The 102481-nt window shown below is 40.4% G+C and carries 110 protein-coding genes and 3 pseudogenes (1 of these 113 cut by a window edge); 63 read left to right on the top strand and 50 right to left on the bottom strand.

Translation table 11 applies throughout. The annotated features are described in order from the left end of the window. Positions 1 to 393: 393 nt before the first annotated feature. The gene (locus AACU32_RS18195; RefSeq protein ID WP_096602000.1) at positions 394 to 1455 is read left to right on the top strand and encodes a Tll0287-like domain-containing protein; all 1062 of its coding nucleotides are present in this window, start codon (positions 394 to 396) and stop codon (positions 1453 to 1455) included. Between the two features lie 73 nt (positions 1456 to 1528). Then, the gene (locus AACU32_RS18190; RefSeq protein ID WP_096601998.1) at positions 1529 to 2350 is read left to right on the top strand and encodes a MinD/ParA family ATP-binding protein; all 822 of its coding nucleotides are present in this window, start codon (positions 1529 to 1531) and stop codon (positions 2348 to 2350) included. A gap of 141 nt (positions 2351 to 2491) precedes the next feature. Here AACU32_RS18190 and AACU32_RS18185 read toward each other — a convergent pair whose 3' ends face one another. Both AACU32_RS18185 and AACU32_RS18180 read right to left on the bottom strand, forming a co-directional pair. Next, positions 2492 to 4237: a peroxidase family protein gene (locus AACU32_RS18185; RefSeq protein WP_096601996.1), complete on the bottom strand. Its 1746-nt coding sequence runs from the start codon at positions 4235 to 4237 to the stop codon at positions 2492 to 2494. 156 nt (positions 4238 to 4393) lie between these two features. Beyond that, positions 4394 to 5206, bottom strand: a complete 813-nt coding sequence (locus AACU32_RS18180) for a hypothetical protein (RefSeq protein WP_339378043.1) — start codon at positions 5204 to 5206, stop codon at positions 4394 to 4396. Between the two features lie 46 nt (positions 5207 to 5252). Here AACU32_RS18180 and AACU32_RS18175 point away from each other — a divergent pair, with 46 nt between their 5' ends. The 3 genes from AACU32_RS18175 to AACU32_RS18165 all read left to right on the top strand — a co-directional run bounded on the left by AACU32_RS18175 (position 5253) and on the right by AACU32_RS18165 (position 7719). Beyond that, positions 5253 to 5426, top strand: a complete 174-nt coding sequence (locus tag AACU32_RS18175; RefSeq protein WP_339378042.1) for a hypothetical protein — start codon at positions 5253 to 5255, stop codon at positions 5424 to 5426. A 299-nt stretch (positions 5427 to 5725) separates the two neighbouring features. After that, a complete protein-coding gene (locus tag AACU32_RS18170) occupies positions 5726 to 6601 on the top strand; it encodes a GNAT family N-acetyltransferase (RefSeq protein WP_096601992.1) in 876 nt (291 codons plus the stop codon). A 242-nt stretch (positions 6602 to 6843) separates the two neighbouring features. Continuing rightward, a complete protein-coding gene (locus AACU32_RS18165; RefSeq protein WP_096601990.1) occupies positions 6844 to 7719 on the top strand; it encodes a GNAT family N-acetyltransferase in 876 nt (291 codons plus the stop codon). Between the two features lie 177 nt (positions 7720 to 7896). Here AACU32_RS18165 and AACU32_RS18160 read toward each other — a convergent pair whose 3' ends face one another. From AACU32_RS18160 to AACU32_RS18130, 7 genes and pseudogenes are all read right to left on the bottom strand, one after another. Continuing rightward, complete coding sequence (locus tag AACU32_RS18160) at positions 7897 to 8454, bottom strand: antibiotic biosynthesis monooxygenase (RefSeq protein ID WP_096608062.1); 558 nt, start codon at positions 8452 to 8454, stop codon at positions 7897 to 7899. A 42-nt stretch (positions 8455 to 8496) separates the two neighbouring features. Then, positions 8497 to 8724, bottom strand: a pseudogene (locus AACU32_RS18155) (gluconolactonase); the annotation flags it as partial. Between the two features lie 246 nt (positions 8725 to 8970). Then, entirely contained in the window at positions 8971 to 9321 is a 351-nt protein-coding gene (locus AACU32_RS18150) for a DUF1257 domain-containing protein (RefSeq protein ID WP_011321426.1), read from the bottom strand. 145 nt (positions 9322 to 9466) lie between these two features. Further along, positions 9467 to 10990 carry a stress-responsive protein Ycf46 gene (gene ycf46 / locus AACU32_RS18145; protein WP_096601988.1) on the bottom strand — a complete coding sequence of 508 codons (1524 nt, stop codon included), beginning with the start codon at positions 10988 to 10990 and terminating at the stop codon, positions 9467 to 9469. Between the two features lie 96 nt (positions 10991 to 11086). Continuing rightward, positions 11087 to 11440, bottom strand: a complete 354-nt coding sequence (locus AACU32_RS18140) for a hypothetical protein (protein WP_096601986.1) — start codon at positions 11438 to 11440, stop codon at positions 11087 to 11089. A 241-nt stretch (positions 11441 to 11681) separates the two neighbouring features. After that, on the bottom strand, positions 11682 to 14624 hold the full coding sequence (gene pgmB, locus AACU32_RS18135; RefSeq protein ID WP_096601984.1) for a beta-phosphoglucomutase: 2943 nt from the start codon (positions 14622 to 14624) through the stop codon (positions 11682 to 11684). Positions 14625 to 15379: 755 nt separating this feature from the next. Then, the gene (locus AACU32_RS18130; protein ID WP_096601982.1) at positions 15380 to 16612 is read right to left on the bottom strand and encodes a DUF4336 domain-containing protein; all 1233 of its coding nucleotides are present in this window, start codon (positions 16610 to 16612) and stop codon (positions 15380 to 15382) included. Positions 16613 to 17461: 849 nt separating this feature from the next. Between AACU32_RS18130 and AACU32_RS18125 the strand changes: the two genes are divergently transcribed. After that, positions 17462 to 17734 carry a GlsB/YeaQ/YmgE family stress response membrane protein gene (locus tag AACU32_RS18125; RefSeq protein ID WP_096601979.1) on the top strand — a complete coding sequence of 91 codons (273 nt, stop codon included), beginning with the start codon at positions 17462 to 17464 and terminating at the stop codon, positions 17732 to 17734. Between the two features lie 244 nt (positions 17735 to 17978). Here AACU32_RS18125 and AACU32_RS18120 read toward each other — a convergent pair whose 3' ends face one another. Together AACU32_RS18120 and AACU32_RS18115 are read right to left on the bottom strand one after the other, a co-directional pair. Beyond that, a complete protein-coding gene (locus tag AACU32_RS18120) occupies positions 17979 to 20081 on the bottom strand; it encodes a tetratricopeptide repeat protein (protein WP_096601976.1) in 2103 nt (700 codons plus the stop codon). Positions 20082 to 20247: 166 nt separating this feature from the next. Continuing rightward, a complete protein-coding gene (locus AACU32_RS18115; RefSeq protein ID WP_096601973.1) occupies positions 20248 to 21300 on the bottom strand; it encodes an aromatic ring-hydroxylating dioxygenase subunit alpha in 1053 nt (350 codons plus the stop codon). A gap of 142 nt (positions 21301 to 21442) precedes the next feature. Between AACU32_RS18115 and AACU32_RS18110 the strand changes: the two genes are divergently transcribed. From AACU32_RS18110 to AACU32_RS18100, 3 genes are all read left to right on the top strand, one after another. Further along, complete coding sequence (locus tag AACU32_RS18110) at positions 21443 to 21922, top strand: YbjN domain-containing protein (RefSeq protein WP_096601970.1); 480 nt, start codon at positions 21443 to 21445, stop codon at positions 21920 to 21922. 149 nt (positions 21923 to 22071) lie between these two features. Then, the gene (locus tag AACU32_RS18105; protein ID WP_339378040.1) at positions 22072 to 22287 is read left to right on the top strand and encodes a hypothetical protein; all 216 of its coding nucleotides are present in this window, start codon (positions 22072 to 22074) and stop codon (positions 22285 to 22287) included. A gap of 109 nt (positions 22288 to 22396) precedes the next feature. Beyond that, positions 22397 to 23083 carry a lipoate--protein ligase family protein gene (locus AACU32_RS18100; protein WP_096608061.1) on the top strand — a complete coding sequence of 229 codons (687 nt, stop codon included), beginning with the start codon at positions 22397 to 22399 and terminating at the stop codon, positions 23081 to 23083. Between the two features lie 462 nt (positions 23084 to 23545). Here the strand turns inward: AACU32_RS18100 and AACU32_RS18095 are convergent, their stop codons facing one another. From AACU32_RS18095 to AACU32_RS18085, 3 genes are all read right to left on the bottom strand, one after another. Continuing rightward, positions 23546 to 24001: a PIN domain-containing protein gene (locus AACU32_RS18095; RefSeq protein WP_096601964.1), complete on the bottom strand. Its 456-nt coding sequence runs from the start codon at positions 23999 to 24001 to the stop codon at positions 23546 to 23548. A 264-nt stretch (positions 24002 to 24265) separates the two neighbouring features. Beyond that, a complete protein-coding gene (mltA, locus tag AACU32_RS18090; protein ID WP_096601961.1) occupies positions 24266 to 25531 on the bottom strand; it encodes a murein transglycosylase A in 1266 nt (421 codons plus the stop codon). 277 nt (positions 25532 to 25808) lie between these two features. After that, a complete protein-coding gene (locus AACU32_RS18085) occupies positions 25809 to 27137 on the bottom strand; it encodes a proton extrusion protein PcxA (protein WP_339378039.1) in 1329 nt (442 codons plus the stop codon). 78 nt (positions 27138 to 27215) lie between these two features. On the opposite strand from AACU32_RS18085, the gene AACU32_RS18080 reads away from it, so the two are divergent. Next, entirely contained in the window at positions 27216 to 29411 is a 2196-nt protein-coding gene (locus AACU32_RS18080; RefSeq protein WP_096601955.1) for a hypothetical protein, read from the top strand. 256 nt (positions 29412 to 29667) lie between these two features. Here the strand turns inward: AACU32_RS18080 and AACU32_RS18075 are convergent, their stop codons facing one another. Continuing rightward, a complete protein-coding gene (locus AACU32_RS18075) occupies positions 29668 to 30117 on the bottom strand; it encodes a hypothetical protein (RefSeq protein WP_096601952.1) in 450 nt (149 codons plus the stop codon). A 278-nt stretch (positions 30118 to 30395) separates the two neighbouring features. On the opposite strand from AACU32_RS18075, the gene AACU32_RS18070 reads away from it, so the two are divergent. The 3 genes from AACU32_RS18070 (at position 30396) to AACU32_RS18060 (ending at position 32143) form a co-directional block, all read left to right on the top strand. Beyond that, positions 30396 to 31028, top strand: a complete 633-nt coding sequence (locus tag AACU32_RS18070; protein ID WP_096601949.1) for a calcium-binding protein — start codon at positions 30396 to 30398, stop codon at positions 31026 to 31028. 382 nt (positions 31029 to 31410) lie between these two features. Then, a complete protein-coding gene (locus tag AACU32_RS18065; protein WP_096601946.1) occupies positions 31411 to 31794 on the top strand; it encodes a DUF433 domain-containing protein in 384 nt (127 codons plus the stop codon). Next, positions 31787 to 32143, top strand: a complete 357-nt coding sequence (locus AACU32_RS18060) for a DUF5615 family PIN-like protein (protein ID WP_096601943.1) — start codon at positions 31787 to 31789, stop codon at positions 32141 to 32143. Before AACU32_RS18065 ends, AACU32_RS18060 begins: the two co-directional genes overlap by 8 nt. Before the next feature lie 122 nt (positions 32144 to 32265). Here AACU32_RS18060 and AACU32_RS18055 read toward each other — a convergent pair whose 3' ends face one another. Together AACU32_RS18055 and AACU32_RS18050 are read right to left on the bottom strand one after the other, a co-directional pair. Further along, positions 32266 to 34362 (bottom strand): GmrSD restriction endonuclease domain-containing protein, encoded by a 2097-nt coding sequence (locus tag AACU32_RS18055; protein WP_096608060.1) that lies wholly within the window; start codon positions 34360 to 34362, stop codon positions 32266 to 32268. A gap of 260 nt (positions 34363 to 34622) precedes the next feature. Next, positions 34623 to 34781: a hypothetical protein gene (locus tag AACU32_RS18050; protein ID WP_339378037.1), complete on the bottom strand. Its 159-nt coding sequence runs from the start codon at positions 34779 to 34781 to the stop codon at positions 34623 to 34625. Positions 34782 to 34873: 92 nt separating this feature from the next. On the opposite strand from AACU32_RS18050, the gene AACU32_RS18045 reads away from it, so the two are divergent. Continuing rightward, a complete protein-coding gene (locus tag AACU32_RS18045) occupies positions 34874 to 35296 on the top strand; it encodes a hypothetical protein (RefSeq protein WP_096601940.1) in 423 nt (140 codons plus the stop codon). Between the two features lie 78 nt (positions 35297 to 35374). Next, complete coding sequence (locus AACU32_RS18040; RefSeq protein WP_096601936.1) at positions 35375 to 35848, top strand: hydrogenase maturation protease; 474 nt, start codon at positions 35375 to 35377, stop codon at positions 35846 to 35848. Between the two features lie 31 nt (positions 35849 to 35879). Here AACU32_RS18040 and AACU32_RS18035 read toward each other — a convergent pair whose 3' ends face one another. The 4 genes from AACU32_RS18035 to AACU32_RS18020 form a co-directional block, all read right to left on the bottom strand. Continuing rightward, complete coding sequence (locus AACU32_RS18035) at positions 35880 to 36254, bottom strand: hypothetical protein (protein ID WP_096601933.1); 375 nt, start codon at positions 36252 to 36254, stop codon at positions 35880 to 35882. 18 nt (positions 36255 to 36272) lie between these two features. Continuing rightward, positions 36273 to 37559 carry a nitroreductase family protein gene (locus AACU32_RS18030; RefSeq protein ID WP_096601930.1) on the bottom strand — a complete coding sequence of 429 codons (1287 nt, stop codon included), beginning with the start codon at positions 37557 to 37559 and terminating at the stop codon, positions 36273 to 36275. Next, positions 37546 to 38010: an ankyrin repeat domain-containing protein gene (locus tag AACU32_RS18025; protein WP_096601927.1), complete on the bottom strand. Its 465-nt coding sequence runs from the start codon at positions 38008 to 38010 to the stop codon at positions 37546 to 37548. Before AACU32_RS18025 ends, AACU32_RS18030 begins: the two co-directional genes overlap by 14 nt. Before the next feature lie 383 nt (positions 38011 to 38393). After that, positions 38394 to 38990, bottom strand: a complete 597-nt coding sequence (locus tag AACU32_RS18020; RefSeq protein ID WP_339378035.1) for a CBS domain-containing protein — start codon at positions 38988 to 38990, stop codon at positions 38394 to 38396. 886 nt (positions 38991 to 39876) lie between these two features. Between AACU32_RS18020 and AACU32_RS18015 the strand changes: the two genes are divergently transcribed. Further along, a complete protein-coding gene (locus tag AACU32_RS18015) occupies positions 39877 to 40086 on the top strand; it encodes a TOBE domain-containing protein (protein WP_096601924.1) in 210 nt (69 codons plus the stop codon). A 142-nt stretch (positions 40087 to 40228) separates the two neighbouring features. On the opposite strand, the gene AACU32_RS18010 is transcribed toward AACU32_RS18015, so the two are convergent. The 14 genes and pseudogenes from AACU32_RS18010 to AACU32_RS17945 form a co-directional block, all read right to left on the bottom strand. After that, the gene (locus AACU32_RS18010) at positions 40229 to 41110 is read right to left on the bottom strand and encodes a UTP--glucose-1-phosphate uridylyltransferase (protein ID WP_096601919.1); all 882 of its coding nucleotides are present in this window, start codon (positions 41108 to 41110) and stop codon (positions 40229 to 40231) included. Positions 41111 to 41119: 9 nt separating this feature from the next. Continuing rightward, the gene (locus AACU32_RS18005; RefSeq protein WP_096601916.1) at positions 41120 to 41707 is read right to left on the bottom strand and encodes a DUF3455 domain-containing protein; all 588 of its coding nucleotides are present in this window, start codon (positions 41705 to 41707) and stop codon (positions 41120 to 41122) included. A gap of 322 nt (positions 41708 to 42029) precedes the next feature. Beyond that, positions 42030 to 42200, bottom strand: a complete 171-nt coding sequence (psb34, locus tag AACU32_RS18000; RefSeq protein ID WP_339378034.1) for a photosystem II assembly protein Psb34 — start codon at positions 42198 to 42200, stop codon at positions 42030 to 42032. 284 nt (positions 42201 to 42484) lie between these two features. Further along, positions 42485 to 42817 (bottom strand): hypothetical protein, encoded by a 333-nt coding sequence (locus AACU32_RS17995; protein ID WP_096601912.1) that lies wholly within the window; start codon positions 42815 to 42817, stop codon positions 42485 to 42487. 197 nt (positions 42818 to 43014) lie between these two features. After that, positions 43015 to 43269 carry a FeoA domain-containing protein gene (locus tag AACU32_RS17990; RefSeq protein ID WP_096601910.1) on the bottom strand — a complete coding sequence of 85 codons (255 nt, stop codon included), beginning with the start codon at positions 43267 to 43269 and terminating at the stop codon, positions 43015 to 43017. 106 nt (positions 43270 to 43375) lie between these two features. Then, a complete protein-coding gene (locus tag AACU32_RS17985) occupies positions 43376 to 43675 on the bottom strand; it encodes a 2Fe-2S iron-sulfur cluster-binding protein (RefSeq protein WP_086686966.1) in 300 nt (99 codons plus the stop codon). 168 nt (positions 43676 to 43843) lie between these two features. Further along, positions 43844 to 44215, bottom strand: coding sequence for a HesB/IscA family protein (locus AACU32_RS17980; protein WP_096601907.1), 372 nt, complete (start codon positions 44213 to 44215; stop codon positions 43844 to 43846). Between the two features lie 222 nt (positions 44216 to 44437). After that, a complete protein-coding gene (locus tag AACU32_RS17975; protein WP_096601904.1) occupies positions 44438 to 45238 on the bottom strand; it encodes a HesA/MoeB/ThiF family protein in 801 nt (266 codons plus the stop codon). 10 nt (positions 45239 to 45248) lie between these two features. Further along, positions 45249 to 45566, bottom strand: a complete 318-nt coding sequence (gene nifW, locus AACU32_RS17970) for a nitrogenase-stabilizing/protective protein NifW (RefSeq protein WP_096601901.1) — start codon at positions 45564 to 45566, stop codon at positions 45249 to 45251. Next, positions 45563 to 45763, bottom strand: coding sequence for a CCE_0567 family metalloprotein (locus AACU32_RS17965; RefSeq protein WP_096601898.1), 201 nt, complete (start codon positions 45761 to 45763; stop codon positions 45563 to 45565). Before AACU32_RS17965 ends, nifW begins: the two co-directional genes overlap by 4 nt. A 179-nt stretch (positions 45764 to 45942) precedes the next feature. Beyond that, positions 45943 to 46419 carry a NifX-associated nitrogen fixation protein gene (locus AACU32_RS17960; RefSeq protein ID WP_096601895.1) on the bottom strand — a complete coding sequence of 159 codons (477 nt, stop codon included), beginning with the start codon at positions 46417 to 46419 and terminating at the stop codon, positions 45943 to 45945. Continuing rightward, positions 46416 to 46829, bottom strand: coding sequence for a nitrogen fixation protein NifX (gene nifX, locus AACU32_RS17955; protein ID WP_339378032.1), 414 nt, complete (start codon positions 46827 to 46829; stop codon positions 46416 to 46418). Before nifX ends, AACU32_RS17960 begins: the two co-directional genes overlap by 4 nt. 103 nt (positions 46830 to 46932) lie before the next feature. Continuing rightward, complete coding sequence (gene nifN, locus AACU32_RS17950; protein ID WP_096601889.1) at positions 46933 to 48252, bottom strand: nitrogenase iron-molybdenum cofactor biosynthesis protein NifN; 1320 nt, start codon at positions 48250 to 48252, stop codon at positions 46933 to 46935. After that, positions 48252 to 49118 (bottom strand): annotated as a pseudogene (locus AACU32_RS17945) (nitrogenase component 1); the annotation flags it as partial. The gene nifN and the pseudogene AACU32_RS17945, both read right to left, overlap by 1 nt. A gap of 64 nt (positions 49119 to 49182) precedes the next feature. Between AACU32_RS17945 and xisF the strand changes: the two are divergent. Next, positions 49183 to 50589, top strand: coding sequence for a fdxN element excision recombinase XisF (gene xisF, locus AACU32_RS17940; protein WP_096601886.1), 1407 nt, complete (start codon positions 49183 to 49185; stop codon positions 50587 to 50589). A 195-nt stretch (positions 50590 to 50784) separates the two neighbouring features. Here the strand turns inward: xisF and AACU32_RS17935 are convergent, their stop codons facing one another. Then, positions 50785 to 51192 carry a hypothetical protein gene (locus AACU32_RS17935; protein WP_096601883.1) on the bottom strand — a complete coding sequence of 136 codons (408 nt, stop codon included), beginning with the start codon at positions 51190 to 51192 and terminating at the stop codon, positions 50785 to 50787. Between the two features lie 89 nt (positions 51193 to 51281). On the opposite strand from AACU32_RS17935, the gene AACU32_RS17930 reads away from it, so the two are divergent. Beyond that, positions 51282 to 52001 (top strand): hypothetical protein, encoded by a 720-nt coding sequence (locus AACU32_RS17930; RefSeq protein WP_096601880.1) that lies wholly within the window; start codon positions 51282 to 51284, stop codon positions 51999 to 52001. A 40-nt stretch (positions 52002 to 52041) separates the two neighbouring features. Here AACU32_RS17930 and AACU32_RS17925 read toward each other — a convergent pair whose 3' ends face one another. The 3 genes from AACU32_RS17925 to AACU32_RS17915 form a co-directional block, all read right to left on the bottom strand. After that, the gene (locus AACU32_RS17925; protein ID WP_096601877.1) at positions 52042 to 52407 is read right to left on the bottom strand and encodes a hypothetical protein; all 366 of its coding nucleotides are present in this window, start codon (positions 52405 to 52407) and stop codon (positions 52042 to 52044) included. A 727-nt stretch (positions 52408 to 53134) separates the two neighbouring features. Next, positions 53135 to 53692, bottom strand: a complete 558-nt coding sequence (locus AACU32_RS17920) for a heat-shock protein (RefSeq protein WP_096601874.1) — start codon at positions 53690 to 53692, stop codon at positions 53135 to 53137. Between the two features lie 586 nt (positions 53693 to 54278). Next, a complete protein-coding gene (locus tag AACU32_RS17915; protein ID WP_339378031.1) occupies positions 54279 to 54446 on the bottom strand; it encodes a hypothetical protein in 168 nt (55 codons plus the stop codon). Positions 54447 to 54653: 207 nt separating this feature from the next. Here AACU32_RS17915 and AACU32_RS17910 point away from each other — a divergent pair, with 207 nt between their 5' ends. Then, entirely contained in the window at positions 54654 to 55223 is a 570-nt protein-coding gene (locus tag AACU32_RS17910) for a hypothetical protein (RefSeq protein ID WP_096601871.1), read from the top strand. A 97-nt stretch (positions 55224 to 55320) separates the two neighbouring features. Here the strand turns inward: AACU32_RS17910 and AACU32_RS17905 are convergent, their stop codons facing one another. The 4 genes from AACU32_RS17905 to AACU32_RS17890 all read right to left on the bottom strand — a co-directional run bounded on the left by AACU32_RS17905 (position 55321) and on the right by AACU32_RS17890 (position 60285). Further along, on the bottom strand, positions 55321 to 55686 hold the full coding sequence (locus tag AACU32_RS17905) for a hypothetical protein (protein ID WP_096601868.1): 366 nt from the start codon (positions 55684 to 55686) through the stop codon (positions 55321 to 55323). Continuing rightward, complete coding sequence (locus AACU32_RS17900) at positions 55683 to 57146, bottom strand: hypothetical protein (protein ID WP_339378030.1); 1464 nt, start codon at positions 57144 to 57146, stop codon at positions 55683 to 55685. The genes AACU32_RS17905 and AACU32_RS17900 overlap by 4 nt, the downstream gene beginning before the upstream one ends. A gap of 73 nt (positions 57147 to 57219) precedes the next feature. After that, positions 57220 to 57378 carry a hypothetical protein gene (locus AACU32_RS17895; RefSeq protein ID WP_339378029.1) on the bottom strand — a complete coding sequence of 53 codons (159 nt, stop codon included), beginning with the start codon at positions 57376 to 57378 and terminating at the stop codon, positions 57220 to 57222. A gap of 1200 nt (positions 57379 to 58578) precedes the next feature. After that, a complete protein-coding gene (locus AACU32_RS17890; RefSeq protein ID WP_096601859.1) occupies positions 58579 to 60285 on the bottom strand; it encodes a hypothetical protein in 1707 nt (568 codons plus the stop codon). 109 nt (positions 60286 to 60394) lie between these two features. Between AACU32_RS17890 and AACU32_RS17885 the strand changes: the two genes are divergently transcribed. Then, positions 60395 to 60619 (top strand): helix-turn-helix domain-containing protein, encoded by a 225-nt coding sequence (locus AACU32_RS17885; RefSeq protein ID WP_096601856.1) that lies wholly within the window; start codon positions 60395 to 60397, stop codon positions 60617 to 60619. Positions 60620 to 60662: 43 nt separating this feature from the next. Continuing rightward, positions 60663 to 60920 carry a hypothetical protein gene (locus AACU32_RS17880; protein WP_096601853.1) on the top strand — a complete coding sequence of 86 codons (258 nt, stop codon included), beginning with the start codon at positions 60663 to 60665 and terminating at the stop codon, positions 60918 to 60920. A gap of 315 nt (positions 60921 to 61235) precedes the next feature. Here AACU32_RS17880 and AACU32_RS17875 read toward each other — a convergent pair whose 3' ends face one another. Continuing rightward, positions 61236 to 61976, bottom strand: a complete 741-nt coding sequence (locus AACU32_RS17875; RefSeq protein WP_096601851.1) for a hypothetical protein — start codon at positions 61974 to 61976, stop codon at positions 61236 to 61238. A 148-nt stretch (positions 61977 to 62124) separates the two neighbouring features. On the opposite strand from AACU32_RS17875, the gene AACU32_RS17870 reads away from it, so the two are divergent. After that, the gene (locus AACU32_RS17870) at positions 62125 to 63216 is read left to right on the top strand and encodes a hypothetical protein (protein WP_096601849.1); all 1092 of its coding nucleotides are present in this window, start codon (positions 62125 to 62127) and stop codon (positions 63214 to 63216) included. Positions 63217 to 63311: 95 nt separating this feature from the next. Here AACU32_RS17870 and AACU32_RS17865 read toward each other — a convergent pair whose 3' ends face one another. Further along, positions 63312 to 63533: a hypothetical protein gene (locus AACU32_RS17865; protein ID WP_339378028.1), complete on the bottom strand. Its 222-nt coding sequence runs from the start codon at positions 63531 to 63533 to the stop codon at positions 63312 to 63314. A 73-nt stretch (positions 63534 to 63606) separates the two neighbouring features. On the opposite strand from AACU32_RS17865, the gene AACU32_RS17860 reads away from it, so the two are divergent. The 32 genes from AACU32_RS17860 to AACU32_RS17705 all read left to right on the top strand — a co-directional run bounded on the left by AACU32_RS17860 (position 63607) and on the right by AACU32_RS17705 (position 91150). Further along, positions 63607 to 64053, top strand: a complete 447-nt coding sequence (locus AACU32_RS17860; protein WP_096601844.1) for a hypothetical protein — start codon at positions 63607 to 63609, stop codon at positions 64051 to 64053. Positions 64054 to 64120: 67 nt separating this feature from the next. Further along, entirely contained in the window at positions 64121 to 64519 is a 399-nt protein-coding gene (locus AACU32_RS17855) for a hypothetical protein (protein WP_096601841.1), read from the top strand. Then, complete coding sequence (locus tag AACU32_RS17850) at positions 64506 to 64934, top strand: hypothetical protein (protein WP_096601838.1); 429 nt, start codon at positions 64506 to 64508, stop codon at positions 64932 to 64934. Before AACU32_RS17855 ends, AACU32_RS17850 begins: the two co-directional genes overlap by 14 nt. Positions 64935 to 64996: 62 nt before the next feature. After that, complete coding sequence (locus AACU32_RS17845; RefSeq protein WP_096601835.1) at positions 64997 to 65497, top strand: hypothetical protein; 501 nt, start codon at positions 64997 to 64999, stop codon at positions 65495 to 65497. A gap of 157 nt (positions 65498 to 65654) precedes the next feature. Further along, positions 65655 to 66710: a hypothetical protein gene (locus AACU32_RS17840; RefSeq protein WP_339378026.1), complete on the top strand. Its 1056-nt coding sequence runs from the start codon at positions 65655 to 65657 to the stop codon at positions 66708 to 66710. After that, complete coding sequence (locus AACU32_RS17835; RefSeq protein ID WP_096601829.1) at positions 66707 to 68212, top strand: hypothetical protein; 1506 nt, start codon at positions 66707 to 66709, stop codon at positions 68210 to 68212. Before AACU32_RS17840 ends, AACU32_RS17835 begins: the two co-directional genes overlap by 4 nt. An 88-nt stretch (positions 68213 to 68300) precedes the next feature. Further along, complete coding sequence (locus AACU32_RS17830; protein ID WP_096601827.1) at positions 68301 to 68894, top strand: phage scaffolding protein; 594 nt, start codon at positions 68301 to 68303, stop codon at positions 68892 to 68894. A 15-nt stretch (positions 68895 to 68909) separates the two neighbouring features. Next, on the top strand, positions 68910 to 69866 hold the full coding sequence (locus tag AACU32_RS17825) for a phage major capsid protein (protein ID WP_096601824.1): 957 nt from the start codon (positions 68910 to 68912) through the stop codon (positions 69864 to 69866). A 6-nt stretch (positions 69867 to 69872) separates the two neighbouring features. After that, positions 69873 to 70220, top strand: a complete 348-nt coding sequence (locus AACU32_RS17820) for a hypothetical protein (protein ID WP_096601822.1) — start codon at positions 69873 to 69875, stop codon at positions 70218 to 70220. 6 nt (positions 70221 to 70226) lie between these two features. Then, a complete protein-coding gene (locus AACU32_RS17815) occupies positions 70227 to 70544 on the top strand; it encodes an HK97 gp10 family phage protein (RefSeq protein ID WP_096601819.1) in 318 nt (105 codons plus the stop codon). Continuing rightward, positions 70541 to 71023: a hypothetical protein gene (locus tag AACU32_RS17810; RefSeq protein WP_096601816.1), complete on the top strand. Its 483-nt coding sequence runs from the start codon at positions 70541 to 70543 to the stop codon at positions 71021 to 71023. The genes AACU32_RS17815 and AACU32_RS17810 overlap by 4 nt, the downstream gene beginning before the upstream one ends. After that, positions 71020 to 71640 carry a hypothetical protein gene (locus AACU32_RS17805; RefSeq protein WP_096601813.1) on the top strand — a complete coding sequence of 207 codons (621 nt, stop codon included), beginning with the start codon at positions 71020 to 71022 and terminating at the stop codon, positions 71638 to 71640. The genes AACU32_RS17810 and AACU32_RS17805 overlap by 4 nt, the downstream gene beginning before the upstream one ends. 3 nt (positions 71641 to 71643) lie before the next feature. Beyond that, positions 71644 to 73122 (top strand): phage tail sheath subtilisin-like domain-containing protein, encoded by a 1479-nt coding sequence (locus AACU32_RS17800; RefSeq protein ID WP_096601810.1) that lies wholly within the window; start codon positions 71644 to 71646, stop codon positions 73120 to 73122. A 22-nt stretch (positions 73123 to 73144) separates the two neighbouring features. Next, complete coding sequence (locus tag AACU32_RS17795) at positions 73145 to 73606, top strand: hypothetical protein (RefSeq protein ID WP_096601807.1); 462 nt, start codon at positions 73145 to 73147, stop codon at positions 73604 to 73606. Positions 73607 to 73618: 12 nt separating this feature from the next. Next, positions 73619 to 74041 (top strand): hypothetical protein, encoded by a 423-nt coding sequence (locus tag AACU32_RS17790; protein WP_096601804.1) that lies wholly within the window; start codon positions 73619 to 73621, stop codon positions 74039 to 74041. Between the two features lie 49 nt (positions 74042 to 74090). Beyond that, positions 74091 to 74267, top strand: a complete 177-nt coding sequence (locus AACU32_RS17785) for a hypothetical protein (protein WP_339378025.1) — start codon at positions 74091 to 74093, stop codon at positions 74265 to 74267. Continuing rightward, positions 74257 to 76419: a hypothetical protein gene (locus AACU32_RS17780; RefSeq protein WP_096601798.1), complete on the top strand. Its 2163-nt coding sequence runs from the start codon at positions 74257 to 74259 to the stop codon at positions 76417 to 76419. Before AACU32_RS17785 ends, AACU32_RS17780 begins: the two co-directional genes overlap by 11 nt. Positions 76420 to 76470: 51 nt before the next feature. After that, positions 76471 to 77250 (top strand): hypothetical protein, encoded by a 780-nt coding sequence (locus AACU32_RS17775; RefSeq protein ID WP_096601795.1) that lies wholly within the window; start codon positions 76471 to 76473, stop codon positions 77248 to 77250. Further along, on the top strand, positions 77247 to 77555 hold the full coding sequence (locus AACU32_RS17770) for a LysM peptidoglycan-binding domain-containing protein (protein WP_096601792.1): 309 nt from the start codon (positions 77247 to 77249) through the stop codon (positions 77553 to 77555). Before AACU32_RS17775 ends, AACU32_RS17770 begins: the two co-directional genes overlap by 4 nt. Continuing rightward, entirely contained in the window at positions 77543 to 80242 is a 2700-nt protein-coding gene (locus tag AACU32_RS17765; RefSeq protein ID WP_096601789.1) for a peptidoglycan DD-metalloendopeptidase family protein, read from the top strand. Before AACU32_RS17770 ends, AACU32_RS17765 begins: the two co-directional genes overlap by 13 nt. 4 nt (positions 80243 to 80246) lie before the next feature. Next, entirely contained in the window at positions 80247 to 80951 is a 705-nt protein-coding gene (locus AACU32_RS17760) for a phage baseplate assembly protein V (protein WP_096601786.1), read from the top strand. A gap of 32 nt (positions 80952 to 80983) precedes the next feature. Beyond that, positions 80984 to 81328 (top strand): hypothetical protein, encoded by a 345-nt coding sequence (locus AACU32_RS17755; protein ID WP_096601784.1) that lies wholly within the window; start codon positions 80984 to 80986, stop codon positions 81326 to 81328. Then, positions 81325 to 82518: a baseplate J/gp47 family protein gene (locus AACU32_RS17750; RefSeq protein ID WP_096601781.1), complete on the top strand. Its 1194-nt coding sequence runs from the start codon at positions 81325 to 81327 to the stop codon at positions 82516 to 82518. Before AACU32_RS17755 ends, AACU32_RS17750 begins: the two co-directional genes overlap by 4 nt. Next, positions 82518 to 83126 (top strand): phage tail protein, encoded by a 609-nt coding sequence (locus tag AACU32_RS17745; protein WP_096601778.1) that lies wholly within the window; start codon positions 82518 to 82520, stop codon positions 83124 to 83126. Before AACU32_RS17750 ends, AACU32_RS17745 begins: the two co-directional genes overlap by 1 nt. A gap of 23 nt (positions 83127 to 83149) precedes the next feature. Further along, positions 83150 to 84847, top strand: coding sequence for a hypothetical protein (locus tag AACU32_RS17740; protein ID WP_339378023.1), 1698 nt, complete (start codon positions 83150 to 83152; stop codon positions 84845 to 84847). A 21-nt stretch (positions 84848 to 84868) separates the two neighbouring features. Further along, complete coding sequence (locus AACU32_RS17735) at positions 84869 to 85957, top strand: tail fiber protein (protein ID WP_096601772.1); 1089 nt, start codon at positions 84869 to 84871, stop codon at positions 85955 to 85957. Between the two features lie 3 nt (positions 85958 to 85960). Next, the gene (locus AACU32_RS17730; protein WP_096601769.1) at positions 85961 to 86806 is read left to right on the top strand and encodes a hypothetical protein; all 846 of its coding nucleotides are present in this window, start codon (positions 85961 to 85963) and stop codon (positions 86804 to 86806) included. Next, the gene (locus AACU32_RS17725; RefSeq protein WP_096601764.1) at positions 86806 to 87363 is read left to right on the top strand and encodes a hypothetical protein; all 558 of its coding nucleotides are present in this window, start codon (positions 86806 to 86808) and stop codon (positions 87361 to 87363) included. The genes AACU32_RS17730 and AACU32_RS17725 overlap by 1 nt, the downstream gene beginning before the upstream one ends. A gap of 2 nt (positions 87364 to 87365) precedes the next feature. Beyond that, complete coding sequence (locus AACU32_RS17720; protein ID WP_096601761.1) at positions 87366 to 87773, top strand: hypothetical protein; 408 nt, start codon at positions 87366 to 87368, stop codon at positions 87771 to 87773. 130 nt (positions 87774 to 87903) lie between these two features. Next, positions 87904 to 88434, top strand: a complete 531-nt coding sequence (locus tag AACU32_RS17715; RefSeq protein ID WP_339378021.1) for a hypothetical protein — start codon at positions 87904 to 87906, stop codon at positions 88432 to 88434. A gap of 6 nt (positions 88435 to 88440) precedes the next feature. Beyond that, positions 88441 to 89991: a cellulase family glycosylhydrolase gene (locus AACU32_RS17710; RefSeq protein ID WP_096601755.1), complete on the top strand. Its 1551-nt coding sequence runs from the start codon at positions 88441 to 88443 to the stop codon at positions 89989 to 89991. Positions 89992 to 90013: 22 nt separating this feature from the next. Further along, positions 90014 to 91150 (top strand): hypothetical protein, encoded by a 1137-nt coding sequence (locus tag AACU32_RS17705; RefSeq protein ID WP_096601752.1) that lies wholly within the window; start codon positions 90014 to 90016, stop codon positions 91148 to 91150. A gap of 78 nt (positions 91151 to 91228) precedes the next feature. Here the strand turns inward: AACU32_RS17705 and AACU32_RS17700 are convergent. The 4 genes and pseudogenes from AACU32_RS17700 to AACU32_RS17685 form a co-directional block, all read right to left on the bottom strand. Further along, positions 91229 to 91789: pseudogene (locus tag AACU32_RS17700) on the bottom strand (nitrogenase component 1); the annotation flags it as partial. Between the two features lie 169 nt (positions 91790 to 91958). Continuing rightward, positions 91959 to 92291: a Mo-dependent nitrogenase C-terminal domain-containing protein gene (locus tag AACU32_RS17695; RefSeq protein ID WP_096601749.1), complete on the bottom strand. Its 333-nt coding sequence runs from the start codon at positions 92289 to 92291 to the stop codon at positions 91959 to 91961. A gap of 93 nt (positions 92292 to 92384) precedes the next feature. Then, positions 92385 to 93920: a nitrogenase molybdenum-iron protein subunit beta gene (nifK, locus tag AACU32_RS17690; protein WP_096601746.1), complete on the bottom strand. Its 1536-nt coding sequence runs from the start codon at positions 93918 to 93920 to the stop codon at positions 92385 to 92387. A gap of 226 nt (positions 93921 to 94146) precedes the next feature. After that, entirely contained in the window at positions 94147 to 94305 is a 159-nt protein-coding gene (locus AACU32_RS17685; RefSeq protein ID WP_339378020.1) for a nitrogenase molybdenum-iron protein subunit alpha, read from the bottom strand. Between the two features lie 104 nt (positions 94306 to 94409). On the opposite strand from AACU32_RS17685, the gene AACU32_RS17680 reads away from it, so the two are divergent. The 6 genes from AACU32_RS17680 to AACU32_RS17655 all read left to right on the top strand — a co-directional run bounded on the left by AACU32_RS17680 (position 94410) and on the right by AACU32_RS17655 (position 99696). Further along, complete coding sequence (locus AACU32_RS17680) at positions 94410 to 95828, top strand: site-specific integrase (RefSeq protein ID WP_339378019.1); 1419 nt, start codon at positions 94410 to 94412, stop codon at positions 95826 to 95828. A 424-nt stretch (positions 95829 to 96252) separates the two neighbouring features. After that, positions 96253 to 97005 (top strand): hypothetical protein, encoded by a 753-nt coding sequence (locus tag AACU32_RS17675; protein ID WP_096601743.1) that lies wholly within the window; start codon positions 96253 to 96255, stop codon positions 97003 to 97005. Positions 97006 to 97010: 5 nt separating this feature from the next. Next, entirely contained in the window at positions 97011 to 97232 is a 222-nt protein-coding gene (locus AACU32_RS17670; protein ID WP_096601740.1) for a hypothetical protein, read from the top strand. Between the two features lie 131 nt (positions 97233 to 97363). Continuing rightward, positions 97364 to 97615 (top strand): hypothetical protein, encoded by a 252-nt coding sequence (locus AACU32_RS17665; protein WP_339378018.1) that lies wholly within the window; start codon positions 97364 to 97366, stop codon positions 97613 to 97615. A 598-nt stretch (positions 97616 to 98213) separates the two neighbouring features. Next, positions 98214 to 98933, top strand: coding sequence for a dienelactone hydrolase family protein (locus tag AACU32_RS17660; protein ID WP_096601737.1), 720 nt, complete (start codon positions 98214 to 98216; stop codon positions 98931 to 98933). 241 nt (positions 98934 to 99174) lie between these two features. Continuing rightward, positions 99175 to 99696, top strand: coding sequence for a hypothetical protein (locus AACU32_RS17655; RefSeq protein WP_096601734.1), 522 nt, complete (start codon positions 99175 to 99177; stop codon positions 99694 to 99696). 94 nt (positions 99697 to 99790) lie between these two features. Here AACU32_RS17655 and AACU32_RS17650 read toward each other — a convergent pair whose 3' ends face one another. Then, positions 99791 to 100330, bottom strand: coding sequence for a DUF2267 domain-containing protein (locus tag AACU32_RS17650; RefSeq protein ID WP_096601731.1), 540 nt, complete (start codon positions 100328 to 100330; stop codon positions 99791 to 99793). 440 nt (positions 100331 to 100770) lie between these two features. Between AACU32_RS17650 and AACU32_RS17645 the strand changes: the two genes are divergently transcribed. The 3 genes from AACU32_RS17645 to AACU32_RS17635 all read left to right on the top strand — a co-directional run. Next, positions 100771 to 101238: a nuclear transport factor 2 family protein gene (locus AACU32_RS17645; RefSeq protein ID WP_096601728.1), complete on the top strand. Its 468-nt coding sequence runs from the start codon at positions 100771 to 100773 to the stop codon at positions 101236 to 101238. A 124-nt stretch (positions 101239 to 101362) separates the two neighbouring features. Beyond that, positions 101363 to 101941, top strand: coding sequence for a hypothetical protein (locus AACU32_RS17640; RefSeq protein ID WP_096601725.1), 579 nt, complete (start codon positions 101363 to 101365; stop codon positions 101939 to 101941). Between the two features lie 246 nt (positions 101942 to 102187). Beyond that, positions 102188 to 102481, top strand: the start of a protein-coding gene (locus tag AACU32_RS17635; RefSeq protein ID WP_339378016.1) for a hypothetical protein. Its footprint extends 309 nt past the window's final position; only the first 294 of its 603 coding nucleotides appear in the window; its start codon is at positions 102188 to 102190; its stop codon lies beyond the right edge, outside the window.

Genomic DNA, 102481 nt, shown 5'->3' with positions numbered 1-102481 from the left:
ACCTCGTGAATTTATAAGATTTAGCAGCTTGTATTAACCGGGTGATAATTTTTAGTTTGGTTATTTCGGCTGCGTTTTTCGTTTCGCTTGATGTGTTCATAATAGGAAATTCAACAAGGGATACACATCGGAATAAAGTTCGGATTGAAACCAAATTTATCTCCTCCAAACTGTCTCCAACTAAAGTTGGAAATGAATTAGGGATGGGGCGATGAGGGGGACAGCCTTCGACTCCGCTCAGGCTTCTCTGCGAGACGCTCCGCGAACGACTCCGCTCAGGCTTCGGGGGACAAAGAGGACAATTGACTATTGACTATTGCCCAATACCAATCTGATCGAGTTAACAGGCGCCAGATATATAGATAAAAAACACCGTTGAGGGAATGTGCGAAAATGCTTGCTCGTCTTAAACTGGCTTCTCAATTTACGCTGCTGCTGTCACTCATCTTTATTACTGGAATCGGAATGGGGGGATTTGCATTGTCAAAAGCGCTGGAACATCAAGCGCTGATGGAGATGAATGCACGGGGACAGATGGCAATGCATATGATCAACTCGGTAAGTAGTTATACCAGTAATGATATTGCCCCATTAATTACCCAACTCGCAGATCCACAAACTACCTTTATTCCCGAAACTATACGTAGCATTGCAGCCAGAAGGGTATTTGAAAATTTCACAGCGAATTGGCAATACAAAGATTTGATGTACAAACAGGCGATACTCAACCCGACGAATCTCGATGACCAAGCTGACCGATTTGAGGCAAAATTAATTGAGCGGTTTGAGAGCGATCGCACTTTAACAACTCAGTCTGATTTTCGCTCCCAAGCTGGAGAGCAATTATTTTATACCGCTCAACCGTTAGCCGTGACTAGTCCCAGTTGTCTGTTGTGTCATGGTAACCCGAATCAGGCTCCCAAAAGTCACGTCAAAAGCTACGGTACACAAAACGGTTACGGCTGGAAGCTCAATCAAGTTATCGGCACTCAGATTATTTATATACCTGCCAGCGAAGTGTTTGCCAACGCCCGCAAAGCACTTTTTTTATTCATCAGCATATTCATGGGCATTTTTGCATTAGTTATCCTCTCCATTAACTACTTACTGAAATGGAGAGTGATTCAACCTTTAAAACCAATGGCTCAACTTGCTCAAACAATTAGTAGAGATACGGTTAGCGCTACCGAAGCGCGAGATTTAGAACGTCAAGGATTAAGCAAAATTGCCCACCGCACCGATGAATTAGGACAACTCGGAAGAGTATTTCAGAAAATGGTACGGGAAGTATGCGATCGCGAACAACAATTATCTGCCCAGTTACAACAGTTGCGCGTGGAAATCGATCAACAAAAGATTATACATGAAGTTGCGGAAATTGCTGAAAGCGATTATTTCCAGAAATTGCAACAAACAGCCAAGGAAATTAGGCAGGGGAAGGCGGAAGGGGGATGACGGATGACTGTTGACTGTTGACTGTTAACAAATGACAAATGACAAATCACAAATGACAAATGACTATTGACAAATGACTAAAATTATCTCAATTCATTCTTTTCGCGGTGGTACTGGTAAATCTAATGTCACTGCAAATCTGGCTACTTTAATTGCACGTACTGGTTTACGGGTGGGAATTGTGGACACTGATATTCAATCACCAGGAATTCATGTCCCTTTTGGTTTGGATGAAACTAAAATTAAGTACACGTTGAATGATTACTTATGGGGACGCTGTGCAATTGAAGCTGCTACTTATGATGTTAGTTCTGTATTTGCAACAAAAAAAGGCTGGTTTACAAATAATCGCGGCAAAATTTATCTGATTCCATCGAGTATCAAAACCGGGGAAATTTCGCGAATTCTCCGAGAAGGATATGATGCGCGTTTACTTAACGATGGTTTTCGCCATTTGATGCAGCGTTTACAGTTAGATTATCTATTCATTGATACTCATCCAGGAATTAATGAAGAAACCCTACTTTCTGTGATTATTTCTGATGTTTTGTTAGTAATTATGCGTCCTGATAAACAAGACTATCAAGGAACAGCCGTCACAATTGATGTTGCCCGAAAATTAGAAGTTCCAAAGATGTTATTAGTTGTAAATAAGGTATTGCCAAGTTTAAATAATCATGCCTTAAAACAACAAATTCAAGAAAGTTATAAAGTTCCTGTAGCTGGGATTTTACCTGTTTGCGAAGAAATGTTTCATTTAGCCAGCAGCGATATTTTTTGTCTGCGCTATCCAGAACATTCTTGGACAAAAACTATCACAGCGATCGCACAATCTTTAACTGAGAATCCTCAACCTGTCAATCAGGCATTTAATTTTGGGAGAATGAGAAGATGAGGGGAAGCGGGGAAATGAAAAATTATATTATGTCCGCTTGATTACTTACCCCCAAGAACCCCACCTCGCCAAAGCGACGCTTTGTCTCCCCTCCCCGCAAGCGAGGAGGGGATTAAGGAGTTGTGTAAGTCCTAATTATCATCACTTGCGCCAGGGTTGAAAACCATTTTCCACATTAGCCAAAATGGGATTGAGTTCTCTGTGGTGACGGCGCAGTACTGTTACGAAGCTGTTGTTATCAATCCAATCTAGACCAAACTGAGTATAAATTTCCGAACGATAGTCTTTGGTAAAGAAGCGATCGCTTTTAAGTCGGCGTGATGCCATCAGGATAAATACGCGAAAAGCAGTATCACTAAAACCAAAGCCTTCGGGAATATCCTCAGCAAATAAACCAACCATTAAGTCTACCTTATCGATGTCGTTATGATAAACTTCACGTAGTTCTTTTGCCCATTGCGGTTTGCTGGTAATATCTTCAAAAGATTTGACGCGATCGCGACCAATAAGTTCGCGGAAACGATTGTAACGCGGCACACCTCTCTCGCGATCGCGCAAAATATCAATCGCAGCTAAATCAAAAGTTTCGCCATCATCTTTAGTGAGATTCCGTAGAAATGCGGGGTAATTGTGTAACTGTAAAGCTCCAGGATGGGTGACACCAAATGAGTAGAGTAAATCTGACATCCCTACAAGTTCTATTAAGCCTCGCGCTTGTTTACCAAAACCAACATGGAAAGGCTTTTTACTCAATAACTTTCCATCTTGATGAGAGTAAAACTCAAATTCATCGGGAATGAGAGGATGCATCCGGTAGACAGAGACAAACTCTTCGGTTAGATAGTAAGGTGCGGCATGATGCTCGGTTGATGAACCGATGATACCACTGAGTAATTCACTATCACCTAATCGTCCAATCGTCTTTTTAAAATCTTTCCCCAAAAATCCCCACCAATTTGTATTCATGGCAATTTTGGTCGCGGGATGAGGTAAGATTGCTGGCGTCCATTCCACAGTATGAATCTTCGCCATCAAAGCAGCGTTAATCAGTCTGGCATGGTCAAAAAGTTTATTGTCATCCCAGTCAGGATTTAATTTTTTCAAATGGTCGCAAATGACATTATGCTCTTTGACAAAGAGAGTGTGCAGCAGACTTAAGCCTACCCACCATGTACCAGGAAAACCAACTTGGTCAATTCCTGTTGCAGGTTCAAGTGGTAGCAAACCGTCTGCACCAATGAGCATTTTGCCATCAACATGCGATCGCAGTTGATCGATCTTCTCTTGATCGCTGCCATAAAGCTGGGAACCATCCCACCAATGAGTCACTTTATTAATAAAAGTGGCTGGGTGATTGTTACCATCATGACGAGAGGAGTCATTTGCGGTTTTCCCAATCTCTAAGGTTCCGTGTTCTTGTTTCCAAGGGTCATCATCGGCGACGGGAATGTTAAATTTATTATCCCGTTGGTTATCGCCATGTGTAAACCAGTCGTGGGTTTGAAACTGAATCCAGGCCGCTGCATGTAGATTTAAGATAGTTGCTGGGTGGAATGTATCTCGTTTTAGTAAAGTGTTACTCACAACCCGCGAATTCGGGTACATCAGGTTGTTTTCATCAACCGTCGCATCACTTAACGGGACATTGCGTCCAAAGCGAGTCCCCGCCATCCCCATTTCTGGATGGGTGAGGTCATTGTAGCTGCCATCTGATGTCCGAGTAGTATAATGCTTGCCATCCGGACTGGGAATAGGTTTGGGTAGCTCTGCGGAATTGGGAATTTGCGAAGTATCATGAAGATTATTTTTCCGCAATGCATTGCGAAATTTAAGTAATTCTAATAAGGCAAGTGGTGTTGGTAGCTTATGCCAAGGTATGCCAAACATAGTGATTTTCCTGACGCTCAAGACTGCGATTACACGACAACATCCTACAAACTAGGGATGAAAATCCTTCTTCCCCTATTAAGAGTTCCTCATTTTCAAGCTAGGTAATTACGGAAATATCCCACAACCCCTGCGTCTCCCTTGTCTCCCCAGTCCCTAGCCCCTTCCTACAGTCTGTCCTTCAGATGCACCGTGCTTCAATTCCTGCTGTAAATCACTCATAAATTGCAAGAAAAAATCTTTAAAAACACATTCTCTTTCGGAACTGCCAGTACCAAAAGTAAAAGCTATATCATGGGTTGTAGCCGCTGCTTTGCCAATCATGAATAACAGCACGGTTTTTCTAGGAGTTGTCGGCGATCGCAACATGCCATCAAAAGTTGATGATTTAATGGCTATTCTGGGCACTTGTGGTGTGGGAGCATGTGTGGTAAATGTTTGTTCGATTGGCTCGTCAAGGTTATCTTTTAATCTTCTCAAAGCCCCAGCTGTTGCTTGTACAACCTCACCGATATTATGCCCCACATCGAGAATATGCACGTCCTGGGGTAAGCTATGTTCGCAGTAAGCCATAATTTTTTGCTGGGCTTTCTGACCACGGATATATTTCCAAGGCAATAGGGCTTCAGTAAATTTCTGAACTGTATCTTTTGCCGCATGAGTAATTTCTGAGGGAATCTCTGTGTCAAAAAATCTTCGGTTTACGACTTGCACCATTTCGTGTGCTAATACTTCATCGCTGGCATTTCTTCTTAATAATTCGGCAATTTTTTGGACATCTTCTCGACTATAACTGAGCGCAACTTTCTCTTCTAGATATGCTCGTCTAGGATAATAACTAGGATCGGCAGTTGATTCAAAAGGACAAAACCACAAGTCGCGCTGGCGATCGTGAAACTTGGTTGCTGAGAAATAAAACTTCACCCACCAGGGTAAAGATGCCGTATCGTAGCTATGCAATCGATCCACATCCCCTGATGTCTCAATGAGCCTAATTTGTACTGGATCGGAGACAATGATGACATCCAGTAAAAATGGGATTCTGATCCGCAACGGTTTGAACAAAGACTTAATGAACATCTCTGTAGCCCCAGTAGCTTGGTTAATGAGTGAATATCGCCTGAAAATTTATGGTGACAAGTGCGAAATAATGCCGGAAACTTTGTCTACTCTCTATTCTCAATTATGATGAATCATTTTACAGTACCCTCAAGGGTACTATTACTCTTTGGAACATTGAAAGTACGTTTCTTAGATATTATCTAATGACTGATATAATCCCACGATCAACTTATTGTTTTGTTACAACTACCTAGAAAATAGACGCGGTGACGGGGAGACGCGGCGACGCGGGGAATGAGATTTTCATGTTTGGTTGTGCCAAAACCTGGCGTGAAGGGCTAACTTGAAAATAGCGTTGACTGTTGACTCTTAAGAGAGATTTTCATGGTAGGTTGTGGGTTTTTCACATGAGGGGCTAGCTAGAATATGCGTACTTTAAGAACATTAAAACCTGGTGATGAAATGTTGCTAGAGAATTTTCTGTTGCAACATCCTGATACTTCAATGTTCCTGCGTTCCAATTGGCGAGAGGGGGGATTAGTTGATCGGGGTGCAAGATTTCAAGGAACATATATAGCGGCGATCGCCAATGCAGATATAGTTGCCGTCGCCGCCCATTATTGGAATGAGATGGTAGTTGTGCAAGCGCCAGTCTATCTCCAAGAAGTCGTGCAAGCAGTAGTAGCAGAGTCTCATCGCCCTATTTCGGGAATTGCTGGCCCCGCTACCCAAGTCGCAGCCACAAAGACAGCTTTGGGACTTGCTAATCGACCAACTCATCTAGATGAAAGTGAAATATTATTTACCTTGAATTTGCGTGATTTACAGATACCACCAGCTTTAGCATCGGCAAACGTCAAGTGTCGATTGCCACAAAAAGAAGAATTTGATTTACTCAGTGAATGGTGTGTTGCTTATAATGTGGAGTCTTTGAGACAAGCAGAAACTCTAGAATTGAGGTTATCTTGCGATCGCGCAATCGAAGCGCGTCAAGCTACAGCTAAACATTGGGTATTGATAGCGGAAAATACTCCAGTAGCCTATACTACCTTTAACGCCTGCCTACCTGATATTGTACAAATTGGTGGAGTATGGACACCTCCAGCTTTGCGGGGTAACGGCTATGCTAAAAGCGTAGTAGCAGGCTCATTATTAGCAGCGCGATCGCAGGGAGTAGAACGCGCTATCTTATTTACCAGTCGAGAAAACCTAGCAGCACAAGCAGCTTATCGCGGTATCGGTTTTCAAGCTACTGGCGAGGAATTTGGCTTGGTATTATTTGCAAATTCCTCACAGTATTGAAATAGGACTTACGCAAAAAACCTCTCAAACTCTCATTTCCACCGTTCGCGCAGCGTCTCCCCTTGGGAGAAGTTCTGATCTAAGGAAGCCTTATCTCAGACTTATCTCTGTGTCCTTTGCGTCCTGGATCGGTTCGTTTTTCCGTATAAATACACAAAAACTTCAGTATCCTGTAATTACCTGCGGAATATATTTTGTAGTACTTGTAGTGTAAAAAGGAAATAGATAGTAAAATATGCATTATGAACCGCGATCGCTTTCAACAATCCTTTACTGTTAATCCTTCTATCAGCGGTAAGCTTTTTGACTTGTTAGAAATCACATTTCCCGGAATCAGCAGTTTAGCTGAATGTGGGAGAAAACTTGGTGCATCTTGGGAAGCTGCTTCGACTCCCTTTATCCGCTTTCATGAAGATATAGCGATTACCCATGTGGGAGTAGTAGAAATTCCCATGCAAATCATGGGACAAAGAGTAACTGTTGGCGGAATTCATGCAGTAGCTACCCGTCCGGGGTTTCGCAGAAGAGGTTATTACCGCGCAGTCATGAATCAAGTGCTGGAATATTGTGACCAAATTTATGAAACGCTGGTATTGTCAACATCGCACCCAGAATTTTACCTACCTTTTGGCTTTCGTGTAGTTGAAGAACACATCTTCAAAGTTAAGTGTAGTTCTACAGGTAGCACGAATGGCTGGAGAACAATGGATTTGACAGCTGTCGAGGATTTAACATCACTGCACAGACTTTTAGAAACACGCATACCAGTCTCTAATATAGTCGGGGTAGTCCAGGAAAAAGCCGTATTCTTTGTTAATAAAGGAAGTCGTCCTTTGTATTATGCAAAAGATTTAGATGCGATCGCCTGCATAGAAATAGAAGATACTCGACTGCATCTGTTTGATTTAGTAACAACACAGATATATCCTTTACAGGAAATCCTTGCTAGGATACCTCAATTAATTGAAGAGGTAGTGATTTACTTTAGCCCAGAACTTCTCAATATTGAGAATGTGCAAGCATTTCCCCATGTAATTGATGATACTGTATTAATGGTGCGCGGTAAATTTGCCGCAGAAAAGGAAAAATTTATGCTACCGCGTTCGGCTCGTTGTTGAAAAAAATGAAACCAAGCGCTTAGTTAATCAACTATCAGTATAGTTGACAATCATGAACCTCAATCGACCGATTAAGCCGCCAAAGCTTACCCAGAGCAATATTCCCATAATAAAGCAGAAAGTTTTGTCTGCATGGTGTTTCACTTCCAGCAAGCTAATTGCCAAGACTTTCAAACTCTAAACTCTTCCCTGTTTACCATATAACCACCTGCTAAACAAACGGCTAACTCTAGGCATAATCACATATGTCAATAGTACAACCATAATAATGGTAATGATCAGCGAAACAATCAAAGAAGGTAAACCACGCAGCAACGGCGTTAGAAACGTATTCAATAAATTAATCAATATATATACACATACCCAAGTGAGTAATGCTGTTTTATAACGTGGTGGAGTTTTCAAAGGTTGACCAGGAAGAGAAAACCAAGCTTCTAAGCCACTAATTTCTTGAATATGAGGTTCAGATTGCACCAAATGTTTACCTTGATTTAGCCAGTATTGGCGATCTCGTGATGTCATCCACGCTTTTAAGTTTTCATAGTTGTTAAACCGCAGGATAATTACATATTCTGCTCTTACACCTGGTTGTGGACGAATTATATTTGTCCCCAAGTGACCAAAATAAGTTTTGGCAACACCAATAATTTCTTTCATCCAAGCTTCATAATCTTTTTCGCATCCTGGTTTTACCAGTTGTGAAATGACTACAGTGACCAATTCTTCCTGTTCCATTGCCATAAGTTATACAACCACAGTATGGTTACTTAACTTTCAACCCATGACTTTGCCTTCTAGACTCGCATGGATCTGCTGATTTCCATCTGGTGTAATGCGAACAATTGTACCGATTTCGTGATTAGTTACAAATATTGTGCCATCTGGTGCGATCGCTAAATTTTCTAGAAAAGTATTGACGGGAAATAAGGTAATAACTTTGGCTGGTGCTAATTCTATCGGCGTATCCGCGTAAATGGGGGGGGGTAAACCTGCTGAATTTTCCATATTGACCTAAAGATAGGTGAAATACTCGTAGCCATAGCCATTTTACTTGACAATGGTCTGCTAACTTCAACCTGTCTTCGGCCAACCTCTGATTTGTGTTTTTCTTCCTTTGCACTGTGGAAGATTAAAAAATCAATCACAACAAAAATCGGGACTGAGAAATAAATCCCAGTCCCGATAAAAAAGCGGACTAACCGCTATATACTTGGTTAGCCCGTGCAGCTTTGGGAACGCGCAGAGAAATTACTATTGCAATACCAATTTGACATTGGCGTTTTGCAAACCGCGCTGTTTTACTTCAGCTAAGGTTTTGTTAACTGCATACTTTTGGTTGATGGAGTTGATCAACTCGGTTTGATTATGCTTTTTAGCTACGCCCCACAGGTCAGCAATGAGGTCGAAAGAACCATCACTGTTGCGAGACCAACCTAGGTCATATTCGCCGTCCAACACAGCAACGATGTCAGAACGTACACGCTGGCCGTTATAACCACGGACATCAGCTTCAGTCTTTACGCTGATACCTAGGTCGCGCAAGGATGCTTTGAGGATTTCTGCATCGGTGATCTTGGTGCGCAGAGTGCTAAAGTGAGACATTTGGGTTTCCTCCAAAAGAGAAGATTGAGAAAAAACGACAACGGTTTGTTTTTGGGGAAGCCGCACTTAAATTAAAAGCGGCTTTTTTATCTAACTGCTAGCATTTACTGCTAGCCTTTCCCCCTGGGTTAGCAGGAGAAAGCTTTTAAAACTCCATTCGCTGATATTCAGCAACGGAGGATGCTGCGGGTCTAGCGCGCTGTCTGGCCCAGTCTCTCAAAGCTGTGACCTGTTCTTGCATCGTACGAGACAGCGGCAGTGTTGACTTCAGTGCAGCTATAATATCTAATTGGGTGAACTCGCGCTCTTGGGCAAAGGCTTCATACATCGCCGCCACGATCGCTTGTTCAATTTCTGCCCCAGAAAATCCATCGGACATCTTCGCTAGTTGTCCTAAATCAAATCGTGATATATCTTCACGACGCTTCGTCAGGTGAATATTAAATATATCCTGACGTTCTTCGGGAGTGGGCAGATCCACAAAGAAAATCTCATCAAAGCGACCTTTCCTTAAGAATTCTCCCGGCAAACGCTCTACTCTGTTAGCAGTTGCCATTACGAATACAGGAGATTTCTTTTCTTGCATCCATGTTAGGAAAGAGCCGAATATCCGACTGGAAGTACCGCCATCTGAATCACCAGAACCAGCACTACCAGCAAAAGATTTATCCAATTCGTCGATAAACAGAATCGTTGGGGAAATTGATTCTGCTGTTTTTAGGGCATTACGCAGGTTAGCTTCACTTCGACCCACCATTGAGCCGTCGTAAACTCTACCCATATCTAAGCGTAAAATTGGTAACCCCCACAATCGAGAAGTAGTTTTAGCAATTAGCGACTTACCGCAACCTGGAACTCCCAGAATCAACATCCCTTTTGGTTGGGGTAGACCGTACTCTCTGGCTTTTTCTGTAAAAGCATTAGAGCGTTGCTTGAGCCACTTTTTCAACTCTTCTAAGCCACCTACAGCATCAATGGTTTCATCTTCTTCGATGTATTCCAATATACCATTGCGTCTGATTAGCTGCTTTTTCTCAGATAAAACTATATCTACTTCATCTTCCGTCAAACGCCCTGTAGTTACCTGTGCCTTCCGATAGACTTTTTCAGCCTCATCTTTCGTTAAACCCAAGGCAGCTCTGAGGAGCTTTTCTCTCGCCTCTGTTGTCAGTCGTCTCCCACGATTTTGATCTAAATGGTGAGTTAACACTTTATTTAACTCAGCCATGTCTGGTAGTTGAAAGTCGAGAACTACAACTTCCTTTTCCAGTTCGATGGGGACTTGTTGAACCGGCGACATTAAAATAATGTTTTTTGGTGAACTAGGCGACGATACTTTAAAACTAGCGATCGCATCACGTAACGATCTGGCCGTCGCAGGTGCATCTATAAATGGATGTAAATCTTTAAGAATAAATATACCAGGTTCTTTATGGCGAATGATCCACTCAATTGCTGCCTCTGGAGAAACAGTATTATGTTGGGTGACATTCCGAGGTTGACCATACTCCACGATGCCGTGAGTTACTGTCCAAACATATACTCGGCGTTGGGGCTTTAATGTTTGTGCTATGTTGGATATCGCCTGCTCAGCCCGCTCTTCCTCGGAGGTCACAAGGTAGATTAAAGGGTATTGAGCTTGAATTAGAATATTGAGCTCTTCTTTCATACATCGACCTACTTGAGACCTTAGTACAGTACAGACATCGTTTTGGTGGTAACGACAACCGAATTATGAATTTAGCTATTCATAACTCATTCATATCTAGCAGGGAACTAACTCTTCCTCACCCAGAGGATGGGTTTTTTCTTTATCCATTTCATCAATGGAAATATCTTCGTGACCAATTACCCCTGGTTGATTATTTAAGGTAATTAGTTCGCCATCACGTAAAACCAGTGAACTTTCACATTCGGGGCAAGAATATACTCTGTGAGTTCTTCCATAAGCAGAAGCTTCTACTTCTTCAACCAATTCTGAATTAGATAGGTAGAAAAAGAGGGCACGCTCTGCAAGATCTGACATTGGTTCAGAATCAACTGCTGAACGAATCTTCAGCCTTCTGTGAAGTTCTGGTGATAAATACAAAGTAACCTTTTGCTTAGTTTGCGTTTGCATATTTCTTTAACGGCCTTACCCGGGTATGTATATTACGTTATCGGCTCTTCTCTAGCTTGTCAAGACGGTAAAACGTTTTGATGGCAATATTGTTACATTTGTTAATAATTGGTCAATAGTCAATGGTCATTTGTCATTGGTTCTTTGTTAGCGTCTCGTTCCGCCTCAAGAATAGAGAAATCCCACCCTGATATACAGAGTGGGATGATTTGGAAAATTGGAGAAAAGCAAATCTTCAAAATCAAGCTTCTACTAAGACGGCTGGCTTTTCGCTATTGGCTATGCGCTGGTGCAAGTCTGGCCAAGTTACTCTTTCCAAACTGGGTAATACTACATTAGCTTTAGCCAATCGCTCGACTGGCCCTAGTCCCACAGACCACATCCCAGCGGCGTTAGCTGCTTCTACCCCGGCTATGGCATCTTCGACAACAAGACACTGTGATGGGGAAATGCCAATTTGTTGAGCAGCAAATAAAAATAAATCTGGTGCGGGTTTGGGTTGGGAGACGCTGTAACCATCGGCGATCGCATCCAATTTATCTTTAATGCCTAAGCGTTGAATTACTGTCTGAGCATTTTTACTAGATGAACCCAAAGCTACTTTAATTCCCGCATCTCGCAGTTCTTGCAAGAGATTGGCTACTCCAGGTAGTAAATCTTCTGTGGTAATTTTCTCGATTAATTCTAGGAAGTAGCCGTTTTTGCGCTCCATCATTTCCTGAATTTTTTCTTCAGTGGTGGGGCGATCGCCTAAAATTTGGAGTAGTGTTTCTCGTCGGGGTAATCCTCTGATAGCGTCGTTGGTTTCTCGGTCAAAGGGAATGCCTTCTTCATCGGCTACTCGCTTCCACCCTAAATAGTGCAATTCAGAGGTATCGGTCAAAACCCCATCCAAATCAAAGATGACACCTTTAATTTGTGGGTGTGCGGTTTGCAGATTCACATCTGCTTGTGGATTGTCAATTTCCATGTCTGTTTTTTGTCGCAAGTCGAAGTCATACCACTCATTGCGCCATTGCAGCCGGAATTTCAAGCGTTTCCAAGTTGGAGGCAAATTAGGACAGGCGACAGGGCCCAATTTAGTCATCCGAATACCGCCAAACCCGAATACCACTGCTTGCCATACTCCTCCAGCACTGGCGGCGTGAATTCCTTCGGCTGCATTACGCCTTACATCTTCTAAGTCTACCAAGGCTGAGCGGAGAAAGTGAGTGTAAGCGTGGGTGGGTTGGTTGAGGTCGCAGGCTAAGATAGCATGAATGGCTGGGCCGAGAGAGGAACCATAGCTATGGTCGGTGCGTTTGCTGTAATAATCCCAGTTGATGGCTAAAGTTTTATAGTCATAGCGCCCTCTAAGTAAATAGAGCAGCATTAACACATCTGGCTGTTTAAGAATCTGCTTTTGGTTTGTGGCTTCAATTCCCAATAAACCTTGTAAAGATTGGCTGCGGGGTTCGTAATCAGCGAGATTAACATCTTCTAATTGGTAGAAGCCTTCAAACTGCTCGATTAAGCCAGTTGATTTGTCTTGATTTACATATAAACGCTCTTGAATATCCGTCCATTGATGGAGACGCTCTGTGGTTAACTTCAATTGTTGCGCCAGTTGGGCGGATTTTTCCGGATAGGTGTGCTTCAGCCATTCCCAAATTGCTAAAGCTGATTGCAAGTGCCACTGCACCATTAAATTGGTGAAGGCGTTATTATTGACGCGATCGTGGTTTTCATCAGGGCCAATTACATCTAATATGTCGTATGTCTGACGTTCTGAATTCCAAATAACGCGACTTTGCCAAAAAACTGCTGTATCTAAAATAATTTCCGCGCCATAATCCCGCATCCAATCGTCATCATTGGTATTTTGCCAATAATGCCAAACAGCATAGGCGACATCAGCATTGATATGGACTTCAATATCACCGCACCAAATTCTGACTAATTCACCGTTACCGCTAGCATGGGGAACCCAGCGGGGTGTGACTTCATCACCAGTATCCGCACTTTCCCAAGCAAACATGGCTCCTTGATATCCGGCTTCTTGGGCTTTGCGTCTAGCTCCTGGTAAAGTGTGGTAGCGATAGGTAAGCAAATTACGAGCCAAGCCTGGTTGAGTTAAGGTTAGGAACGGAAGAATAAAAATTTCTGTATCCCAAAATATATGTCCTCGATAGGCAAAACCGGAGAGGGTTTTGGGTGGGATGCTGACACGGTCATCGTGACGCGGTGTTACAGCTAATAATTGAAATAAATTGTAACGGACACTTAACTGCGCTTGGCGATCGCCTTCTATAATAATGTCACTGTCTTGCCATACCTGTTCCCAGGCGGCTATGTGAGCTGCCAAAAGAGTTGAGTAACGCGGTTCATCTGCTAATCTCTGTAAAGCTGCGGCGATGGGAATTTCTGTTTCCCGTGAGGTAAACAGGGTAACAATTTTTTCTACACTAACGCTTTTTCCTGGTACTACCTGGAAGGTTGTGCTTAAGCTGGGGGAAGTATCAGCATTTTCGAGATTGATGAGTGGGGGATTTTCACCTTCTACTACTAATTTAGCTGCCATCCCCAGCTGAATTTCTGAGTGACGAGTTTGGTTGTATAGCCAAATAATCTGATCTACACCACCTTTATTCAGGGTTTTCCAATGTGGTACGCCTTGGGTTTGGGGTTCTGGCTCAAAGTTAATTTCAAAAGAAACTTCACCCTCAAAGTCTAAGGATGTGACTTGAGCGCGAATTGCTAAAACATGCTGATCTGCTAAACTAGCAAACCGCTCAAAGTGGAAATCTAATGTATGTCCTTGGGGAGAACGCCAGCGCACGTCACGGCTAAGTATACCTAAACGCAAGTCTAGCCGTCGTTCATAGTAAATAATTTCACCACTGTCCATACTAAAGCGATCGCCTGCCACTTTCACCACTAATGGCAGCCAGCTGGGACAATTCACAAGTTCAGTATGAGCGATCGCCACCTTGTCATACAAGCCGTTTATGAGTGTGGCTGCGGAATCTTGAGGATAACCTTCTTCAAAACTACCCCTGGTTCCTAAGTAACCATTACTCAGGGTAAAGACTGTTTCTTTATGGTGCAGCTGGGTGGGATCAAATTCTGTTTCAATAACGTTCCAGCCTGTAGCTTCAATCAGAGCCTGATTTTGTTGGGAATCGCGAACGGATAAGTTGACCATGAGTACACATACCTAATTTAGGGGGTTAGTTTGAGTTAGAATCAAATCCAATTTATAGAAGTGCGATCGGCAATGGATCTTCTCTATGTTGTCTCGACTTCGATGTAGTCTCAATTTTGGATCTTGACGTTGTTGCTAATATAAACGTTCCCGATTTCATCCGTCTATAGATAGATTTTATTAATAACTCATATTCTTAGCTATTAATATTAGAAATTTTACGAATATATATATATGGTTGAATTGCGTAACATAAGAAAACTTTTATGCAAATTTGCTTCTAAATAGGCTCACTGTCTGGAAATGAATAACTACTCCAGAAGCCGATTAGCACTAATAAATTGAAATAATTATTAAGTTTTCTAGATAACTGCGCAGTCGGTAATTTTATAATTTTTTTACTGTCTCAACCATAACTGTGAAAACCCTGATATTATAGGCATTTCACATCACCGTTGACTACTCAAAAAAATGTGTGATTTGTTTAATTTATATAAGATGAACTAAATGCAAGATATTTAAAAGTCTCTGTTTGACTGCTGTTATGAGCAATTCCTGAATATAACATCTAAGCTGTGTATTATAGGATGATATGTAGTTGGTGGTTAAGCAGCATTGTGACAGTTATATAAATTGACAGTACGAATTTTAGATTTGAGATTATTTCGCCAATTCCGTCAGATGATAGCAAAACAAATCCTGGTATCGAAAATTAAAAATCCTTGAGCAATGTACGGTAGTTACTAAGCCATGCTCTACAGCTTATCCTTTGCTGGCGGTACAATCCCAAACTTGTTGAGATTGATGTCAATTTCCTGAAGGACTTTAAAATCCTCTTGGGGTAAAGGATAACTATTACTGTTGAACAAGCCAGCACTGACGGCGGGTTGCTGTTCTAGGAAAGAAAATGCTTGACGAAACTGATATGGCTCAGCTTTGATTGGTGAGTCAAAGTGACAAGGAATAATCCATTTAAAATTCCAACTTGCTATTTTATTAGCCCAATCGATGGTTTCCTGGGGTGCGCGGTTGAGAATGAGAGTCTGTAATATAGGTGCTACAAATAAACGACCATCACCCCGTAGAGCATAAAATGAGCGTTGCCAATCTGACTGCCATTTAAACGGGTACAATCCAAAATAAGCTTTTTTAGAACGTTCTGATGCTGTAATAGCATCGCGCAATACTTGACCTAATCCAATTACGTCTAGCACCCTTGGTTGAAAGTATAAAGCAAATAGCGAAATCCGTTGCCATCCTTTACAGCGGTTGGCATGATTATCTGCAACAATATCGCCAGCATTCTCCTTAGCGTGGAATAGTAAAGGATAGGGGTCTAACTGCACGATCGCAGGCGGTTCCTCTGGTACAGAAATTACTGAATCTGTGACTAATAAAGTATGCGATCGCTTGTGGAAGAATGCAACTTCCGCAAATTTCCCTGGACCCAAGTTGATGGGGCCGAGAATTGCATAATCAAACTCGTCAGCAAAAGGTGCTTTTTGGCTATCTTCTGGGAGGATTTGAGTCCTTTTCGGGGGTAAACCAAGCCAGCCCAGTGGTAGATTTAAGGGAAAACTCCACTGTTGGGGAGTGACAAAAACCTGTGCTTTGGGAAAGTATCTAGCAAAGGGGCCGACGAAAACTTTATGTTCTAATCCAGAGATAGTTGGCAAAATAATATACTTGACTTCACCATGTTCTGCTACTAACTGATTCACTAAGCGGATACACTCAGAAGTTGGAGCAACAGGAGCATAAACTAAAAGACCTCCTGCTTCTAACTTGACAACAGTCATGCGAATGGGCACAACAACATAGAAAATGCCCTGCATTTGGTCAAAAGTCCAGACTGTATCCTTAATTACTTCTTTGCGGATTGTCCGCCGTCTACCGTAGGGGTAGAGTGGCAAAGTAAACCAGAAAAACCATGAAAAGTCCCTTGGATCAATTTGTTCTATGTTACTTACACGTTCTTCTTGAGCCACTTTGCGAACCCCCCCAATTCCCAGTGAGCTATTTGCCCTCTAGAAGTTGGAGTTTAGCAAATTGTTGCGCCATTAACCTAGCTTTAATAAAAATTCTCGTCTCTGATGACCCACGAACTAGGGAAATCATTGATGCTTCCAGTCCAAGCTTGAAAATAAACGCGCAGAGGGAGTGAGGGGGAGACGCGGAGAATGATATTTTCATGCTTGATGGTGGGCGATCGCATCCCTAAAAAGGTCATGAAAATTAATACCCAATTTCCTGGATTGTTTCTAATTTGTCATGGCTGCTGTCACTTCTTCTTCTAATTTAGGTTTAGTTTTTTGAAATTCCTCACATAAATTATTTAGTTTTCTCTTGCTTATACACTCCGATATACTTTGAAAAATTGCACTTTTTTTATACATGGTGTGGAATTGCCTTTGAAAGTTAACAATACTTTGGAAATACTAGAGCTTAATTCTTAAAGTAGAGGAGAGGCGTAACCATAAATACATATACTACTATTACCAAGCAATAATTTTATAAGCCCCTAGTTATAGACCAACTAGGAGCTTTTTCTTTAAATTTTTATGTATAAAATTTCTGGCATATATCAAAAGGTATATAGCCATATTATTTCAGTTGAAAAAAATCTACTTTGTGGCTGTTGACTGTTAACTGTTAACAGTTAACATTCCACAAGCCTTTATGAAATATTTCATAAATCCTAAACGGATTGCTATAGTAGCGTTTTTATTAGTCTTTGGATATATACATAAATAAGGCTAATGGTAGATTGGTTAATGATAAGGAAATTGATAATGTGTAGTTGTCAGTAAAAAACGTTATTCAATCACAACACGAAAATGAACATTATTGCTTGGATACTTTTAGGACTAATTGCTGGTGCGATCGCTAAAGCTATCTATCCCGGTCATCAAGGTGGTGGAATCCTCGGAACCATTATTCTCGGAATCATCGGTGCATTTATTGGCGGTAGTTTGGGTGTATTCTTTAGTACGGGAACTTTAGCATTAGCCGCGCCTACTCTCAGCGTTACTGGTATCATCGTCGCGGTTCTTGGCGCAATTATCGCCGTTTTCTTGTGGAATTTGTTAAACCGCAGTAGTGCTGTTTAGAAAACTAGATTGCGAGTTGATTATTAGTAAAAATCAGGGAGTCCGCGTAAATATTATTTATCCCTGAATTTATATAAAAAACATAGCGCCTACCTCTATTGAGGTGGGTGCTATTATTAATTATGCCTATAGCAATTGTCAATAATTTGTAAAAATTCGCCTTCTGCTGATATGCGACTTCTCAAAGAAGATGGAGATCTAATTTTTAATGCTGTATAGCAATTAACATACAGCATAATTTAATCTACTGAGGTGATAATTTATTGATTTGTTCGATAGCATCTTGATAATCTTTTGTTTTTCTCTGTTGCTGATACAAAATAGCAGCTTGATTGTAATCGTTAATAGCACTTTGTTTGTCGCCTAATATCTTACGAAGACTACCTCGATTGTAGTAAGCATCGCCATCTTGAGGGTTAAGCGCAATTGCTTGGTTGTAGTCTTGTAGAGCGCCTTGTTTGTCGCCTAAGTTTTTCCGAACTATACCTCGATTGATGTAGGCATTGACATATTTAGGGTCAAGCTCAATTGCTTGGTTAAAATCTTGTAGAGCGCCTTGTTTTTCGCCTAAGTCATCGCGAACATTACCCCTAGCATAGTAGGCATCAACATATTTAGGGTTAAGCGTAATTGTTTGGTTATAGTCTTGTATAGCGCCTTGTTTGTCGCCTAAGTCATTGCGAACTATACCCCTACCATAGTAGGCAAGAGCATATTTAGGGTTAAGCGCAATGGCTTGGTTGTAATCTTTGAGAGCAATTTGTTTGTCGCCTAAGCTCTTACGAAGATTACCTCGATTGTAATAAGCATCGGCATCTTTAGGATCAAGCGCAATTGCTTGGTTATAATCTTGTAGCGCACCTTGTTTGTCGCCTAAGTTTTTCCGAACTATACCCCGATTAATGTAAGCATTGACATATTTAGGGTCAAGCTCAATTGCTTGATTATAGTCTTTGAGAGCGCCTTGTTCGTCGCTTAAGTCATCGCGAACTATACCCCGATTGTAATAGGCGATCGCATATTGAGGGTCAAGCTCAATTGCTTGGTTGTAATCTTGTAGAGCGCCTTGTTTGTCGTTTAAGTCATCGCGAACTATACCCCGGCTTACATAGGCATTGGCATATTTAGGGTTAAGCTCAATTGCTTTATTATATTGTTCTAACGCTGCTTGATTATTTCCTTCTTGTCGGAATTTTCTACCCTGCTCATAGTATTTTGATGCTAAGGCTGATGAGTCGGACAGGGAGGGAGAAGGGGAATTTGATGGCTGAGTCCCTAATGAAGGAATGGTACTCGGTGGCGACTGGACTGAAGGTTGGAAAAATTTATATATCGTCAAACCCACCACAATAGTAATTACAATCCCGATAAAATTTCTCAGCTTGTAATTTAGTGTTGGTGATGGGGTAGGCGGTGTGATTTTTTGTGGTGTTGAGACTGGTAGGGTTGGATTTGGTTGTAAATCTATTAAAACTGCGTCTGCTGATTGATAGCGCTGGCGGATGTCTTGTTGCAGCATTTTATCCAAAATCTGCGCTAGTTGATTACTCACAGATTTTCCTTGAGAAGCTATCACCTCTCGCCATGTCCAGCGCTGTTCTTGAGGATTGTAAAGTAAGTGCGGAAAAGTGTTAGTTAGCAGATGAATACAAGTTGCACCTAAAGCATAAATGTCGCTTGCAGGATAGGATTCACCATAGGTCATTTGTTCTGGTGGAGCATATCCCACAGTTCCAACCGTTGTACCTATGGACATGACTGTACCACTAAGTTCTTTAGAAATGCCAAAATCAATTAATAATAATTCGCCATCTCGGCGACGCATGATATTTTCTGGTTTAATATCTCGGTGAATTACACTCCGCTCATGGATGAATTTCAGCGCGGGTAGCAATTCTGTCAATAGCTGCAAAATCTGCGATTCGTTGTAAGTTCCCTGTTGTTGCAATTCCTGGAGCAAATTCTTTCCATCGATAAATTCCTGCACAAAATACAGGCGTTTGTCTTGTTCGATGTTTGCCAGGAGTCGAGGAATTTTACTTGACTCATCCCCCAGTGTATCCAAGGTTGCCGCTTCTCGGTTAAAAAGTTCAACTGCTTTTTGGTATGCAGTTGGATTGTTGAGAATCTGAGGAGCTGGGAAAAACTGCTTAATCACACAACGCTTTTTCGATGGGGTACGTTCATCCATAGCTAAAAAGTTTCTCCCCATACCGCCAGCACCCAGTAACTCAGTCGCTCGATAGCGATTATCCAGTAGGAGATTAGTGCCGCAAATCAGGCAAAATTTTGTATCCACTGGGTTAAAAGTGGGGTTTTGACAACTGGGATTGAGGCAATAACTCATACTGATAATTTGGGGATACTAGTAACTATTTTGCCTCTAAATAAACAGTTCAAGACAATCTTCTCTATAAAGATGAGATAATGGGCGGGGATAATGGGCGGCGTTTCCCCGTCCCGACAAATTTTGTTGTATTTGTTTCCATCGCCCAGATTAATCTGTGGGATAATTATGAATTATGCTGAAACTGGTTGTTCATTAGCCGTTGTACGCTGACTAAGGCTCGGTTTAACTCGTAATTTCGCCTATCTGGATTTTGTAAATACGCTTGTTGTTCTTCTTCAATCATTTTCACATCTTGAACTACTAAACCATCAAGTAGTTTCTGCGCTGCACCAAATAAACTGTCTTTGACTAAGCGGCGAAACCAAATAGGTAATTTGTGCAATCGCCAAAATGCATTTAATGATGTGAAATGCACTAAATAAGCTTTCGTCTGGGTTTCATTGATAGGACACAGTAGACAGTAAATTTGAAAATCTTGTCCTAATTTTGAAGCCCAGTGCGGATAAATATAACTCACATCTAAAGGTTCAGGATGTAATCGCCGCAAAGCGGGAAAAAATAATTGAGATATCGACCAAATTTTATCGATTTTATAATAACTTTGGGCTGTATAATGGGCATCTACGCGATTGGCATTTTCTTCTATATCTTGTAAAGCTGCTTCTGCCCAAGCTTGCAAATCCTGATGTAAATGTCCGTGATACATATCCATCAGGTTTTCAATTAAATAAGAATAATGGGCATGACAATTAATAATGGAAACTGTGGCAATGTAATTGAGATGATCCCATTCGGGTAAACTGAGGGGTTCTACTTTTGGTGTTTCATCTCCAGGGAAAAGCCAGATAAAACCGTCTTGTTCTTTGACTGGATAGGAGCGAATTTTACAGCTGGGTAGTTTCTGATTTTCTGCGAGGTAGGGAACGGCTGCACATTCACCGGATGCATCGAAGCGCCATCCATGATATGCACATTCTAAATTACTACCAACGACTTGCCCATGACTGAGTTTAACTTGACGGTGGGGACAACGGTCTTCTAAAGCGTGGATTTTGCCTGTATTATCTCGATAAAGTGCGATCGCCTGCTGCCAAAGTACCACATTTATAGGCTTATTTGTGACTTCACTACTACGAGCAACTACATACCAGTGATTGGGGTTAATACCCAACTGACGGATATCACGATTTTGCACAGTTTGGGAAATAGAGGACATAGACTCGCGTGTTCTCGGTGTCTCAGGTCAATTTTATCTGGCTGAAAACCAGACTATCACTTTGGGAAGCTCAAACTAGCTGGTTTAGGCGTTATAAAGTAGGTGTAAATAAATCAGTAACCATATTCAGGAAAAAATCTGTATGACAAACTACCAAGAAACCCTAGCCAACAACGAAGTCGTCAACGATCCCATCGTCGCAACGGCGACTATTAACCATGTGGAAGTGATTGAAAATGTCATCGATAGCTTGGAACAAGATGACAGTGCAATGGTTAGCCACAGTCCAGAGGGTAATTATCTCTGGAAGTTTAAGTACGGCAGTGTAGAAGTATTTGTCCAACTCAGTGGTACAAGTGATGAAGATACTATCACAGTTTGGTCTGTGGTATTAAAGTTACCGGCTAAAGATGAATCCAAATTGATGCGGTACTTATTAGAGTTGAACTGTTCTAGCACCTTTGAAGCTCGTTTTGGAATTATTGAAAACCAAGTGGTTGTTATTTCCACCCGTACACTAGCAGAATTATCCCCCGGCGAAGTCTCGCGCTTAATTACGATTGTGGCAACGATCGCAGATAACAACGACGAAGCTTTACAATCTGAGTTTGGTGCAGCGTAAATCATCGCTATCCTGGAGTTATTTGACCAGTAGGGGCACTGTATCCCAAGACTTTCGGTAAAATAGACATTTAATTCTGTACCTTGCCCCCACAATTTTGGTATTTTCTTAATTGAAAGTCTCTCAGGAGCGATCAATTAAGAAAAAATTTGCAATTTCCGCGTTCGGAACTGGAAAGTTTGACTGATTATCTCCAACTTCCGCCTGCGAAACTCGAAAGTTCGACTTCCAATCTGCAAATTCCGCCTTCGGAACTCGAAAGTTCGACTTTTTATCTCCAACTTTCGCCTTCAGAACTCGAAAGTTCGACTGATTATCTCCAACTTTCGCCTTCAGAACTCGAAAGTTCAACTTTTTATCTCTAACTTCCACCTTCGGAACTCCAACATTCAACTTATAATCTCTAATTTCCGACTCTTGAACTCGAAAATTTGGCGACTAATTCCTTTACTTGAAGCTGCTGGTAATGTGCAAATGGCGATTGATGACTGGTTGCTAGCACAGCACCTGTCGGGAAAACATCCCCCGACTTTGCGATTTTACACTTGGTCGCCAGCTGCTATTTCTCTGGGCTATCATCAACGCCAATACCCCGAATTCTGGGAAAATCTAATTTGGCAAGGAGAAAAACTGGATGTAGTACGCCGTTCTACTGGTGGGAGAGCAGTTTTACACCAAGGTGATTTAACATATACTGTCGTCACATCAGGATTGAATGGCGTAGACGCAAAGCGGCTTGTCGCTAGACATCGCCTCCAAACATACCAGAAAATTTGTGAGTTTTTGATTCAAGGTTGGCGATCGCTGGGGGTGGAATTAAACTACGGTACGGCGGGACGAGGTTATATTCATAACCCTAATTGTTTTGGTACTGCTACTGGTGCAGATTTAGTTTTACCTGATGGGGCGAAACTCATTGGTAGCGCCCAATTGCGACGCGCTGGGGCAATTTTACAACATGGTTCTATCCGCTTACGCCAGGATGCTGAATTGTTTACCCAAATATTTGGATCCCAATCTTGGACACAGGTACAATTACCGGAATATTTAAGTTTAGAAATAATTATTACAGCTTTGATGGCTGCTGCTAGTTATTGTTTTGACATAGAGTTAGTTGTGCAACCGCTATCTTCATCTGAGTGGGAGGAGATTTTGGGTTAAAGCACTAGCTACAAAACCACTAAAGCATCAAGTAAAAATAAGTAGTGCGAGCGAGACGCTCGCAGATGTTCATTTATCGAGCAAGATGCTCACACTACTACGGAATATGGGTAATTTATTTTTTGTAATTCCCTTACTCAGGTTAACATCTGGGCGATTTTTACAGCAGATTGCAACTTTGTGAAGTACAGATGATCGTGAGGGCACAACAATGTTCATTAGTGTCAACTTAAGCCAAAAGCTTTATAGGGCGGGCGTTGTACAAATCCCCACACCCTCATCCCCTAACCCCTTCTCCCTAAGGGAGAAGGGGAATTGAATCTCTGGCTCCCCTCTCCCTTAGGGAGAGGGGCTGGGGGTGAGGGCAAAACGTTGTCACAAAGCGGGTTCCACGTTCAGTTGACACGTATGAACAATGTTGTGCCCCTACCCATGTACTTCATTTACCTGAAATCGGCTGTATTACTGAATTAACTTTTCAGTATGCCTATATTGAAGTTCTAAATTTGCTCTTACCCACAAATCTGCTGTTGACCAAATGTAAAATTTATTCGGAGCATCGGCAAAATGTTCTCTTTTATGAGTGACAATTGCATGTAGTTGACGATGACTGACACAGGCTAGTTCAACAGCAGATTCAAAGTCTTTGAGAGTGGATGACCTCGCTTGTTGTAAAATTCTATTGTCTATTGGGCAAATTTTGATTTTTTCTTGTAAAGAATTAACTACTAATTTAGCGATTTTCGGGTTTTGTAAGCAACTAATATAGTTATAAATTTTTTGCCAACCAACATCTGTAATATATACGTGAATTAAAGGATGTATTATATCTAATAATTTGCCTACATCTTCAACACAGTTATGGCGATTCATTAAAGCTTCTAATATTAAATCAGCATCAACCAAAATTTTCAGCACTTTTAACCTCGAAAATTAAATAATAAAAAATGAGTGCCATAGGCCAGCTAATACGCATTGAGTTAAATTCCTCTCATTTTGTTTGAGAAATTCTGCAAACGCGCTTAAATAGGTATGACGCAAAATCATTTATTGAGTTCCAAATTTGGGAGAATAAATAAATTTGCAATAAATACTTATAGATGATGATTATGTAATTATTGAAATAATACTTGGTATCCGCATTGTGTAAGGTATAGCCCTACCGATAATAGGGTTCAAAATTTATTTTTGAGGTTTAAGTAATAAATAAAATAATTGTCCATTACCCACTGTGACACCAGCGCGATCGCCTGCTAATTTACCGGTTCCTAAAAAATAATCCACCCTCCCAGCACCTTTAATTGCACCGCCTGTATCTTGATCGAGTACGTAACGACTGACAACTCGATGCTCTAATTTATCTTTACCAACAGGAAAGGGAAAATCCGCACGAATTAGCGCTAAAGCACCAGGGGGCATTAAAGATTTATCTGTAGCAATTGAACGTTCTGCTGTGATTGGTTGTCCGATTGAACCATGCGCTGGCGCGTTTTTAGTTTCTTGAAAAAACACAAAGCTGGGATCGCGAGGAATATATACATTTAATTCTTGGGGATACTTTTGAAAATAATCGAGAATAATCGGCATAGTCATTCCCTCTAAGGGTAATTTGCCATCATTCGCCAGTTCCCGCCCAATGCTTTTGTAGTTATAGGCGATATTACCTGCGTAACCAATACTGGTTTTAGTACCATCAGTCAATTGCAGTTTTGCCGAACCTTGAATTTGTACCATGTATGGTTCGAGGCGATCGCGAAACCAAAATAACTCTAACCCCCGGAGTTTACCTTTTGCCGCTTGTAAACCATCTGCACCTTCTAGTTCTAGGCGGGTGGGATGGGGTAAACTCCAGGATTCTAAATCGGGGGGTGCTTTATACACAGGATAGCGGTATTCGGCTGTGGGTACACGACTTGCAGTGTACATTGGTTCGTAATAGGCTGTGTATAACACAGCACCTTTGCTATCTCTCCCAATTGACTGGTAATAGACAAACTCCTTGGCGATCGCATTATGAAGTGCGGTTGCGGATTTAGTTGTCAGTAACAGTTGACGGAATCTGATCAAACTTTGATAAACGCGATCGCGTGTGATTCCTGGTACTGAATAATTTTCATAAGCCGCATCCGCCCTAGGAGTTTGTAGGTATCGCAAACTGCGATCGATGGAATTTAACAGCGCTTTTTTATCCCCGACTTTACCATTTTCACCTTGATATATTGCCTCATCCACACAAGAGCGATCGTCTTGACAACAAGTCACTGGTGATCTCTCTATTAATACTGGTGTTTTTTCTGGGGAATTTTTAGTCAATAATCCTGGTATATGCCATTTTTTTAGTTGACATTCTGGCGGACTTAATGGTCGATTGCCTAAAGATGGCATTCTTACCAGTAAAATCAACAGCACAACAGGTAAACTAATCAAGTAAGTGAATCTAAATTTCATGGTGAGAAATAACAACAGTCAATCAATTTTGGATTTTGGATTGACGATTTTGGATTGACTGCACCCATAAAGGGTAGGGGCGGGTTTAGTTGGATCTTTGTGAATCAACGAGGATATTTGTGAACCCGCCCCTACTAGGGATTTTAAATTGACGATTTTGGATTTGTTCCACCCACGGCTGTGCATAAACCGAAATAATCTAAAATCTAAAATCTAAAATTGGCGCGGTCAACCGTCAACCGTCAACTGTTAACAGTCAACAGTCAACCGTCAACTTTTATTCATTCATATTATGATACGTGGCAACTGCGGAAGGTGATATCCGGTTTAAATAGCGGAAAATCCAGTATTTGAAAATCGTATCCAAAATCACTGGGAATGTGGCAATAAATAAGAAGATAAAATCTCGATTTGCTGGTAATCCCCAATGGCGAGATATACCTTCTAAAATCACTTCCCAACCATGAGGCGAGTGAAACCCTACAAATACATCAGTGAACAAAATGATAATAAATGCCTTGGCGCTATCACTCAGACCATAGACTATATTATCGAAAAATTCTTTGATAATCGCGATCGACGGTTTACTAACTAGTAACAGCCAAATAAAAGCGACAACCGAAAATATATCGGAAAAAACATTTTTAATGGCATTCGCGCTTTCTTCCCGGAATTCTTCAGCTATCTCACCAGCTTTCTCCTGCATATGGTGTTCTATTTCCTCAGCAGATATCGGTGGTGCTTTGCTGATCAAATTCTCAAATTTTATTCTTTCTTCAAATCTTTCTAATTCTACCAATGCTTCTTCTTCCATTTCCGCATTCAGGAAAATTTGCACTGCTTCCGAACCTCTAAATTTTTCCACCAAAGGCCCCACTACCAATGCTTTTGCTAGTTGATGTGTCAGAAGTGGTACAATAATTAATAGTAAAATAAACCTGATAGATATGATTGTTCTTCTTTGAGTTTGGCGAAAATTTTGAACTACATCTTGTTCAGAATTGGGATCTAATTCAACTTGTAAGCGAGTAATAGTACTTAAAATTGACCTTGGTAATATCCCCGTTGAATTTGCTTTTCCCTGAGGTTTTTTGGGGACGTTATTAACTACTTTTGGTATTGGTGTTGGAGGTGTGGGATTAGTTATTAAGTCTGATTTGATTTTGGGAGGTTTATCTACTACAACTAGAGAGTTTACCTCGGGTTCAACAATGGTATATTTGGAAATAATTTGGTCAATAAATTTGAGCTTTTCTAAAACTAATGAAAGTTCAGGATATTCTACACCTGCTTCATTAGCAGCTTGTTGATTAGCTTCGTTTAAGAACCAACGACTACCTTTAAACTCTGTTAGTCGCATTCTGGCAATTTTTAATTGTTTCTTCAGATCTGACTGAAAATAATCCATGACATTACTACTGTACATGGTTGAGTCAGGGTCTATTTTATTACCATTGAAATGCTTATCTTCTAATTCTTTAATCTTGAATGCTGCATTATAAGCTTCATCCAGAGAACGCTCTGGTGTACGTAAGTACCATCGGTAAAGCCCTAGTAAAAACGAGTAAATTTTTTGACTAAAAACAGAGTTATTCATCGTCGGCAATCATCCAGCATGATTTGGTGATTCTTAACCTTAAATTAACGCACGAAGTATACTAACAAATCTACAAGGAGAGGGTTTGTGGTTTTATATTCTGTTTGGATTGTTGGTGGTAGTCGTAGTGGTAAGACTGCTCGTTTAGTCAAGCAGTTTTGTAGTTGGTTACAAAATCATCATCAAGCTATTGACTCATTTTATACTAACCACAAAAATAAAAAAAAAGGCAACCCTTTACCCAAAAGCTGGGAACTGCGCCAGACTGAACCAGGAGTTTTGCTATTAGCGGCGAATGATGATAACCGCAGAGAACTGGGAGATAGAATTGTTACCGCCACTTCAGGCAAATTTCCGGTACGCGCTAAGACACCTCTAGGTTTTTTTCAGGACGAAGTGATTTTATTTTGGCCGTTGCTGATTCAGTCATTAAAGCTGAACGCCCAATTTCCCGTGAGATTGCGCCCAGAAACCGAACAGGAATTGGCGACTAAACTCTGGCGAGAGGATTTAGACGCGGAAATTGTGCGCCTAGCGGGAATGAGTGAGTATCGCCTAGTGCGGCGGATACTGGATTTATTGCAATTAGCCGCATACAGCGGTCAAAAGTGCGATCGCATTTCCCAAATTTTAGCAAGCGGTTTGGGAGATAATCCGATTAATTTAGAGCCAGAATTTCTCGCATCCTTGCTGCTTGATTGGCGCAACTGGTGTTTAGAAAGGGGATTGCTAACCTATGGAATTATTACCGAACTGTACAATCACCATCTATTAACCAATGAATATTATCAACAGCATCTAGCCAAACGTTATCAAGCAGTATTGGCTGATGATGTCGATGATTATCCAGCCATAGCCCGTAACTTGTTTGAGTTCTTGTTAAATCAAGGTGCTGTGGGGGCGTTTAGCTACAATAGAGAAGGTGCAGTCCGCTTGGGATTGGGAGCAGATCCGGAATATTTAGAAGGATTAGCAGGGCGTTGTCAAGTGGAAACCTTGATCAGTCCACCGACAGAATCCTTAGCAATTGAGTTGGCTACGCAAATGGTGGAATTAGCCACAGAACCGACGGTGATGTTGAGCTTACCAGCAACAGTACAGTCAATTCAAACCACCTCCCGCGCCCAATTATTGCGACAAACTGCTGAGGTGATTGTGGAGGCGATCAAGTCGAAAGAAGTAGAACCAGAAGAAGTCGCTGTAATTGCACCTGGTTTAGATGCGATCGCTCGTTATACTTTAATCGAAATCCTCAACAAACAAAATATCCTAGTAGAACCCCTCAACGACCAACGCCCCTTGATTAGTTCACCAGCAATTCGGGCATTACTCACCATGCTGGCTTTAGTTTATCCTGGTTTAGGCCGCTTAGTCGATCGAGATGCCGTAGCCGAGATGTTGGTGGTATTGAGTCGCAGACAAAAAGCAGCAGATAATTCAACAGAACTTAGCACCGACATTGATCCTGTACGCGCTGGATTAATTGCAGATTACTGTTTTGAACCGCATCCAGAACGCCCAAATTTGCTGAAGGTAACAACATTTGATCGCTGGGATCGCATCGGCTATGCAGCCACCACAGCATATAATGAGATATTACAGTGGATAGAAAAACAGCGATCGCAACAAGAACAGCGGTTAATTCCTAGCCCGATTTCCTTACTCTACCTAGCAATTCAAGACTTTCTTTGTAAAGATAATAATCCCCCCTACGATCAACTAGCAGCCTTACGGGAATTGTTGGAAACCGCACAACACTACTGGGAAATTAACACCAGACTCCAACAAACCCAGAGCAAATTACCCGCACTCAGTCCTGTTGAATCCACCATTGCCGAATTTATTCAACTGCTACGACGCGGTACAATTACCGCCAACCCCTATCCTTTACGCCCCATCGGACAAGTAAGAAAAGCTGTCACCTTAGCCACCATCTTTCAATACCGTTCTAGTCGGAGATTTCACCGTTGGCATTTTTGGCTTGATGCTAGTTCGCCACTATGGGCTAAAGGTGGCGCGGCGACATTATATGGCGCACCCTTATTTTTGCAAGAAAGATTAGGTTCACCTTGGACAGCAGAAGATGAAAAATTAGCCGAAGAGCAACGAATACAAAGGATTTTAACAGACTTGCTTTCCCGCGTATCGGAGAAAGTGTATTTATGCCATAGTGATTTAGCTGTCAATGGACAAGAGCAATTAGGTCCACTGTTACCTTTAGTTAATGCTTGTGTAAGCGTTAATTCTGAGGGGCTAGGGGCTAGCGAAGACAGTCTAGCTTGAAAGTCAAGCGATGTCTACGACAAGCCGCTCCGCGTCTACGCATCGAGTGACAATGCTAACAACAAGATCCCCGACTTATTGAAGAAGTCGGGGATCTGAGAGCTTACTGATGTTTACAAATCACATAGGACTAGGGATTTACAAAAAATAAATTACCCATATTCCGTAGTGCGAGCATCTTGCTCGATGAATGAACACCAGCTTCCTTTACGCTCGCACTACATATTTATTGGGTATTTCAAAAATTGGATGTACCCTATTTGCTAAAAGCATCCTTAATGTTATCTACAGTCCGCTCAACAACATTCTTTGTTTTGTCTACTGCTTTTTGAGTCCGAGCCGCATCTTCCTCTGCTCTGCGCTCAATGCGAGCCGCATCTCTTTTGGCTTTGCGCTCTACAAAGCTACCATTGTTATCGGTTGCTTCCTCAACTCGACGAGCATTTTTATTTGCAGTTTCCTCAACCTTATTTGCTGCATCGCGGATGAAATTCTTGGTGCGTCCAGCATCTTCACTAGCTTTGTTTTGAACGCGATCGCCTGCGTCTGCTGATGCAATCAAGTTTACAGCAGGATTAGCCATTGCAGTGTTATTCCCCAAAAACCCACCTTGCCAAACAAAAGCGATCGCTGACATACAAAATACAGTTGTAGCTATCCAACGTCCTACAGTCGAGAGCTTTTTGGTAAAATAATTTAGTTTCATAGAACACAATTCTCCTTTAGATTTAGCATTCTATTTTTACGCCATCAGACTCATCAGTTAAAAGGCTCTTAAGAGAGAAGTTATCTTGTCATAACCTGTCAAAGGGATTAGCTCTTTTTATAGAGTTAGTCAAGAGTGTGTAATTTAAAATAGTTCCAGCCAAATTGGCGTGGAAAATTTAGTTAAGTATGCAAAAATGAAATCGTATAAAAAATCATTTTCTATCTATAACTGACGTGCGACTTATTTGACTTCTCATCGTTGAGCAGAATATTAACATGGCAATTATCAATGGCAATGAGGGGGATAATTTTCTCCGTGGTACCATTTATAACGATCACATCAAAGGCTTTGGTGGCTCAGATGTGCTGATTGGTAATTTGGGTCAAGATAGCCTCGATGGTGGCGATGGTAACGACCAATTGTATGGAGGTGCGGGTAAAGATACTCTCATTGGTGGCTCAGGTAGAGATACTCTCACTGGTGGACTTGGTGATGATATCCTCATTGGTGTGAATGTGGCGGATGACCAACCAGGTCAGCTAGAGCGAGATACACTAATTGGTGGCGCAGGCAAAGATACCTTCGTTCTAGGCGATCGCGATAAAGTTTATTATGATGATAGCCAGGTTCGATTTATTGTTGCACCACCTCCGACAGAACCCCCACCAAGCTATGCTTTGATTGCTGATTTTGAACCTGGTAAAGATGTGATTCAGCTCAAAGGAGCGATAAATTATAAGCTAGTAGATGTGAAATTACCTAATGGAGTTTCTGGTCTAGGAATCTACTTCGATGCCGATCATTATGATGGTAATGGTTCTGAGCAATTAATTGGGATTATTCAAAGCAAACAATCTTTAGATAACCTGCATATTAATTCAGGTCGTTCAATCACAACAATCACCTAAATAAAAATCGATAGCCTCAGATCCCCTTTTTCTTAAAGAAGTCGGGGATTTTGTTGTTTAATAGTAGCGATCGCATTCCCCAAGAATAGTTACTTTCCATACCACCAAAGAAGCGATCGCACCTGCCGATCATTAAGAACAAAAAGCTAGTAAGTAGAACGGCTTAAATAATTCACGCTATGTCATTGCGAATGAAACGAAGTGGAATGAAGCAATCGCAAGGGTTATGCAGATTTTACAATCTGTTACATAGTTAGGTTTATTCTCACCGACTTACTTATTTCATTACCAGTATATATTTGAGTTTCAACCTAGAATTTCACGGGATGTTTATCTAGATTTATAATATGATGTTTCTAGAGCCAGAAATTAAAAACTGAAAATGACAGTATATGCCCTAAATTTACCTGAGCAGTTAAGGTATGAAGTTGAGCAATTAGCCCAGAGTCAGGGTATTTCGCTTGACCAATTTATTTTGTGGGCTGTAACAGAAAAAGTAAGTATGCTCAAAGCATCTTTTCCACAAATTGCTTATCGTCAGGGGACAAATGGGCAACTTGTACCTGTCATCAAAGGGACGGGAATTCGAGTGCAGACTGTAGCGATCGCTTCGGAAAAATGGGGTATGAGTCCAAGTCAGATTGCCAATGAGTATGAGGTTACTGAGGCACAGGTAAAAGAAGCTCTGAGTTTTTATATAGCAAATAAGGGGCAGATTGACGCAGCGATCGCTTCTGAGCAATCCTTAGAAATTGCCAATGGTTAAACTCAAGCTTCATCTGGATGCAGATACATCTAGTAAATCGCTGCATTCAGCATTGGTATCTAAAGGGCATGATGTCACTCGTACACCAAATGACTGGATGCCTTTAGATGCTAGTGATGAAACTCAATTATTACGTGCAACTGCTCAGGGCAGATGTATCTTTACTTTCAACGTCAGAGACTTTATTGTTCTAGCGCAACAGTATCCTCAACATGGTGGTATTATCCTTGCTGCTCAGAATAGTTGGTCACTTTCAGATTTGATAGCAGCATTAGATCGCCTGTTATCTGAATCAGAAGCAACAGATTGGGTTGGTCAGGTAGATTGGCTCAATCGTTGGCGAAACTAGTCATTTCGTTTCGACTTTGCTCAACCAGCGAATACTTAAGATGTGTGCTGAAAAAAGTCGCAGCAGTTCATAACTCTGCTCCGAATACACGATGTTTGAAGTAAGTGAAGTTACTCATTAGGCTACTCTATACCTCCCATCTGTCTTTCCAGTGACTGCCGCACCAATCCCATCACATATGGCAACTCATCAAGGGATGCCAGACCAAACTCTACATCACCATTACCCCAGCGTCCTACACCGGATACATCTTTGCAAATACCCTTGGGATCATTAATTTCGGAGAATGGCATATTTAACGACACACGTAACCGCTTCGCTTGCGGCACTATGTCCACAAAGTTGGACTCTGCTTTGTAGGCAACGTAGAGTTTGAGAAATTCCTCACTCACGCAGGGATCAAGCGCCAGAACTTCCTTACGGAATGCTTTAAACACATCTGCCATTGTTCCAGAGAGCAGATACGGGTGATCTGCTATGGTATAGCCTAATTGGGCAGGCTTGGATTTATAGCACTCAAGCACGCTCGTATCCAGCTTAGGGGCAGCCCAGACATCGAGTGCGATGGTAGAGAGTCGGTCTGCCCGTCGGCGAATGGCATCTTCATCCCACTGTTCAATATTTCCCAGACCCTGATTTAGCTTTAGTGGACTTTCTTTAAAGCCCCCCAGCATATCACGCTTTTCAGCAAATGGTTTGTCGCTGTATTCCGAGTTGTATGCAGTCAGAGTCAAGTTGCCGAGGGTGTGTAGGTAAGTTTGCTGAATTCGCTGCCACTCTGTACCCAGTGCTTTCTTCCATGCTGAAGAAAGGTTTTCGTTTTGTGGCAGAATGTGTTCGATGGTGTACTCATCCACCGACACTCGTTCCTTGCGATTGTGATTTTCCAGACGACGAATCCAGTAACTACGGCTGCGGAAATTGTAAAGGTCTTTGGTTTGCAGTTCGCGCTTAAACTCCTCATCATTGGGGAAGCGCCGATAGGAAGAGGAAGGCAATAGAAGCAAGTGAGCCTGAATGCTTTCGATGTAGCGGTCTTTCTTCAGAGCTTTCGTGAATGTAGCGAAAGTTTTGTTCAGTGAGTTAGTGGGAATGGCACAGATGGTACGGCGAAATACATAGGATTCAACCAGCCGCACTGCTGTGAGAAAGTCTGCCTTGGGAAAATCACCCAAAGCATAATCGTGATAAAGCTCTAAGAGGAAAGGATAAGCTACATCCACCTTCAATTCGCGTAGGTCTTTGAAGGCTAGTTTAAGGTTTGGGTCTGATTCAGCACCCAAGGCCATAGCGCAGTAGTAGCGGGCAAAAGTGCGAATATCGGCTACCAGTCCCTCCACGCCAGCCTGAGCTACTTCTTTTGAACGTGCATGAGCTTTGAATGCCTCATAGACTTCTCCCTGGTTGGGAATATTGCCAGTCTTCACTGTTAAGAAATGGCGCATGAAGCCGTCGAAATGGCTACCATAAGCTTCTTGCCCAAATTCCACTTCCATCGGTCGCCAATACTGCTCATAAAGCTTAGTCTGAAGCTGGGGTTCAAGTCCCATGAGAATGTAGTTACGGATCAGGTCGGCTTGGCTTAACTCACGACCAGTTGAGTTCATACTCTCGAAAATCAGTTGTGGATTGTCCTGGTCGCGGGTGAGGGCGATATCTACAACCACCAGTTTTGCCAGTCCTTTGCACACAGTCGCCAAATCGTCCTTACGCTCCTTAATCAGCGACTCAAACAGCTTTAAGTTCTCTGTCACACGGATGGAGTAGTCCTTGGGCTGCTCGGATCTGTTGAGAATGGCTATAAGTGAAGCTTTGTCGGTTTGTGAGAGAATTAGCTTGTAATGCTGTTCTCCATCCTCTTCTGGGTTAAGCAAGTAATAGTTTTGCAATTTGCGCTGTGAGAAACCTCCCACTATCTCGGTATCGCCAAGGGCATTAGATAGTGCGACTATTAGTAATGTCACTGTTGTCAGGCGTTGCTGTCCGTCAATCACCAGCAGTGAAGATTGGCTAGATACCTGATAAAGCCCTTTTTCAATGTAGACAATGGAGCCAACGAAGTGAGCAGAGATGTCATCGTTTGAGCCAGTACGCACGATGTCATCCCACAACTGCCGACATTCCTTTTCTGTCCACGAGTAGGTACGCTGGTAGATAGGGATAACGAACTGCGGGGACTTCTTGATAAAAGCAAGCAAATTAGCTTCGGTAGCTTTCATATCATAATTATCCTCGGAATACACGATGTTTGAGGGATGCAAAGAGCGCATTAAGTTCTGACAGTGAGTGGGGGTGAGTGCTTTAAATTTTTACAGAGAAAATAACCAAATAAGCAGCGTCGTTTCACATTTTATACTACATAACAATTGCCAGCAATAAAGCAATGATAGCTATTGAGCAGCTTGAACAATAAAATACTTCACCCCCTTGTGAAGTATTTGTCAGTAGTTCGTAGTTAATAATCAGTAGCAAATATGTTTTAAAACCGCTCACACTTCAGCAAGTCGCACAGTGAGCCTGTCGAACTACTCAGCGATCGCTGACAACTAACAAAAAGCGTAATAAAACCCAACGTTAATATACCTGAGTCTTTATAACTAACATCAAGCGATCGCACTAATCGCACTATCTTATTCAAGAGTCGTAGCCTAACACACTAAAACTTCTATAAACACTGCGTTACGCTTGCCTTAATTCACTGCAAAAAATTGAAATTTATAAGGTAAGCTTGTGTCTGATATTGCCCTACATAGATATCTTCCTCGCCTTCCAGAAACCGCACTCCAAGAATTTACAGAATGGTGTGTTTTAGAACAGGCAAAAACCGCAGGATTCGACTTTACTCCAGATACCAGTAAGTTGCAAAACTTATCCCCACAAGACTACATTCCCAAACTGATCGACCAGTTTATGAAAGTAAAACCAGACCCAATTAAAGCAGGTTTAGTAGCTGCGATCGCGGGGAAGGAAGCTGATGAACATGCTTTATCTGGTGTAGCCGCTTTAACTGATTTTGTCTCACTTTATGTCAAATACTTAATACCAAAAGACGGTAATACTCCTGAACAAGCAAATGCTGCATTGCTAGAGGCAGGACAAACACAATGTGAAAAACTAATTCAAATTGCCAAACAACATGGTGTAGAGTTTTAGTTTCTAATTAACTTTTTTTGAGATACAATAAACATTAGGGACACAACTGGTTGTGCCCCTAAAAATCATCTTTAACAAATGCTCACTATTATTGGTTGTGGTAATCTCAATCGCAGTGATGACGCTGTAGGTGTAATTATTGCCCAACGCCTACAACAATATCTAGCCCAAAATCCTCATCCCCATGTGCGAGTGTATGACTGTGGAACCGCAGGGATGGAAGTAATGTTTCAAGCTAGAGGTAGCAAACAATTAATTGTGATTGATGCAAGTTCTACTGGTTCGCAACCAGGTGCAGTATTTAAGGTTCCAGGTAAAGAATTAGAAGCTTTACCGGAACCTAGTTATAACTTGCATGATTTTCGTTGGGATAATGCTTTAGCCGCCGGACGGAAAATCTTTCAACATGACTTTCCCGAAGAGGTGACAGTTTACCTCATCGAAGCAGCAAATCTTGATTTGGGATTAGAATTAAGTCCTGCGGTGAAACATTCTGCTGATCTAGTTTTTGAAGAGGTAGCTGCATCCATCAGACAGATTGTTGACTGTTGACTGTTGACTGTTGACTTTCAATACAGCAATATTAGCCGGCTAAGTCACGATAAACAGAGAGTTCATCTACCCGCATTTCAAAAGGTATTCCCTGGCTTTCTGGAGGACAGACGCGGATTTTAGCGCTGCTGACAATGGGGTTGAGTATTGTCGCCATTGGGACAATTTTTTGTAAGATACGCCAGTTGGTAACTGGATCGGGACATTCTATCACTAGTACCATCACAGTGGCGTGAGTAGTCATATACCAGCGACAGTTAGATAAGAGATTTTGGATAGTGCGATCGCAGGCTTCATAAAAGTACCTGCTAATAGAATACTCTAGTTGCTGACGCAGGATAATATCTGCTGAAGTCAGCTGCATTGGATGTGAATCATCTTCTGGGGAGTAAATTTCTTTAGTCATCTGAGTTGATTTCCTTACTTATGTTCCAATTGCCATTGCATAGAGAACATCTTTATTAGTTTCTAAGAATTCTTGAGTTTCATCATCATAGAAAGCACCAATCCCACTACAATGGATGCCCCAAAAATTGCTAACAAGATAAACTCTTTGCCCTAAAAAACCAGCTATTTGCATAGCTGTTTGATAATTTATATAGTCGGACACAAAAAATAAAGTTACAGCGCTGTCTCTAGCGATCGCTTGATTAATGCACAAGTAACCTGTTTTTTCACTAAAATTGCCCGCCTTAATTAGATGCTTACCCTTATATAATCCTGGAGTCATTCCCCTAACTTGATGAACAACAGAATAAATTTCTATCTCTTCCAAATTCTCTGTTGGTATCGGCTGTGCAAGATGTTGCAATATCCGCCAATAATTTTCTTGAGAAATTGACTGCTTATGAAATCGTCTACACGATCGCCTCATCCAAACAGTCTGGAAGAATTTATCCCGATCAAAGTTAAACTGGGGATGCACTAATTTCTGTTGGCGACTTTTCTGGAGCGATGTTTTTTGATAGCCTGATTCTATAAACTCATTGGCTTCAAAATAATCAGTGCCACAGACAAAAGGAACTTTCAACCTTAAATGTCTGATTTTCTTTTCTTCCACTGCTCCGGAAATCGCACAAGCAGTAATAAACTCTTTATTCTCAAATCCTAAAGCCGCATTGAGAGCGAGTTTATCAAAATCAAAAATTAACTGTATCTCTTTGTCGTGAATATAGGCTGAAGCAGCAATTGCACCTAAATGATGACCGCTATCAAGCCAACAATATCTCAGGCTCCTGTCTTTATATTTCCAGCTAGACCTATAATAAACACAACTAATTAAAAAAATGAATCCATTGATACATTTACCCGGTATAATATAATTCTCTAGCCCATCATCAATTAATTCGTAGATGAGTGTTAGACAATTATTCTCAACTTCTAAATGATATATCCCATTGACCATTCCCTCGATACCGCGAATCTGGACATAAACCTCAGTCGGATATAAAGCTCCAGCAGATGGATTTACACGCAGTTTTTGCGCACCATCTTTATACATCTTTTCTAGAGTTACAGTACTGGTTAAACTGATAAACGAGTGACTAGGATTATTGAGATTTAATTTCACTCGCCGATAAAACTTTGGATAAATTTTAAATGCAGATGGTTGAGTTGAAGCATCCACATAATTTGGATCGAGCTGCACCGATAAGTAAGAATGCTTTGTTGCTTGATGATAGTCTAACTCTCTTTGTTTACTTTGAGGCATTTTTGAGTATCCTTAAGACTTCTACATTACTAGAAAAATCTATTGCTTTAAAATCGTCTAAGTTTTTTAAATTTATGTTAGGATGATGTTGTAACAACAAGTTAACTACTTCTGTCTTTCCAGCTGATGCTGCATACATCAAAACAGTAGCCCCGTTATCATTTTGGTTATCAATATTGATGTTGGCAGCAAGCAACAAATTCATCAAATCGAAGTAGTTACCAAAACAAGCAAACCACAAAGCATTATTACCGTCGTTGTTTCGGGAATTAATATCCGCACCTAAAGCAATTAGTTCCTCAACTACCGCGTAAATACCTTCTCTGGTAGCTTTCATCAAAGCTGTATCACCATTTTCACCTTTCTGATTTAAGTCATCAGGATTGTACCCTTTCTCACTCAGCCAAAGGCTAGTTGTTTTACTCAGATTTTGCTGATTTCTTGAACTCATAAACATCCTCGCTATTGATTCACATCCGCACAAATACCTGTCATAGCAATTCTTAAAAAAGATAATGGTGGGCATTACCCACCATGTTAAAGAAATGCTATGAGACCCATTAAACTATGAAGAATGTATAGTTACTGTTAACTGTTAGACCACAACAATTAACAGTAAATACTTCTTAATCACGAACCATTGCTGATTGGCCAAAAGCACCAATTTAGTCAGTAGGGAATGCATCACCCAAGCCGGTATCTATCCAGACTACCTAAGTTGTGCAACTTTTATCTCAGGAGAGAGAAGGCTAACAAGAGATAAATTAGCAGGTTAATGAGTTATGCGATGAGAAAATTGATGCTTTAAACAGTACATCTCACCAGACAAATCAATTAACCGACAGACACATATTCTCTACCTTCAGCGAATAGTTGTCTGGCTTTTTTCTCTGGTTTATGTGCGCCATAATAACCAGCTTCAGCTTCTAGTTCGTCTACTAAATCCCAAGCTTCCTCGGCTCTTTTAGAATCTGCACCATAGTTAGCAGTAATAGAACGAGCATTTGAGATAGCTTTTTGAAGTTCTTTCTGCACAAATTTTAATTTTGGTTTTTCGACAAAGTCACCTTTAGTAAGAATATCTGTGACAGAAATAATCCCCAATAATTGACCTTGGATCACAGGCGCACGCCATACACCAGTATTAGCAAATAACCGCGCCACATATTCTACATCTAGGTCTGGATTAACCACAATGCAGGGTTTGCTCATGACTTCGTAGACATGCATCACTTCTGGGTCTTTGCCATAAGCAACAACCTTAGATACAATATCAGTCTCGGTAACAATACCGTAAGCATCACCACTGTGACGAGGTTCTACAATCAACGCCCGTAATTCTTTGAGCCGCATTAATTTGACTGCTTCTGCTACAGTAGCGGAACCGCGAATAGTAGCTACATCTTGAGTCATAATCTGTTTAGCTCTCATAATCCTGGCTCCTTAAATTTGTTTTGCAAGTAAGGGGATTGATTCTAAACTGCTGCAATTCTTCCCAAACCGCATTTCATAGTTGCAACTAACTCAAATTCCAATTTAAGTATTAGAAAATAAGTTCGCTGCATGGAAAAGTGGTTACGGAAATTAGACATTCCGTTGGAGAAATATTAAGCTACTTCATAACTTAAGTACTCTGGTTATTTGGAGACAGAAGATTTACGCATTTTCCCCTCTGACTTCTCTTGAAGATCTCAGATTCTCTGCCTCATCTTTAAACTTAACCAGCATTAAGTTAGGAATGTCTGAGTTAAGTCTGTAATCGCTTTTGCTGAAGTCTGGTTGACTGGCAACAATTTAGCTTACTTATATAGTATCACTCTCATAAGTTGGAATTATGAATGCTTTATAAAGATCCCCAGATATTTCATCAATAAAAGGGTTAAAAAACGCTAAGAAGTATTATCATGAACTTTTTATTTTCCCGAAATACGATATTTATCCTGATTTCCATGAAAATAGGATTTAAGCAACTAACAGTAAATTAGCTACATGTCAATAAATATAATCATGAAAATCTGCGCTCGCAATTAATTTAAGTAAGAATGACCATTGACTATTACTCCATAATGTTTATATGAAAATTTAGCTTTTTTCAAGTTTTATAGTTAATTTAAAATGCTAAAATTTATAACTTAATGCTCATCTAATTTAAAAAATAACAATAGCAAATAACTCAACAAGAAAAATAAATATATTGTTTTATCTATCGGAATATCTAGCTAACTTGTTTTATTAAGAAAATCTAAAAAATTTATCTGCTTACTAATATTCTTTGCTACTGTTGTCCAGTATACAGAAATAAAAAAGGTATCCAGAAATGGAAATTAGCGCTCGTAATTCATTGAAAGCTACTGTGAAAAAAGTTGTTGCTGGCTCTGTGAATAGTGAAGTCACTTTAGAAATAGCACCAGGAGTAGAAGTAGTAGCAATAATTACAAAATCCTCAGCAGACAAGCTGGGATTGGCAGAGGGTAAGCAAGCTTACGCTGTTATTAAAGCATCGGATGTGTTAGTTGCTGTTGATTAAGCAATAGTTAAAAATTATATATATATTTGGTAAGGTGCGTTAATAAAGTGTAGCGCACCTTATTTTATATTTTTGGTGATCAGTACCCTCAGCAATCACACACTCTACTGGCGATGGGGATTTCTCTGTTCCCTGTTAAATTTTAACTAAAATCAATTAATGTTTGGCGATAGGTATCTGGTAAACCTGTATCAAAACATTTACCTTTCATTACATAACCTGTCATCCCTTCTGCCTGACATAATTGATCCAAACAAGTAGTTAACTGAAATTCACCACGGTAGCGGAAATTTTTATGAATGCTGTCTGCCAAATAATCAAAAATTTTTGGTGTCAATACATATAAACCAAATACACATAAAAATTCATCTTCTGCCATGCCTTCTACACGTAGATGCTGGCGTGCATAATCAATACTGGGCTTTTCTGCAAGTTGTGTGATTGTCATCAGTGAATTGAATTCTTGCCACACTCCTGTGACACATCCCGCTTTGTTGATGATTGCAGCTGGCATTGTAGTTAAACTAACCACACTTTGATTAACTTGTGCATAAAGTTCAACAATTTGTTGCGCACAAGATTTATCAAGATCAGATTTATAAACATGATCCCCCAACATTAACAGAAATGGCTCATTTTCTACCCAGTCTTTAGCACAAAATACTGCATGACCATATCCTGCTTGTTCTTGTTGGGTTAAGAACACAACTTTTTTACCCAATTCTTGCAGATATTGACTGTATTCTTGATTGGAAAGCGAGAGTTTTTGCCAAAGTTCTGGTGTGGGTGGATTTTTAAATAAATCTACAAAAACTCCCAGATCATCAGGTTGTACAACAATGCCTACTTCTGTAATGCCGGCGCTAATTGCTTCTTCTACAATTGCTAAAATTACAGGTTTTGCTCTCCCATGTTGATCAATAATTGGGAAAAGTTCTTTTTTGACAACTTTAGTAGCAGGAAATAATCTAGTACCAAAACCAGCAGCCGGAATTACTGCTTTTCTCACTTGATTTATTTGCATAAGTAAAAACTATTTTGGAGTTGTTTGTCTGGGAACGTTTTTGTTAGTAGGAACGCCCCAAAAATAGTAATCTGCTTGATAAGCGACTTTAACCTCACTGTTAGAGTGAGCGCGATCGCAACCGCTAGCAGGAGCTTTACCGCCAATTGTATTCAGGCGCTGTATCCAATTTACAGAGCTTAATATACCATTGCCTTCGTGCGATCGCTCTGACAACAGCAACCAGGGAATTGTACGAGGTTGCAGTGCTTTTACCTGAGCTTTTACTTGAGCGACAACTTTACTACCGTCATTCAACTCCCAGGTAGGGCCTGCATAATGTTTACCTATTTGTTGTCCCTGTTCATTTAACAACACTGCATCTGGCCCCTTAAGCGTCCACTCGAAAGCGTTAGGATTATCTGATTTAGCCTTGCAAACATATATTTGTGAACCTTTAGCAGCTGCTTTTAACAGCAGGTTTTGGCCTTGGGGGACTTGCAAATCTTTTGGTACTTCTAGGGAAGTGGTGGATGTGGTTTGGGCTTGGGTACTACCAGCACTCAACCCAAACAGCACAAGCAACAGAGTGATATTACGCAAATAAGTTGTGTTCATAAAAAATCGTCTTCAAGATGACCTCATAGTTCTGGATTTTAGGAGATGGAAAAATGAGAAACATCTGAAAAAAGTCTGATATCACCCCAACGAAATATATAAATTGGTAGTGGAAAAACGGGAAGCACTCAACCAAACGACTCAGACTATTGTCGAATTCTGCTGCAAGCAATCGGAACCTCTACCCAAAGGTAGATGCACCCCTGAGTGAGTAGCAAGCTGTTGAATCGCGTACCCAACAAAAAACCCCAGCTTGGTAGCTGAGGTAATGCACAAGAGTATGAATAACGATGAAAGATACCTAAACCGTTGTCTAAAAATCTTAGCTAACAGTAATACCAACCAAAACTAGAGTGGTAACAAGTAATGTAGCGAACACACCTTGTAAAACATATTTGCGTTGTTCCCAAATTGCAGGGTATTCAGCGTAGTAAACCTTGGGTTCAGTTGCGTAGTTGTTGAGAACGCCGTCTTCATTAACTGTGGTGTACATGTTTTTTATTCCTTGTTTGTTAACTTATGTAAATTAATATAACGAGTTTGTTACAAATAGTCAACAGGACTTGACAAAAAAAGTCTGATAGGATTTATAAAAATCGCTTATCAGGAATGGGAGGTTAGGCGATCGCATGAAGGCTAACTTTCCCAAGACCTACACAACGCGCCAAACCACTACGCGATCGACATGGAAACTGCTCCCCTTAAGCTTTGAACCTAAGATTAGAATAGCGATCGCGCTGGCGTAAGTCCTGAGTTAGTTTGACACTACCGAAAGCTTCAGACTTTTTCTATAAAATCTCTGACTACTTGAACAATAAATGGTGAGCCTAAACTTCTTGGCTCCCAACCAGATCGCATTGTTTGCAATATCCATTCAGCTACATCTTTTGGTTTCACTGGTTGGACTTCAAATGTCCCCCAATCTTGGGGGTGAGGTCTATCGGTGCGAATCACTAATACTGAACCGGGTTCTTGAGCATGTTCCACCGCAACATGAATATACCCACAACCATAATCTGCTTGATCGTTGGTTGCTTGTCTTCGGATCAGCCAAATAAAAGGCTCTCCATCAACTACAATTTTTCTTGTGCCTCGTTTTGGTATTGACACTTTTTCTCTTAAATCAAGCGCTCTTACTCAATTCTACTGCGTAGTTTACCGTCGAAGACATCGCCTCACCGATAACCTTAAAGTAACTTATCTAATATTTCAAACGATGTTAAAAAATTTAAATATAGTCAACAATTCAACATGTTGCCCAGATGCCCGACTTCTTAAAGAAGTCGGGCATCTAAATCAAAATTTGATTACTCATTATCAATAATCCGTACATAAATTGCGCGGGCTGTTTCTATATTTATTGCTATATTGATATCATTAACTTTGATTTGTAAAACTGGAAATTTTTGAATTACAGTTATTTTATTTCCTATATCTACACCAGTTTCTAGCAATTGCTTACGGATTTGTTCATGGGTAATATTACAGAAAGTGATAATTCCTTTCTCTGCTGGTTTCAGCAATTCTAATGAACAACCCTTAATAGTAAAAGGGGTAAACATGAAAAGTAGTAAATATAAATTATATAGAACCTTTGAAAACAGCTTGATCCAGGCTAGGATGAAAAGTATTTTCATCCTGCATCCTAGTTCAAGCTATAACTACACGTTAGACAAGATATGGTTCTTGATGAGTCTTAATTGTGCAGTTAGAACGGGGGTAAGTAACACAAAGTAAAGCAAAGCCCTTAGACATTTGCTCGTCATCCAAGAAGATTTGATCGGATTGATCTACTTCACCTTCAACAACTTTACCAACACAACTAGAGCAAGACCCGGAATGGCAAGAGAAAGGTAAATCAATACCTTGTTCACCTGCTGCTTCTAGGATGGTGGTTTCTTCATCCACTTCAATTGTGGTGTCGAGGTCTTCCTTTTTGTTGATTAATCTAACTTGGTAGGTAGCCATTTTCCGATTCTCCTCAACTTTATACAATTAGGTTTAATTCCCAGAATTTGTCGTCGCTCTGTGCTACTCGTTGTTAAGCTACCTATAGCTTTACTGCACCAGACTCCACACTATTACCGCCAGACGGAACAAAGCGGTACTAATGATGTCATCAAGTCTGAAACAGTGTTAACTGCAAGGTACACCATCAGGTGTGCAATCACCAGCTTTGAAGGACTTGCCACAACCACAAGAATCAGTTGCATTAGGGTTGGTAAACTTAAAGCCGCTTTCCATTACCCCATCGATAAAATCGATAACAACTCCTTTCAATAACGGTGCGCTTTTAGCATCAACGTAAAGTAGCACCTTGCCTTGCTCAATGACCAAATCGTCTGGTTGCGGCTTGCTAGTAATATCGATTCCATATTCATAGCCACTGCAACCGCCATCTTTTACAGAAATGCGGACACCTTTAGTTGCACCGTTAGCTTCAGGGGCAGAAGCGACCAAGAATGCCCGCAGACGAAATTCGGCTTTTTCTGTCAAAGTTACAGTCATCAATTCTCCTGATTTATAGCGATAAGGTTTTCTGATTACAGGTGGGGTATTTGTTATTAGTCATTTGTCATTTGTCATTTGTATTTACAAACAGCAGAAGACAAACTACTAAGCAATTTTGGGTGTAAATCAGACCAATTATGCAAAATTTAGTTCCAGATTCAAACTTAAATTTTGTTCTTCGTAATTACGAATTACGAATTACGAATTGATCTCAGTTGATTATGTTGTGCAATTACTGGTGGGTTCCATTGAACCTGATTGCGCGTATCTCCAGGGTGCATTGTTACCACATACTGGACAAGAGCGATCGCGCTGAGAACGCCGCTTAGCAAATTCCATCCGATTCAGGTCTATTGTCAACAGTTGTGACAGTAACGGTTGACTAAACCCAGTAATCAGCTTGATCGCCTCTAGTGCTGTTAGACAAGCCAATGTTCCAGAAACAGCCCCCAGAACTGAAAAGCCACGCCGATCCCAATCAGGTTTTTCTGGAAACAGACAAGACAAACAAGGAGTCACACCAGGAATAATCGTAGTCAGGTAAGCCTCCATCCCGTCCATTGCTGCTTCCACCATTGGCTTTCGCCAACGCACACAAGCTTCATTCAACAAATTGCGTTCGGTAAAATTGTGAGCGCAGTCAAGCGCCATATCAGCAGACTGTACCAACGCATCTACATTTTCCGGGGTGATGTAATCATGAACTGCTTCCACTTGGACATCAGGATTAATCGCTTCCAAAGTTTCTTTAGCTTTGAATACCCTTGGCTGACCTACCCAATCGTCACTCATGAGGATCTGACGATTCATATCATCTCGCCGCAGGTCACCACCCCGAACTAAGATTAGTCGCCCAACGCCCGCTACAGCTAGGTAAAGCGCCGCCGTACCGCCTAATCCCCCCACACCTGTAACCAGAACCGTCGCTGACTTCAGGCGCTTCTGAGCTACTTCGCCAAAATTAGGGAGCATCATTTGGCGACTATAGCGTTCTAATTCGGTAGGCGTTAGATTTACCACTTTTTACCTCCTAATCAGAAGTGATTTCTGTCAGCTTGACTACATTTTTTTGCTTGTCGTTAAACACCTTAAACAGCTTTTGTTCTTGGGGTGTAGATTCGACAAATACGTCATAAGCTCTTTGCAAAGCTATGGCATATTGTTCGAGTTTTTCTTCGGGTTTTAAATCAGGATAATTCTCATCGACTTCTCGCATGAATTGGGAGAATTTTTTCAAAATATGTAAACGATTAACATTCACAAACTTTTGGTCGTAGGGCAGGTTAAAAAACTGAAAGAATTCCTCTGCATCTACGAGCTGCTTAAATTCATCAATAGTCCGGCTCATTGACCCTTCTCCATTTTTTTAAGCTGTTTCTTAAGTTCATCTAACTCGCGATAGATTGCATAAGTCTGGGCTGCAACATCCATCAATTTCTCAAAGTCTGTTGGTAGTCCCTCTGCTAAGTCGTGCAGATCCATCTTCATTTGACCTGCTTTACTATTGAGCCGTCTGATTTTTCCTTGTAGTTCTTCAGTTGTCATTTGTCCAAAGTCAAAAGTCCAAAGTCCAAAGTCAAGAGTCAAGAGTCAAAAGTCCAAAGTCCAGAGTCCAAAGTCCAGAGTCCAAAGTCCAGAGTCCAGAGCCCAGAGTCCAGAGTCCAAAAACTGATAATCTTGACCATTGACCATTGACCATTGACCATTGACTATTGACTAATTAATTAAAGCTTGCCAACTTCGGGGAAACGTTTTACTAAATCAACACCTTTGTCTATTAACTTCGCTCCCTCTTCTGCGACTTTTTCCAGGGAATCAAAGCCAAAGCGATGAGCATCACGTAAGGTTCTTGTTACTAACAAAAGGCGGCCAGAAAAAACAAGTACCCAGCCAAACCCTTCATGGTTTATATCGACTACAACCTGGGATATTAGACCTGTTTCCTTTTCAATACAAGCGGCTATGGCTCTATAAAATGCCATGATCCGTGATTTAGTAAGCGGATCTACTTCACCATCAATAGGAATTTCCCGCTTCTTTTGTTTAGTAACCACATAGGGTTTAAGAATTAAATCATCAGACCATTTCCGGTATGTTCCATAGGTATCTTGTCCCCGAATTTGTTGGACGATCGCTTTCAGGAAAGGTGAGTTTGATACTGTGGTGCTGGCGGTACCGTTAACACTATTATCTATGCTCATACGGTTGCTTCATTTTCTAATTCATCTGCAAAGGTTGTGTCTTTTTGCTTTAAAGCTTTACGCAACCAAGGTGGAGGATTACCTTTAAGTGTTTTGACTAATTTAGTTAACACTTCTGCGATTTCTTCGTCTTCCGATCGCGCTTTAATTGGAGTTACGCCTTTTTTGATTAAACGAGCAGCAGCGCTACCACCAATTGCTAATACATAAACAATTGTGCAATCTTCTAGCGCTTCTAGTTTAGGTGTGATTTTATCCTCGTTACCATCTTCTTTCAGGTCGCCCTCAAAGTTTAAAGTCTCAACAAATGTAGATCCTTCATCGGAGACTTCATAAACCTCAATTTGTCTTGCCCATCCGAAGTGAGCATTAATATGAACTCGGTCACTTGTCGTGAAGGCAATTTTCATTTTTATTTGTCCTTTATCAGTTGTTTTTGGTCAATAGTCAAAAGTCCAAAGTCAAGAGTCAATGTTTATATACTATTGACCGTTGACTATTGACTCTTGACTACTACCAATCTCCGTGGAAGTGTTTTACTCTCTCTTCTTCTGCTTCTAAAAAGAGGTTACCCATGCCAAACAAAAGCTCCATTGTGCCTCGGTAGCCGACTTTGGTAAACTGACCATTACCTAAGCGATCGTAAATGGGTAGTCCGAGACGATAGAGGGGAATGGATAGGCGTTTAGCGATCGCACCGACGTTAGAATTGCCAATTAACAAGTCAGAGCCAGCTGATAGTTCCTCAAAGTCTTCCAAATCGCCGATGGTAACGCTTTTGATGGGGAGTTGTTCTAATAAAGGCGATCGCGTTGTTGTCACAGCCGCATGAATTTGAGCTCCCATCGATTGCAGGAAATGGACTGCTGACCACAACAAATCTGGTTCTAAAGCTAAAGATACTCGTTTGGCACCAAAATAAAAGTGAGTATCTAACATTGCGTCTTGCAGTTGGCGACGCTGGCGGCGATATTTTTCCGGGACGCTGTTACCGCTGAGAATTGCTAAGGCGTGGAGAAACTCATCTACAGGTTCTAAACCTGTGAGTTGTCCAAAAACTTCATAGGGAATACCAAATCGGTCTTGGAGAATCCGCGCTGCACCGCGCATACTTTCCCCAAGTGCGATCGTGAAGGCGGAACCACCAACTTCCCGCAGTTGAGCGACAGTTGTCCCACTACTTGTAATTGCACTGTAGGAATCTTCTAAGTGTCCATCTAAGGAAGCACTCAAATCGGGGACAACGATGGGAACTAGCCCAAAGCTAGTCACCATCTCTTTAATTTCTTGGATATCTCCTGGTGTAAAAGACGAACCAGCTAAGATGGTGACTTGTTCAATTCTGGTAGCACAAGGACGGGGAACTTCTTTCACAATGCTTTCCACCGCCACTGCAAACCCATCTTGTAATGCACCTTTAAAGTCAGGTGTGGGTGCAAATACAATCGGTAGCCGATCCAATTCTGGGTGACGTTTCCGAATTTCTTTGAGGAAACGTTCTATGTCATCGCCTCTAGTTTCGGTTAACCCAGTGCTACATAAACCAATAATTTCCGGCTGGGATTTTTCTACCAGGGTGAGAATTGCTTGTTCTACATTGTCTTCACCACCCAGGATGGTAGTTACTTCCGTCATGGCTGTAGTTGCTAGGGGAATTGCTTCCCGAAAATGCCGTACTAAGACAACTTTGGCAAAAGCAGTACAGCCTTGAGAACCGTGGAATAAGGGAATCATTCCCTTCAATCCCAAGAAAGCTAAAGATGCGCCTAAAGCTTGGCTTTGCTTTAAAGGATTAACTGTAAGTGGTTTGTTAGGAGCAGTAACGATCGCCATTAGCTCACCTCTTCTACTAAGCCGATTTCATCAGACGCGGTGAATATCCCTGTTTCCTCATCCCAAGGCGCAGGCTTGCGAATTTGTTCCCAAATTGGGCTGTAGAGAGCTTCATACAATTCTCTGGCCATTTCAACCATGCCTACATAACCTGCGTAGGGATGGTGGCGTTCTTGGTTAATATCAAGGAAGGGAATCCGGGCTTTGAGGGCTGTATATTGGTTACGTCCCCCAGCAATTAACATATCGGCGTTGGTGTCTTTCACCAGTTGCAGTAATTCTTTAGCATTGCCTTTTTCCAGCATGATGCCATCGTTACCGATTAATTTTTTAATCTTGGCTTTGTCTTCTTCTGTACTTTTTCTGGTGCTGGTGGCGACAACTTCTATACCTAAGTCTTTAGCTGCGGAGATAATTGACCAACTCTTGACACCGCCAGTATATAAGACAACGCGCTTGCCTTGGAGGCGGGCACGATAGGGAGCTAGAGCCAAATCTAGAGCAGCAGTTTCTTCGGCAATCAGCTTTTCTGTACGCGCTTGTAAATCAGGATCTCCCAATTTAGCGGCAATGTTGCGCAGACAACGGTTCATGTCATCGATGCCGTAGAAAGACTCCTCAATATAAGGAATTCCGTAACGTTCCTCCATTTTTCTCGCCATGTTCAGCAGAGCGCGTGAGCAGATCATCACATTCAGCTTGGCGCGGTGAGCATAGGTAATTTCTTGATAGCGAGCATCACCTGTAATTTTTGATAAGACGCGGATGCCCAATTTTTCCAATAGTGGTGTCACTCCCCACATTTCCCCGGCGATGTTGTACTCGCCGATTAAGTTAATATCATAAGGTGTAGTGTATTCAGGTTCACGCCAACACTTAGTACAACACCTTACTGTGATATGATATGGAGCAACGATATATGTAGATTCTATGAGAGTTTACGGTTACGCTCGTGTCAGCACGCAAGAACAAGCAGAGGAGTTTGATGCACTAAATCAGCAAATAGCTCGATTAAAAGCAGCGGGTGCATCTGAAGTATTAGTTGATATAGAGTCAGGACGTAGTGACAATAGGAAGCAATACAATGAATTGCTAAAGTTAGCACAGCAACACAGAGTTGATGAGGTTATCATAACCCGTATTGACCGCCTGGGTAGGAGTGTAATTTCTATTCATAAGGCAATGGATATTTTTGTCAAGCACGGCGTTAATCTTCGGATATTGGATGCACCCGTTGACCCCAATTCCCCTTTTGGCTGGTTTAGTATCAATCAAATGTCAGGGCTGGCAGAATTTGAATCTAGACTGTTATCCCAAAGGATTAAGCATGGTAATAATTATTTTCGAGAGCAATTAAAGTTTTGCGTGCCACCCTTTGGATATGCCAAAGACGAAAATCAGCGCTTAACTCCTGATCGCAATATTCACGAAAAATCTGGTAAGACTTACTTTGAACTAGCCAAGATTATTATTGACTTAACCTTGTCAATGCGATCGCTTAAGGATGTCTGCAATTATATTTATACAGAATATGAAATAGTTTTTAGTGTAGCAGGATTGCGGGATTGGGTAAAAAACCCAGCACTACAAGGACATACAGTCTATTTCTCAAAAAAGAAGAAGGGTATAAACCAAGAACCAATTATTAATTTTAATACCCATGAAGCCTTAACTTCTCTAGATACAGTTGAGGCTATCCAACAAAAGCTCTTAGCAAATAAGAGATATAGAAGTTCTGCAAAATCAACTCGTGGTGACTACCCACTTGCAGGGTTAATCAGATGTGTTCATTGTGGGGGGAATATGTATAGAAATTTTTCCCGCCACAAAACAAGAGTGGAGTACATGCGCTGTGTTAATTATGTTAAACCCGGTAGGTATCACTGCGAAAATTCAAAATGCACTAGACTAAGAGAGATCATTTCCAAGACGATCGCAGCATTGTGTGAAAATGCACCAAACTTAATCGATTATCTAGAAAGTCAATCAACAACAACACAGATAGTTAATACTAAAGAGATTGAGAACTTAAGTAATGAACTGGCTGTGTTGCGGGGGCTTCGCAGTTCCAACCCAGATATAATTGCAGCAATCGCTAAAATTGAGGCAACAATTAACACTCTATCAACTCCCACTAGAATTTTTGATAAGGATGGGTTTGAGAATGCTAAGAGAAAAATTGCTATAGCATCTCAGGCTACGTTTTGGGAATCTCTGGATGATTCAGAACTGCGATTGGCGTTGGCTGAATTTGTAGAGAAGGTTGATGTTGATTCATCTGGAGTTATAACTCCTACTTTTAAACTGCCACTAACCCTATCTTCGATGGTTCCGTGAGTTTTAATGAATTCTTCTGGAGACATATTTCCAATTTCCAAATCTCCATAGTATCTAGAATAACATTCAATCATCTTGTCACTGATCATCTTTAACACTTTTTGAGAATGTGTAGAAGTCATAAAAAAAGTCTGTAGCGATAGTTTTATAGTATCTTTCGTCTGAAATTATTCTGTTACCAACAAACAAAACGACCTACCGGAACTGTGATTCCCATTCTTCAGTAATCAAGTCCATAATCTCCTGCAACACGACAGCGTGATAACTCTCATCTAAAAGGTTCTCGGCGCATAACTCTTGTAATTTATGCTTGACTATTCCCGCAGGTTTTACAAATCCTAAAAATGCTGCTTCCTCAGCAATCTCATATAACTGTAACTCAACATCTAGATCAAACAACTCAAAACAATAATAGATTTTGTCATTTAATTCTATCCGCCGAATTATATTCTGATTGGCTAGATAGGATAAATTCATATCTGTGAGTAAATCATCACGCTCAATTTGCTGCGCTATTTCTTTGACTGTAAATAGACGATTTGCGTTACCAGTCAGGAAGAATAGAGCGTCAATAATTACTGGGTTTAAAACAGAGTCAGACATGACTATTGTTCCTATATTTTCATATATAGTCAGTCTGCCTAATTGTCCCCACAAACCCCAATAGTTCGTAACTTCTTAAATTAGCAATTATGTCTTACTACAGAGCCCTTCTAAATCGTAAACGTTCCTGGACTCCAATTAATCCTACACCTGCTCCAGTTGCTCAAGGAGCAGAAAATACAATAGGTCGTGCTTTGGCGCTGCGTTGTCTTGAATTACCTGTTGGTGAATGGATAACTTCGGCAACACAACGTGACCTCCCTAAAGATGATTATATATTACAATTACTACAAAGTAATATTGCAGATGAAGAACGGCACGATCAGGCACTACAGAATGCAGAAGATGCATTAGGTTTAGCTAGACCCTTTGAGGAAGAAGCCAGACGTATCAGGGATACAGTATTAGGTTTCGGCGAACACCCCATGCTTAAAGCAGTAGTACTTGAAAGGTCTGTGTTCTTCGTGTTGTTACCCATCTTTCGGTTCTTAGGTAATGTAGGTCTAAGAACAATAGCCAGTGATATATCACTAGATGAAACTGCTCATGTGGCAACACACGGACTAGTGTGTGCAGACTTAGGAATTTCACTAACCAAGCGGCTGGATAGGATTAGAAAGGAAGTAGTTGAGTGGATGGTAAGCGATCTAAACGTCCCAGTAACTAAATATGGTTCTAAAGACTTCTGGATCAGGCAATCTGATAACTTATTATATACTGGAGTAGCTCCTGAACTGGAAGATACTAGTCGGGCACGTATGCCTGCTTTCTTTGAAAGTAATAGCCAGAATCTACCTGAATATTATTAATAGAAAATGCACCCTCTGGTGGTGAGGGTGCAATCCTTAATTAATTATCTTCATCTTCAATATCTACAGGAAAAGAAGTTAATTCTTGAACCCTGTCTTCATTTTCAGAAGCTATATGTACATAAAGTATTTCCCTACCCTCATCTCTAGCGGCTTGCACCAACTGTTTATATTTCTCATCAACATTATCTGTGTTGAGAAGAGTTACTTCTACATCCTCTTGTCCTTGGTTTATGCGTGCAGAAACCTTTATAATATCAAACGGAATTAAAGCATCTGAGATGTTTTTAGAAGTATTTTCTTTTTTACAGAAGAAAACATTTACAATGTCTGATTCTTTTAAGGCATCAAGTGCAGTTTCTACTAAACACTCGAATAGTGTTCCTTTTAAAGTTTTTGTGATCATTTTGAAATTCCTTTAAATCTCTCTGGTGATTAGCTCAATCACCGATCTTGGTGGGGCAAGCTCAAAAATTCCTTTCTCCATCGCTAGGAGCTTGCTTCCTGCTCTCTCTTTATGGGGCAATTTCTTTCAACTAGGAGCTTGCCCTTGCTCCTATTGCAAATATAGAGCTGTATTTTGCCAAATGACAAGGCCTGTGTTGCAAAGACAATTCATATGTAACTCATAGATAATCATCTATATTACAAAGAGACATTATCAAGCTTGCCACTAACGACCGCTATCAGATAGCGGTCGTCATTTAACAGGCGGTATTGAGGGTGGTTGTCGGTTTAATGAGTTCCGGTTAGGAGAATCTGTTGTCAACGACTCCCGCGAGTCTTGTTAAAACAGGATTCATTGATGGGAAGTATCAGAAACACCTCGTTAACGGATCGCATTTGGGGTGACTCATAGTATAGTTGTGTTAACTGAGCATTTCTGGTAAGCTCTACTGCTTAGGGCATATTTCAAGATGAGACTTAACTCAATTAGATGAGACTTGACTCAATTAGAACTGTACACTATACTAAAAACATGGATGCAGCAGACATGTTTTAAACAAAAACACAAACCGTTTGAAACATGACATCCCGTTACCCTTAGAGGTCGAGGAATTCCGGTAAAGACGTTCTGAATACCAAAAATTAATCATGTTTTTGGCGAAGGCTCCTTAAGGAGCCTTTGTTATTTATGGGGTTGGTAATTTCTTATTATTCAATAAGTTTTTGGCTATAACTAGGAAACTCACTTTCTGGACTTTACCTATACCCTCATATTTGGGGTAGGCACTCATAACGTGTAATCTAAGCTTTTTACTCTCAGGAAATACTTTGAAAGAGACAAAATAATCAACTAGAGTACCTTTTGAATCTAACATCTTAACTGCTGCATAGCTTTTATGCCCACCGTGGCAAACTAATGTTGCCTTATCACATAATGATTTAATAATGCTGGGTAAATGCTTCGAGAGGTTGTATCTCTCAAAATGGAATGGTCTTGACTCTCTAGGAGCTTTATACATTAATAATTCTAATTCTTCACTGGAAAACTCATCTGACTCTTTAGTGAAGCAGTGTGAGCCATAGGTTACTATAAACCTGTATGTAATCAGATTTTTTTCGTCTCTATCATCAAGATATTCAACCCAGTGAGCATCAAGATGTGATAAGTCATATACTGTACCATTGTATGAGAAATTTCTCCATCTTATAACTTCTGTTTTTACAGTATTAAAATTATTACTCATCAAATAATACTATTTATCATTACAGATGAGTAGTTTAGCGTAGTAATAGACAATACAAATTCCGGTTTATTACTGAAATATCTGTGTGAATATCTTGTGAAGTCGGTAGTTTTCCTGCAAAGTAAGGAAAACTCAAAACCCTTGCCAGAAGCGCACCCCACAACGATGTAGAGTGCTACGCTACCAGCGTAGAGGTTTATCTGTTTCAAACAGATAAATTCAAAAACCCCACCAGAAGCCGACTCCTGAGTGTGTGGGAGTCGGTACTACCTCAACATTTCAAATGTTGGGGTTCCGTTTTAAACGCCACCCTAGCTGTACCATCACCGAACACCTTGAAACCCTCTTGTGGTCTGAGTTCCGCACGAAAGTGGATCTGTTACCGAACACCTTTAGCTGTAGCACTACCGACTCCTTAATGTTGAGGAGTCGGTTAATGGCAAGGGTTTCACAACGCAACACCTTCTAATAGCCTCCTAGCAAGCTTTCCAGACACTAAAGCGTGGCTACATGCAACACCTTATGAATAATTAAAAAGCCCTAGCAAATGCTAGGGCTGCTGGACTTTCAAGTTAGGCAATATGCCTTATTCTTCATCGTCCTTATAACCACAACTTTTGATAACACATTCACCCCAAATAGTCACAGCAGTTCCCAAATAAAGATCACGTAAATCTCCGTTGGACGCGGTAATACCGCAAACGGCTAACACCAATCCAACAGAAGCTGCACAAGCGATTTGATTGGGTTTCATGTGATTATATTAGTTGTATATATATATATTTCTTTGTACCTAATTACTTGTGTTGTTGACTATGTAGTTTCTACTGATAAATAGATGTAGTGTGGAATATTTTGGCATAAGTAAGAGATTTAAGCTTGATTCAGGGTTTATACTCAAACAATCTTTAGTATATGGAGAGTAGAGTGTTATAGATAATATGCTTTATGTAAATTATTTATGCCGAATACCAACTTTAGGAATATAGGTTTTATAACAATTGGTTCCACATTGGCAGTTTCTACATTAAGTTTAATTATAAATTCCACTTCACCTATTACCGCTCAAGTTAACTTCAAACAAAATAGCTCTATTGGGATAGTTAAAAAATCTCCAAAGATTGTAAGTGCGCCTTGGTCTGATTATTATTTAAAGTCTGTGGATGTTTTAGATATTGGATCTAATAAAATTCTAAACGTCGAACTTTATGAATTAGGTAAAACCAGAAGTTCAGGGTCAATATCATACAAACATTTCTCAATATCTGAACAGCAGTGGAATCAGTGCGTGGGAATCAAGGGAAAAGAGGTTATATTTACTAATCCCTACTCCCATGAATCTTACATTGCGAGTGGATGTTATGGCTCTTACATTGGTTTATCTGATAAATATTTACAATTACATTTATGGGATCGTAAACCAGGAAAAAATGGTTACGTTACTTCAGAGGGAAATGTGAGGAAAGCTATGAATGATTTCCTTAAGTATTTCAATAATTCAACAGGAACTAATTTCAAGTATATTCCTTAATCATTTTGAGCTTGTAGATTTCTCTAAATGCACAAACCCCTGAGAAATTCCTCTCAGAGGTTTGGCTTACAGGTAATTGGTATCTGGTATCAGCTAACTATTGAATATTCCAAAGGGGATTATTTGGGTCAATAAACATATTAGTTTTCTTCCACTCACCTTTCAAAGACCAACTAACCTTAACTCTTACTGTACCTGATTCACTATCTCTGTGTCTTGAATATTTTTTGAAAGTAGTTTCCAGCTTTTTACATAAAGCATAATAGTTAGTCACAGCCTTACCATCAAACTTGATTTCTATAACTTGGTGATTAGGTTTCTCTAGTCGCGTTACCTGATATTTAATATTAGGCAACTCGGAAGCAGCAACTAAATCCTTTATTTTAGACCTAACTTCCGCGACCATCTCCTTAACAATTTCTACTTCTCCAATAGGTTTTTTACGCTTTGTGCGATAACTCATTGAATTAAACCTCCCTCTAGTTTTGTAATAATTCCTAATTCTTTAGCTCTTGCGTCAACAGCAGCGTGAATCTTCTTAATCCAACGCTCAGTCTTGGTCTTATCTGTGAAGTTGACTGAGAACCCATCGTGTTGCCAAATCGTAATTGCAAAGTCTTTAGTGGTCGTAGCGAGATGTAGGACTGGCAGAAGTAAATAAAGTTCTACCGCTTGTGCTTGCTGCGACAACACACTTCGTATACATTCTTTCCGTTCTTCTGTTGGGTTGCCGTGTTCGTCCTTCACACCTGTGATTTGTATTTGTTGCCCAAAGATAGTTTCTACAGAATCCCAGGAATTTAATTCCTTAATCATTCGTTGCCTTGCTTGATATATGGCTTTTATTAGGGGATGAGTGAAAAACCTATTACCACCGTCTTTTATGCCAAACTTAGCTAATCCATCACAATCTGTATCACCTTCATCGAGAGACTTGATTAGATTTTGCTTTCCCTTCCCATAAACTAGGCTGTAAAGTGCTATCTTCAGCACGGCTTTAATATCTCCGTACTTCTGTTCATTCTCTGCCTTCAATTGGAGGGCATCAATACCGTAGTGATTGATCAACTCAATCCATATCTTCCGTCCACTAGCGAGAAACTCTTGTACTTCTAGAATATTCCAAACCTTACCAACGATCGCAAGCTGGCTCGAAGCTAAATCATACTCATACCAACCCTTGGTTATTACCTTACGTATTTCCCTACGGAGCATTGGAATACTGTAGTTAGAGGGATATACCCTCACCGTCTTACCCTCTCTTGAGGTCTTGTAGAAGGGCTGCAAGTCTTCTGCAATGGTCTGTAGGATATTAGCTTGTACTTTCCTGCTTGTAGGGTCTTTTATCTCCATCACCTTTGTCCAAGCTGCCTGGAAATTGTCATTAATAATTTTGGTAAAACAATTTACCGGGAGATTATTCATATACTCCAAAAGTTCTTTAGAGCCTGCCCCAGCAGAGCCTATACACTGCATTGCCTCCTGTTGAAGGGTTTCTCTATCTATTTTCTGAGTCTTCCTCGTGTAGACCCTTCCAGAGTCAAAATAGACCCTCCCTGAATCCATATTCTTGTACACCTCATCCTGGAACGCTTTTTCAACTATTGGGTGCAAACGAACTATAGCCTCTCGTGCTAAGTTATTTTTTGAATCTGCCTCTTTCCACTCAAATGCTGCTGTTGACACATCTTGTCTAAATTTAGTTAAAAATGTGCTAGAATTATAGTGGTTGGAATAATAAGCAGATAATTTACCTTCTGCTCTGGCTACATGGTAGCGATCAATTACAATATTCCCGGTATGTTTATCTATCTTGCCAAAGAGTAGATATCTCATAAATCTCCAATACTCTGGGCACTTATTTAATCCGGGATAATACCTTTGCAATAAATCACGAAACTCACGCGATACAGTCTTTCTCATTTCAATACCTTTTTTAATTATTTCCCCCTACTGTTTGAGGCTTTAGGGGGATTTGACTTTTATATATTGATAATTAGTAACCCTTCTCCGTTAGGAATTTATCTAACAAATAACGGATGATCTCTGTAGGGGTGTCATTTGTGTCTTCTACAAACTTATCTAGCCGCTCTTTCATCTCCTTCTTCAATCTCAGCGCGACGATGGGGCTACCTCGATAAGATTTTTCTGACATAATTTATCTCCACTCTTTCATTATATATCAATACTAACAAATGTGTAAAACACCTCCAAGAATTTATTTAATAAAATTATTCTATGATTAATTAAAAATACATAGATTAATACCTATAGTTGGAGCGACAGGGGGAAAATGGGGGTTTTTTGGACAAAATTCGGGTTTATCGAACAAAGGTTTAAGCCATGTAGAGTATGGGTTTCAGACAATGAGCCTGGAAAAACAATGCTATACCTATATAAGGGATAGATAGTTAATAGAGTTACATCTGATGAATCCAGATGAATTGTTAATAGATTTTTCGCTATATGTATATGTTTATTTAAATTTTAATTAGGAAATTTTCCGCAGATATTTACCTACAGAATTTTCCCCACTGGTTAAGCAGAGAAATACTCATACATGTATGCCCGTGTTGCCATCTCCGTACACTACAGCCTGAAACCTTTACTACATACTAATACCGTCATTCCGGTATTAGCAATTTATACTATTAGCTAAGTATACTTAGTCATGGGAGCCTTACCGTATATTAAAAACTGCTTTTCCCGTGTTTGAGATTATACTTTTATTGAAAGTTGTGACTAGTTTCTAAAAGTGAGGTGTCGAATTGGAAAGCTTTACAAGGTAAGGTTTTTAGCCATTTTGACTAACCCAAATGTCGAATTGAAAACTCTCTTTTATTTTTCCGATTTGAAACCGGAAAAATCCAGTGAGGAGTCAAAATGTTGATGGATGTCTTGAAACTCCCAGCGCACAGACATTTGAAGCAATATGGAAAATCGTGGAGATGCCTTAGCGATAGGTTTTTATCACCACTGATAAAAATTCCTGGTTGGGACGGGAAACTCTTGATTAGTAAGGTTTTCTACTGTTTTCTAGCTTTTGCTCTGTTTTTGAAATTTGCTGTTGGGACGACTTTCTTGGTGGGATTGGAAACCTTTATTCAGCAAGGCTTCCAAGCATTTTTAAATTCTAGAATGGGTTTGACTCATTTCACTTACCAGCCTCGGTAAGTGGTAATGTGGTTATCACCACATTACCATTAGCGGCAAAATGGTGGGACGGACTAATAATTATCAAGTGTGGTGTCTGTGTTGCCCTGGAAGGCTTTGTAATCACTTTCTAGCCCTATACATCATTTGATTAAGTAGAAGGCTTTAAAGCCCCTTAGCGGGGCTGTAACGTTACTTATTTTTAGACATACTCGAAAACTTGATCTGGCGTACAACCAAACGCCTGAGCGATATTATCTATCTCCTCTTCTGTGGGCGAGATATATTTATGTTCCTCATATATCTTGTGATATCTCAATAATTGCTTTCTTATGGCCTTTGCATCCTCGTCGGCTGTGATAGTTATCCACGAACGTACTTCTCTACACATCACTTTATTAAAAAACTGACACTTATCGGTAATTCCATGCTTCACACAAAGTTCTTTAACGTGGTAGACTCGCCTCCGCTTACGCTTACCAATCTTTTTAAGGGGAGTAACATCAGTAGTCTCAGGTGGGGGTGGGGGCGTTACTTCTGTCTCAGTTAGTGTAGGGAGTGAACAATCTGATTCCTTATCCTGTGAGCTTTCTACGTTGCCCTCAGTGGAGGGAGTGAACAGTTCCCAGTAGAAAGTATTAGTACCGTTAACTCTACGTCTAACCTTAGTGCAACCACTTTGCCGTAGTAATGTTCCTACCTCATTTTCTATAAGTCTATTTATAGTTGTAAATCTCAGAACATTTTTAACTACCTGCTCAATAGTGCAAGGCTGATGTTTCGCTACGTAATTCCTAATCAATTCATAAATAGTTAATTCAAGGGGTTCGGTTGAGCAGGGAGTGAACACCTCCAAAGTCCTATCTTGTATGACTTCCAAGGTGTTCGGTTGGGTGGGGAGTGAACAATCAGTACTAATCATTGGTACTACTTCCTGTTGCTGTCCTGAGTGGGGTGTGGACACATCTAAATCCTTACCCTGTAATAGTTCTAAAATGCTGTTCTGAGTAGGGTGTGGACATTGATCTTCTAGTAAGGTTGTATGTTCGTTGGCTGTGTTGTCCATAGTGCGATCGCTAATTTCAATCTGTTGTTCAGCCTCCGGTTCAAACGTGCCCTGGCAGACATTAATTAATTCATCCGTTGCCTGTGTTGTTGAGTCACAATCCTCAAGAACTACTAACTCAGGCTCGTATTGAAAATCCCCTAGCCCCTGTTCATCCCACAACTGGCGGAGGATAGCAACAAACCTACTAACACAATCCTTAGCGTCGGAGAGGTTTTCTATGTAGCCTCTACTCTTCTTCATAAGCCTTGGGTTGTCTTCTAACCTCTGGATTAGTGGTTGGTATTTTTTCTCATACTGACCACATAACCAACCCAAATCCCCCTCAACAGGAGCAAACACCTCATCAGCGTTAATACCTTTTGCTGCACATTTAATGTAAATCTCATTTAATATATAGTCCGCCTCTACTGCTAGACGAGTAACCCCATCTAGCAGATCCCCATTTAAAGGAATGCGGCGTAGCTTTTCCGAGTTTATCCTGATTTCATATTGAAATATGAAGATTAGTTCGTCTATCGCCCCTAATACGTCGCTCTGTAATTGATTAGGGATAGCAACGGGTTGATCATATAGTTCCGGGTTGGATTCCAGTCTTGCGATCGCAGGGAAGATTCTATCTATTTGCTCTTGCAGGCCTGCCAATCGCTCTGGATAAATCACTAAATCATCTGAAACGTTTCTTCGCGCACACTCTGCTGTGAACTCTTGAACAACTTTCTCCGCTTCCGAAAGACTATTTATTATTCTGTTTATGTCTCTCGTGTTGTCTAATCGATGATTAGGTTTTGGTAACTCTAACTTCCGAATATCTATCCGAGACTCATCTTGAATTGCGTACATATATTTCTCCTCAATTAGCTCTATATAATTTTATTCTAGTGAATTATTTTAGGCTTCAACAAGCCCCAACAATTTTGCTAGAATAAAATTATATTGTTCGAGGAAAATTATGAAAGTAGAGCGTAAACTTCTGGTTGAAACTCCAGATTTACCAATATTAATTAAGCAAGCAAGACTTGCAAGTAATCGCACAGTAAAGGATTTGGCGGCTTCTGCTGGAATGACACAGGATAATTGGTTCAAGATAGAATCTGCCACAATTAAATCACTACCAGAACCCACATTACGGCGAATTGAAGGTGTTCTGAATACAGACTTCGGCGTAGATTTTTAGCTACAGATATATATCTACAGACTTTAACTCTGAGGAAATGGTTATGAAACCACCAAAAAAAGACTACCTTAAAGACAATCCAGACGAGTTATTTCAAGAGTATTTGTCAGTTTTGCATACTCTGCAAGAAGCAGTCAGTCAACAGTTAAAAATAATTGATTTAGGACTGAAAGAGGAAACCCACAGTTGTGTAAAGATGATATTTGTGGATTGTGGAGCAAAAATACTCAATGAAAAATTGTTTGACGCGATGGCTGATTTAATGGCGATCGCCAGTCGCGCACGAGATGTAGGTAAATAAGCGGGGAAATTATGTTATTGATTAATTATCGACCTGAAGACATAATCCGGCGACTGAATAAAATCGAATTTCTTCTAGGAGACGCAAGGCTTCAGAGCCTGTGTTGTCTACTTGAAAAAGGAACCCCCTACAATCTAAAACTCGTGAGTGAAATTATTGAGGCTTATGAGCGATCACTGAACCGTTCAGCAGCCTAACCCCCTTGCCCCGTGTTGCAGAGTATAACTAAATTAAATATTTATGGTTGTACTAAAACTATCGAAGGCTATGATGCAGATAAAGTAAGCATCATAGCTTTTCTGTCTCTACTAATTATCAACCAGGGGGCAATAGATATTTCAACAATTCCGCAGCTTTAGGTAGCAGGTAGCCTTGAGTATTCGCAGCTAAATCCAGAACACCACCAAAAGTCATTAACAAACCAAAAATCTTACTTATAATACCTTTTTTCTGCTCTGGAGTGTATGCATCACTGCGTAATATAATTGCACCAATATTTGCTTCTACAACTGTTCGTAGTCGCTCTGGCCCACCAATCTTATAATGCCTAATAGCAGAGCAGATTTCTTCAAGACGTACAACCAAGAACGTTTTAATATCTTCGGCTAGGTCTGAGGATACTACTTCTTGCAATAGAGATTCACACTGCTCTAGATATTCTTGTAATTGTTCTTCGGTTAACTCTGGCTCTGGTTGTTCTTGAGCAATAAAATTAGCGCAAGCATCAAGAATAAAAATGAAGTTTCTATTTTGAATCTGATTCTTTATCCCATCCCACTGGCTTAATAAAGGGTTAGATGTTTGTATGTAAAATTGAATTTCTCTAATAGCCTTCACATACAATTCAACATTATCAACCTTCTTGAGTAATTTAAGCTTCTTCTCTACTTCCGATAACAATACATAAATTTCTATCAAAAAATGCGGATTTAATTCTGGATTTTCTACTTTGAATGCGTTAGCAAGCACTTTATAGGCTAACTCAGCAGAGTTTCCATTAACGAAAGCATATTGGAAAGCATCATATAGCCGCCGTGCAGCATTATTCTGTCCCATGTTAGTAATATCCTCATTATGTCCGCCTCATTTAAGGCTGCAAGTCTAGCAGAAATTACCGAACCAAGCAACACATTATATTTATAACCCTTTGTCCTGCCGTGTTGCTTTGGTTAGTATCACTACAAAGATACATAGTTATTTAAATATGTCAGAAGCAAATTTGAGTTTACGTGAGTCTGTGCTGTTAAGTCAGCCTGGTGCAGACATTAATCTTCTTGAGAAATTAGCTAGTTTAGTTCATAAATACAACTTAAAGTGGATTCCTAGCCCAAGTGGTAATCGAGATGGTGCATTCTTCATCATGAGTCAGGTTGCGATCGCCAAAGGACTGAAACCCTCTGACTATAAAGACCACTGGGCAACCGGGAGCGATAAAAGCGCTCAGTCAAATTTGGCAGGGAGATTTTTTAAAATAGAAGGTGATTATCTCAGGCTATTCAAGGAATCGTGGAAAGAAGCTCACAAACAATCTTTGGGTAGAGCTAGTTCTATTTATGTTGGTGACTGGGAACATTGTTTTTCATATTTGACACAAGGCAATGGTGAAACAGCCCGTGACTTTCAGAGTTTAGGCGCAAAGGCTATTGAGATAGTGTCTCGTAACAACTATTCCAGTAGGCAGCAGCAGCAGCACGGACTTAGTGAAGAAGAGATTCAGCGTGAACTAATGCTGCTTGCCAGTTACTCAAACCTGAGACTGCGATTTGAGGTAGGAAGTAAACTTGGTATTAATACTCAAGATAATGCAACATATCGCCGCTGGGATTGGGTTGAGAGAACACCTAAATCTGTGCGAATTTATGAACTAAAGAGTCATCGAGTTACAGAAATAGACATCAAAACATCTTTGTTTGATAAGAAATATGCCTTAATTGCTGCCGAGACTTACCAAAAACCAATTGAATTTGTATTCACTGGTTTGGATGGTATTAGTTGGGAAGCTAAAGACTTTATTGATGATTTAACATCGGGCAGTGGTTGTTTTAAGTTAGGAGAAATCCCAATTAAAGTATCCTTCATTGATTTATTTGCTATAAGCGACCGTGTTGCCACCAATATTACAAGAACTAGCCCTGCTGAACAATGGCCTTGGCTACAGAAGAAGTTGAGTGAATTCCAAATAGTAAGCAGCCGCACCGTTGCTAAATTAAAAACAAAAATTGATAAGGCTTATGCTTCCGGGTTGCTGAAGTCAAATAAGGTTCAATATATTAATTCAACTGGTGTTGTAGTTTAGAAATTATATTAAATAAACACTATAAAGCCGGGGTTTATATCCCGGCTTAATTTTTTTATACTTCTCATTTTTAATATATTCTTATTTTAATTTAATTACTTAGATTTTCTTAATTCTTCCGCATCCTTATGAGACTGTATCAGATTTTCATACATTGATTGCTCATCCTTTAAATCAGCCAGGAAATCATTCCAAACCTCCTCATTACATCGTAACTCCCCTAATAAAGTTTCTAGCTTCTTAGTGTGTATGTATTGCTTTAATAATACTCCTGTTTGGAGAGCAATGGTGGCGACGAGCATGATGGTTGTCATCATATGTTTAACCTTTTCTAATCTATACCTCTAGACTAACAACTGTTTTTCAACAATACCAAGGGTACTTTTAAACATGCCAGAACAAAACTTAACAAACCTTTCTAGCGCGAATATTATTGATGTTTCCCCTAACACTGGTGCAATATCCATTAGTCCACAACAGCAAGACAAAATTATTGATGCTTTTCTGCTTCAGGGTGGAGGAATAGGGTTGGGTGTTTTATTAGCTATTGCTGGGACAATATTTGTAGCTAATTGGCTAGGTCTGAAAGACGCTGTAGGTGAGTGGTCGAAGCGGCAGGCTGTTGAAAGTCAAATGCTTCAAAGTATTAGTGAATCCCTAAAAACATTGTTAAGAGAAACTACAAGTCACAATGATGATTGTCGAGAGAAAAGTCAAGCTACTCAACAATCACTACGAGATTTAGATTATAAAGTTGTTTCTGTCCAAAAAGGGGTTGAAGGTATTCACGAAGAATTAAAAGAAATGCGGAGAGATACAACTCAAAAGCACAGATAAATTACTACTTCTGTTTACCGTGTTGTCTTGTTAGTTTAATTATATAGCCCACAGTTATTTAACTATTATGGATATAACAGAAAGAGCTTTTAAATTATATTTGCAGGGCTGGTCTCTTAGAAAGTTAGAGAAGCATTTCGGTGTACCTAATGAAACTCTGGGATATCGGTTTCGGAATAAATACGGGAGAGACTACAGGAGGCTTAAGAACTTCCTCCCAGTCGTTAGAGAATATCTAAAGAATAGAAGTTTATCCGCACAGGATAAGGGACAAATTATTGAGTGGTTAACCAGCGATTCATTATTTCAAAGATTAACCGCCCTCCCCAATACTCATAAAAAGTTATATACAAATTCTGAGATTGAAAACCTCACACGCAGACAGTGCAACTACAAAGATGGGGATTGGAGACGATTATTTGAAGTTTTAGAGTTCAAAAGGGATAAATCATATGTATCTATATAAATATGAGACCGGACAGCAGGAATACTACGCTAACTCTTTCATAGAGCCTAGTCGGAAAAATGGATATGTTGACATTTCTGATTTAAAGTATTGTCTACATTTATTTTATTCTGGCGGGCTAGATGATGTAGATGACTATCTGAGTCGGCTGTATTTGCCTCCCCGTGACCTTGATCCCACTAATAGTTTATTTGGGTTGTTGGACACACAAACTGTTGAAGAAGCTCTATCTTCCATTAGTGAGGATTATCAATCTGTAATTGAAGTTGAGTTCACACAAAATCCCACTGCTAGTGAGAGACTGCAACACTTTTACGTGCAGAGTTTAACACCACTGACGTTTGCTGAGTGGGTTGATCATCTATTCACTGATGCTATCTACGAGTTGTCACATCAGATTCGAGCGTTAATTTAATTACGCAATCGCTAATTAGTAGATAACAAATTAATTTATGGCACACCTTAGTGCCTATTTTTATGGAAAGAAATAGGCAGTATTTAAAAGACATCCACAGGGATTTCCTCTGCTTACTGCTTGCAGGTCAACGAGATTTAACTAAGGATGATATTCGCAAGCAGTTTGAGGAGCAATTCCCCGGCTTTGTCCTAACAGATAGGCAGATAGCTGATTTTAAGCGTGACTATAAGAAAGAAATCCTAGAATACCAAACCAACGATAAGAAATCCTTTGATGCTGCTCTGAAGAATGGTCTTCTGGAGTTTGCCACCAGATACCAGCGGATTGTCGCCTTAGAGAAAGTAATTCACTATGGGCTGTACGGCTACACAGAAGATGTTGTTGTTGGTGGAAGAATCAACACGGTTACTAAGAAAGACCCAACTGTAGTTATTAGAGCGCTGGCTGCAATTAAGGATGAAGTAGAGCAACTCAGCAGCGAAGTGAGTGCCACATACCAAATCAGCGTAGAGCTAGTAGACCCACCAATACAAGAAGATGAGATTGAAGCTCCATATTAATCAGCTAAGGGTCTTCAATAATAAATCAAAGTTTAAATTAGTTATTAGTGGTCGAAGGTGGGGGAAAAGTCGCCTTCTACTAACAACAGCAATAATTAAGGCATTAAGCTTCGATCAAGAGATTGACCCAGCTAGCCCCCCTATCTGTCTGATAGTAATGCCTACACTCAAGCAGTGCAGACAGATTCATTGGCAACCTTTACTAAACTTACTCGAAGATCAACCGTTTGTAGAGAGCATATCTCGGACGGATTTTAGAATAAAGCTTAAAAATAATAAACCAGATATTGTCTTACGTGGAGCCGACGATCATGGTGATTCACTTCGGGGTCTAAAACTTTACTGGTGTGGGATCGATGAGTTCCAAGACCTTAGCATGATTGCTTGGGAGGAGGTACTAACACCTGCCTTAGCAGACACTAATGCCAGTTCTGCGTTGCTGATAGGAACCCCCAAAGGTAAGGCTCATCCCTTATACAAATTTCACCTCAAGGCTATAGATGATAATGATTGGTTATACTACCACTTCATCTCTTCTGATAATCCATTTATTCCTCGTCCATTCTTAAGGAAAGCGAAGGAAACCCTTCCTGCAAGAGTTTATCGCCAGGAGTTTGAAGCTAGTTTTGAAGATTTTGAGGGACAGATATTATCTGAGTTTGGCGATCACCATATAGTAGATAACTTACCAACAACTTTTGTCAGCACTTATTTAGGCATCGACTGGGGAGATTTAAATCCAGCGGTCTGTGTTGTTGGTCTAACTCAAGATAAGAAATATTTCATCATTGATGAATGGACTAATCCTAACCCCTCAACTCCTGTGGTGTTTGACCAGTTACTAGAGAAAGCTGCTTACTTCTGCGATCGCTATAACATATATCGTTGTTTTGCAGACCCCAGCAGACCAGCCAGTATTCTAGAATTTCAGCGATATGGGAAGAACAAGAAAATCCCTGGTTTAGCAAGGACTGTAGCTGGTTTTAATAGAGTCAAGGAAGGGAATCAGACTGTCAATAACCTCTTCTTTCAGAATCGATTGTTTATTAACTCAAAGCTTGGGTCATTCGCTGATGAGCTTAGGAGTTATCACCGTAAGACTAAAGATGGTGAAATCATTGATGAGGTCGCACCTGGGCAAGAAGACCACCGCACCGACAGCACTCGCTATGTCCTTGCAACTATTGAACAACGAAATAATTTATTGAAATGAATTATCCGCTTTTATTAGATTTAAAAGTATTACAAACTGAACACCCGGATTTTACAGAGTGGAAACCTGCCTACCAGGAGATTGATTTGCTATCTGCGGGTGGCTACAGACTCAAGAACCAGATTTGTCAATTCTTACCACGCCGAGCCGGGGAGTCTGAAGAAATATATGAAATTAGACTTAAGAAATTTACATATAGCAACATCCTCGGCTCCGCCGTAAACAAGCAATTATCTAAGTTTGCTAACAGTTCTTTATCAATTTCTGGCATTGAGTCTAATCAGTCTTTTTGGGAAGCCTTCAGAGATGATACAAGCCTGACTGGTCGCAGCGAGAAAGATTTATTATCCACAGTCTTCCGTGAATGCCTGAAGTTTGGGAAGTGTTATCTCCATGTAGACAAACCATCTACAGATGTAAAACCAGTCAACAGAGCGCAGGAACAATTATTAGGCATTCGCCCATACATAACTATATATAGTGCCCAACAAGTTATTAACTGGAGTGAGAGCCGGGGAGATTTGGATTGGATTAAAGTCTTCCAGTTAATCAATGACACAGCTAATCCATTAATTCCGCCCCAAGTTCGTGCTGTCTGGACATTCATCGACCGTGAATATATTGCTAAGTATTCAGCTTATGTAGAACTTGATTCCCGTGGTGCTATCAAAAACATTATTAATGCTGATAGTAGTAAGAATATTGTTGAAGCTGAAGTTCCATTGGTTTCTCTAGTTCAACATGGTTTAGGGACTATCCCGGTAATTAAAGCTGAAGTCCCTTCTGATTTATGGGCTTGTGATCAAGCTGCATCCAAAGCTTTAGAGCATCTGAGGATAGATTGCAGCAAGTATGATATGTTGACGCTTGCCTACCTCCAGCGCACGTTTAAGCGTGTCCAGACACCTGATGGAGACATTAACAACACCTATGAGGGTAGTGGTGATGAAATACCTACGGGTCTGCAACACGTTCTGGAGTTGGAGAAGTTTGAGTGGAGTGAACCAACCGGAACAATTATTACCCAAATGAGAAAATCCCTTACCCAGATTGAGAATCAGGTAAAGGATTTAATTGCTATTGGTGGTGTTAGCTCAGAGCAGTCTGCGGTTCAACAGTCCGGCGTATCCAAGAAAATGGACTTCTATGACCAGGAAGCCATTCTTCGGGCTTATGGTGCAATTATCTGTGATGTCTACCAAGACACACTTGAATTAGTGGCGCGATCGCAAGGGTTGAATGATCAAATCTCTGTTTCTGGGTTGGATAAATTTGATTTAGATAACCTAGATGATGTTTTGGTCAATGTCAAAGCAATTTCATTAATTGACCTTAATGCTCTGAGAAACCAACTACCTGCTACAGCTTTTGCTCTTGTGTACAAGAAAATAATTAACCTACTGCTTGGTAATTTATCACCAGAGCAGCAATCAGTTATTGAACAGGAGATTGAAGCAATTATTAATGCTCCCCAGCCTGAAGTTTACGCAAATACTAATTAATAGATAGTGCCAACTGGTAAGGCATAAACCAGACAACCAAAACTGCACGGTTAAAAGCAGATATCCATAAAAGGAATTTTAAAAATAAATGACACCTGAAGAAATCAAGCAATTACTCACAGAGAGTTTAACTGAGATTAAAACAGAATTACTATCTGAAGTTGATAAAAAGAATCAAGGACTCGCGGCTTCCCTTACTAAAGAAATCAAGAAGCTAACTACATCCCCAACCCCTGTGTTGTCTACAGAAGGTGATTCTGAGGAACCTAAAGAAAAACTATCCTTGAAAGCACTTCAACAACAGATTAGCGATTTACAAACTCAGTTAACAGAGAAAGATAAACAGGCATTTGCTGCAAAGCGATCGCAAGCTGTTTCTTCTGCAATCTCTAAAACTAACGCTCTCAGTGCGCCCACCTTCCACAAATTATTCATGTTAGAGCATGAGAGTTTACTTAAGGAAGAAGAAGGTAATTGGTTCGTTGATAAGGGTGGAAATATCATTGGTTTAGATGACGCTGTTAAAAATTATCTAAACACAGATGAAGGAAAATTCTTTGTACCTCCTAGTGGAGTGAATGGTTCCTCATCACAAGAAACAAAAACAACTCCAGCTACCCCAGGTACGAAACCTAAAGCTGCGGATTTGTTATTTGATGCAATATCCAATCTTAACGACTAAAAAAGAATTTAAATTATGGCAGTTATTGCTGATGTAACCAAAAGTTTGATGCTTTTGGTAGAAGAAGAAGTTGCTGCTCTGCAATTGGGTTATTACCCAATGTTGAGCCGCTTGCAGAAGAAAATCACTTCTCAAAAGACGATTAAATGGAACGCAAATGTTGGTGGTGCAGCAGCAGTTGGTGAAGCAACCACAGCTAACATTACTACTTATTCCGAAGACAGCATTATTGGTGCTTCCTTGGCTATTGGAACCAACCGTCTTCGTAGTTCTTTCCAAATTCAAAAAGAAGACCGCGCTGAAGCTGCTGCTGCTGGTCGTGGTGCTTTGCGTGACTTGTATGCACTTGAAATCCAAAGTGCTTTAAGAACCCTCATGGAGACTCTATCTGACCGTCTTTACACTGGTACAGGTATTGCTGGTCATGGTGGTCTAATTGGTCTGGGTACTGTAGTTGCTGCTGGTAGTTATGCAAACATTGACCCCGGCACATATTCAGCTTGGTCTGCTGTGTTGAATACTAATGCTAGCAACCGTGCTTTGTCTGCCGATTTGCTGCTTGCAATGGAAACTGCGATCGCACGCAAAGGTGGTAACTTTACCGCAATTTATGCTTGCCCAGAAATTATTGCTAAGTACAAATTACTGTTTAATGCTAATACTGGTTTTGTAAGCCAGCTACCCCCCGGTCAAGTTGACCTCGGCTACACAGGTGTAAGCTATGCAGGTCGCCCAATTATCCAAGACCCATACTGCCCCAACAACACTTTGTACTTTGTAAATGAACCTGAAGTTGCTTTGTACACTTTCAATCAAAACAACACGGACTCAAGAGAAGGTATGCAGGTTGCTGTTGCAGAAATACAGACTTCAAATCCAGATTCTGAGAACTACGCTATTTACCTCAAGCCCCAGTTGAAGGTGCATAACAGAGCTAAAGGTGTGGCTTGCCTAGAAAAAATCACTCAGTAGAGAATAATGGCTAACTTCACTACAACTCAGGTAGAAAAATTAGAGATGGTGTTGGGGTATAACGCCCCCATTGCCTCAGTAGTTCATAGTCAGTTATCTACTAATTTTCCTCAAGTGGTGTATGACCGTGCTTTAGTAATTCTGGATGATTTAGATGCCATTAATGCCAAATTAAAAGAGGCAATGGATACGAGTTATGTTACCGAATCCAGAAGTACAAAATTATCATATGCCCAGCACGTTAGACATCTAAAGAGTGAGGGCAGTAGGTTGTTGAGGGAGTTAGCCCACATTCTCTGTGTTGCTGTTGAGTACAACCCATACTCTATTAATTTACCTAAAGTTTACTGGTAAAATCTAATGTTTTCCTACCACATAAAAACATCAGGCCCGATATTTGAAAAACGCGGGATAGTTAAACAAATATTAAGTGGTGCTTTAGAAGAAACAGCAGATTGGGCACAAAATAGAATTAAAAACCTAACTCCTGTTAAAACTGGAAGGTTAAAGGCAGGGTGGGTTATTTCAGCCACTAAATCAGCAATAAGAGTAGACAACCCAACACTTTATGCCCCATTCGTTGAGAAGCGGGTTGGTATGGTATCCAAGACGGTTCCTGATGTACAGGAGAAGCTTATTGCTAATGCTCAGAAATTAATCAAGAGTAAAGTTCAATGAGTCTCTACACCAAACTTGCTGAAGTAGAGGGGAAGATAGCTGCTGTAGAAGAACGGCTTGGGTTGCCTCAGCGTAGATATTTACTTGTAAGGCATAGTACTTTAAATACAACAACACGGCTTGTGGAGATAACAGACACGCTGATACTACCTCGGCCTTATGCTGTGAATATTTCTCCACGGTTTGCCAACTTGCAGGTATCTATTGAGGGTGCAGATTCTATTTATTTATCTGTTAATGATTTGCAGGTAGAAATTCCTAGAACCTTCACTAAATCACTTTTCCTTCCAAGCGCACCAACAAGAGCAATTTTTATATTAGAACCACCAGTTAATAATAATCAGGTGGTTTATAGCAATCCAACCACAAAAGAGATCAACGGGGTGAAACCTTATAAGCTGCTTGCGCTGATGGAGAATGACCCTACCTTGTGGAAAATTATCCTCAGAAGAGAATCAGACAGTAAGAAAACCACATGAATATCCAAGATGTTCGGGAACGAATATCAGAATTTTTATCAATTAGGGTCAGGATTGATTACTGGGGTTTAGATTATCCAGACCAGTTGTACACACAGATTCTTTCTAACACCCTGCCTGCTTGTTCTGCGATCGCCCTTCCTATTCAGAATGTATTTCATTACAAGGAAGGGTTCAACCTTATTAAGACTAAAGCACGATTTCCCTACAGAATTGCTTATAGGTTTCCTGGTCAATTAAGTTTTCATGACCTTCCCTTTCCAGCATTGGAAGGAATGTTGTCATATTTACAATTACTATCTCTACTGCAAACACCAGATTCTAATATAACCTCATTTGCCCCAGCAGATTTAGAAGACGCTGTTACGGTTGCACGGACTGAGGATTTAAATGCAGAAGGGGATTGGGTTGTCTATTTGAACTTTGGTTTCGACGTTGAATTTAACACCACAACCATCCCCGACCTAACAGATTTGCAGCCCCCTGACTATTATGAATTTGATGACCCTCCTGCTATTGAGGAAGTAAATATTCGTATTAACCGAGCAAAACAGCGGTTTAAGACCTCAGACCCCTCAACATATATTCTCGACTCAGAAATTAAGATAAATCCTTAAATTATGACAAATATTAACGCTTTTAGCTCGTTTAAAGCACCAGGCGTAAGGGTAGTAGAATCTACCTATGGATACAGATCATTAGAAATTGCTTCTTTTGAATCAGTTTATATGATTGGTTCTTCGGCTTCCGGGAGTTATTTATCCCCGACTCAAGTAACTTCATTAACTGATTTTACAAACGTATTTGGTGCATCTCCTAGTGAGGCTGCTGTTAAATTATTCTTTCGCAATGACAAGCGTGGCATTCTTTATTTTGTACGCTCACCCATTGCTAAGAGATATACAATTACCGTTAGTTCTGCTGTATCTGGTGCTTATACAGCCACAATTAATGGAACTACCGTTACATACACTGCTCCCGCCAGCCCAGCACCTACTCTAGCTAGTGTTGCTTCCGGTATATTAGCTGCTGTTAATAATTCTTCTGTAGCTAGTGCAGTTACAGCCGTTGCTGGCAGCACTACAGATAAGGTAGTTGTACGGGCTGATGACCCCCAAGCTAACCTAACTGTTACTGTTGGTTCTAATTTGTCTGTAGCTGCCCTTAATCTCACCACACCAGCAGCCACAGATTATGTTTTTGCAATTGAAAATTCTTTTGATGCAGAAGACGGATGGAATCAGGGTTTTATAATTGCTCCTGAAGCATTCCAACTACTCGCAACTCAATCTGATCGTTTAGCTGTTGGCAACGCAATGGAATCACTAGCTTCAGATGAAGCTTATGATTGGGTTGCATTAATCGATTCTGGTACTGGGTTGACTGTAGCTGAAGCTCAAGCTGAAGGTATTCTCTACACAAGCCCACAAGGTCACAGTGGCTTCTATTACCCTTACCTAACAGATTTGGAAGATGGTGTAGTTCCTCCTTCTTCTGCTGTAGCTGGTGTTGCCACACGCCGATATCGTGAAGAAGGTTTTCAACAGCCCCCTGCTGGTAGTCGATTTCCAGTTCTGGGTGTCAAGGATGTTGTGACTAAAGTTAATACTCAACAACAAGAAGTATTAAACCCGTTGGGTATTAATATTATTCGCAATTTGCGCAATAAAGGTATTTGTGTATGGGCAATGAGAACTCGCTCCACTTCTGAGTTCTATACATTTCTGTCCACTCGTGTTGTCATGAATGTCTTGAATGGTTCCTTGCGTTCATCTTTTGACAATGACCTTTTCTCTGTAATTGATGGTCAAGGCATTCTCCTGAACACAATAGCCCAAACTGCTAGTGCTTTATGTTCTCGCTTATGGCGTGGTAAAGCCTTGTTTGGTGCAACTGAAGCTGATGCTTTTGAAATTAAGTGTGATTTTGAAAATAACCCACCTGAAATATTAGAGCAAGGTAGTGTGATCCTTGAGGTTTACGTTGTTCCAACACCCCCGATGGAACGATTACTAATTAACACCATTCGCGTAAGCATTGGTACTCTACCACTCAACCAAGACCAAGTACAATCCCAGTTGATTCAGCCAGCAGTATAAGTAATTTGAGGATAATTTAATAATGAGATTGCAGGACATTTCCCCAATCAGCAACAGTGATTTTCTGATTACGATTGCTGGGTTGAATAATATTTATTGGACATCATTCAGTGGAGTTAAAGTTAGTTACAAACGGGCTTCTTATAACGATGGTTTGTCTAACACTACCCGTATGGCTGATGGTGGTACACGAGAGTATCAGCCAGTAACAATTAGCAAACCATACGACCCAGAGAAAGACCAAACTGCCATTGATTTTATCAAGCAGCACGAAGATGGAAGCATATTTGACCTTGTGTTGCGCCCAGTTAAAAAAGTAACCAACGCCCAAGGAACAGATACTTTCCGTGGTAATAAAGCCTGGTATTTATCTGGATGCAGAATCTCTAGCTGGTCTTGTGCAGATGGTGTTGATACTTCTGATGGTTCAAAAGTAACAACGCTACAAATTGAATTCAGTTTGGAAAGCGCGGAACTTAAATAAAGGTAAGAGATAATGACTAGAAGAGTAGCGGTTGATGGTTTAAAGCAGGATACCCCTAATTTAATTAGTGGTACTCCTGTGTTGCCAACTGAATCAATTGAATCAGATGAATTCAAAGCTGATTTTAATCCAGATGAAGGCACAGTTAGCTTTCAGTTAGAAGATAGCACTCCGGTGGTGATGAAATCTCCTAAAACAAGACAATTTCTTTTACTGGAGAGTTTTATAAAAACAGCAGAACCTGAGTATAAAACTGAGTCTTTTATAGCAATTAAATTAGCTTCACTCTGTATCACCAAGTTTGGTACTTTAGATAAAGTGTCCTTTGATTACCTGCTGGATGAGTTGGAGTTTACGGATTTAGAGAGGCTGGCAGCAGCCATCTCATGCTTTCGAGATAAGCTTGATGCTATTGCGAGCAAAGCTGTACGTTAGTGTTCAATCTCTCCCTGCATTTACAATATCTGATTTATTACAAAACCTGATGATAGCTTGCGGTGGAAAAATAACCGAAGCTTACTTTAGGCTCTTGGATATGGAAATATCTGATTGCTTATTACATTTATATATCTTTATTGATTTAAAGAAAAAACAAAATCCTCCTGAGAAGAAATTGGAGCAGTGGGATATGCAGGGAGTAGAATTCTTCGATGCCGAATAATAATAACATCACGATCACGCTAAATGCCAAAGACGCTGCATCTGGTGTAATTAATAATTTAAATAAAAGCCTTGAGGGGGCAACCTTCAGGGCACAATTACTATCTCAGACTTTGTTTGCTGGGGTATCCGCTGGGTTGTCAGCTTTAAATGCTAAATTTAAGGAAGCAGCAGACTTACAATTAAATAATATTACCGCAGCTTCTACTTATGCAGCCCTTACTGGGAGAAGCTTCAAAGATTCAGAAAGGGTATTTGCTGTATTAGATGAAAGATTAAATAAAATTGCTGCTGCCCTTCCCGGCTCCACGCAAGCATACAAAGACCTTGCATTAGGCATCCAAGACAATCTTGTTCCAGCATTCGTTGATGCTAACGGTGTCCTAAATGAAGGTGCTTTCCTTGATGGATTAACAGAGATCACCAGAGGGATGGGATTCCTGGCTGCTGCTTCTAATGTAGCTAGTAAGGATGTTTCTAAATTCACAGCTAAGTTTCTAGGTGGTAGTTCTATATCCGAGTTGCGCCAGTTAATCTTCGCTGAATCTAACCCAGCATTCTTGAGCTTAGTAGAAAAGAGATTAGCGGAGAGTGGTAAGAAATTAGAGCAATTAACAGTTAAAGAAAGAACAGAAATATTAAAAGCTGTTCAGTCTCAATTAGTTACCCCAGAAACCATAAATGCTGCCTCCAACTCAGTTAGCGGGTTGCTAGAGTCCCTAAAAGATAAACTCTTCAATCCATCACAAGGTATCTTCGGGTTGCTAAGGGATTTGGATGAGAAAACAGCAGGCAACCAATCTGTATTAAGTGCATTCAATGACACCTTAAGAGCTTTGATTGGTAATGATGGTTTATTTGCTACCATTGGAAGGGCTTTAAATTTAATAGGAATAAAGGATACCTCTTTCCTGGAAGGCTTGAGGGGTGGCATTCAAAATCTAACTGTTTGGATTAATAATTTAAATACTTTTCTTCAAGGAATATTATCCAGCGGTAGTTTAGATAATATTCTAGGAAGTATAAATTTTACTGATATTGGTTCTTCCCTATCAAATTTTATAAATTCTGCTGTCAAAGCTCTCCTTGATATAAATTATCAAGGTGCAATAAAATATGCACAACAAAGTATATCAACATTTCTGAGTGGATTTAAGATAGATACCTCCCAGTTGAGTCAGTTACTAACCAAAATCATAGACGCATTAAACTCTATTGATTGGAGTACGTTATTCAAGGGGATAGGTGCTGTTCTGGCTGTTATAACCAACATAGTTTTAGATGTTATAAGCAAAATTGATTGGGGTAACTTAATAGGAGCCCTACTTGATGGTTTAGGTGCTTTTCTATTGCTTTTGGATTGGGGAAAATTAAGTGTTGAGATATTAAAGGTAGTTGGAGCAGCTATTTTAGCAGGGTTAGCAGGATTACTTATTGCTGCTGGTTTGTTTTTTGCTGGTGTACCCACAGCAGCTATTGGAACTCTAACGGCGGGAATTGCAGCTTTAATTGTTGGTCTTATTGCTGTATTCAGAGCCAAATGGAATGATATCACTAAAGCATTCAATGATCTTTTTGCTTTTATTGCAGAGGGGATCACCAACCTTTGGAAAGATGTAGTAACTGTATGGAACAACCTCACTAAATTATTTAATGAATTTTTTGCTTTCATGGTTGAGGGGGTTACCAACCTTTGGAAGGATGTGGTAACTATATGGAACAATGTTGTATCTTCTGTCCTTGGGTTCTTTAATGGTATTCAAGGATATTTTAATAATTTATTATCCAAAATTCCTGGATACAACCCAAGCACGAATACAGCCAACTCTGGATTAAGTTCAGCCCAGACATTAGTGCCAAATGCTGCATCCGGGATGTCTAGTGGTTTATTAGCATCCCTTGCCAGAGAGAGAAGAAATGCACCTCCTGGTTCCGGGTTGGTTGTTGCTAATACTTCAGAAGCAATACTCACACAACGACAGCAAGCTAATTTACTTAATAATCTTGGTGGTAGAGGCGGATTAAATATAGGGAATATAATTATATATAGTCAAGCCACAGATGCTGAAGAATTAGTAAATGATATGTTCAAGCATCTTGAACAACGGTTTTTAAAATACTCCCAAACACATTTTTCAACCGCTACAACATAACGATTTCCCCTACTACCAAAAAGTAGGGGAGTTTTTTTATATTTAAAAATTATGAATGAATCAGTAATTTCTGGTTTAAATCCAGCAGATAAGGTAGAGGGTATTTATGCTTATCTTGTGGATGAATTGAATAAATCTGTTTTTACTTTTTTATTTAATCCAGAGGAAAAGTCTTTTACAAGACAAGCTAAATATGATGAAGGAACCACAGCATTAACCTCCACACCCTCACAATTCTACAGGTGTACAAAAGGCTTAACTCTTCAAATATCTGACTTAATACTAGAGAGTTATTCGCGCAGGAAGACATGTCAGTTGCTTTTAGATAAATTACAAGCATTAATGATAGCTGACCCCTTGAAAGGCAAATATGCCCCCTCTCCTGTTTACTTTAAATGGGGTAAGGATTCCTTTGGCCCAGCCGTCATTACTGATTTGAGTTGGAAAGAAACAAGTTGGTTAAACGGTGAGGTTGCTTCTGCCCGTGTTGATATAACTTTTCTGGAGATACCTTTAAGTCAATTACCTAATAAGGCTGTAGCAGAATCCTCTGAGAATCGTCTTCGTGCTGCCATAAATAAGTCTAAGGTACTAACAGATAGACAGAAGGAAGATGCAGCTTCTAAGGCTAAAAAATGGCTAAATCAGAATATTAAAAAACTACCAGACACCATATCCTCTCTTGTGAGAATTAATGCTTACAAATTATCTACATCAAACACTGGTGTAGTTACATTATTTAATTTAAAATCCCAAACTCTTGGGACTATTGGCATTTATCAGGATGGTGTTTTAGACACTAGTACCAACACGTTGGGGTTACGCAAATGATCAGACCTACAACACTACAAATTAATGTTGGTGATTCGCTGGCAAATATATCTAATGAAGTTATGGGTGATTATTCTCAGTGGAGAGAATTAGCCGAAATGAATGATTTAGATATCTTCAAAGCTATAGAAATCGGTAGAACTATAAAAATACCTACAGCCAAAGAGGTAGAAGACAGTCTCAAGAAGGCAGTCACTAGTGAAGTAGATAAAGTACTCAAGGATTTAGACTTATCTGCTCTTACTAAGAGTGTTGTTGACTCAATTGGTGAGAAGGAATATAGGCTTATCGGATGGGTACTGTAAATAGCAAACAATCACAAAGGCTACTCGATCCCTATATTAAAATAACTATAGGGAAGTTAGGAGAACAAGCCGGAGATACTTTCATTATTGGTGATGAGAAGTTAATTAAAGCATCAGTAACTCTTGGGGAAGGTAAAGTCCAATCTAGCTGTAGTTTTACTGTATTAGACCCTGACAGGAGTTTAGTTGATAAGTATTTCACTTATATAGAAAAAGTGGGTGGATTAGACCCTGTAGAAGCCCCCAGCACCACACAAAACACGAACGTATCTTCTATTAGCAACTCAGTTATTGACGCTTCTGATAAGTCAGGTAGAGTGATATTTCAGAGTACTAAAGCATCATTGTTCAATGACCGTGTTGGTTCAAGAGGTAATAAGTTAGACCCTGATAATATCTTAGGCTGTGCAATGAGATATAACAATCCATCAGCAGCAGGACAATTTGGATCTACAGGAATGATTGATTATTTAAAGTTTGGGGATAAAGTTAAAGTCACCAACTTAGATAATGGCAAGAGTGTTGTTTGTGAAATACAAGATTGGGGGCCAAATCCTCGGCTAGCTGACAGAGGAATTGATTTATTCACTAGAGCCTTTAATGAATTAACTAACACTAAGGGGTATCAAGCTGCGCTGAATATAGGCATTCTTAACAACGTTAAAGTTGAATTAATAGAAAGAGCAACCACAACATCAGCCTCATCTAATAAAGATAAGAATATTCAGCAGGTTGCTCAAGAACAATCCATTACCTCAAAAAGCAACACAGCCGCTGGGTTGTCTGTGCCTGAATACACTGTGTACAACAGCCTCTCAGTTAACATGAAGGCTTTCTTGGACACCATTAGTTATGCTGAGGGTGCAAAATATAACACAATATTTTCTGGTAGAACTTTTTCTTCTTATAAAGACCACCCCAATATTGTTATCACTGCTGGAGGATATAGTTCCAGTGCTGCTGGCAGATATCAATTTCTTAATACTACTTGGGCTTCTCTGAAGAAGACTTTAAATCTTCCTGACTTTACACCCTTATCCCAAGACAAAGCAGCAGCAAAATTGATCATTGACCAAAATGCATTTACCGATGTTGAGACTGGTAATTTTGATTCTGCGATCGCAAAAGTTAATGATATTTGGGCTTCCTTACCTGGATCTCCTTATGGACAACCCACAAGACCGCTGAATGAATTAAGAAATTACTACAACCAGCGAGTCAAATTTTACCAGGAAGGGAAAGTAGAGTCCACTAAAGCAGCAGAATCTACTTCTACCAATCCCATTCAGGAAAATATTCCATCTTCGGCAACCTTAGCTGGTTCTCAAATTATTGTTGAAATGGGGTATGGCGGTAAAACCATAGCAGCATACTCATTTATCCATGTAGGTTTAAAATTTTCACTTTTTGAACCGAACGGGCTAGAGTTCACTGGTCAGGCTGCATCATGGGTGCTGACTCAACGAGTTAAAAATACTGTTTACACTAACATTAGTTTCCGAAAGATAGCCCAGAGGATTACGTCTGCTTACGGGATGTCACTCGTGATGCCAGAGGAAGGCCCCACATATACTTATTTTCCGCAACGTGGTCAAACTGATTATGAAGCTCTACTAATAGAAGCAAGGCGAATCGGTTACCGAGTCTACACCAAAGGAGCAACTTTATATATTCAGCCAAGACAAGGAGTTACTGCGGATAAGCAGATATTTGTCCTTGAGTACGGCGATAATATGGGTACTAGTTTTCAAGTTACTCATCAAGCTCAAAAGGATTCTGCTGGTGGTGCTAGGTCTTCTGCTCCCGGTGCTAACAACACAACTGGCGAAAGAAAGTATGAGATTGACCCCGATTCAGGTCAGGTTATCCAGAAGAGAAAGGAGAATGTAGTTGGCACTGGTCGTGATAGCGCGATCGCTACTACAGGTAGTCCCATTGCGTTGCCAACACCAAAGACAAATGGTGCAACTGATAAGCAAGATGCAGAGCGAAATGCTAATGAGAACAGAATCAAAGGCATTATAGCTACTGCTGAGTTTCCCACTACTCCCGAAGCTTTAACCTTAGATCCCGATACTCCATTCCTTACTAAAGGTGTATCGGCTTTCCTTGATAGGATGTGGGTTGTGGACACAGTTAGTCATGAATACCAAACAGGTAATTTTGTTACCAAAGTAACCTGCTACAGCCCAATCAAAAACAAGAATGCTTCTAACTCCGCTAGTCCTTCCGTAACATCAATTTCTAACTCTGTAATACCAGACAACCCCTCTGGTTCCACAAACTCCACAGGTTTTATTAGACCAACACCGGGAGTTGTAACTAGCAGACATGGAAGCGTCAATCCCAGAAGACCTAATCACAAAGGTATTGATTTAGGTGATTCGGTTGGTACTCCTGTGAGAGCTTCCGCAGCAGGAACAATTAGTGGTGTAGTCGCGGGATGCCAGGTTGGTAATATCAGTTGTGGGGGTGGGTATGGAAATGTTATATTCCTTGACCACGCAGATGGATACCAGACTAGATATGCTCATTTAAGCGAAGTCTTAGTTACTTCTGGGACTGTACAGCAAGGGCAAGTGATTGGCAGAACTGGCCATACAGGACACTCAACAGGCCCCCACTTGCACTTTGAGATTAGGAAGAACGGTCAACACCTCAACCCTGAGAAATTTATCAAATTCTAAATAAATGGAAAAGTTATTTGAACTCTGGTTAACAGCAGAGAAAGCTTCTCAGATTGCGCTAGACCAGCAGGGGAGACACCAGTATCCAGTTTTAGCTGTTGTGACTAACAACAGTGACCCGGAGAATAAACGCAGAATTAAAGTTTCTCTGCCATCTTCCCCTAACTTAGAAAGTGATTGGTTGCGAAGAATATTACCTTATCCCCAAATTGACCCACCATTACCAGCCGTGGGTCAAACGGTTTTAATTTTATACATTGACGGTGTAGAGACTAATGGATTTTACCTGTCTGTAGTGAATGCAACCAATCCACCCAGAAGTAAAGACTCTGCACAAAATGATTATTCTGAAAGTATCCCAGGCAATAGAAGCACGGAAATTAATGGCAATGATGACCTAACTGTAAACAAAACAGTTACTACCAGTGCTGCTGAAGATATCACTATAAAAGCTGGTAAGTCTATTAAATTCCAAACTGATTCAGGGGCTTACTTAGAGTTGTCTGAAGCAGGCTTTGTGACCTTAGCTGATGCTTATGGTCATAAATGGACTTTAGGTGGTAGTGGTGGCAACGCATGGGTCTGGGATGCCAATGGAGCAAGTATTCAAGTAGTTAATGCAACCAACTTCAGTATTAATAATCATCAAATTGCTACAGTTGGAGCTACCGACACACACGGCGATACTATTACCAATCGTGGCTGGTAATTAACTTAATTACGCAAAAGCTAATTATTAGAATGGCTATTACAAAAGGGATTTCTTTCCCATTAAGTATTAATCAAGTAAGGGGTACATTAGATGTATCCCAGGAAGGGGAATTATTTAAAGGTCATATATTATCTTTTCTTTTAACAATGCCCCGTGAAAGGGTCATGCGCCCACAATACGGGATGCAAGACCCATTGTTTGATTCCATCCAAGATATGACAACCATATCTGCTGAAATTCGGGAAGGTTTAATATCTTACGTACCTGGGATTGATTTTCAGGTAACTGGGAATATCAGCGACCAAGGCGAAGCAGTTGTTAATATCTATTGGAGTTATGAAGATAAGGACGAAACAATAACAGTTACACTATGAGCGATATATCTTCAATCCCATTGGATGATGTGGTATTAGACCAGAGAACGGAAGAGGATTTGGTATCCCAAGCGCAGGTAAGAGTATTCAACGCTTCGGGGGGTCAACTCAACGATTTCTCAGAAAACTCACCTATAGCTGCTTTAATTCAAGGTCAAGCCTTTGCAGGTTCAGAATTACTTTACTACATTAATAAATTACCTCTAGCTTTAGTTGTAAAATTTCTAAAATTAACTGGAGTAGAACAGAGTTTAGGCACTAAAGCGGTTACTACATTAAATTTCACACTTACTTCTCCACAAAGTATTCCCTTCACAATTCCAGAAGGTTTTGAAGTAGTTGATTCATCTGGCATTTATTCATTTTTCACAGATGCAAACCTAGTAATTCCTCCAGGTCTAACTTCGGGTTCCGTAACCGCTACGGCTGAGGAAGTTGGTAGTGCTTATAATTTATCTGCCTACACAATAACTAGTCCCACGCAACCGCTTTCTTTTCTCTCTCAGGTAAATAACATTGAACCTGCTTCTGGCGGTACTGACACAGAAACATTAGACCAAACGATCGCCAGAGGTTTAACCGAGTTGCGAGTCAGAAGTCTTGTATCAGCCGATGATTATGAAACAGCCGCCGAAACTATTCTAGGTGAAGGTTCTGTTGCCAAGGCTATCGGGTTGCTATCCAAAGACAAAACAAAAGAGGAATTAGGTGCTGTACATATATTCCTACTCAACGCCAACCAAGAACCAGCTAATGATGCTCAACTTAATTTAGTTAGTAATTCACTAAGTAAAAGAATCCAACTCGGAACTATACTTTACGTTAGTCCTATGGATCTACTACCTATTAGTGGATCTCTGATTGCTAAATTAACTCCTGGTGCGAATATTGACCAAACCATAGCTGATTTATGGGATGCTTATCAGAATTATCTTAACCCTTCCACATACCCAGTAGGTCAAGATGTTGTTATGAATGAGGTTGAATATCACCTCCGCTTGACTGGCGGGATAGTTAATATTCAAACACTCACCTTAAATGGTTCCCCCACAAATATACCCCTACCAAATCTGTATACTCTCCCAACACCTTATAGTTTGTTAATTAAATTGGTTGATGATAATGGGGTGATTTATGAGTCTGTTCGTGGTGGTGGTGAACCAGTTGATTTTGACACTGGAGGAGCTTAATGCAAACATACGAAGCTTGGGTTGTTGAAAAAGCCCCCATTTTCTCAAGATTACCAGAAGTTTACAGAGACAACCCGGTAACAGGATATTTAACAATTTTCTGGGATGAATTATTAATCTCCACTAAAGGGAAAATTGATGATATACCTAGACAACTCGACCCCCTGACCTGTGATGCTAATTGGTTAGATTTCCTTGCTCCATTGTGTGGCTTTACAGGAATATATTGGAACAAGAATTGGCTGGAAAGTCATAAACGAAACCTATTGTCTAATTCCTTCACTAAGATATGGAATAACAAAGGTTCCAGGGAATGCCTAAGCACTGTTCTCAGATGTTTTGAAATTGCGCATGAGATTGCATCTAAAGGTGATTTTATATTTGGGCGGTCTAAATTAGGGGAAGATGCTTTAGGTAACTCATCCTGGCAATATATTATCTACCTAAAAACAATTTACAAAGACACACCAGTAGTCAGCTTTGTTGAGAAAATTAATACATTGTTTGGCCCGTGTTGGTGTAAGGCAGAGATTAAATTTGATGATTCAGTTGTCAGAGATTACCTGCTAGTTGATGACACCCAACTCTTCACCTATCTAATGCTATAAGTATTTAATTATAAGTTTTTAAAATGCCTCAAATATTAGGAACAATCCTCGATTCAGGGGATACACCCATAACAGGTAAGTTAAGGGTTACTTTGAGTGGGACAATGACTGATATTAGTCCTGACCCCGACTCAATTAATGTTGTTGAGCCAAAACTATTTACCATCACCAACGGTGTTGTAGATATAACTCTACGGGAATCAGAGACTAAGAAAATTACTTACAGGTTTGAATTCTTCAAGACAGATGGAGATGGAGAATTAATCGAGCCTGCGTTGTTAGATTTCTACGCTTTAGTTCCCAACGCGACCCCCATCCAATTTGGAACTCTAGTCCCTACTGGGATGGTGAATGATGTTCTGGATACTGGGTGCCTACGTATTGCTCAAATTATTGCCAATGATCCAAGCCTAAGCGCAAACATTGGCGGGCCTTTCCCTCGTGGAGATTTTAACTCCCTAACTACCTATAAGTATCGGGATTTAGTAAATTATCTCAATCGAGTATATATTTGCAGAAGTACCTCACCAATTGTAGGAATTCTCCCTACTAATAGTGCCTATTGGCAATTATTGCCAATAGAACCGGATGGTAATTTAATTTTGGGTTCTGCTGAACCTTACGGTTCTAGCTGGAATGGTTCTGGATTAGCCACATCACAAAATGCTGTTTATACAAAAATAGAATCTGTATCCAGTGATTTAAATTTAAAGGCTAACGTTAATTCTCCTAGCTTCAACGGTGTCGCCAACTTTAACAACACACTTCGAGTCAGACCTCCCAATACTAATGACCCTGGTGCGGCTTTTGCTGGTTTGGATATCCAAACAGCTAATGGTTATCGGTCTGTTGTTCGTTTCAGCAACAACACAGGCTCAAAACGTTGGGAGGTATTGAAGTCAGAGGAGTCTGAATCAGGGAGTAATGCTGGTTCTAATTTTGTCATCAACTCCTATGATGATTCCGGTAATTACATTGGTTGGTGCATGACAATCAACCGTGCATCCAGAGGCGTGAATGTTGTTACCCCTTCTGCTGGGGATAATTCGTCACGAATAGCTAATACATCTTGGGTGAGAGCTTTAACTTCTGCTCTTGCTCCTTTAGCTAGTCCTGAATTTACTGGTGCGCCAAAATCCACAACACCTTCAGATCCATTTGATAACACAACAAGAGTAGCCACTTGTCAGCACGTTCAGAATATTCTTAGTTTTTATGCTAAGAATACTTCACCCACCTTCTATGGTATTCCTGTATTTAGTGGGGGTGCAACATTCAATCAGACAGCAAACTTCAAAACTATCATTGCTAACTCTGGTGATGTTTACAATCCTGGTTTAGATATTCGGGCAAACTCAAATTCGCGCTCTTGTGTAAGATTCTCTAACAGTTCTGGTTTAACTCGTTGGGAGTTTTTCAAAAGCCAAGACGCTGAATCTGGCTCTAATGTCGGTAGTGATTTTGCGATCACAAGGCATGACGACGCTGGTAATTATCTAGATTACTCCCTTTCAATAGCACGCAACACGGGGAAGATTACCTTAAACAGCAACACAAGTGTTAATGGTAATCTAAATTGCAATAGTTTCACTACAAACTTAGTTGCTGATTTTGCTTCTTCAGCTACTGGCAATCTCGGAGATATAAAAATCTCCCCTAACTACTGGTATGTTTGTGTCTCTACAAATACGTGGCGTAGGGTGGCTCTGAGTGCTTTTTAATTAATCTGTGAATAAACAATTATGACCCGCCAACTTTTCCAAGATGGTGACATCTTTTATGCTGAAGATGCAAACCAAATAGCTTATCCTATACCAGACGGTCAGGATTATATAGGTCACGGGCCAAAGATAAATGACAATTATCTTGATGATGGTAATGACCAAATTAAATCCCGATTCTACAATTTCTACGACAGATTAAAGGTTAGTCACTCTTCAGGATTAACCTTTAGTTATTTGGGTGGTTCTATCTTACTTAGCAGCGGTAATATTGTTACAATTTCCGCTGGTTCCATTAACTTGCCCGACAATTCAAATGTTTATATTTATGTAGGAAGTAATGGTACTGTTCAGCAGTCTAGTGTGTTGCCTAATGAATCTTTTCCTTTAGCAAGAGTTACAACAGCTAGTGGAGCATTAAGTGGCAACATCACAGACCTACGAGATAAATTAGTTGATAGAATCACCCCTGCCACCATTCCAATTACTCAAGTAGTTCCTACAGGAATGATGGTTGAATACGCTGGTAATTTGGCTCCTACGGGCTGGTTATTGTGTGATGGTACAGAATATCAAATTAATAGTTATCCCGCCTTATACGCTGCTATAGGTGCAAATTATGGGGGGAATGGAACCACTACCTTCAGAGTACCTGATCGCAGAGGAAGAGTAGGTGTAGGTGCTGGTCAAGGTACAGGATTAACTAACAGAACTGTTGGGCAAACTGGGGGTCAAGAAACAGTTATTTTAAACGTTTCTCAAATACCCTCACATAATCACGGGGTTAATGACCCAGGGCACATCCATGCTATTAGTGACCCAGGACACATTCACGGGGTAATTGACCCAGGTCATAGTCATAAGATACGGGTTAACAGAAATGATGGTACTGGTAACTACGTTGCTGATAGTAATGGTGGTAATCAGTTCATTGTAACTAATGATTTTGATGCCTTAACTTCTGGCACTAATATTTCCATTGCTCGGAGTGGCACAGGACTAGCTTTATCTGCTGCAAGTACAGGAATTACTACTAATACTCAAGGCGGCAATGGTTCACATGAAAATATGCCTCCGTTTATTGTGCTGAATTTTATAATTAAAAGCTAAATAATGAGAAAATCTTTAACGAATGGTGATTACGCCGAAGCCGTATTTCTAGTAGATGCTAATGGTAATGCTGCATCTAGTGGCCCTGGAGGTGGTGGAGATGCTAGTGCCACTAACCAGCTAACTCAAATAGATAAATTAAATAATATTGATACAGACCTTGGTTCAGCAGGTGATTCGGCTGCTACTTCTGATACTGGGAGTTTTAGCATCATCTCTTTGATTAAGCGAGTATTATCCACTAAACTACCAAACTTAGTTAGCAACAGAATTCCTGTTGATGGATCTGGAGTTACTCAACCAATATCAGGAACAGTAGCATTTAGCAACACCTCTATTCAAGTTAGTAACTTCCCATCTACTCAACCAATATCAGGAACAGTAGCATTTAGTAACACCTCTATTCAAGTTAGTAACTTCCCGTCTACTCAAGCTATTAGTGCATCCACATTACCTCTTCCCACTAATGCAGCTTCTCAATCAGATGTACAAGCAATAAGAGATAGATTAATGCCTTCAAGTGGCATTAGTGTATATAGTGCTATAGGTACATCTGCTGGAGCAAACATTAAGAACTCTGCTGGAACTTTATATAATATTACCTGCACGAATCTAAACGGAAGTATTAGATATCTTCAATTATTTGATAGTACTTCTGCCCCTTCTGGTACTCCTATCAGGAGCTATCCTGTTTATGGAAGTGGCGGATTTCTAGTATTAGGTCAAGACCTTCTTGGTGGAGCAGGAGTAAGTTTTACTACTGGCATTACCTTTGGATTCAGCACCACCGCATTAACCTACACTGCTGGTTCTGCTTCTGATGCAATTATAAATGTGAGGTATGCATAATGAGCGGAAGTTTTGCACCTAGTATTCCTGGGTCTCACCCAGGCTTTGTGGCTGGGAGATACTACATAAATCATTATGGTGGCGCACCTACTACTGGTACTATAAATACTGGGTCTGTTTATTATGTATTTTACTATATCCCTGTAACTGCTAGTTTTGACAGGCTTTGTGTAAACGTCACTACAGCAGCCTCAGCAGGCAACACGGGAAGATTAGCTATTTATAATCTTTCTGGCAATACACCTACTTCATTAATTGTTGATGCAGGTGATGTAGCAATAGATTCTACTGGTTCTAAAGAAGCAACTATCAGCGTCACTCTTTCTCCTGGGTGGTATGCCCTTGCTTTTATGCAAAGCGGAGGTTCTGCTGTTTTTAATGCTAGTGGAACATCTGCTTCTGTTGCTGGTTATGTTTTTGGGACTACATCAGTTTCAACTAGCTTTAATACTTGTTTAAGAGCCACATTAAGTTATGGGGCTTACCCTAGCACAGCTTCCACAAGTTCAATTGCTGTGGCAACAACTGCTCCTACTATTTGGTTAAGGGCTTCCTAATTATGGCGAATATTCCAATTAAAGATGTCTTCGGTAGAACCATTTACATGAAGGCAACTGGCTCTGGTACTGTTGATGATCCATACATTACCGAGCAGAACAACACAATCATCAACGATAACCTTCCCCTACCGTTTGGAGCGTCAACAGAGGAAACCCAAAGCAATATTAAAACCCTTACTGAAGTTTCTCTTGGTAAGAAAGGTCACGCTTTAATTACAAGTACTCTTCCACAACCAGGCACTTGGGTTGCTATTCAAGTAATAGAGGCTGCTACCTTTAGCACCCTTACCTGTGCTAGTACAACATTCCCAGCAATCAACGTAGAACTACCAGCGGGTTTTGTTTTATATGGGGATATTTCTAACTTTGCATTAAGTGCTGGCAAAGTTATAGCCTACAAGGGGTAATCTGATCATGCAATTAGGGCTTGGTTTAAATAGACAAAACTTTAGTAATTACCTACTGTTAGATAGCTTCCCGAACTTAGAATTTGTTTATTCCATAGTTCGGCTTGTTTCTTCCTATAGGGGCCCTTGCATGAAAGTAAGACGGGATAATGTTGTGGTAGATATCCCGTTTACTAACAAGGATTTACTAAATGTAGATAGTCTAATACAGTTTGTAGGCTCAAATGATGGTTATCTTGTAGGATTCTACGACCAAAGTAGACGCGCAAGACATTCTTTCCAAGAAGATATAACAAAACAGCCAAAGATAATAGTAGATGGTATATTTAACCCCGAAGGAATCCAATTCTCAAATGATTCTTTAGTTTTAAATAGCTCGTGGTTGCAAGCCCAGGAATCCACAATAATAGTACGGGAGAATACACCAAATATCACTACATCAAATTGGTTTATTCAAACTACTAATAATTTGCCAAACGAGAATATTATCCTCGGTTATGCCGACCAAAATACATTCAGGGCAACACAGTTTGATAATGTACTTAACTACGATAATCCATCTATTAACTTTCCATTAAATACTAAAAGAGTGTGGGCGGTTACTTCAGGGGCAACCGGGAAAAAAGTTTATCTAGATGGAACGCTAGTAGCTAGCAGTTAATAAAATATGTCCACATTTAATATTGTTGGTAAACGAATATTTGCCCCAGATGGTTCTGAATTCATCCCCAGAGGATTTAACTTTCTTGCTTACAGATATGGCAAAACAAACCAGCGGGCTGGTACTGTTACTATAAACGGTCAGACAAGAGTCATCGGGCCTTATGTTGAAGACTCAATTGTTTATGCTAAGGCTTGGGGAATTAATACCATTCGCGTGTGTTGTAATCCATTAAACACAACGTTTACTGGTGATACACGACCAGAATCTATTGCTAATGCTGTTGAGGCAATAACTAGTGAAGGTATTGTATGTATTCTTGAGTATTGCCACGCCGTAAATGGTCAGAATGCAGGGTACATGTTAACCGAAACATCTAACCCTACACTACAACAAGTTGCTGATATTGGGGCATATTACGCCAATTTATATAAAAATAATCCCCTTGTATGGCTTGAACCATTAAACGAACCAGGAGGTATGAGTCCTGCTAGTCAGCTTGATGCCTGGGCTAGGATGTACCAAGTATTAATCAAATCCATTAGAGATACTGGATTTAATAATATTATTGTATGCAACGGATTGTTCTTTGGACAGGAAGGTGTAAACTACAACGCCAACCCAGTCTCAACTGGTTCATCAGCAATCCTTAGTAGAGGAAGAAATCTTCTATCATTCCGCGACCCTAACAACCCGTTTGCTCCCGTAGTTAATTACAATAATATACTTTTTGGGATTCACGTATATGAAACGTGGGGCTGGGATGCAGACACATCCAGTACTCAAGATCAATATACTGAAAAGCTCAGAAACTACATCACACGGGTACACGACCTAGACCTTTGTATATTCTTAGGTGAATTTGGTTCTGATAACGCAGGCAACTCCACAGAAAGGGCAACACAAGCCACCTATGCGGTCACTAAAGAAAAAAGAATCGGGGCTTTATATTGGGAGTGGCACGGAGATAGCGGGGCGGGTCGAGGTCTTACACAAACTTACGTCATCGATAATAAAAACATTCAGGGCGGTTATTGTATCACCCCTGTAGATGGTACTAAACCCACTAACCTAAGACCTAGTAATGGTGGGCGACATAACGGTGAAGATTTTTGGAACTGGCTTAGATATTGGGATGCAAACCTATACAAGAGTAGTTTAACCGTAGGTGGTAGTAACTATTTTGGTAACCTCCATACAATTGTTGGATTTAGTAAGCCCTTAACCAGCAACACTATCTACAAACTCTCGCAGGCGATCGCTAACCTTTATGTACCATCAATTAATGCTCCCTTCCCAATTAATGAGTTTGTTATTTTACGGGAAGATGGTTCTTATATCTTAAGAGAAGATGATTCCACTTTATTAAGAGAAGCATCAGAACTTATCTACCAAAGTTTATTAAGGGAAGATGGAGATTTCATCTTAAGAGAAGATGGTGGTTATTTATTTAGAGAAAATGCTGATTTCCTTATAGATGAGATTGTACTCAGAGAAGACGGTTCATTCGTCTTGAGAGAGAACGGAGATTACGTAGTCCGCGAAAGATATTCATAATTCAAACTTTTAAACAAAATTCATGGCTAACCAAAAAGTTACACAAGAGACTGCTTTAACTGGTGCTTCACTCGACCGTGCTGCCGATGTATTCCCTATCATTGATGTAAGTGAAGGTACTACCGGGAACCGCAAAATGACCCCTAATGAGTTAATGGCTGGAGTACCAGCTACAGGCTCTGTTCCTGGGTCAATGTCTGCTGCTGATAAAACAAAATTAGATAGCATCAACGTATCTAACCTGGTCACCACAAATACTAATCAAACAATTACTGGTCAAAAGACTATTTCTACCCAGAATATAGCAGCTTCAGGAAGTAAACCTAGTGCCCCTAGTGCTGGTAATGTTCTGGAATATTCAACCAGTATTGCGGGCAGGGTATTCCCAATTTGGCAGACTCCAGATAGTAGGGAATTTATTGCTCAAACAGGATTGGCTCGTAACCCTGTAGTAATTTTTCATCCTGTTGATGGTACATCTTCTATTGGCACTTACGGGCAGTTTGCAACACGGGTTGGGTCTATCAGTCACATTACCCCTTCTGATGACTCTGTGCCTTTCATGTTCAACCTAGCGGCAGCTAGTTATACAAATACTTTTGTTACCCCTAACACCACAAACTATTTCTGTAATCTTTCTACAAATAGCAGAATATATTGCAGAGGTTCTAGTTCTAATGGGTTTGGTGGTTTCTTTTACTTCACAAGAATATACTTACCAGATGTCAGCTACCCCAGCACCAGAATCTTCTTAGGAATGTATTCTAGAAATCCTTCTACAGATAATAAAGGATTTTTTGATGGTTATGTAACATCCACAGATACTCCAGACGGTAACTTTGCAGGATTTCAATATTCAGCAATCAGAGGAGATTCTGAGTGGCAATTCACCACAAAAGATGGTACTACACAAAACGTTACTGCCATCACTGGCGCAACGTTTGCAGTCCAAAAACTTCTTGATTTCTACATCTACTGTCCTCGTGCGGGCAGTACTATCAGTTACCAAATTAACAACCTTACTGATAGTGTTTCCTACACAGGGTCAACATCTACTAATCTACCTACTGCTAATGAATTCCTGGGAGGTGGATTCCAACTCAGAGCCACGGCAGTGAATGGTAGCAATATAAGATGCTTCAGGCTCTACATTGAATAATTAGCAACACGGACAACTAAGACCCTTACTTCACGGAGTAGGGGTCTTTTGTCATGGGTGTTGTACTAAGTGTACATGTTCTGATGTACCAACTACATATTCCAGCAAAGCTTCACCGCCAAAGCGGTTACCCAAGTTTTTACTACCAATAAATCCGGGAGCAATCACCGGAATCACGGGAGTTCCGAGTTTTTCAGCAGCAGTTTTGCAGACAGCATCAATATCATCACCAATCAAAGCAGTTACGCAGGTAGCGTAGACAAATATCGCTGCTGGATTGTAGCGTTTATGTATTTCTAGGATGGCTTTGTAGAGTTTTTTCTCGCCACCAAAGATCACATCATTTTCGCTCAAGTCAGTGGTAAAGCCTGTTTTGTAGAGCATGGGGCCGGAAGAGAGACTACCACGGCTCCCCCAGGAATTACCAGCGCAGGCGATCGGTCCGTGGACTAAATGAGCAGCATCCGTAATGGGTACTAGAGCAATCATCGCCCCATCAAAAGCACAACCCCCTTGAGCTGCTCCTGGTTGTGCCTGTTGGGTACAAGATTTATTTTTCTTTTCGCTCTGTTTATGCTGATTATGTTCGCATCCTGTCTCACTAAGCAGCTCGTTGATTTTGCCTTGGGTGATTTTCATCTCTCTTCTCTTGCTGGATGGCAGGTATTAATGTTTTGTCAGTTGTTAGTTATCAGTTGTCCTTTGTACTTTGAATAATTAATAACTAATAACTAATGACTAATGACTAATGACTAATGACTAATAATTGAATGGTAATAGGTAATGGGTATTGATTAATGTCTCAGGTTTAACAAATATATTTCGTCACATCCTCACCACATTCATCGCTCAGAAAAGATAAAGCACGAAAACGCAACATGACGAACTCGTCATATAAAGGATTAAATTTGCAAAGTGCTGGAATATGGTAAGTCTGCCCAAATAAATTGATATTGCGCTCAAAGGGGCAACAGCAAGGTATTACTCGACAAATTAAATGGGCAAGGCGAGCATTCTTTACTGTAATACCATCTACCAGATGACGCAAAGGCTTAAGGATATCAAAAGAACCAGAGCGTTTATAGTTAGGTGGATGGTAATGAGGATGAGGGTGGGAGTGATGGTGAGTGATACTTGCCATAATCAATACCTCAGGTACAAGGAAAAAGTAAAAAGTAAAAGATATTTCTTGTTACTTTTTACTTTTTAAATATGCCGCGAGTGACTGTAATTTCTACCGAACTAAGTCGTAAGAAATATCGGTCTTAGAAGGAATGTTGGTGCGTTGATCGATGTCCTCGAAGATTGTATTAACAACCCAGTTGAGGAGGTTAATTACACCTTGGTAACCAATGGTGCTGTAGCGGTGCAGGTGGTGACGATCCATGATGGGATAGCCAATTCTTACTAAAGGTACCTTGCAATCGCGCCATAGGTACTTACCGTAGGAGTTACCGATTAACAGGTCAACTGGTTCGGTGAACAACAGAGAACGTAAGTGCCACAAATCTTTTCCGGCCCAGATTTTTGCGTCCTTACCGAAGGGGCTAGAATCTAGCAATGCTTGAAGTTCTTTTTCAAATACTTCATTGGAGTTGTGAACCACAATATGTACAGGTTCAGCACCCAATTCCAGCATGAAGCCAACAACGCTGTAAACCAAATCAGGGTCGCCGTAGATAGCGAAGCGCTTACCGTGAACCCATGAATGGGAGTCAGTCATTGCGTCAACTGCACGACCGCGTTCGATTTCTAGTTCTTCAGGAATGGGTTTACCACTCAGTTCGCTGAGTTTGAGCAAGAACTCATCAGTAGCTTTAATACCCCAAGGACGAGAAACTACAACATCTTGCTGCCATTCTTTAGCGATGTACTCACGGGTCTTAGGAGTAGAGTGAGCTTGCATAACTACTGTAGCTTTAGCATTAATTGCATCAGCTGCTTCTTCTAACTTAGTACCACCTGGGTACATATCGAATTCACCTGTGTTAGGTGCATCCAAGTAGTCGCTGTTATCAGACAGAATGGTGTAGTCGATACCGAACAGAGAAGCAATGCGTTTTACTTCCCGGATGTTGCCAACATAGGTGTCAAAACCAGAGATGAAGTTGATTTTGCCATTGCTGGTAGATTTCTTCTTACCTGCGGTTAAGGTAGTCAGAATCCCTTTCATCATGTTGTCGTAGCCAGTGATGTGGGAACCAACAAAGCTAGGAGTGTGAGCAAAGGGTACTGGGAAATCTTGAGGAACTGAACCTGCGTTCTTGGAGTTGGTGATAAACGCACCTAAGTCGTCACCGATAACTTCAGCCATACAGGTGGTGCAAACTGCAATCATTTTGGGCTTGTAAAGCTGGTAAGAGTTTGCCAAGCCATCAATCATGTTTTGCAGACCACCGAACACCGCTGCGTCTTCAGTCATGGAAGAAGACACACCAGAGAATGGTTCTTTGTAGTGACGGGTTAAGTGGGTACGGAAGTAAGCAACGCAACCTTGAGAACCTTGAACGAAAGGTAAAGTACCTTCAAAACCAACAGCAGCGAACATAGCGCCTAAAGGTTGGCAACCTTTAGCTGGGTTAACGGTCAAAGCTTCACGAGCGAAGTTCTTTTCACGATAATCCCAACTCTTTGTCCATTCTGCAACCCGTTTTACTTCTTCAGGGTCGTGACCGTTTTCAAACTCTCTCTTGTTTTGGAATAATTGTTGGTATTCGGGTTGGTGAAATAGTTGTACGTGATCTTGAATATTCTCTGGATTCTGAGGCATTTCTGGATCTCCAAGCTGACTGAATTCGTGACTGACTGGTCAAAGATGAGGATTTCTAGCGGGGGTAGGTAATGAGAGTTGAGGGTGGGGAACGGGAATATTATTCAAAACTCAAAATGCAAAACACAAAATTGACAACTTTGAATTTTAATTTTGAATCTTGGATTCCCAAATCCCCCCTGGGGTTGTAGCCCCAGGCCCCTACTAATCTCTCGATTCCATTACCCTAAACTGTAGCTTTAGCTTTAGCTTTAGCGTTTTTGCTCCAAGGAGCGCCAATTAGACCCCAGGTTGGGCTGTTGAGTGCCAAATCCATGTCGCGAGCGAAGATGGCAAAACCGTCATAACCGTGATAAGGACCGGAGTAATCCTTTTTATGGTTCAATAGCTCTCAGTAGCCTAATGTTCGCCGCAATCAATGTCTGTGCTAAACATTGTTCGCTAAGAACACATTTATTTTTAGGCTAAATCTAGGCTAAGAATACCGCGATGCATAACCAGGGTCAAGACGAATATCAACAAGCTTTTGCTGACTTGGAGCCAGTTGCGTCTACCGATGGCAGTTTTTTCGGCTCAAGTCTGCAAGCACAGCAGCAAAGAGAACACATGAGAACAAAAGTACTGCAAGAGTTAGAGAAAGTTAATCTGCGTTTGAAGTCTGCAAAGGCAAAGGTGACAATTCGGGAATCTAATGGAAGTCTGCAATTACGGGCGACGTTACCAATTAAACCGGGGGATACAGACAAAAACGGCACTGGGAGAAAGCAGTATAATATCAGCTTGAATATTCCCGCCAACTTAGATGGACTCAAAACGGCGGAAGAAGAAGCATACGAGTTAGGAAAGTTAATTGCTCGGAAAACATTTGAATGGAATGATAAATATTTAGGCACTGAAGCGATTAAAAAGGACTTTACAACCATAGGAGAATTACTCGCAAAGTTTGAAGATGAGTATTTTAAAACTCATAAACGCACTACCAAAAGCGAACATACATTTTTTTATTATTTTTCAAGAACCCAAAGATTTACTAATTCCCAAGATATCGCAACTGCGGAAAATTTAATAAGTTCAATTGAACAAATCGATAAAGAATGGGCTAGATATAATGCAGCCAGAGCTATATCTGCATTTTGTCAGACCTTCAAAATCGAAATTGATTTATCTAAATATTCCAAAATGCCGGAAAATAATTCCCGTAACATCCCAACCGATGCTGAAATAGCCACAGGAATTACTAAGTTTGAAGATTATTTGCATAACAGAGGTAATCAAGTAAATCAAGATGTTAAAGATAGCTGGCAGCTTTGGCGCTGGACTTATGGAATGTTAGCAGTTTTTGGTTTACGTCCACGAGAATTATTTATTAATCCTGATATTGATTGGTGGTTAAGCCAAGAGAATGTAGACTTTACATGGAAAGTGCATAAAGAGTGTAAAACAGGAGAAAGGCAAGCATTACCTTTACATAAAGAATGGATTGAAGAATTTGATTTAAGAAATCCGAAGTATTTAGAGATGTTGGCAACAGCGATTAGTAAAAAAGATAAGAATAATCATGCGGAAATAACAGCTTTAACACAAAGAGTTAGTTGGTGGTTTCGGAAAATTGGCTTAGATTTTAAGCCTTACGATTTACGTCATGCTTGGGCAATTCGGGCGCATATTTTGGGGATACCAATTAAAGCGGCGGCGGATAATTTGGGGCATAGTGTGCAAGTTCATACGCATACTTATCAGCGTTGGTTTTCGCTGGATATGCGGAAGTTAGCGATTAATCAGGCTTTGAGTAAGAGGGATGAAGTGGAGTTGATTAGGGAGGAAAATGCGAAGTTGCGGATGGAGAATGAGAAGTTGAAGTTGGAGATTGAGAAGTTGAAGATGGAGTTAGTTTATAAGCGTAGTTAAAAATCAAGTAGACTACGTAATCGTTTACGACTCTCATTAACTAGAGTAGTATAAATCATTTAGCATTGCTGATTGATGAGATGAATTTTGTTTCGTGCAAAAGCCCAAAGGCGCGAAAAATCAATCGTTAGTCTTGGTCAAAAAACTGAATTCATAGCGCATTTATACAACACTAATCATTTTTATGTTTATAGCAATCCGGTTTGATTATTGAAAAAATCTAAGTATCTGTAGGTAGGGCAATGCCTTACAAAACCCGGATACGGTGGGCATTGCCCACCCTACGTATATTTCAAAAATCAAATAGGAGTTCTATAGATTTTTTAAATTCAATCAATTTTCATCGTTTTTGGGCAAAAATACGGTTGATGATCAGCACAACTAGAAGCTTAGTATTGGGTATTACCTTGTTGACTTGCTTCTTATGGCGCAATACGTTCAAGATTCAACTTATTCTCAAGATAAGATTCGTAAATTATTCCCTATTCTCGGCCAATCAACTGTGTACGGAACGCTACCTGTCATTAATCGGCATGGAGCCTTACTTTCACAATTAATTGGTTATGCAACAGTCAATGAAGAGTACATTGTACAAAAGATTATTTCTGATCATCAGGAAAAGAAGAAAGCTGAAGCTGCTGCATGGCGTTTAGGAGTAGGCTTATTAACTACTTTTATGGGTTTGGGAGACGGCTTTCAATTAGGGGATGCCCTTGGTGGATTTGCTGCTGGTATGATTGCGGGAAAGGTCAGCGATGCTCTACAAGATTTAGATGGTCAACAGCTAAAGGAACTAGGATTAGAGTGGGTGAACGATCCAAGATCATATCTGTACCATCGCAAACGACATCGAGGTGATGCCGTACGCAGATTGCTAATGCTCCTACCTCATCCACAGACAGCTGTTCCATGTACTTACTTTGGGATTCAGTTTGCAGATGGGTATGTAGCTTATCTATCATTGATGCCTCAACAAAGCGATTCAGCGTCTCCTGCCAATGGTTTATTCTGCACAAATGGTAGTGGATTTGAGGCTGATATGTTACCCAAGAGGCAGACATTAGGAATGATTATTTGTGATTCAGGTCAGCAGCTACCTGTAGAATTCTGGAGTAACGGCTCTAGTAAATCTATTGTGGCAATTCCATACAAAGCTCCTCATCATTCAATTTACTAAGAGTTATGAGTTCAATTATTCGTAAAAATTCCTTGAATACTTTGGAAGATAATCGTTGGGATGACTTTCAACGCGGTGCGAGAAATCGTCGAATTATTGCTATTGCTTCAACCATAGTATTTGCAATTATCTCTTGGACGTTGCAGAGCATCTTACCTCTTCTCATAGGTGAAGTAATTCTCTGGTTTTTCCTCAAACTTTGGCTTAAAAAAAAGGCTAAGAAGTAATGTCTAGCTATTATTCTTTACCTCAAGACTTGAAGGATTATCTTAGTTCTCGATTTACAGTATATGGTCTTGATCCTGAACTTGCGTATGATAATCTTATTCCCTGGGAGGTTAAAGCACAAGGGTCAGATATGATTCGAGAGTTTATGCATCACAAGCATATCTCTCATATTTATCCCCAGAGTGAATATCCAGACTTAGCCGACGAAATTGATAATGTTTTTCTAGAAGATCCCCATGAAAACTTATCTCGCGGATCGAATGTGGCTACACCTAGCGAATTCTTCGATGCTCGACTGGATAACGCAATGGATGTCTTCGATAGAGACTGGAACGATGACGGAATTTTAGATGGAGGTATATTTGATTCAATTTTTTCATAAACTGTAATATCCTGACGCTGAGTTTTAAGTGCGATCATCTATTCAGTCCAAGTACCGATCGCACTTCTTGCGTAGGCTGTGTTGTCGCCAAGCGCAACGCACCATCATCTCAAACATCCCAAATATCCGTCATAAGCTGAATCTCACCCCCGCTACCCCAATCTAAGGGATAAATCTTCTGCTGCATAAAACGATGAATACTAGAAAAAGCCTATTGTTGGGGTGATTCACAAAGCTGATACCGCACGGGATTATAGTGAATATAATCCGATATCATAGGGGTATTGGATTCTGGTTAGCAAATGACCTCACCCTTGTCACCCACAACACCCGCGAATTTAGCCGTATAGATGGCTTGAAGTACGAAGACTGGGAATAGTTAGGTTAGATAGCAATCTACATTATGCCAGGACTTACGCAAAGGTAAGGTCAAAATGAACCGCAGAGAACGCAGAGTTCACAGAGGAATAAGAGTTTGAGAGGTTTTGTGCGTAAGTCCTATATGCCTTTGATGCATTGGAGCGATCGCTCATCTGTGTAGAAAACAGTCAGAATAAATACATTCCCTAACTGTTCTCGTAGCGGCGGAGGTAATAACGTGCAAATCGAACAGACAGAGGTGATGATTCCCACTCCCGACGGACAAATGCCGGCTTGGTTGTATACTCATGCTGAGGGTAAACGTCAGCCTGCTGTCATCTTACTGATGGAAGCATTTGGTTTAACATCGCACATTCGCGATGTAGCCGCAAGAATTGCCCAGGAAGGTTATGTGGTTCTCGCACCAGATTTATATTATCGTGAGTTGCCAAATAACAAGTTTGGTTACGATGAAGTTGAGCAAGCGCGGGCGATGATGTTCCGCCTCGATTTTGGTAAGCCGATGGAGGAAGATATTCGGGCGGCGTTGGTTTATGTAAAATCACGAGCCGATGTGTATCGAGATAAAGTGGGTGTGACTGGCTTTTGCTTAGGTGGTGGGTTGACTTTTTTCACCGCCTGTTATTTATCTCCAGGAATTGCGGCGGCAGCGCCTTTCTACGGTATGGTTCTGGATGAGTGGATTGTAGCGATGGAAAATATTACAGTGCCAGTTTACTTGTTCTTTGGTGGTACTGATCCATTTATTCCCAGCGATCGCGTTAAACAAATCGAGTCCCGTTTCCAAGAACTCGGCAAAGAATACACCTTGAAAGTTTATCCTGATGCGGATCATGGGTTTTTCTGTAATGAGCGTTCTGAGTACAACCCTTTAGCCGCTGAAGATGCTTGGCGTGAGTTGACACAGTTCTTTGATAAACATCTGCGGGAGAGTTGATGGGTAAAAAATTTAGTAGCCAGCAATCAAGTGCTGGCTACTAAATTATCAAAATGAAAGCGATCGCCAATCCCAAAATCTCCACTTGACGCAATTTCGGGCGTTGCTAATTCATTGAATGAAAACAAAATTCCCGCCAAGATTTCCGTAACTGCCTTTTTAGCTGATGTATATTTTCATCCTGGACTATAATTTTAGACTTATTTTTTGGGTTTAAACCCTTGCTAAGGAAGATACAGTAATGAGTAATAATCTAAATACATACTTGAAAAAGTTTAACCAAGTTTTTGCTGCACCAATTTCTCTTTTTAAAATTAGTAAACGTTCGTACTTCTATGCCCATGTAGGACTTGGTACATTTCTAGCTTTTTGCTTTAACATATCTGTTGTAGCTTGCCCAGAAAGCAATATAAAAAAGATGGAGTATGAGAAAATAACTACAAAAACAATTGTAGAAACGAGTGATGGCAGAAAGTTTAGCTGCTGGCATAACCTAAAAGCTAAACCTATTAAATTTCAGGGCGCTACATATGATGTGGCAATTCATTGTGACAAGAGCCTAACAATTTACTCTCAGCTAGATGGAATAGACAATGTTGTTGTTGATAATAAAGGCAGCAAAAGCTTATATCAGGCAGAGTTTTTAGGCGATAAGTACGAATGTAATACCCAAAGAGAAACTATGATTAAACCTTGGATTTATAAGCGCAAAGCAAATGTTATTAAACACACTGTCTATCAATATACTCCATACAAATCATAGTTGATAAAAGGTATGGAATAGAATATGGGGCATGAGCAATAGTAGCCAATTCCCAATGCCCAATGCCCTATTTCTAATGCCCCAAGTCGCCTAATTAAGCTTGTTCCCAAAGCTCACGAATACGATCGGGGAGCCAACCAGCAATTTCTTGAATCCGTTCTTGGGAAAGTTCGTCTTTGGTTGCAGAAAACACTGCTTGAATCGCTTGATCTCGGTCTACTGTTCCTGGGAGTCCGCCTTCATTAGCAACTCTAGTGAGAAAGAGATTGGAATCAATACCAATGGGAGCTGGGCCTGTCAAAGGTTTACGTACTCGACTTAAAAATCTCACAATTGGATTGGTGTCTTTCCAGAGTTCAGCCACTTCCATTTGGAGTGCTTTTTCATCTGTAGTTACAGCCTCTTGATGCAGTTCTGACTCGACGCGATCGCTCGCTTCTGTTGTCATTAAGTCGCGCATGACGCGAAATACGACTTCACTAAAGTCTCTAGCGTCATACAAATCTGCGAATCCGCTTCCCACCATGACTTTTTCTAGGAAAGAGCGATTTTCGTCAGCGATCGCAGTTCGAGAATCTTCAATCTCTGTTGGGTCAACTTCGGGAATGTTTTGTCTAAATGTTTGATCGGGCATTGTTCTTTATTTTGCTTGTTAATCTTGAGTCTTTCTGCTTACCTATGTAAGGTCGCACAAATCAAAAACCCTTAGTGTCATCCAGAAGTTCGAGATGTCATCTATCCAAAAGTAATAAATCTCCTGGATAATTTTCAGGCTGCTTGTATCAATGCTTACAGGATTGTTATGTAGAGATGAAATCAGAGCAAATCCCTGAAATCTTATTTAATTCTTAAATATCAGGATTATTAACAAAATATTGGTAAAAAAAGTAAGCATAACGTTTTATTGAGTATCTAAATGATCTTTAACCATTCCATAAACTACCAGAATTGGAGAACAACAGCACATACCGAATTCAGAATAATTTCTGAGCATCCCTGTAACAAAAGCGCAGAGATTATCAATCATATCTTCTTAATAATCAACAAATAGATAGAGTTAGGAGGAGAAAAACAATGGATGCTGCACAAGTAGCGCTAGAGGTTCGCGACAGATTGGAGATAGCCGATGCAATATATCGCTTTGGCGCGGGAATCGACTTAGCTGATGAAGAGTTATTTGCCTCTGCATTTGCACCGGCTGCTATTGTTGACGCAACCTCAAGTAATAAACTTTGGGGGCTGAATTATCCAGTTTTTCAAGGGCTTGATGTGATTGTGGAACTCTTTAAAAACACAGTTTTTCTACTTGACACAACCCACGCAATATCTAATCCACGCATCAAGATAAATGGCGATACAGCAAAACTATATGTGATTGCGGAAGCTCAACATCTTCCACCAGATGACCATAGCAGACATTGCCTGATGAAAAGTCAGTACGATGTCAGTCTAGTGCGTGATGGCGATCGCTGGGTGATTAATCATTTAATCATTAATGGCGTGTGGTTTACAGGTGAAACCAGCGTTTTGACGGGTAAGTAAAAAGTTGTGTCGCCTCATCTGCTAGGTACTCTCCTAGGTAGAATTTGATAGTATGAACAAAATAGGCGATCGCTTACAACCCAATTTAAGCGATCGCGGTCTTTAGCAGATTTGCAAACTCACTATGGCAAAGCGTAAGAAAAGCAATCTCCAGTGGATTAAAGAAACGCTTGAACTAAAACCTGACCATCGCTGGGAATCGCCATCAGGCTACAAAATTTTTGTGGCTAATCGTGGGGCTGTTCGCTTCAATGTACCCCAAAATTGGGTTTTTGAGCCACAGGAAAAATCATTCAAGTTCATGGACAAAAAACCGCCCGATGATGATTGCTGTTTAGAAGTATCTTTCAATCAACTCCCACCGAACGACTGGAGCCTGTTTCCCCTCAAATCCACCTTGAAAAAAGTGATGGACGAAGACAGCCGCAACATCATTGAAAGGGGTGAAATTATTACCGTCAAGCGCCAAACCGCCAAAATTGTCTGGACAGAAATTAAGTTTATCGACAACCAAGCAGAGCCACGGGACGCTTTTTCGCGGACTTGCATAGCTTTGGGGTCAAATGTTCAATGCTTGATTACATTCGATTATTGGGCGGATCAAGCAGAACAATTAACACCCGTTTGGGATGAAGCGATCCGTAGTCTGACACTAGGGCTGTATATCCGCGATCCTCGGACTGGTTTAGCTTTCCCAGATTAAACCCCAACTCTTCAGTATGTTCAAGAGCGGTCTCTACAACAGTCTATTTCTTGTGCATCTCACACACAATCTCTGTCATGCGATCGCATCCATATCTGAAGAGGAATTTTCTCAAGCGTAAAACTGGCTATAATGGTCACAAGCGTGGAATTTACTATAATCTTTCTAATCATCCTTTTAGGCGCAGGATATTGTTTTTTATTATATCCCAATCAAAAGATAGAGAAAATCAGAAGTAACTTGGTAGTGGAAGTTGATGGAGCAAATACACGTTACCCAAACTTACCTTTAGGTAACTTAGGTATTTTTTTTGATGTTAATGATAATCGGAGAATCCGAGTCGTTTTTCCCAAGCTGACGCGAGATGGAATTGAGTATATTTATTCCTGGCATAATCTGGAATCTATCCGTATTCCAGCTTTAGAAAAAACACATACTCAAAGCAGAGTCAACCTCCAAGCAGCCCAAGAAATAGCCTTTTTGATGAAGGAGCATATTCAATTTGTTGAGCCAGAGATTTTAAATTTAAGAAAGCAGTGG

The organism is Calothrix sp. NIES-2100, assembly GCF_963875285.1.
Classification (GTDB): Bacteria; Cyanobacteriota; Cyanobacteriia; order Cyanobacteriales; family Nostocaceae; genus Aulosira.
This window is presented reverse-complemented; position numbering and strand designations above follow the sequence as displayed.

Coding starts and splice junctions, on each gene's coding strand:
- AACU32_RS18195 (WP_096602000.1), top strand. CDS start 394: ATGCTTGCTCGTCTTAAACTGGCTTCTCAATTTACGCTGCTGCTGTCA.
- AACU32_RS18190 (WP_096601998.1), top strand. CDS start 1,529: ATGACTAAAATTATCTCAATTCATTCTTTTCGCGGTGGTACTGGTAAA.
- AACU32_RS18185 (WP_096601996.1), bottom strand. CDS start 4,237: ATGTTTGGCATACCTTGGCATAAGCTACCAACACCACTTGCCTTATTA.
- AACU32_RS18175 (WP_339378042.1), top strand. CDS start 5,253: ATGATGACATCCAGTAAAAATGGGATTCTGATCCGCAACGGTTTGAAC.
- AACU32_RS18170 (WP_096601992.1), top strand. CDS start 5,726: ATGCGTACTTTAAGAACATTAAAACCTGGTGATGAAATGTTGCTAGAG.
- AACU32_RS18165 (WP_096601990.1), top strand. CDS start 6,844: ATGAACCGCGATCGCTTTCAACAATCCTTTACTGTTAATCCTTCTATC.
- AACU32_RS18160 (WP_096608062.1), bottom strand. CDS start 8,454: ATGGAACAGGAAGAATTGGTCACTGTAGTCATTTCACAACTGGTAAAA.
- AACU32_RS18150 (WP_011321426.1), bottom strand. CDS start 9,321: ATGTCTCACTTTAGCACTCTGCGCACCAAGATCACCGATGCAGAAATC.
- ycf46 (WP_096601988.1), bottom strand. CDS start 10,990: ATGAAAGAAGAGCTCAATATTCTAATTCAAGCTCAATACCCTTTAATC.
- AACU32_RS18140 (WP_096601986.1), bottom strand. CDS start 11,440: ATGCAAACGCAAACTAAGCAAAAGGTTACTTTGTATTTATCACCAGAA.
- pgmB (WP_096601984.1), bottom strand. CDS start 14,624: ATGGTCAACTTATCCGTTCGCGATTCCCAACAAAATCAGGCTCTGATT.
- AACU32_RS18125 (WP_096601979.1), top strand. CDS start 17,462: ATGAACATTATTGCTTGGATACTTTTAGGACTAATTGCTGGTGCGATC.
- AACU32_RS18120 (WP_096601976.1), bottom strand. CDS start 20,081: ATGAGTTATTGCCTCAATCCCAGTTGTCAAAACCCCACTTTTAACCCA.
- AACU32_RS18115 (WP_096601973.1), bottom strand. CDS start 21,300: ATGTCCTCTATTTCCCAAACTGTGCAAAATCGTGATATCCGTCAGTTG.
- AACU32_RS18110 (WP_096601970.1), top strand. CDS start 21,443: ATGACAAACTACCAAGAAACCCTAGCCAACAACGAAGTCGTCAACGAT.
- AACU32_RS18100 (WP_096608061.1), top strand. CDS start 22,397: ATGGCGATTGATGACTGGTTGCTAGCACAGCACCTGTCGGGAAAACAT.
- mltA (WP_096601961.1), bottom strand. CDS start 25,531: ATGAAATTTAGATTCACTTACTTGATTAGTTTACCTGTTGTGCTGTTG.
- AACU32_RS18075 (WP_096601952.1), bottom strand. CDS start 30,117: ATGAAACTAAATTATTTTACCAAAAAGCTCTCGACTGTAGGACGTTGG.
- AACU32_RS18070 (WP_096601949.1), top strand. CDS start 30,396: ATGGCAATTATCAATGGCAATGAGGGGGATAATTTTCTCCGTGGTACC.
- AACU32_RS18065 (WP_096601946.1), top strand. CDS start 31,411: ATGACAGTATATGCCCTAAATTTACCTGAGCAGTTAAGGTATGAAGTT.
- AACU32_RS18060 (WP_096601943.1), top strand. CDS start 31,787: ATGGTTAAACTCAAGCTTCATCTGGATGCAGATACATCTAGTAAATCG.
- AACU32_RS18055 (WP_096608060.1), bottom strand. CDS start 34,362: ATGAAAGCTACCGAAGCTAATTTGCTTGCTTTTATCAAGAAGTCCCCG.
- AACU32_RS18040 (WP_096601936.1), top strand. CDS start 35,375: ATGCTCACTATTATTGGTTGTGGTAATCTCAATCGCAGTGATGACGCT.
- AACU32_RS18035 (WP_096601933.1), bottom strand. CDS start 36,254: ATGACTAAAGAAATTTACTCCCCAGAAGATGATTCACATCCAATGCAG.
- AACU32_RS18030 (WP_096601930.1), bottom strand. CDS start 37,559: ATGCCTCAAAGTAAACAAAGAGAGTTAGACTATCATCAAGCAACAAAG.
- AACU32_RS18025 (WP_096601927.1), bottom strand. CDS start 38,010: ATGAGTTCAAGAAATCAGCAAAATCTGAGTAAAACAACTAGCCTTTGG.
- AACU32_RS18020 (WP_339378035.1), bottom strand. CDS start 38,990: ATGAGAGCTAAACAGATTATGACTCAAGATGTAGCTACTATTCGCGGT.
- AACU32_RS18015 (WP_096601924.1), top strand. CDS start 39,877: ATGGAAATTAGCGCTCGTAATTCATTGAAAGCTACTGTGAAAAAAGTT.
- AACU32_RS18010 (WP_096601919.1), bottom strand. CDS start 41,110: ATGCAAATAAATCAAGTGAGAAAAGCAGTAATTCCGGCTGCTGGTTTT.
- AACU32_RS18005 (WP_096601916.1), bottom strand. CDS start 41,707: ATGAACACAACTTATTTGCGTAATATCACTCTGTTGCTTGTGCTGTTT.
- psb34 (WP_339378034.1), bottom strand. CDS start 42,200: ATGTACACCACAGTTAATGAAGACGGCGTTCTCAACAACTACGCAACT.
- AACU32_RS17990 (WP_096601910.1), bottom strand. CDS start 43,269: ATGTTTACCCCTTTTACTATTAAGGGTTGTTCATTAGAATTGCTGAAA.
- AACU32_RS17985 (WP_086686966.1), bottom strand. CDS start 43,675: ATGGCTACCTACCAAGTTAGATTAATCAACAAAAAGGAAGACCTCGAC.
- AACU32_RS17980 (WP_096601907.1), bottom strand. CDS start 44,215: ATGACTGTAACTTTGACAGAAAAAGCCGAATTTCGTCTGCGGGCATTC.
- nifW (WP_096601901.1), bottom strand. CDS start 45,566: ATGAGCCGGACTATTGATGAATTTAAGCAGCTCGTAGATGCAGAGGAA.
- AACU32_RS17965 (WP_096601898.1), bottom strand. CDS start 45,763: ATGACAACTGAAGAACTACAAGGAAAAATCAGACGGCTCAATAGTAAA.
- AACU32_RS17960 (WP_096601895.1), bottom strand. CDS start 46,419: ATGAGCATAGATAATAGTGTTAACGGTACCGCCAGCACCACAGTATCA.
- nifX (WP_339378032.1), bottom strand. CDS start 46,829: ATGAAAATTGCCTTCACGACAAGTGACCGAGTTCATATTAATGCTCAC.
- nifN (WP_096601889.1), bottom strand. CDS start 48,252: ATGGCGATCGTTACTGCTCCTAACAAACCACTTACAGTTAATCCTTTA.
- xisF (WP_096601886.1), top strand. CDS start 49,183: ATGAGAGTTTACGGTTACGCTCGTGTCAGCACGCAAGAACAAGCAGAG.
- AACU32_RS17935 (WP_096601883.1), bottom strand. CDS start 51,192: ATGTCTGACTCTGTTTTAAACCCAGTAATTATTGACGCTCTATTCTTC.
- AACU32_RS17930 (WP_096601880.1), top strand. CDS start 51,282: ATGTCTTACTACAGAGCCCTTCTAAATCGTAAACGTTCCTGGACTCCA.
- AACU32_RS17925 (WP_096601877.1), bottom strand. CDS start 52,407: ATGATCACAAAAACTTTAAAAGGAACACTATTCGAGTGTTTAGTAGAA.
- AACU32_RS17920 (WP_096601874.1), bottom strand. CDS start 53,692: ATGAGTAATAATTTTAATACTGTAAAAACAGAAGTTATAAGATGGAGA.
- AACU32_RS17915 (WP_339378031.1), bottom strand. CDS start 54,446: ATGAAACCCAATCAAATCGCTTGTGCAGCTTCTGTTGGATTGGTGTTA.
- AACU32_RS17910 (WP_096601871.1), top strand. CDS start 54,654: ATGCCGAATACCAACTTTAGGAATATAGGTTTTATAACAATTGGTTCC.
- AACU32_RS17905 (WP_096601868.1), bottom strand. CDS start 55,686: ATGAGTTATCGCACAAAGCGTAAAAAACCTATTGGAGAAGTAGAAATT.
- AACU32_RS17900 (WP_339378030.1), bottom strand. CDS start 57,146: ATGAGAAAGACTGTATCGCGTGAGTTTCGTGATTTATTGCAAAGGTAT.
- AACU32_RS17895 (WP_339378029.1), bottom strand. CDS start 57,378: ATGTCAGAAAAATCTTATCGAGGTAGCCCCATCGTCGCGCTGAGATTG.
- AACU32_RS17890 (WP_096601859.1), bottom strand. CDS start 60,285: ATGTACGCAATTCAAGATGAGTCTCGGATAGATATTCGGAAGTTAGAG.
- AACU32_RS17885 (WP_096601856.1), top strand. CDS start 60,395: ATGAAAGTAGAGCGTAAACTTCTGGTTGAAACTCCAGATTTACCAATA.
- AACU32_RS17880 (WP_096601853.1), top strand. CDS start 60,663: ATGAAACCACCAAAAAAAGACTACCTTAAAGACAATCCAGACGAGTTA.
- AACU32_RS17875 (WP_096601851.1), bottom strand. CDS start 61,976: ATGGGACAGAATAATGCTGCACGGCGGCTATATGATGCTTTCCAATAT.
- AACU32_RS17870 (WP_096601849.1), top strand. CDS start 62,125: ATGTCAGAAGCAAATTTGAGTTTACGTGAGTCTGTGCTGTTAAGTCAG.
- AACU32_RS17865 (WP_339378028.1), bottom strand. CDS start 63,533: ATGATGACAACCATCATGCTCGTCGCCACCATTGCTCTCCAAACAGGA.
- AACU32_RS17860 (WP_096601844.1), top strand. CDS start 63,607: ATGCCAGAACAAAACTTAACAAACCTTTCTAGCGCGAATATTATTGAT.
- AACU32_RS17855 (WP_096601841.1), top strand. CDS start 64,121: ATGGATATAACAGAAAGAGCTTTTAAATTATATTTGCAGGGCTGGTCT.
- AACU32_RS17850 (WP_096601838.1), top strand. CDS start 64,506: ATGTATCTATATAAATATGAGACCGGACAGCAGGAATACTACGCTAAC.
- AACU32_RS17845 (WP_096601835.1), top strand. CDS start 64,997: ATGGAAAGAAATAGGCAGTATTTAAAAGACATCCACAGGGATTTCCTC.
- AACU32_RS17840 (WP_339378026.1), top strand. CDS start 65,655: ATGCCTACACTCAAGCAGTGCAGACAGATTCATTGGCAACCTTTACTA.
- AACU32_RS17835 (WP_096601829.1), top strand. CDS start 66,707: ATGAATTATCCGCTTTTATTAGATTTAAAAGTATTACAAACTGAACAC.
- AACU32_RS17830 (WP_096601827.1), top strand. CDS start 68,301: ATGACACCTGAAGAAATCAAGCAATTACTCACAGAGAGTTTAACTGAG.
- AACU32_RS17825 (WP_096601824.1), top strand. CDS start 68,910: ATGGCAGTTATTGCTGATGTAACCAAAAGTTTGATGCTTTTGGTAGAA.
- AACU32_RS17820 (WP_096601822.1), top strand. CDS start 69,873: ATGGCTAACTTCACTACAACTCAGGTAGAAAAATTAGAGATGGTGTTG.
- AACU32_RS17815 (WP_096601819.1), top strand. CDS start 70,227: ATGTTTTCCTACCACATAAAAACATCAGGCCCGATATTTGAAAAACGC.
- AACU32_RS17810 (WP_096601816.1), top strand. CDS start 70,541: ATGAGTCTCTACACCAAACTTGCTGAAGTAGAGGGGAAGATAGCTGCT.
- AACU32_RS17805 (WP_096601813.1), top strand. CDS start 71,020: ATGAATATCCAAGATGTTCGGGAACGAATATCAGAATTTTTATCAATT.
- AACU32_RS17800 (WP_096601810.1), top strand. CDS start 71,644: ATGACAAATATTAACGCTTTTAGCTCGTTTAAAGCACCAGGCGTAAGG.
- AACU32_RS17795 (WP_096601807.1), top strand. CDS start 73,145: ATGAGATTGCAGGACATTTCCCCAATCAGCAACAGTGATTTTCTGATT.
- AACU32_RS17790 (WP_096601804.1), top strand. CDS start 73,619: ATGACTAGAAGAGTAGCGGTTGATGGTTTAAAGCAGGATACCCCTAAT.
- AACU32_RS17785 (WP_339378025.1), top strand. CDS start 74,091: ATGATAGCTTGCGGTGGAAAAATAACCGAAGCTTACTTTAGGCTCTTG.
- AACU32_RS17780 (WP_096601798.1), top strand. CDS start 74,257: ATGCCGAATAATAATAACATCACGATCACGCTAAATGCCAAAGACGCT.
- AACU32_RS17775 (WP_096601795.1), top strand. CDS start 76,471: ATGAATGAATCAGTAATTTCTGGTTTAAATCCAGCAGATAAGGTAGAG.
- AACU32_RS17770 (WP_096601792.1), top strand. CDS start 77,247: ATGATCAGACCTACAACACTACAAATTAATGTTGGTGATTCGCTGGCA.
- AACU32_RS17765 (WP_096601789.1), top strand. CDS start 77,543: ATGGGTACTGTAAATAGCAAACAATCACAAAGGCTACTCGATCCCTAT.
- AACU32_RS17760 (WP_096601786.1), top strand. CDS start 80,247: ATGGAAAAGTTATTTGAACTCTGGTTAACAGCAGAGAAAGCTTCTCAG.
- AACU32_RS17755 (WP_096601784.1), top strand. CDS start 80,984: ATGGCTATTACAAAAGGGATTTCTTTCCCATTAAGTATTAATCAAGTA.
- AACU32_RS17750 (WP_096601781.1), top strand. CDS start 81,325: ATGAGCGATATATCTTCAATCCCATTGGATGATGTGGTATTAGACCAG.
- AACU32_RS17745 (WP_096601778.1), top strand. CDS start 82,518: ATGCAAACATACGAAGCTTGGGTTGTTGAAAAAGCCCCCATTTTCTCA.
- AACU32_RS17740 (WP_339378023.1), top strand. CDS start 83,150: ATGCCTCAAATATTAGGAACAATCCTCGATTCAGGGGATACACCCATA.
- AACU32_RS17735 (WP_096601772.1), top strand. CDS start 84,869: ATGACCCGCCAACTTTTCCAAGATGGTGACATCTTTTATGCTGAAGAT.
- AACU32_RS17730 (WP_096601769.1), top strand. CDS start 85,961: ATGAGAAAATCTTTAACGAATGGTGATTACGCCGAAGCCGTATTTCTA.
- AACU32_RS17725 (WP_096601764.1), top strand. CDS start 86,806: ATGAGCGGAAGTTTTGCACCTAGTATTCCTGGGTCTCACCCAGGCTTT.
- AACU32_RS17720 (WP_096601761.1), top strand. CDS start 87,366: ATGGCGAATATTCCAATTAAAGATGTCTTCGGTAGAACCATTTACATG.
- AACU32_RS17715 (WP_339378021.1), top strand. CDS start 87,904: ATGAAAGTAAGACGGGATAATGTTGTGGTAGATATCCCGTTTACTAAC.
- AACU32_RS17710 (WP_096601755.1), top strand. CDS start 88,441: ATGTCCACATTTAATATTGTTGGTAAACGAATATTTGCCCCAGATGGT.
- AACU32_RS17705 (WP_096601752.1), top strand. CDS start 90,014: ATGGCTAACCAAAAAGTTACACAAGAGACTGCTTTAACTGGTGCTTCA.
- AACU32_RS17695 (WP_096601749.1), bottom strand. CDS start 92,291: ATGGCAAGTATCACTCACCATCACTCCCACCCTCATCCTCATTACCAT.
- nifK (WP_096601746.1), bottom strand. CDS start 93,920: ATGCCTCAGAATCCAGAGAATATTCAAGATCACGTACAACTATTTCAC.
- AACU32_RS17680 (WP_339378019.1), top strand. CDS start 94,410: ATGCATAACCAGGGTCAAGACGAATATCAACAAGCTTTTGCTGACTTG.
- AACU32_RS17675 (WP_096601743.1), top strand. CDS start 96,253: ATGGCGCAATACGTTCAAGATTCAACTTATTCTCAAGATAAGATTCGT.
- AACU32_RS17670 (WP_096601740.1), top strand. CDS start 97,011: ATGAGTTCAATTATTCGTAAAAATTCCTTGAATACTTTGGAAGATAAT.
- AACU32_RS17665 (WP_339378018.1), top strand. CDS start 97,364: ATGATTCGAGAGTTTATGCATCACAAGCATATCTCTCATATTTATCCC.
- AACU32_RS17655 (WP_096601734.1), top strand. CDS start 99,175: ATGAGTAATAATCTAAATACATACTTGAAAAAGTTTAACCAAGTTTTT.
- AACU32_RS17650 (WP_096601731.1), bottom strand. CDS start 100,330: ATGCCCGATCAAACATTTAGACAAAACATTCCCGAAGTTGACCCAACA.
- AACU32_RS17645 (WP_096601728.1), top strand. CDS start 100,771: ATGGATGCTGCACAAGTAGCGCTAGAGGTTCGCGACAGATTGGAGATA.
- AACU32_RS17640 (WP_096601725.1), top strand. CDS start 101,363: ATGGCAAAGCGTAAGAAAAGCAATCTCCAGTGGATTAAAGAAACGCTT.